Here is a 114,040-nt window from a genome sequence, read left to right as displayed (position 1 = left end):
GACCACCCCCGCCTCGTGCACCGCCACCAGGCCCTCGGAGAGCGCCGCCCCGATCGAGGCGACCTCCGCGGCGGCCAGCGGCCCTTCCTCGGCGACCTTGTCGTGCAGCGAGGGGCCGGGCACGTACTGCGTGGCGAACCACGGGCGGTCCGCCTCCAGATCGGCGGCGACCAGCCGGGCCGTGCAACCGCCGCGGATCCGCCGGGCCGCCGACACCTCGCGCGCGAACCGGGAACGGAACTCCTGATCCTCCGCCAGGTCGGGCCGGATCACCTTGAGCGCGACCCGCTGGCCGCGCCGGTCGGAGCCGAGGTAGACGACGCCCATGCCGCCCGCGCCGAGCCGCCGGTGCAGCCGGAACGAGCCGACGAGACGCGGGTCCTCGCGCCGGAGCCGCATCATCGCCATCGTCTGCCCATCCCCGCTGCCTGGTCCGCCTGACGAGGCACAGCTTACGTACCCCGCGCCCGACGCGCTCAGAGGCCGCGCCCTCGCCCGGGTTTCGATTGTCCGTGCCGGACGGCAGAAATGAAGAGGGATCAGTGCGCGGCGGATCCGGGCCCGTCGGCCGCCCGGTCGCCCCAAACGGCCACCGGGGCAAAGGGATTGGATCACCGGGCGAACGCCGGGGAAGGACTGCCGCCCAGGACGCGACCACCGCCGCCGCGTACGGGGCGGAGGTGCCCCCGGTGGCCCCGGGTGCGGCGGCCGTCCGCCGGGCAGCGGTGGACGTGAGTGAAGTCACCCGCCGACGCCCTTCCCGGGCCCTGGCCGTACCGGGCCCGTACCCGGCGGGCCCCGGCGCCCCCTCCGGGATGACCCCAACCTTCAGTGGCCCGCCTCCACCCAGGGGAGTACGCCGATCGACGACGGCTCATCCTCCGGGAGGCCCGGTATTCGGTACGCGGGCATGACGCCCTGTGCTCGCCGCTTACCTAATGTTGAGATCAAGCGGCGGGTGAAGCACTCGTCCCCCGAGGTCACGCCCGCCGCTTCCCGATCAGGTCAGGAGAGGAACCATGGCGGACACGGCAACGCGGACGGTGGTCCGCATGCGGGGCCGCAAGGCGTACGCCTCGTTCGGCGCCCGCCCGTCCGGCACCCGTCACCCGTTGGTGGCGACGGCCATGGTCCTTCCCCTGGCGACCCTGCTGGCGGTCGTCTTCGGCGGCTGGGAAGCGGTGGTCACACAGGCGTCGTCCGTGGCGGTGATGCTGGGGCGCTGAGCGGCGCCCGGGGTCCGGAAGAGCGGTCCGGACCCACACATCCGGCCAACAGCCCCGTGGGGACGGGGGTGCGGCGGACGGCAGCGTTTGTCCGGTCAGCTGGGGAGCTGACCGGGCATCGCGCTGTCCGGGCCCGGATGCTCACGGCGATCCGTGCCGAGGTGCTTACCGGGCGTCAGGGCCTGGCCTTCCCCATCGGCCGGGCCGAGGCGCTTTCCGGGCGTCCCGGGCCCAGGCGCTCCCCGGTGGTCCGGCCCTGAGGCTTTCCTGTTGTCCGTGCCGAGGTGCCTTCCGGTCGTCCGGGCCAAGTACTCCCCGGTTGTCCGTGCCGAGGTGCCTTCCGGTCGTCCGGGCCAAGTACTCCCCGGTTGTCCGTGCCGAGGTGCCTTCCGGTCGTCCGGGCCAAGCACTCCCCGGCTGTCCGTGCCGAGGTGCCTTCCGGCTGTCCGGGGCCGGACGCTTCCCGGCCCCACCGGGGCCGGTGCCCACGCTGGGGCCGGCCGCCCCGCGCACCGCCGTGGCTCGCACCGCCGTGGCTCGGACCGGCTCGCGCGTTACGCTCACGGCGGGCCCGGCAGCACGGCCGGACCGACCGCCGTCGGGGGAGCCGTTGACCACCACCCAGACCTCTGTAGTCCATGACCTGGGCACGCTCGCGCACCGCCTCTCCCACCCCGCCCGGACGCCGTGCGTGTGCGAGCCTCCGCAGGTGCTCGCGGACCGGCCCGACGGCACGGTGGTGCGCAGCGGCGCGATCGTCGCGAAGGCCCACGCCGCGGACACCGACCGCGATGCGCTGGCCGCCCGGATCGCCCTGGCCGCCGACCCGCGGCTGGCCGGCATCCTGCTCCCACCGCTCACCGCCCCGGCGCCCGCCGCGCCTACCGCCCGCCCCGTCACCCTCTGGCCGCTCGGCGCCCCCGTGGACCCCACCGACCCCGGCGCGGCGCCCTGGGCCGAGGCCGCCGACCTGCTCGCCCGCCTCCACCGGACGAAGCCCCCGTTCCCGTTGCCGCCGATGCGCGGCCCGGCCAAGGCGGCCCGGGCCGTCGCCCGGATGCGCGCGGCCCTGCGCGATGACGCGACCACCGTTTCCACCGGGCTCCGCGACCCGGCCGCCCTTTCCGTGCTGGCCGGCTGGCGAGCCCTGCCCGCCTGGGCACGCGGCGAGGCCCCGGCCCCCGCGCGGCGGGCCGGGGCCCTGTGCCACGGGGACCTGCACCTCGGCCAGCTCGTCCGCCACCCCGCCCCGGACGGGTCCTGGCTGCTCATCGACATGGACGACGCGGGGGTGGGCGATCCCGCGTGGGACCTCGGCCGGCCCGCCGCCTGGTACGCGGCCGGGCTCCTGGCCCCCGAGGACTGGGCCACCTTCCTGGACGCCTACCGCGCCGCCGGGGGACCGGCTGTTCCGTCCCACGGCGACCCCTGGCCCGCCCTGGACGTCCCCGCCCGTGCGCTGACGGTGCAGACGGCGGCCGTCGCCCTGGCCAAGTGCGCCGCGGAGCAGCGGGATCCGGACGACCACGAGCAGCTGATGATCGAATCCTGTGCCCGAATCGCTACGTTGCCGCCCGAGTTGGCCCCCGGTCCCGCGTCGTAGGGTGAACGGACCGTGGCCGGGCAGACATTCCGGCGACGGCACAACGAGGGCGAGGAGCCGAGTCGATGATGCAGTGTCCGAAGTGTCACGCGCAGATGAACACGTACAACCGCAACGGTGTGCAGATCGAGCAGTGCAACGGTTGCCGGGGGATATTCCTCGACTACGGCGAGCTGGAGTCGCTGACCCGCCTGGAGTCCCAGTGGGCCCAGCAGGCTCCGCCCGCGCCCCCGGCCCCGCAGCAGGCCTACCCGCCCGCTCCTCCCGCCGCCCACGCTCCGGCCTGGGGCGCCCCGCAGCACGGCGGGCACTACGGCCACCGCCGCCAGAAGGGCTTCGGCCGGATGCTCTTCTCGTCCTGAGCCGTCAGCCGTTGCCTGCGTGGCCCGATGTCCGGGCCACGCAGGACGGGGCGGACCGGGCCGGACCGGACCCGTACGAACGAAAGAACCCCCGGCCGTGGAGACGGCCGGGGGTTCTTGCTGGTGCGCGATACTGGGATTGAACCAGTGACCTCTTCCGTGTCAGGGAAGCGCTCTCCCGCTGAGCTAATCGCGCAGGTGAACCTGCGTTTACTGCCTGTGTACTGCGTGCGCGATACTGGGATTGAACCAGTGACCTCTTCCGTGTCAGGGAAGCGCTCTCCCGCTGAGCTAATCGCGCGGGGATCCTTGCGGACCGATGATCCTTGCGGATCAGTGGACGATACTGGGATTGAACCAGTGACCTCTTCCGTGTCAGGGAAGCGCTCTCCCGCTGAGCTAATCGTCCTTGGAGGTGGAGACGGGATTTGAACCCGTGTAGACGGCTTTGCAGGCCGTTGCCTCGCCTCTCGGCCACTCCACCAGGGGTGGGGGCTCGGGAAGGATCCCCCACCTTCTGCGAGCGGACGACCAGGTTCGAACTGGCGACCTCAACCTTGGCAAGGTTGCGCTCTACCAACTGAGCTACGTCCGCTTGTCTTTCCCGTTCCGCTTGCGCGTCCCGGCGACGTGTTGAACTCTAGCGGATTCCTGGGCCAGCACAAAAACGCGTTTGTGCAGCGTGCTGCGGCGACCTCGGCCCGGTCCTCGCCCCGACGCAGGTCACCGCGCGCCGTCCTAGACTCATTCGCGTGTCCGACCTCGCCCCCTTGGCCCGTTTCGACGGCCTCATAGCCTCCGGTCTGCAGGATGTGACCCACGATCCCGCGGCGCTCGACTCGTCCGGCTTCTGGGCGGTATCCGCTGATTTCGAGGGCCGTATCGTCTGCGCCCGCTTCTCCGACGTCAGCAGGCAGACCGTGCCCCCTCCCGTGCCCGGAGCCTGGCGCGGCCCCGCCGCCGGGGACTGGACCTCCTCGCTGGACCGTGACGCCTACACGGCGGGCGTACGGCGGATCCGTGAACACATCGCGGCGGGCGACGTCTACCAGGCCAACCTCTGCCGCGTGCTGTCCGCGCCGCTCCCCGACGGCGGGGCCGGCGCCGATGTCGACGCCCTGACCTCGCTGCTCGCCCGCGGCAACCCCGCCCCGTACGCGGGAACGATCCGGCTGCCCGGCCACGGGGTGGAGATCGCCACCGCCTCCCCGGAGCTCTTCCTCCGGCGCGAGGGGCGGACGGTGGAGTCCGGGCCGATCAAGGGCACCGGCCGGACCGAGGACGATCTGCTGGAGAAGGACCACGCCGAGAACGTGATGATCGTGGACCTGGTCCGCAACGACCTCGGCCGGGTCTGCGCCACCGGCAGCGTGAGCGTTCCCGATCTCTGTGTGGTGGAGAAGCACCCGGGCCTCGTCCACCTCGTCTCCACGGTCCGGGGCCTGCTGGCCGACGGGGCGGGCTGGCCGGAGCTGTTCGCCGCGGCCTTCCCGCCCGGCTCGGTCACCGGCGCGCCCAAGTCCAGCGCGCTGCGGATCATCGCCGAGCTGGAACGGGGGCCGCGCGGGCCGTACTGCGGGGCGATCGGCTGGGTCGACGCCGACCGGGGGACCGCGTCGCTCGCCGTGGGCATACGGACGTTCTGGATCGACCGGACCGGCCCCGCCCCGCTGTTGCGGTTCGGCACCGGCGCCGGGATCACCTGGGGATCCGATCCGGAGCGCGAATGGGACGAGACCGAGCTCAAGGCCTCCCGACTGCTCGCTGTAGCGTCGGGCACGCATCCGGAGACAGGAAGGACCGCATGATGAGGATCTGGGTCAACGGCGGACTGCGGGACGCCGACGACGCCCGGCTTTCGGTGCTCGACCACGGCCTGACCGTAGGCGACGGCATCTTCGAGACGGTGCGTACGAGCGAGGGGCGCCCCTTCGCGCTGACCCGGCACCTCGACCGCCTCACCCGGTCCGCCCGGGGCCTCGGCCTGCCCGACCCCGACCACGACGAGGTCCGGCACGCCGTCGCCGCGGTCATCGACGCCAACCCCGTCGCCCTGGGACGCCTGCGGATCACCTGTACGGGCGGGTTGTCCCCGCTCGGCTCGGACCGGGGCGACAACGGGACGAGCCTCGTCGTCGCCCTCGACGGGGTGAGCCGCCGCCCGGACAGCACGGCGGTGATCACCGTGCCCTGGACCCGCAACGAACGCGGCGCGCTCGCGGGCCTGAAGACCACCTCGTACGCGGAGAACGTCGTCGCCCTGGCCCGGGCGCGGGAGAGGGGCGCGTCCGAGGCGCTGTTCCCCAACACCGCCGACCGGCTCTGCGAAGGCACCGGCTCCAATGTGTTCGTCGTCCTCGGCGGCCGTATCCACACCCCGCCGGTCGCCTCCGGCTGCCTCGCCGGGATCACCCGCGCGCTGGCCGTCGAGTGGACCGGCGCCGAGGAGACCGACCTGCCGATGGACGTGCTCGCCGAGGCCGACGAGGTGTTCCTGACCTCCACCCTCCGTGACATCCAGGCGGTGCACCGGGTCGACGACCGGGAGCTCACGCCCGGGATCGGGCCGGTGACGGCGAAGGCCATGCGGATCTTCGCCGAGCGGGCCGGTGACGACCTCGATCCGTAAAGCGCGTGACGGGGCGTCGTCCGGGGGATACAAACCTTTGATGACGACGACACTCCGGCCGTCCGGGCCGCTTCAGGAGGGGGCCGGCGGAGCTCGGGCCCGCCGCTACGACGTGTGCGACAACGGGCGGCCCGTCGGCTCCGTCGAGATCAGCACCGACGACGCGTTCGGCCCGACCGCCGGAGTGCTGCGCTCCCTCGGCGTGGAGGAGTCCCGGCGCCGACGCGGCAGGGGCGTCATCGCGGCGCTCGCCGCCGAGGAGGTGCTCCGGGGGTGGGGCTGCACCCGCGTGCGCGTGGAGGTCCCCGCCGACAACGACCCGGCCCGCCGCCTCGCCGCCGCCCTCGGCTACACCGAACGCAGCCGGAACATGGTCAAGGAACTCGGCCCGGACACCACCCCGCTGCCCGCGGGCCTCACCTCGCGCGACATGAGCGAGGAGGAGTTCGCCGCCTGGCGGCAGGAGGCGGTACGGACGTACGCCCAGGGCTGGATCGACCGCGGCGTGCCCGCCGAGCAGGCCCGACTCAAGTCCGAGGCCGACCACGCCGCCCACCTGCCGGACGGACTGGCCACCGAAGGGGTGCGCTTCCGGGTACTGGTCCGGTCCGGCGAGGTCGTCGGTCATGTATGGGTGGCCCGGCGCGAGCCGGCGCCGGGCGGGACGGCCGGATACGTCTTCGACGTCGAAGTCCGCGACGAGCACCGGGGCAGGGGCTACGGCCGGGCCCTGATGCTGCTCGCCGAGGACATCGGCCGCGCCTGGCGTGCGGACCGGCTCGGCCTGCACGTCTTCGCCTCCAACACCCCGGCCCTGCGGCTGTACGAGTCCCTCGGCTACACGACGACGCGGTACAACCTGGCCAAGGCGCTGTAGCGCGCCGCAGCGGCCCGCTCCGGGCCGGCCGCCCGGTCCCGGCCCGCCCCAGGCCCTGTCGTCGAACTCGAACTGCCGTCTGCGGTGCGACGGCAGTTCGACGACCGGACCTAGCGGTCCCGCGCCGCCAGGGTCCGGTCGATGATCTCCTCGATCCGCTCGCGCAGCCCCTCCTGGCTCTTGCCGCCGTCCAGTCGCTCCTCGCCGATCACATAGGTGGGCGTGCCCGTGACGCCGATCGCCTTGCCCTCCGCGTGGTCGGCGTCGACGATCAGCAGATGCCGGCCGTCGATCAGCGCCGTGTCGAACTCCTCGGTGTCCAGGCCCAGTTCGCGGGCCACGTCGAGGAGGACCGGATCGCCCGTGCGGCCGAGCTCGTCGGTCCGGGCCAGCAGGGCCTCGATGTACGGCCAGCCCTGGCCCTGCTCGACGGCCTCCTCGGCGGCCTGGGCCGCGGCGAACGCGTGCTTGTGCTTCTCCAGCGGGAAGTGCCGCAGCCGCATCTCGACGCGGTCCCCGTACCGGGCGCGCAGGGCGCGGACGTCGTCGAGGGCTCGGTGGCAGTCGGGGCATTCGAGGTCGCACCAGAGATCGAGGACGACCGGTGCCGCAGAGGTGGAATCGCTCATATGCCCAGTCTTCCAGGCCGGGCGGACGCGACCCAATCGGCATCGGGCCCCACCCCCTGGGGAGGAGCCCGGCCCTGAAATGTCCCTGAGGTGGGCCGCCACCGTGGCCGCGACGCCGCTCGCCGGTGCAGGATGGAAGGGACGTACCCCCTGCGCCTGGAGGCCGTGATGCTTGCCGAGACCATCTGTTCCGCGGTGTCGGCGGCCGGCCTGGGCATCGCCGCCGTGACCGCGTACCGCAAGCGGTTCCTCACGGCGACGAGGATCGCCGCCTACTCCCTCGTCCCGGTCGGGCTCGTGCTGACCGGGGTCGTCGAGTGGCTCGCCGGGATCGCCTTCAAGCCGAGTGTCTGGCTCGGCTTCGGGGTGCTCGGCCTCTCCTGGCTGCTGTTCATGACCACTCGCGCCATCGAGCGCCGCAGCGGCACCACCCGCGCGGAACGCAAGGCCGCGCGGGCCGCCGGGCGCAACGAGGCCCTCGCCCCGGGCGCCTCGGCCCCCTCGCTCGGCGCGGGCGGCGGGACCGGGCCCGCGGTGACGGCGGCGAAGCCGCAGTCGAAGCCGAAGAGGAAGCAGGAGGCCGCCGCGTCCGGCGACGACTTCAGCGACATCGAGGCCATCCTCAAGAAGCACGGCATCTGAGCCCCCGGGCGTCCGGGGCCGCCCGGTTCCGAATGTCTGACGGCGACCCGTACGCCGGAGCGATTTTCGATGGCCACGGGACGGTGAACTCCCGTCGGAATGCCGCTGGTTGATCGCCAACCCGACCGTCGGTGCGTCATGATCACCCCGAGATGGTGGACATTTCCCGGGGCGAAGCCCCCGCACCCCCCGCCGAAGAGCCCCGCGGCTGTCTCTTCGCGCTCTCCCAGCCGCCCCTGATGATCTTCCTGACGGTCATCGGGGTGCTGTTACTGATGGCCGCCCTGCACGACCTCTTCATGCTGTGACGCGCCGCGCCGCCGCGCGGGGTGACGCCGCGGGCGGCGTCACCCCGCGGCTTCCCTGCGCCGGGCCCGGTATGCCGCGACGTGGAGCCGGTTCCCGCACGTACGGCTGGAGCAGTAGCGGCGGGAGCGGTTGCGCGACAGGTCGACGAACGCGTGCCCGCAGTCCGGGGCCTCGCAGCGCCGCAGTCGCTCCTGCTCGCCCGCCACGATGATGAAGGCCAGCGCCATGCCGCAGTCGGCCGCGAGGTGGTCGGCGATCGAGGCGTCCGGCGCGAAGTAGTGCACGTGCCAGTCGTAGCCGTCGTGGTCGGTGAGCTGCGGGGTGGTCCCGGCGGCGGCGACGAGCCGGTTGACCAGATCGGCCGCGGTCCGGGGGTCGGGCGCCGCGAAGACCTCGGCGAAGCGGGCCCGTACGTCGCGCACGGCGGTCAGGTCCTTCTCGCCGAGCGTGCCGACACCGCTGATGAGATGTCGCTCCGCGAAGTCGTACAGCGCGGCGATGTCGGCGAGCCCGTCCTCGGGCCCGTCCCCGGTCCCGTCCGGCGGCGGCTGGCTCTCCGGCGCGGTGTTCATCAGATCGACCACCGTGTCGAGGGCGATCCGGGTGTCGTGGGGGATCAGCACGCTTCGCTCCCTGGCCTTCGGCGGGCGGGCGCCTGCCGATGGCGGCTGACTCTACTGGCTCGGCCCGTCCCGGCCGGGGCCGGTGCGGCCCCGCCCGGGAGCGGAACGTGCCCCTCCGGCGGCCGGGGGTGGGGGAGCGAGAGGGGGCGCACGCACCGGCGCCGTCGTCGCGGTGGATTCCGCGGCGACGGCGCCGGTGTCTGCCCTATGCGGTTGTCAGCACGACGCCGTCGCCCCGAGTCGGACGGCGTCGAGCGGCTCTCTGCCTGGCTCAGCTCTCGGCCAGGATGTGGGAGAGCTCCGTATCGAGATCGAAGTGACGATGCTCGGTGCCGGGCGGAACCGCGGCGTCGGTCCTCTTCAGGAACGACTCCAGGGCCCGCGCCGGAGCTTCGAGCAGAGCTTCTCCCTCCGGGGAGCTCAGGGCGATGCATACGACGCCTTGACCGTGACTACGAGATGGCCAGACGCGGACGTCTCCGGTGCCGGTGGGCCTGTGCAGCCCCTCGGCAAGGAGGTCGCGGGCGAATACCCATTCGACCGTCTCCTCCGCTCCGGTGTGGAAGGTGGCGTGCACGGCATAGGGATCGGCCGTGTCATACCGCAGGCCCGCGGGTACAGGCAGTGAGGACTCGCTCGACACAACGAGGCGCAGGTGCAGCTCGCAGCTGACCGTGGTGTTCATAAGCGCCAGGGCCTTTCGCTCAGTGTGCGCTCGGGGATTCGCACGTCGGCGAAATCGACATGCCACCTACGGTGGCGTTGTAAACCCCTCTGACCCATTTGTGATGCTTCGGGTCCCTCGCTCAGCGGTGTGTAACTTTGAGTTATGCGCCCATTCCAGTGACACAAGTGTGACCGCGGCGGGTCGGGTAAGTTGGGTTCATGAACGCGGAGAGTGACGAGCGGAACAGGGTCGTCGAGCAGACGCCCCCGGCATCCGCCACGGGGGGAACGGACCGGGAGGAACGCGCGCTGGGCTCGCGGGCGCCCGGCTTCATCAAGGCGTCGAAGGCGCTCCATCTGAGCTGGCAGGTCGGCGTCTTCATCGTCGGCCTCGGCGTCGTGGTCGCGGGCGTGCTCATGCTGGTGCTGCCCGGCCCCGGCTGGCTGGTGATCTTCGCCGGCATGGCGATCTGGGCGACCGAGTTCGTCTGGGCCCAGCTGGTGCTGCGCTGGACCAAGCGCAAGGTCACCGAGGCGGCGCAGCGGGCCCTGGATCCCAAGGTCCGGCGGCGCAACATCATCCTCACCACGGTGGGGCTCGTGATCGTGGCGGTGCTGGTCGGGGTCTACGTCTGGAAGTTCGGGATCACCATGCCGTGGAAGATCAGCGAGTAACCCGGGGACGGTCCAGGAGCACCGCTGACATGGGGTAATGTTTGCGGTGCGCCCGGGCGATTAGCTCAGTGGGAGAGCGCTTCGTTCACACCGAAGAGGTCACTGGTTCGAACCCAGTATCGCCCACCCGGGCAGAGGGCCCGGGAGACGGATTCCGTCTCCCGGGCCCTCTGCGTTGCCCGCCTCCTCACCGGTCCGGGAACCGCCGCGTACAGCGCGCCCCCGGACCGGCGCGGCTCACCGCATCCGCCCCAGCGCGTCCTTCAGCCGACGGGCGTCGCGCAGCCGCTGTTCGTACGTCGCCCCCACCACCAGCAACAGCAGTCCGGCCAGGGCCGGCGGCAGCCAGCGGGGGAGCGCCCCGGCCACCTGCACCACGTACGGCGCCAGCTCGTGCAGCCCGTCCAGCGCGAGCACCGCCCCGCCGAGCAGCAGCAGCGCCTGGAGGCGGTACCGCGCCCCCAGCAACGTGATCACCAGCGCCGCCACCCCCAGCAGCAGCGGCCGCTGCCAGTCCGGATCGGTCCAGGCCGCCGCCAGGCTCGGCAGCAGCGTCACCGCGAGCCCCGGACCGTACGCTGTCCACGACGACGCCTCCGGGTCCTTCCGCCGCCGAAGGAACCCGACCACCAGCGCGGGCACGGTCACCGGCAGCGTGTACGCCTCCGGGAACGTCACCTCCGAGGCCGCCAGCCGCACCCAGGCGGCCAGCACGAACAGCGCCGCCGCCAGGTAGCCCGCCACCGGCCGCCGCTCCGGCCGCACCGCCGCGCCTGCCGCCAGCACCCCGCACAGAGCCAGCACCAGCGCCAGGAACGGCGCGTCCGGCACCGCCAGAGCCACCGCGATCAGCGCACCCAGCGCGCCCGTCAGCTCCACCGGCAACGCCACCGGGTTCCGCCGCAGCCGGGCCCCGGACAGCACCGTCAGCGCGGGCACCAGGAGCATCAGCGGCGCGGCCTCGTGCGGGGCGAGCCCCAGGGACCGGCCCGCCAACCCCGTGAGCACGGTGCCCCCGACCGTGGCGGCGACCGCGAACACCGCACGCGGCACCCCGGCCCCCGCCCGGACCGCCGCCCCGCCGAACAGCGCCGCCAGCGCGCCGAACACCGCGTAGGAGGCCCCCTCGGACGCCAGCGACAGCAGCCCGGCGCTCACCGCCCCGGCCGACGCCGCCACCAGCGCGGTCACCGGAACCGCCGCCGCACCCTCCCGGCCGCTCCCCGTGCCGCGTACGGCCAGGGCGAGCAGACCGGCCACCAAGGCCGTCTCCCCGGCCACCGCGACCGCGTAGGGCACATCCAGCACGGCCCCGGCCAGCAACAGGGCACCCCAGGCCAGCACCACGGCCCCCGCCCCGGCGGCCCCGCGCAGGGCAGCCCCGGACGGCCGCCTGCGGGCAGCGGGCGCCCCACTGGCGTACCAGGGCGCTCCGGCCCGGCCGCCGGCGTACCAGGGCGCTCCGTGTGCTGTCTCGGCCGTCCCCGGCGCACCGGCCGTCTCCGGGGCACCGGCCGTCCCTGGGGCACCGGCCGTCCCCGGCGTCTCCCGTGCGATCAGCGGCGCGGCGATCCGGGTCAGCGACGGCCACCAGCGGTACGCCGAGCCCAGCAGACCGGCCGACACCGCGAGCACCACCGGGGCCGCGGCCAGGCCCGTCCACGGCAGCGTCGAGCCCAGTGCGGCGCGGAAGCCCTCCGGCGAACCCGCCCACACGTCCGACAGCAGTGACACCGGGCCCAGCAGCACCGCCGCGACCCCCGGCACCGTTCCCGCCACGGCTCCGGCCACCACCGCCGCCGACGCCACCAGCACCCCGAGCGCCGCGTTCCTCGGCAGCGGGGTCCGTACGACCGCCGTCAGCGCGAGGCCGGCCGCCAGGTACGCGAGCACCCCCCACTCCTCCGGCACCGCCGCCGCCGGTACGCCGCCCACCGCGGCCACCGCCGCGAGACCCGCCACCACACCGCCCGTCCGCGCGAACCCCCTCGGCGCGCGCCACGCCCCCGCGAGGGCCGCCGCGGCGGCCGTCAGCAGCAGGGCGCCGGGCGCCAGAGCCCCGAGCGGCCCGGAGGCCGTCACGGACAGCGTCAGACCCACCAGCAGCGCCGAGAACGCCATCACCGATCCGCCGACGCACGCCGTGACCCGCGCCCCGGTGCCCTTGCCCCACAGTGCGATCGCCCCGTCCAGCACCGCCGTGGCCAGCAGCGCCCACCCGACCACCAGCGCCGGCGCGCCCGCGGCCCACGCCCCGAACAGCAGCGGCCACTGGACGAGGACCACGGCGGCGGGCAGCGGAAGGTGAAGCCTGCCCAGCGCCAGCCCGTACGCCGTCCACAGCGCCGCCAGCACCGCGGCCGCGACCGCCGTGAAACCGAGCCCGTCCGTGTCCGGGGCCGCCACGGCATGGACCGCGTAGGCGTCCAGCAGCGTCAGCACCAGGGCCAGGGCGGCCAGCGCCTCGGCGGTGGCCGTCAGCCCCCGCCGCAGCAGCACCGCCGGGGCGGCCAGCGCCCCGATGGTGACCGCGGCCAGCACCGCCGACCGGCCGCCGATCCCCATCGAGCCCCAGCTCACCAGCGTGAACGCGATGGCCGCGACCGTCAGCAGCAGACCGCCCAGCGTCAGCAGGACGTTCTGCGCGCTGCGCGGCGCGGACGCCTGCTTCGGGGGGACGTAACCCCACGGCTGTGCCGGAGCCCCCGGGCGGCCGGGAGCGGGCGCGCCCCAGGCCGACGGGTTCCAGCCCGGGGCCGCCTTCGGCGCGGGCGGCCGCAGCGCGGCGAGCAGCCAGGCGCGCCGGGTCAGCAGCTGGGCCCGGCGGGCGTCCAGCTCGGCCAGTTCACGGTCGAGGCGGGCCAGTTCCTCGGCGGGCGGGGGCACATGTTCCATGTACGGGAGTGTGACCCCGGCCGCCCGGCCCGTACATGCGCTCGGATACTCACTTACCGGCCGGGGACGCCCTGAGTAGAGCCCGGCCGGAAGCGGTTTGAACGAAGAGTGCCGAGCCCTGTATGGTTCAACCCGTTCCCGGGCGATTAGCTCAGTGGGAGAGCGCTTCGTTCACACCGAAGAGGTCACTGGTTCGAACCCAGTATCGCCCACCGGGGAAAGCCGGTCCGCAAAAATCACGCGGACCGGCTTTCGCATGTCCGGACCCTCGAACCCCTCACGCCGCCGCGGGCAGCTCCGGGCGCAGCGGCCACGACGGGTCCACCGCCTCCGGCGTCCCGCTCTTCGCGAACCACGCCTCCAGGCCCCGCGCCTGGGCCGCGTGCCAGGTCGCCTGCAAGGTGTGCAGCTCCGACGGCGACAGCCGCTCCAGCCGGGTCGAGAAGCGCCGGCACACCGCCCGCACCAGCTCCAGTGAGGCCGTTGCGTCCGCCGCCGCGTCGTGGGCCCCGTCGAGCACCACCTCGTAACTCGCGCACAGGTCCGTGAGCGTCCGGCGGCCCTTGCGGTAGCGGTCCAGATGCTTGTCCAGCACCCGCGGGTCCACCACCCGCATCGACACCCCGTCGAGATACCGCGCCAGCGACGACGCCCGGTGCCGCTTCAACTCCCGGTCCAGCAGCGTCAGATCGAAGGGAGCGTTCATCACGACCAGCGGCCGGCCGGTCGCACAGCTCTCCGCCAGCGCCCGGGCTATCTCGTCCATCACCGGGGCGGGCCAACGCCCGTTGCGCTGAAGGTGGTCGTCGGTCAGCCCGTGGACCTCGGTCGCCCCGGGAGGGACCGGAACCCCCGGATTGACCAGCCAGCGGGTCACGCGGACGCGGCCGCCCGCGGTGTCCTGCGCGACGAGAGCGGCCGAAACGATCCGGTCCCGCTCGACGTCCACGCCTGTCGTCTCCGTGTCAAAAGCGGCCAGCGGCCCTTCGAACCAGTGCATCATCCCCGAACTCCTCGCACCCGCACGGCAGATGGAGTGATTCCTCTGCCCGATATCGGTGATACCCGGGCTGTTTGCCTGATACGCCGTTTGCGGGCGGTCTGATGCGGTGACAACACAAGTGAGGCGTCGGGGAGTTGCCATCGACGTCCGTCGGTCCGTCCCGTCCCACCACACCCGCCGGCAGGCTGCCTGCCGGCGATCGGCACGCCCGGAAGGCACACGGAGCCATGGCGCTCGCGCAGCCCGACCCCGGGGGAACCGCCCGAGCCGAGCCCTTCGGGCCCCGGCCGCCGCATCAGCCGGGCGCGCCGCTGCGCGGCTCCCTCGCCACCACCGCCTGCATGGAGACCCTCCAGGTGGGCTATCTGCACGCCGTCGCGGCGGCGGCCGGATGCTCCCTGTCCCAGCCCTTCCCCGACAACGGCATCGACTGGCACGTCAGCCACGGCGCCCCGACCCACACCGTCGACGACGAAGTGACCATCAAGGTGCAGCTCAAGTGCACCTACCAGATACCGCCGCACCCGGCGGGAGGGGCGTTCTCCTTCACCCTCGACAACGCCCACCTCGTCAAGCTCGCCCGCTCACCGGTGACGGTGCACAAGATCCTGGTCGTGATGATCGTGCCCCGCAGCCAGGACGACTGGCTGCGCGCCGGGCCCGGCGGCCTCGACCTGCGCCACTGCTGCTACTGGACCAACCTGGCCGGCCACGCGGTGACGGGCCGGTACCGGACCACCGTGCGCATTCCGACCTCGCGGATCTTCGACGACCGCGCACTCTGCGACATCATGGCCCGGGTCGGGGCCGGAGGGAGACCCTGATGCACCGGTCGATGGACGAGCCCACGGGCGCGGCGGGACTGCCCGCCGCCCGCTCGCACCCCACCGCCCGCGCCTGGCCCCCGCCGCTCACCGGGTCGGGCACCGAGCTGCCCGACCCCGCCGTCCTCGGGGCCCTCCTGCGCCGGCACGGCTGGCAGCGGCGCGGCGGAGCACCGGGACGCTACGGCCGCTGGACCCCGCCCGGATCCGCCGCCGGCGCCACCAGCCTGCTGGTGCCCGAGAGCGCGGCCTTCCCCGACAGCGCCGAGCTGATCGAGGAGGCTCTCCTCGCCCTCGGCCGCAGCGCCGACCCCTCCGCCCGCGACGTCCTCGTCTCCCTCGCCGTGCCCAGCGACGAGATCCGCTGGTGGCGCGAGGTCCCCGAATCGGCGGCCGGGGCGGCCGGGGCCGCGGGCTGGACCGAAGCCGAGGAGCTGCGGTCGGCCGCCCGGCAGGTCCTCATGGCCGGAGCCCTCGCGGCCCGCGGCCGGGCCGGCTACCACGGCGCCCGGCACCGCCGAAAGGCCCGGGCCGCCCTCGACGACGCCCTGATCGGGCCCGGCGCCGACAGCCGCAGCCTCACCGCGTACGTCCCCGTCGCCTCCGGGCGCGCCGTCGCCGTCCGGCTCTGCCACGCCCTGCACGCCGCCCGGGAGGCCGTGGACTACCAGCGGGCCACCGGCGGCATGGAGGCCTTCGACAGCGCGATCGCCGCAGGTGTCGGCCGGGAGCTGACCGAGGCGCTGATCACCCTGGTACGCGGCTCGGAAGGGGCCCGGATCGATCTGCGGTGGGCGCCCGCCGCAGGTACCCCGGACGGCTGCCCGGCCCGCCCCGCCCCCGTCGAGTTCTCCCCGGGCGACCTGCCCGCCCTGCGCGCCGCCGGAGCCCGCTACCTCCGCGACGAACCCGCCGTGCAGGTCCGCCTGACCGGTGCGGTGGTCCGGCTCCGCCGCTCCGGGCCGCGCGGCGCCGGGATCGTACGGCTGCGGGTGCTGGCCGGGGCCGAGGTCGCGCACGTCCGCGTGGAGCTGGACGAGGAGGCCTACCGCATCGCGGGCCACGCCCACCTCGTGGGGCTGCCGCTGCGGGTGGAGGGGCGGCTGGAGAACCGGGGCGGCTTCCGGCGGCTCACCGGGGCCTCGCAGGTCGCACCCGTCCAGGTCGACGAGGCGGAGCGGGACCGGCTGATGAAGGCGCTCCAGGAGAACGTCGACTTCTTCGAGGAGGCGTGCGCGGGGGAGGAGGCGGAGGGCGGCCCGGAACGCGTTCGCATCGGGGGCTGAGGGCTCGGTACGATTCCTCTTGCTTGGCCGTACGAAGGCAGGCATCCCCCTCAGTCAGGAGAGACCGGTGTCAGACGTCCGTGTGATCATCCAACGCGATTCCGAGCGGGAAGAGCACGTGGTGACGACGGGCACGACCGCCGGTGAGCTCTTCCCCGGTCAGCGCACCGTCGTCGCCGCGCGCATCGGCGGCGAGCTGAAGGACCTCGCGTACGTCCTCCAGGACGGCGAGAGCGTCGAGCCCGTGGAGATCTCCTCCGAGGACGGCCTCAACATCCTGCGCCACTCCACCGCGCACGTCATGGCCCAGGCCGTGCAGGAGCTCTTCCCCGAGGCCAAGCTCGGCATCGGCCCGCCGGTCAAGGACGGCTTCTACTACGACTTCGACGTCGAGAAGCCGTTCACGCCCGAGGACCTCAAGGCCATCGAGAAGAAGATGCAGGAGATCCAGAAGCGGGGCCAGAAGTTCTCCCGCCGCGTGGTCTCCGACGAGGACGCCCGCGAGGAGCTCGCGAACGAGCCGTACAAGCTGGAGCTCATCGGCATCAAGGGTTCCGCCTCCTCGGACGACGGCGCGGACGTCGAGGTGGGCGGCGGCGAGCTGACCATCTACGACAACCTCGACGCCAAGACCGGCGAGCTGTGCTGGAAGGACCTCTGCCGGGGTCCGCACCTGCCCACCACCCGGTTCATCCCGGCGTTCAAGCTGATGCGCAACGCCGCGGCGTACTGGCGCGGCAGCGAGAAGAACCCGATGCTCCAGCGCATCTACGGCACCGCCTGGCCCACCAAGGACGAGCTGAAGGCGCACCTGGAGTTCCTGGAGGAGGCCGCCAAGCGCGACCACCGCAAGCTCGGCAACGAGCTGGACCTCTTCTCCTTCCCCGACGAGATCGGCCCCGGCCTCGCCGTCTTCCACCCCAAGGGCGGCGTCATCCGCCGGGCCATGGAGGACTACTCGCGCCGCCGGCACGAGGAGGAGGGCTACGAGTTCGTCTACTCGCCGCACGCCACCAAGGGCAAGCTCTTCGAGAAGTCCGGCCACCTGGACTGGTACGCCGACGGCATGTACCCGCCCATGCAGCTCGACGACGGGGTGGACTACTACCTCAAGCCGATGAACTGCCCGATGCACAACCTGATCTTCGACGCGCGCGGCCGCTCCTACCGCGAACTGCCGCTGCGCCTCTTCGAGTTCGGGACGGTGTACCGGTACGAGAAGTCGGGCGTCGTGCACGGCCTGACCCGCTCGCGCGGCTTCACGCAGGACGACGCGCACATCTACTGCACCAAGGAGCAGATGGCCCAGGAGCTGGACCGCACGCTCACCTTCGTGCTGAACCTGCTCCGCGACTACGGTCTGACCGACTTCTACCTGGAGCTGTCCACCAAGGACCCGGAGAAGTACGTCGGCTCCGACGAGACCTGGGAAGAGGCCACCGAGACGCTCCGGCAGGTCGCCGAGAAGCAGGGCCTGCCCCTGGTCCCGGACCCGGGCGGCGCCGCGTTCTACGGCCCGAAGATCTCCGTGCAGTGCAAGGACGCCATCGGCCGCACCTGGCAGATGTCGACCGTGCAGCTCGACTTCAACCTGCCGGAGCGGTTCGACCTGGAGTACACCGGCCCGGACGGCTCCAAGCAGCGTCCGGTGATGATCCACCGTGCCCTGTTCGGCTCCATCGAGCGCTTCTTCGCCGTGCTCCTGGAGCACTACGCGGGCGCGTTCCCGGTCTGGCTCGCCCCCGTCCAGGCCGTCGGCATCCCGATCGGCGACGCCCACATCCCGTATCTCCAGGAGTTCGCCGCCAAGGCGCGCAAGCAGGGGCTGCGGGTGGACGTGGACGCGTCCTCGGACCGGATGCAGAAGAAGATCCGCAACCAGCAGAAGAGCAAGGTCCCCTTCATGATCATCGCTGGTGACGAGGACATGGCCAATGGTGCCGTCTCCTTCCGCTACCGCGACGGTTCGCAGGAGAACGGCATCCCGGTCGACGAGGCCATCGCCAAGATCGCGAAGGCCGTCGAGGACCGCGTACAGGTCTGATCCGTACGGCGGGAACGGCCCCCGGAGCGCTACCCGCGCTCCGGGGGCCGTTTCTCGTCCTCCCTGGTGAACACCTGGATCAGCCACGACGAGAACGACCCCGTCACCGCCCCCAGCAGCGCGAGACCGCCGGCCATCAGTCCCGCGGCGACCACCCGCCCCCAGAACGTGACCGGTGCGGCGTCCCCGTAACCGACCGTCGTGAGCGTCGCGCACGCCCACCACACCGAGTCACCGAAGGTGCGGATGGACGCGCCGGGGGCCGTGCGCTCCAGGTGGTAGACGGCGAGCGAGGCGGCGAAGCCGAGCAGCACGGCGGTCAGACCCGCGTACGCCATCACGCGCGCGTAGAGGTTCAGCCTGGGCCGGTCCCGGCGGCGCTGTACCGCCAGGTACACCTGGACCATCCGCAATGGGCGCAGCAGGGGCAGCAGCAGGACCAGGGTGTCGAGCCAGCGCACGGGAACGAAGCGCGCGCCCAGGCCGCTGAGGTGCAGCCGGGTCGCGTAGTCGACGAGGAAGAGCAGCCAGGTCGACCAGACGAGGATCAGCGCGATGTCGTTCCAGGGCCCGGCGTCGTGCGGGGTCAGCACCCGGACCGCGTACCCCGCCAGGAAGAGCAGCCCCGCGAGGAAGAGCGGCACTTCCGTGCGCTGCTCCCAGCGGGTGAGCCGGGCGGGTGCGGCGTGGGCGGTTCGGTCGCTCATCGCCTCAGCATCGTGGGCGGCCGAGCGGTCCGGCCCCGGCGACACGCTCCGCCGGGGTGACGCAATATGCTGATCGGCATGACGAGTGAGCCGGAGCAGCAGATCGGCGTGGGGACGCCCGACGCATTCCAGCGCCTGTGGACGCCCCATCGGATGGCGTACATCCAGGGTGAGAACAAGCCGAGCGGCCCGGGCGCCGAGGACGGCTGTCCGTTCTGCTCGATCCCGGCGAAATCCGACGAGGACGGGCTCGTCGTGGCCCGTGGCGAGCACGTCTACGCGGTGCTGAACCTGTATCCGTACAACGGCGGCCACCTCATGGTCGTGCCCTTCCGGCATGTCGCCGACTACACCGAGCTGGACGGTCCGGAGACCTTGGAGCTCGCGGACTTCACCAAGCGGGCGATGGTCGCGCTGCGCGCCGCCTCCGGGGCGCACGGCTTCAACATCGGCATGAACCAGGGCTCCGTGGCCGGCGCGGGGATCGCCGCCCACCTGCACCAGCACCTGGTGCCGCGCTGGGGTGGGGACACCAACTTCATGCCGGTCATCGGCCACACCAAGGTGCTGCCCCAGCTGCTGGGCGACACCCGGGCCATGCTGGCCGAGGTCTGGCCCGCCGCCGTCCGGTAGTACGTCGTACGCCGGAGGGCCCCGCCGAGGCGGGGCCCTCCGGCGTACGCGCGCCTACGCTTCGTAGACGTCGGCCTTGCGCGGGGCCGGGTCCTGGACGAGGCCGCTCAGTACCATCGAGCGGCTGTCGAAGCGCTCGGTGTCGACGCCGTTCTCCTCAAGGACGCGCATCGCCGCCGAGTGGACCGCCCGCAGGACCGGGGTGGCGGCTCGCATCGCGTCGTCCGCCATGAAGCGGTGGTTCCAGGGCTTCGCCGCCCACGCGTGGCGCAGGCCGAACGGCTCGGGCAGCACGATCTTTCCGCCCAGGTAGTCGAGCAGCGGCGGATACCAGGTGAGGGGGGCCCGCAGGGCGAGCCGGACGACCTCCTTGGCGTCCACCAGGGCCAGTTGGACGTCCCGGGTCTCCCAGAAGCGGACGGTCTTGTTGACCGTCTTCGTCTTCGCCGCCGGCTTGGTGAGGAACAGGCCGTGCACCGGGCCGAGTGCGTGGCCGGTGACCTCGATGCGCAGGGTCTCGTGGAGGACGGTGACGGTGATCATCATGGTGATCACCAGCTGGCCGTCCCACAGGGTGAACTGGACGCCCAGGTAGTGCCGGTCGCCGCTGCCGAACTGCTGGTGGTTGCAGATCCGCTGTATCTCGTGCGGTTTCACCTGGAAGGTGGCGACGTCCTCGCCCTCGGGGCGGGTGACGGCGTCGGCGTTCTCGCCGATGGGCGAGACGATCCAGTGCTTCACGGACGGCTTGGGGAAGCCGCCGGTGTTCAGCGGTCCGCGCTCCAGCATCTTCAGCTGGTCGTGGATGATCCGGATCAGGTCCCAGCTGCGGAACTGGTGGATCTCCTTCGTCGGGTCCTTGGGGACCAGCTCCTCGGCCAGTTGCCAGCTGCCCCAGCGGGTGCCCATCCCCAGGACGCCCTTGGGTCCTGCGTAGAAGACGGCGTTCGACTGCTGCTCGGCCGACAGCTTCTCCAGGCCCTGGCGCAGGGCCTCGCGCGCGGTCTCGTTGGGGTTCTTCGGCACCGCCTCGGGGATCTTCGCGATCACCCCGCTGCCGGAGAGAAGGCCCTCCCAGCGGGCCCGCAGGTCCTTCGCCGAGGTCTCCGCGATCCGTTTGGCGAGCAGCCAGCCGATCACCGGGGCGATGATCGCGCCCCGGATGTAGAGCGCGAGCAGTCCGTCCAGGGGGAGCCGGATCATCAGGACCAGGGCGCCGATCCCGAAGGCGGCCAGCAGCACCGTGCCGACCGCGCGGAACGCGGTGTCCTCGGACTTGTTGAGCGCGTCCCGGATCCGGAAGGCGATCACCCAGGCCAGCATGCCGGGCAGGAACAGCACGCCGAACACCACGGTCACCAGGGTGAGCCGGGTGTCGCGGGCCTTGCGCAGGTTGTTCGCCGACAGGCAGTGCTCCACCACGGTCTGCGGGTCCGTGCCGAAGGACTGGATGAGCGCCTTGCGGGCGCCGCCGAGCATGCGCTCCTGGACGGCGCGGGCGAACGCCTCGCCGAGATTCGGCTTGAAGTAGTCGGACTTGAAGAGTTTGGAGGAGCCCGGCTTCACTTCGGATTTGTGCCACTCGCTGTTGGCGTCGAGGATCGTCTCCACCGGGCTGTCCCGATACGCCGCCGAGGCCAGGGCATTGGTCGCCACGGTCTCGCTGCCCGAGCCCTGGATCGGGACCTGGGCCCCGGGTGAGAAGTCGAATCCGTCGTTGGCCACCTTGTCGCCCCCACTCGCCGCACGTCTGCTCCTGCGGTGTGCCCAACTACCGTACGCGGCATACCTTCTGAGCTGCGCCCACAGCGTATCGTCCGGATCACTCCACCGGCGGTCACCGGCGTGGACACGGGTGGCGTGTGCGACAGTGCGCCGGTCACGCGCCGGGTGCGACCCCAGGGCCGGCGCCGGTGCGGCCGTCGCCGACCGGGGCGCCGGTCAGACGGGGGACCCGTCCGCCCGCTCCGCGCGGACCCGGTCGGCGATCTGCGGAGGCATCGGTTCGTGCCGGGCGTAGGCGCGGTCGAAGCGGCCGGTGCCGTGCGACAGGGAGCGCAGGTCCACCGCGTACCGGCCGACCTCGATCTCCGGCACCTCCGCCCGTACGAGGGTGCGCCCGCCCGCGTCCTGTTCGGTGCCCACGACCCGGCCGCGCCGCCCCGACAGGTCGCTCATCACCGGGCCCACGTAGTCGTCGGGGATCAGGACGCTCACCTCGCACACCGGCTCCAGGAGCTGGATGCGGGATTCGGCGGCGGCCTCGCGCAGCGCCAGCGCCCCGGCGGTCTGGAACGCGGCGTCCGAGGAGTCCACCGAGTGCGCCTTTCCGTCCAGCAGCGTGACCCGTACGTCGACCAGCGGGTGCCCGGCGGACAGCCCCTTGGCGGCCTGGGCCCGGATGCCCTTCTCCACCGAGGGGATGAACTGGCGCGGCACCGAACCGCCGACGACCTTGTCGACGAACTCGATGCCGGAGCCCGGCGGCAGCGGCTCCACCTCGATCTCGCAGATCGCGAACTGGCCGTGTCCGCCCGACTGTTTGACGTGTCGTCCGCGCCCGGCGGCCCGGCCCGCGAACGTCTCGCGCAGCGGCACCCGGTGCGGTTCCGCGTCGACCTGGACGCCGTAACGGCTGCGCAGCCGCTCCAGGGCCACCTCCTGGTGGGCCTCGCCCAGGCACCACAGGACGACCTGGCCGGTCTCCGGGTTCTGTTCGAGGCGCAGCGTGGGGTCCTCGGCGACCAGCCGGGCCAGGCCCTGCGACAGCTTGTCCTCGTCCGCCTTGCCGTGTGCCCGTACGGCCAGCGGGAGCAACGGGTCCGGTGTCGACCAGGGCTCGATGAGGACCGGGTCGCCGGCCGGGGAGAGCGTGTCGCCGGTCTCCGCCTCGCCGAGCCGGGCCACGCACGCCAGATCGCCCGCGACGCACCGGTCCAGCGCGTTCTGCCTGCGGCCGAACGGAGAGGTGAGCGCCCCGACCCGGATCTCCGCCTCGTGGCAGGGGCGCGGGGCGTGCCCCGTGGCGTCCAGGCCGTGGCCGCACAGGTGCACGGAGTCGTCGGGGCGCAGGGTCCCGGAGAAGACGCGGACCAGCGAGACGCGGCCCACGTAGGGGTCGGAGGACGTCTTGACGACCTCGGCGACCAGCGGGCCGTCGGGGTCGCAGACCGGCGCGGGCCGGGGCTTGCCCGAGGGGGTGGTGACGACGGGCGGGGTGCGCTCCAGCGGGGTCGGGAAGCCGCGGGTGATCAGCTCCAGCAGTTCGACGGTGCCGATGCCCTGGCGGGCGCCCTCGGCCGCGGGGGCGGCCGTGAGGACGGGGTGGAAGGAGCCCCGGGCGACGGCGCGTTCCAGATCGGCGATCAGGGTCGCGACGTCGATGTCCTCGCCGTCCAGGTAGCGGTCCATCAGGGACTCGTCCTCGCTCTCGGCGATGATTCCCTCGATCAGCCGCTCGCGGGCCTGACGCAGTGGTTCCTCCTGGTCGGGTGCGGGCGGCAGCTCGGCGCGTCCGCCGGAGGAGTAGTCCAGGATCCGCCGGCTCAGCAGCCCGGTGAGCCCGGTCAGCGGGGCGTGCCCGTCGGCCGCCTCGGGACCTGTCACGGGCAGGTACAGCGGCAGTACGGCGTCGGGGTCCTCGCCCCCGAAGTTCTCGGCGCAGATGCGGGTCATGGCGTCGAAGGAGGTGCGGGCGGTGTCCAGATGGGTGACGACGATCGCGCGCGGCATGCCGACGAGCGCGCACTCCTCCCAGGCGGCCCGGGTGGTCGCCGCCACGGACTGGGCCTCCTGGGCCGCCGAGACGACGAAGAGGGCCGCGTCCGCCGCGCGCAGACCGGCCCGCAGCTCCCCGACGAAGTCCGCGTAGCCGGGGGTGTCCAGCAGATTGATCTTGTACCCGTCCCAGGCCACCGGGACCAGCGAGAGCTGGACGGAACGCCGTCGGCGCTGCTCGATCTCGTCGTAGTCGGAGACGGTCGCCCCGTCCTCGACCCGGCCGGCCCGGTTCAGCGCCCCCGCCGTCAGGGCCAGAGCCTCGACCAGAGTGGTCTTGCCCGATCCGCTGGGGCCGACCAGCACCACGTTCCGTACGGCGGAGGGATGGCCGGCCGCCGGTGCTCCTCCGGCGGCTCCGGGGTGTGCGTGTGCCTTGTCGCCCATGGTGCGTGCCTCCCGGTCGATGGCGCGGTGCGGGGGAGGGCGACCGCGCGCGGAGCAGCGGTGGTCACGGGGGTGGGGAGGCCGCCGCGGCGGTCTCGGCGACGCCCGCGGTCCTTCGAGCTTGGCACCGCGGCGGGACCTCGTCCATAGCTCGCGCACGGGCGGCCGCCTCCGTGGACGGCGTCCCGGGCGCGGCGGGGCCCGGGGCGGGTGACACCCGGCGGCGGGTGCCCGTCCGGTGGAAGGGACCGGCCGTGACTACGATGGGCCAGCCGGTGGCCGAAGGGGCCGCCCGGCGAACCGAACCCTCGGGAAGGCCATGCTGAACAAGTACGCGCGTGCATTCTTCACGCGTGTCCTCACACCGTTCGCCGCTCTGCTGCTCCGCCTCGGGGTCAGCCCCGACGCGGTCACTCTCATCGGCACGGCCGGAGTGATGGCAGGTGCGCTGGTCTTTTTCCCGATGGGGGAGTTCTTCTGGGGCACGATCGTCATCACGATCTTCGTCTTCTCCGACCTCGTCGACGGCAACATGGCGCGGCAGGCCGGGATCTCCAGCCGGTGGGGCGCGTTCCTCGACTCGACGCTGGACCGGGTCGCCGACGGGGCGATCTTCGCCGGCTTCGCCCTCTGGTACGCGGGCAGCGGTGACGACAACATCCTCTGCGCCGTCGCGATCTTCTGCCTGGCCAGCGGCCAGGTGGTCTCGTACACCAAGGCGCGCGGCGAGTCGATCGGGCTGCCGGTCGCGGTCAACGGCCTGGTGGAGCGCGCCGAGCGCCTGGTGATCTCGCTGGTCGCCGCCGGTCTCGCCGGACTGCACACGTTCGGTGTCCCCGGCATCGACGTGCTGCTCCCGATCGCGCTGTGGATCGTCGCCGTCGGCAGCCTCGTGACGCTTGTCCAGCGGGTGGTGACCGTACGCCGCGAGTCGGCGGAGGCGGACGCCGCCGAGGCGGCGGTCACGGGACCGGCGGCCACGGATTCCGCGGGTGCCGCGGGCCAGGGGAGCGAGGCCGACCGGTGAGCACGCTCAAGGGACGGCTCACCGACGGGCTGTACGGACTGGGCTGGGGCGCGGTCAAGACGCTGCCCGAGCCCGCCGCCGCCCGCCTCTTCCGGACCATCGCCGACCAGGTCTGGAAGCGGCGCGGCAAGAGCGTGCTGCGCCTGGAGTCCAACCTCGCGCGGGTCGTCCCGGACGCCACGCCGGCGCGGCTGGCCGAGCTGTCGCGGGCCGGGATGCGCTCCTACATGCGCTACTGGATGGAGTCGTTCCGGCTGCCGACGTGGAGCCCGGAGCGGATCAGGGCGAGCATCGACGTCAAGGACGCCCACCTGCTGACCGAGGGCCTGGACGCCGGGAACGGTGTGATCCTCGCCCTGCCCCACCTGGGCAACTGGGACCTCGCGGGCGCCTGGGTCACCACCGACCTGGAGGTCCCCTTCACCACCGTCGCCGAACGGCTGGAGCCCGCCACCCTCTACGACCGGTTCGTCGCCTACCGCGAGGGCCTCGGCATGGAGGTGCTGCCGCACAGCGGCGGGGCGGCCTTCGGGACCCTGGCCCGGCGGCTGCGCGCGGGCGGCCTGGTCTGTCTGGTCGCGGACCGGGACCTGTCCGCCTCCGGCGTCGAGGTGTCGTTCTTCGGCGCCACCGCCCGGATGCCCGCGGGCCCGGCGCTGCTCGCCCAGCAGACCGGCGCGCTCCTGCTGCCGGTCACCCTCTGGTACGACGGCACGCCGGTGATGGGCGCCCGCGTCCACCCCGCGGTCGAGGTGCCCGAGGAGGGCACCCGTACGGAGAGGACGGCCGCGATGACGCAGGCGCTGGCCGACGCCTTCGCCGGCGGGATCGCCGAGCATCCGGAGGACTGGCACATGCTCCAGCGGCTCTGGCTGGACGACCTGGATCCCCGGGGGGGACCGCAGTGAAGATCGGCATCGTCTGCCCGTACTCCTGGGACGTACCGGGCGGCGTGCAGTTCCACATCCGGGACCTGGCCGAACACCTGATCCGGCTCGGCCACGAGGTCTCCGTGCTGGCCCCCGCCGACGACGAGACCCCGCTGCCGCCGTACGTGGTCTCGGCGGGCCGGGCCGTCCCGGTCCCGTACAACGGGTCCGTCGCCAGGCTGAACTTCGGCTTCCTGTCGGCGGCCCGGGTGCGGCGCTGGCTGCACGACGGCACGTTCGACGTGATCCACATCCACGAGCCGACCTCCCCGTCGCTGGGCCTGCTGACCTGCTGGGCGGCGCAGGGGCCGATCGTGGCCACCTTCCACACCTCCAACCCGCGCTCCCGGGCGATGATCGCCGCGTACCCGATCCTGCAGCCCGCGCTGGAGAAGATCAGCGCCCGGATCGCGGTCAGCGAGTACGCCCGGCGCACCCTGGTCGAGCATCTCGGCGGGGACGCCGTCGTCATCCCCAACGGCGTCGACGTCGGCTTCTTCGCCGGGGCCGAGCCGAAGGCCGAGTGGCAGGGCCAGACGCTCGGCTTCATCGGCCGCATCGACGAACCCCGCAAGGGCCTGCCCGTCCTGATGAAGGCGCTGCCCGCGATCCTCGCCGCCCGCCCCGGGGCCCGGCTGCTGGTCGCCGGGCGCGGGGACGAGGAGGAGGCGGTGGCCACGCTGCCGAAGGAGCTGCGCGAGCGCGTCGAGTTCCTCGGCATGGTCAGCGACGAGGACAAGGCCCGGCTGCTGCGCAGCGTCGATGTGTACGTGGCCCCGAACACCGGCGGCGAGAGCTTCGGCATCATCCTGGTCGAAGCGCTGTCGGCCGGTGCGCCGGTCCTCGCCAGCGACCTGGACGCCTTCGCGCAGGTGCTGGACCAGGGGGCCGCGGGCGACCTGTTCGCCAACGAGGACGCCGACGCGCTGGCCGAGGCGGCGATCCGGCTGCTGGGCGACCCGGAGCGCCGGAAGGGGCTGCGGGAGCGCGGCGAGGCCCACGTACGGCGCTTCGACTGGGCGACGGTGGGGGCCGACATCCTCGCGGTGTACGAGACGGTGACCGACGGGGCCGCGTCGGTCGCGGCGGACGAACGCTCCGGGCTGCGGGCCCGGTTCGGGCTCGCGCGGGACTGAGCGCCGGGGCCCGCGGCCGGCGGCGGCGCGTACCGGGGCGCCGGTGCGTGGCCTCGGTGGACTCCTGTTGAAGCGGGGGCCGCCGGCGACGGTAGCGTGTGGGCCCGTGACCGTAACCCTCATCGTCTGGATCGTCCTCGCCCTGATCGCGATCGGCGTGTACCTCAGCTGGACCGCCGGCCGGCTCGACCGCCTGCACTCCCGGATCGACGCCGCCCGCGCCGCCCTCGACGCCCAACTGCTGCGCCGCGCCTCGGTCACCCAGGAGCTGGCCACCTCCGGCGTCCTGGACCCGGCCGCCTCGATCGTCCTGTACGAGGCCGCGCACGCCGCCCGGCAGGCCGAGGAGGACCATCGCGAGGTCGCCGAGAGCGAGCTGAGCGCCGCGCTGCGCGCCGTCTTCGGCGAGCCGGCCCAGGTCGACGCGGTGAAGGAGATCCCCGGCGGCGTGGAGGCGGCCACCGAACTGGCCGCCGCCGTACGCCGCGTGCCCATGGCCCGGCGCTTCCACAACGACGCCGTGCGCGCCGCCCGCGCCCTGCGCCGGCACCGCACCGTCCGGTTCCTCCGGCTGGCCGGGCACGCGCCGTTCCCGCTCGCCTTCGAGATGGACGACGCCCCGCCGGTGGCCCTCGCGGACCGGCCGGGCACCTGACGGTCGCCGGGCCGGAGCGCGGTCGGGAGGGCGATCTGGGGCCAAAACGATCCACGGCCTGTTCATTGGCCCTTGCTGTGGCCTGCCCCCACAGCGTTTGCTCGGCGATGCAGTATCCAGCGTCTTTCACCGAGTGAGGTCCCGTGTCCACGCTTCCCAGCACCCCGCAGTCCGCCGAGTCCCCCGCCACCGGCACCGCCCGCGTCAAGCGCGGCATGGCCGAGCAGCTCAAGGGCGGCGTGATCATGGACGTCGTCGACGCCGAGCAGGCGAAGATCGCCGAGGACGCGGGCGCCGTGGCCGTCATGGCCCTGGAGCGGGTCCCCGCCGACATCCGCAAGGACGGCGGCGTGGCCCGGATGTCCGACCCCAACATGATCGAGGAGATCATCGGGGCCGTCTCCATCCCGGTCATGGCCAAGTCCCGCATCGGTCACTTCGTCGAGGCCCAGGTCCTCCAGTCCCTCGGTGTCGACTACATCGACGAGTCCGAGGTCCTCACCCCGGCCGACGAGGTCAACCACAGCGACAAGTTCGCCTTCACCACCCCCTTCGTCTGCGGCGCCACCAACCTGGGCGAGGCCCTGCGCCGCATCGCCGAGGGCGCGGCCATGATCCGCTCGAAGGGCGAGGCCGGCACCGGCAACGTCGTCGAGGCCGTCCGCCACCTGCGCCAGATCAAGAACGAGATCGCGCGGCTGCGCGGCTTCGACAACAACGAGCTGTACGCCGCCGCCAAGGACCTCCGCGCCCCCTACGAGCTGGTCAAGGAGGTCGCCGAGCTCGGCAAGCTGCCCGTCGTGCTGTTCTCCGCCGGTGGTGTGGCCACCCCGGCCGACGCCGCACTGATGCGCCAGCTCGGCGCCGAGGGCGTCTTCGTCGGCTCCGGCATCTTCAAGTCCGGCGACCCGGCCAAGCGCGCCGCCGCCATCGTGAAGGCCACCACCTTCTACGACGACCCCAAGGTCATCGCGGACGCCTCCCGCAACCTGGGCGAGGCCATGGTCGGCATCAACTGCGACACCCTGCCCGAGTCCGAGCGCTACGCCAACCGCGGCTGGTAACCACTGATGAGCGACACCCCTGTGATCGGCGTCCTGGCGCTCCAGGGCGACGTACGGGAGCACCTGATCGCCCTGGCCTCGGCGGACGCCCTGGCCAGGCCGGTCCGGCGCCCCGAGGAGCTGGCGGAGGTCGACGGCCTGGTCATCCCGGGCGGCGAGTCGACCACCATGTCCAAGCTGGCGGTCCTCTTCGGCATGATGGAGCCGCTGCGCGAGCGGATCCGGGCCGGGATGCCGGTCTACGGCACCTGCGCCGGGATGATCCTGCTGGCCGAGAAGATCCTCGACCCGCGCTCCGGCCAGGAGACCGCCGGCGGCATCGACATGATCGTGCGGCGCAACGCCTTCGGCCGGCAGAACGAGTCCTTCGAGGCCGCGGTCGAGGTCGCCGGGATCGACGGCGGCCCCGTGGAGGGCGTGTTCATCCGCGCCCCCTGGGTGGAGTCCGTCGGGGCCGGGGCCGAGGTCATCGCCGAGCACGGCGGTCACATCGTGGCCGTACGCCAGCGGAATGTCCTCGCCACGTCGTTCCATCCCGAACTGACCGGCGACCATCGCGTGCACGCTCTGTTCGTGGACATGGTGCGCGCAGTGAAGTGAGCGGACCCCGGTAGGATCTCTCGGGTTCGACTCGATTTTGGTGACGCGAAGGAGAAGGCAGATGTCCGGCCACTCTAAATGGGCTACGACGAAGCACAAGAAGGCCGTGATTGACGCCAAGCGCGGCAAGCTCTTCGCGAAGCTGATCAAGAACATCGAGGTCGCGGCCCGCTCCGGCGGCGTCGACCCCGATGGCAACCCCACGCTCGTCGACGCCATCCAGAAGGCGAAGAAGAGTTCCGTCCCGAACAAGAACATCGACTCCGCCGTCAAGCGCGGCGGCGGGCTCGAAGCGGGCGGTACCGACTACGAGACGATCATGTACGAGGGTTACGGCCCGAACGGTGTCGCGGTGCTCATCGAGTGCCTCACCGACAACCGCAACCGTGCCGCCTCCGACGTACGTGTCGCGATGACCCGGAACGGCGGCTCGATGGCCGACCCGGGCTCCGTCTCGTACCTGTTCAACCGCAAGGGCGTCGTGATCGTGCCCAAGGGCGAGCTGACCGAGGACGACGTCCTCGGCGCGGTCCTGGACGCGGGCGCCGAGGAGGTCAACGACCTCGGCGAGACCTTCGAGGTGGTCAGTGAGGCCACCGACATGGTCGCGGTGCGCACCGCCCTCCAGGAGGCGGGTATCGACTACGACTCCGCCGAGGCCAACTTCCTGCCCACCATGCAGGTCGAGCTGGACGAAGAGGGCGCCCGCAAGATCTTCAAGCTCATCGACGCGCTGGAGGACAGCGACGACGTGCAGAACGTCTTCGCCAACTTCGACGTGTCCGACGAGGTCATGGAGAAGGTCGACGCCTGAGGCGCGGCCGGCACAGCACGGTGCGACGGGCCGACGGGGACACCCCGTCGGCCCGTCGTCATGTGGTTGCGGGGCTTTGTCAGTGCGAGCCGATAGCCTGCGGGAACAGATGAACGAGTGGGCGTCGCGAGCGGCGAGGACAGGGGGTTCCATGCGGGTTCTGGGCGTTGACCCGGGACTGACCCGGTGCGGCGTCGGCGTGGTCGAGGGGGTCGCGGGCCGCCCGCTGACCATGCTCGGCGTCGGCGTCGTGCGCACCCCCTCCGACGCGGAGCTGGGCGAGCGGCTCGTCGCCGTGGAGCGGGGCATCGAAGCCTGGCTCGACGAGTACTCCCCGGGTTACGTGGCGGTGGAGCGGGTCTTCGCCCAGCACAACGTCCGTACGGTGATGGGCACCGCCCAGGCCAGCGCCATCGCCATGCTCTGCGCCGCCCGCCGGGGCATCCCGGTCGCCCTGCACACGCCCAGCGAGGTCAAGGCCGCCGTCACCGGATCGGGCCGCGCGGAGAAGGCCCAGGTCGGGGCCATGGTGACCCGGCTGCTCCGACTGGACGCCCCGCCCAGGCCCGCCGACGCCGCCGACGCCCTGGCCCTCGCCATCTGCCACATCTGGCGGGCTCCCGCCCAGAACCGGCTCCAGCAGGCGGTGGCGGCGCACCGCACGACGGGCGCCTCTCGCCGGCAGGCCACGCCGGGCATCTCCCGCACCCCTGGCGCGTCCGGTGCGGCGGACGCACCCCGTACGCCTGACGCGTCCGCCGCACCCCGTTCCTCCGGCGCGTCCGCCGCACCCCGTTCCTCCGGCGCGTCCGCCGCACCCCGCACCTCCGGCGCGTCCGCCGCACCTCGTACCTCCGGCGCGTCCGCCGCACCTCGTACCTCCGGCGCGTCCGCCGCACCCCGTACCTCCGGCGCGTCCCGCGCCCCGCGCACGCTGAAAGGCCGCTCCGCATGATCGCCTTCGTCTCCGGCCCGGTGGCCGCCCTCGCCCCGACCACGGCCGTCATCGAGGTCGGCGGCATCGGCATGGCCGTCCAGTGCACCCCGCACACCCTCGCCGACCTGCGCGTCGGCAAGGAGGCCCGGCTCGCCACCTCCCTGGTCGTCCGGGAGGACTCCCTCACGCTGTACGGCTTCGCGAACGACGACGAGCGTCAGGTGTTCGAGCTGCTCCAGACCGCCAGCGGCGTCGGGCCCCGGCTCGCCCAGGCCATGCTCGCCACCCACAGCCCCGACGCCCTGCGTCTCGCGGTCTCCACCGGCGACGAGAAGGCGCTGACCGCCGTCTCCGGCATCGGCAAGAAGGGCGCCCAGAAGCTGCTGCTGGAGCTCAAGGACCGGCTCGGCGAACCGGCCGGCGCGCACATCGGCCAGCAGGGCATCGGCACCCCCCACACCGCCGGCTGGCGCGACCAGCTCCAGGCCGCCCTGATCGGCCTGGGCTACGCGAGCCGCGAGGCCGACGAGGCCGTCAACGCCGTCGCTCCGCAGGCCGAGGCCGCCGCCGCCGAGGGCACCGCACCCCCCGTGCCCCAGCTCCTGCGGGCCGCCCTGCAGACTCTCAACCGCGCACGCTGACCGGCACCGAACCACCGAAGAGGCCCCTGATGAACTGGGACGAGACCGGACCCGAAACCGACGAGCCGACCGGCCCGGTCTTCGACGACCGGCTGGTCGACGCGGACGCCGACGGCGAGGACACCGCGGTCGAGGCGGCGCTGCGCCCGAAGGACCTGGACGAGTTCGTCGGCCAGGAGAAGGTCCGCGAACAGCTCGACCTGGTCCTCAAGGCGGCCCGCGCCCGCGGCGCCACCGCCGACCACGTGCTGCTCTCCGGCGCCCCCGGCCTCGGCAAGACCACCCTCTCGATGATCATCGCGGCCGAGATGAACGCCCCGATCCGCATCACCTCGGGCCCCGCCATCCAGCACGCCGGCGACCTCGCGGCGATCCTCTCCTCCCTCCAGGAGGGCGAGGTCCTCTTCCTCGACGAGATCCACCGCATGTCCCGGCCCGCCGAGGAGATGCTCTACATGGCCATGGAGGACTTCCGGGTCGACGTCATCGTCGGCAAGGGCCCCGGCGCCACCGCGATCCCGCTGGAGCTGCCCCCCTTCACCCTGGTCGGGGCCACCACCCGGGCCGGACTGCTGCCGCCCCCGCTGCGCGACCGCTTCGGCTTCACCGGGCACATGGAGTTCTACGCCCCCGCCGAGCTGGAGCGCGTCGTCCACCGCTCCGCCCGCCTGCTGGACGTGGTGATCGACGTGGAGGGCGCCGCCGAGATCGCCGGACGCTCCCGGGGCACCCCCCGTATCGCCAACCGGCTGCTCCGCCGGGTCCGCGACTACGCCCAGGTCAAGGCGGAGGGGACGATCGACCGGGAGATCGCCGCGGCGGCCCTCAAGGTGTACGAGGTCGACGCCCGCGGCCTCGACCGGCTGGACCGCGCCGTCCTCGGCGCCCTGCTGAAGCTGTTCGGCGGCGGCCCCGTCGGCCTGTCCACCCTGGCGGTCGCCGTGGGGGAGGAGCGCGAGACCGTCGAGGAGGTCGCCGAGCCCTTCCTCGTACGGGAAGGACTGCTGGCCAGGACCCCGCGCGGCCGGGTCGCCACCCCCGCTGCCTGGGCCCACCTGGGACTGGTCCCGCCGCAGCACGGAGCAAAGGGACAACAGGGCCTGTTCGGGGCGTGATACGTCACAGGTTCGACCGGACAGGAACCCGGGTGCCATGCTGGGCGTTGTTCCATCGATGCGGACTCATCTAGACTCCGCCGATGCCGCCCTAACCGGTCGGTGTACCCACCCCCGTATATAGAGGCCGCATTCCAGTCGCGGTCGTGCGAAGGAATTCCCGTCCCGTGGATCTCATCACTCTCCTCCCCTTCATCGTGCTCATCGGGGCCATGTTCCTGATGACCCGCTCCGCCAAGAAGAAGCAGGCGGCGGCCGCGCAGATGCGCAACGACATGCAGCCCGGCACCGGCGTCCGCACGATCGGGGGCATGTACGCGACCGTGAAGGAAGTCCACGACGACACCGTGCTCCTCGAGGTCGCCCCCGGCGTGCACGCGGTCTACGCGAAGAACGCCATCGGCGCCGTTCTCGACGACGCGGAGTACAACCGCATCGTCCACGGCGACGACCAGGAGCTCGACGCGGACGGCACCGTCGTTCCCGACGACGCCTCGTCGCTGACCGGTGACGCCGACGCCGAGGTCGCCAAGATCGACCTGGGCAAGGACGACGTGGCCGACGACGCCGAGACCGAGGACGCCACGGCCAAGGACGTCAGGGACGCCAAGGGCGAGGACAAGACCGACGGCGACGCCGACTCCAAGTAGTTCTCACGATCCCGGGGACGTCGCGCGCCCACCGGCGCGGGGCGTCCCCGGGACCGTGCGGTCGTCCGCGGGGGCAGGGTCCCCACTACACTTCGTGGCCGCTCGGGCGCGTACCCGGCGCGGGGCGGTTGGACAGGGAGAAACGAGAAGGTGGCAGCACCCAAGAAGGGCCGAGGGCCGTCCAGCGGTCAGGGCAGGCCGGGGCGTGCCCTGGCGCTGATCCTCATCGTCATGGTCGCGCTCGCCGGAGGGATGTTCCTGTCCGGGCACACCACACCCCGGCTGGGCATCGACCTGGCCGGCGGGACCTCGATCACGCTGGAAGCGCAGAACCAGCCCGGCAAGCCGAACGCGATCAACCCGACCAACATGGACACCGCGGTCGGGATCATCGAGCGGCGGGTCAACGGTCTGGGCGTCTCCGAGGCCGAGGTCCAGACCCAGGGCAACAAGAACATCATCGTCAACATCCCCAAGGGGACGAACTCCAAGCAGGCCCAGGAGCAGGTCGGTACCACCGCCCAGCTCTACTTCCGGCCTGTTCTGACGGTGCAGGCGAGCGGCCCCGAGACGCCCACGCCCTCCGGCTCCGCCACCTCCTCGCCCTCCGCGACCCCGAAGCCCGGTGAGTCCGCCCAGGGCGAGGACAAGGCCAAGGACGAGGGCGAGCCCCAGGGCGAGGAGGCCACCGGTTCGGAGGCCACCCCCTCGGCGAGCGCCACCACCCAGGGCCGCGCGGTCACCGGCGCCCTGAAGAAGGACGACCCGACCCCCGGCGCCTCCGACAAGCCGAAGGCCTCCGAATCCCCCGAGGCGTCGCCCTCCGCGGACCCGGCCACGGCCAAGCTCCAGGAGGAGTTCGCCAAGCTCGACTGCACCGACCCCAAGCAGCGGACCGAGGCGGGCAAGAACGCCAAGGCCACCGACACGATCGTCGCCTGCGGTTCGAACGTCCCGGGCAGCTACGAGAAGTACATCCTCGGCCCCGCCGAGGTCTCCGGCAGCGACGTCGACGACGCCAAGGGCGCCATCGACCAGCAGACCGGCGAGTGGATCGTGTCCATGGAGTTCACCTCCAAGGGCGCGAAGAAGTTCCAGACGATCACCAGCCGGCTCTCGCAGCAGCAGCCGCCGATGAACCAGTTCGCGATCGTCCTCGACGGCGAGGTCGTCTCCGCCCCGTCGGTGCGCACGGCGCTCAGCAAGAACGCCCAGATCTCCGGCAGCTTCGACCAGCAGTCGGCCGAGGACCTCGGCAACATCCTGTCCTACGGCGCCCTGCCGCTGACCTTCAAGGAGGTCAGCGTCACCACGGTGACCGCCGCGCTCGGCAGTGAGCAGCTCCGGGCGGGCCTGATCGCCGGTGCGATCGGTCTGGCGCTGGTCATCATCTACCTGGTCGTCTACTACCGGGGTCTCGCGTTCATCGCGCTGCTGAGTCTTCTGGTCTCCGGCATCCTGACCTACACGATCATGTCGTTGCTGGGCCCGGCCATCGGCTTCGCGCTGAACCTGCCCGCGGTCTGCGGCGCCATCGTCGCCATCGGCATCACAGCGGACTCCTTCATCGTGTACTTCGAACGGGTGAGGGACGAGATCCGCGAAGGACGCACGCTGCGACCGGCCATCGAGCGCGCCTGGCCGCGTGCCCGCCGCACCATCCTGGTCTCCGACTTCGTGTCGTTCCTGGCCGCCGCGGTGCTCTTCATCGTCACCGTCGGCAAGGTGCAGGGCTTCGCCTTCACCCTCGGCCTCACCACGCTGCTCGACGTCGTCGTGGTGTTCCTCTTCACCAAGCCCCTGATGACGCTCATGGGCCGGACGAAGTTCTTCTCGAAGGGCGGCCCGTGGTCCGGGCTGGACCCGAAGCGGCTCGGCGCCCAGCCGCCGCTGCGCCGCTCGCGCCGTGTCAACGCCCCCACCGAACCGAAGGAGGCGTGAGATGTCGCGACTCGGCAATCTCGGCGCCCGGCTCTACCGCGGCGAGGTCGGCTACGACTTCATCCGCAACCGCAAGATCTGGTACGGCGTCTCGATCCTGATCACCATCACGGCCATCATCGGCGTGGCGGTGGGCGGCCTCCGGATGGGCATCGAGTTCAAGGGCGGCGCGGTCTTCACGACCGACACCAAGGCCCAGATCTCCACCTCCCAGGCCACCGACGTGGCGACCGAGGCCTCCGGGCACCAGGCCATCGTCCAGGAGCTCGGCAACGGCGGTCTGCGCATCCAGATCACCGAGGTCGACACCGCGAAGGCGAACGAGATCAAGGAGACCCTCTCCGACGAGCTCGGCATCCCCGCCAACGACATCAACGCGGACCTGGTCGGCCCCAGCTGGGGTGAGCAGATCGCCAACAAGGCGTGGACCGGCCTCGGGGTCTTCATGATCCTGGTGGTGATCTATCTGGCGATCGCCTTCGAGTGGCGGATGGCCGTCGCCGCCCTCATCGCGCTGATCCACGACATCACCATCACGGTCGGCGTCTACGCCCTGGTCGGCTTCGAGGTCACCCCGGGCACGGTGATCGGTCTGCTGACCATTCTCGGTTACTCCCTGTACGACACGGTGGTCGTCTTCGACAGCCTCAAGGAGGGCCAGAAGGACATCACCAAGCAGACCCGCTTCACGTACAGCGAGATCGCCAACCGGTCGATCAACAGCACTCTGGTCCGCTCCATCAACACCACCGTCGTGGCGCTGCTGCCGGTGGCCGGCCTGCTGTTCATCGGCGGCGGCGTCCTCGGCGCCGGCATGCTGAACGACATCTCGCTGTCGCTGTTCGTCGGTCTCGCCGCCGGTGCCTACTCCTCGATCTTCATCGCCACGCCGCTCGTCGCCGACCTCAAGGAACGCGACCCGCAGATGAAGGCGCTGAAGAAGCGGGTCCTGGCCAAGCGGGCCGCCGCGGCCGCCAAGGGCGAGTCCCCCGAGGACCGGCGCGAGGGCGCCGCGACGGCGGGCACGGCGATCGGCCGCCCCCGGTCGCCCCGCACCCCCGGGAAGCGCTGAGCGATGACGAGCACCACGGAATCCATCAGGGAGCTGCTGCTCAGCCGGATCCGCGATGTCGCGGACTATCCGAAGCCGGGCGTGGTGTTCAAGGACATCACCCCGCTGCTCGCGGACCCGGTCGCCTTCACGGCGCTCACCGACGCCCTCGCGGAGCTGTGCGTACGGCACGGGGCCACGAAGATCGTCGGCCTGGAGGCGCGCGGCTTCATCCTGGCCGCACCCGTCGCGGTCCGGGCGGGCATCGGTTTCGTCCCGGTCCGCAAGGCCGGAAAGCTCCCCGGAGCCACGCTGAGCCAGACCTACGAGCTGGAGTACGGCAGCGCGGAGATCGAGATCCACGCGGAGGACCTCGACGTTGATGACCGGGTCATGGTCATCGACGACGTCCTCGCCACCGGCGGCACCGCCGAGGCCTCGCTGGACCTCATCCGGCGGGCCGGCGCGCAGGTCGCCGGCGTCGCGGTCCTCATGGAGCTCGGCTTCCTCGCGGGCCGCGCCCGCCTGGAGCCGGGCCTCGACGGCATCCCGCTGGAGGCCCTGATCACGGTCTGAACGCCGGACCGCGGTCCGGCGACGGACATCGAGCACACCAGGATGGGCACCCGGGAACACCGGGTGCCCATTCCTCGTTGTGCAGGCTCCCACCGTCCCCGGACGAGGTCTCGCCGGGGGATCGATACCATGGGCTCTCCGGGTACCCCGGATCCGCACGAGGAGCGCTCTTGCCAGACGAGGCCCAGTCAGCCGCCGCCCCGCAGCCCGACAAGCCCGTGGCGGCCCCCGCCACGCCCGAGAAGGCTGCGCCCTCGAACGCGCCGGAGCCCGCGCCCGCCGAGCCGGCCGCCGAGCCCGCGCCCCCCCGGGCCGCGAAGCCTGCCACTCCTCCCGTGAAACCCGCGGCCCCCGAGGCCCCGCCGAAACCGGCCGGGACGACGGGCCCCGCGCAGCCTCCGGCCAGGAAACCGGCCCCCGCCGCGCCCAAGCCCCCGCCCCCCGGGCCCCCCGCGAAGGCCGGGGCCGCCGGCGGCTCCGCCTCCCGCACCGGCGGCTCCTCCAACCGGGTGCGGGCCCGCCTCGCCCGGCTGGGCGTACAGCGCTCCAGCCCGTACAACCCCGTCCTGGAACCGTTGCTGCGTACGGTCCGGGGCAACGACCCCAAGATCGAGACGACCACGCTCCGGCAGATCGAGAAGGCCTACCAGGTCGCCGAGCGCTGGCACCGGGGCCAGAAGCGCAAGAGCGGCGACCCCTACATCACCCACCCGCTGGCCGTCACCACGATCCTCGCCGAGCTGGGCATGGACCCGGCGACGCTGATGGCGGGCCTGCTGCACGACACCGTCGAGGACACCGAGTACGGCCTGGACACCCTCCGGCGGGACTTCGGCGACCAGGTCGCCCTGCTCGTCGACGGCGTCACCAAGCTGGACAAGGTCAAGTTCGGCGAGGCCGCCCAGGCCGAGACCGTACGCAAGATGGTCGTCGCCATGGCCAAGGACCCCCGGGTCCTGGTCATCAAGCTCGCCGACCGCCTGCACAACATGCGCACCATGCGCTATCTCAAGCGGGAGAAGCAGGAGAAGAAGGCCCGCGAGACGCTGGAGATCTACGCCCCGCTGGCGCACCGGCTGGGCATGAACACCATCAAGTGGGAGCTGGAGGACCTCGCCTTCGCGATCCTCTACCCCAAGATGTACGACGAGATCGTCCGCCTCGTCGCCGAGCGGGCCCCCAAGCGCGACGAATACCTCGCCATAGTGACCGACGAGGTCCAGTCCGACCTGCGCGCCGCCCGCATCAAGGCCACCGTCACCGGCCGCCCCAAGCACTACTACAGCGTCTACCAGAAGATGATCGTGCGAGGCCGCGACTTCGCCGAGATCTACGACCTGGTCGGCATCCGCGTCCTCGTCGACACGGTCCGCGACTGCTACGCGGCGCTCGGCACCGTCCACGCCCGGTGGAACCCGGTCCCGGGGCGGTTCAAGGACTACATCGCAATGCCCAAGTTCAACATGTACCAGTCACTGCACACCACGGTGATCGGTCCCAGCGGCAAGCCCGTCGAGCTCCAGATCCGTACGTTCGACATGCACCGCCGCGCCGAGTACGGCATCGCCGCCCACTGGAAGTACAAGCAGGAAGCCGTCGCGGGCGCCTCGAAGGTCCGTACCGACGTCCCCAAGAACACCGGGCGCGGCCAGGACACGGTGAACGACATGGCGTGGCTGCGCCAGCTCCTGGACTGGCAGAAGGAGACCGAGGACCCCGGTGAGTTCCTGGAGTCCCTGCGCTTCGACCTCTCGCGCAACGAGGTCTTCGTCTTCACGCCGAAGGGCGACGTGATAGCGCTGCCCGCCGGCGCGACCCCCGTCGACTTCGCGTACGCCGTCCACACCGAGGTCGGGCACCGGACCATAGGAGCACGCGTCAACGGGCGGCTCGTCCCGCTCGAATCGACGCTCGACAACGGCGACCTGGTCGAGGTCTTCACCTCCAAGGCGGCCGGCGCCGGGCCCTCCCGGGACTGGCTCGGCTTCGTCAAGTCGCCGCGCGCCCGCAACAAGATCCGCGCCTGGTTCTCCAAGGAGCGCCGCGACGAGGCCATCGAGCAGGGCAAGGACGCCATCGCGCGGGCCATGCGCAAGCAGAACCTGCCGATCCAGCGCATCCTGACCGGCGACTCCCTGGTCACCCTCGCCCACGAGATGCGCTACCCCGACATCTCCTCGCTGTACGCGGCGATCGGCGAGGGCCATGTCGCGGCGGCGGGTGTCGTCCAGAAGCTGGTGCAGGCGCTCGGCGGCCACGACGAGGCCAACGAGGACATCGCCGAGTCCACCCCGCCCTCGCACGGCGGGCGCAGCAAGCGCCGCGCAAACGCGGATCCCGGCGTCGTCGTCAAGGGCGTCGAGGACGTCTGGGTCAAGCTCGCCCGCTGCTGCACCCCCGTCCCCGGCGACCCGATCATCGGCTTCGTCACCCGGGGCAGCGGCGTCTCCGTGCACCGCGCGGACTGCGTCAACGTGGAGTCGCTCTCGCAGCAGCCCGAGCGGATCCTCGACGTCGAGTGGGCGCCCACCCAGTCCTCCGTCTTCCTGGTCGCCATCCAGGTCGAGGCGCTGGACCGCTCCCGGCTGCTCTCCGACGTCACCCGGATCCTCTCCGACCAGCACGTCAACATCCTCTCGGCGGCCGTCCAGACGTCCCGCGACCGGGTGGCCACCTCACGCTTCACCTTCGAGATGGGCGACCCCAAGCACCTGGGCCACGTCCTGAAGGCCGTACGCGGTGTGGAGGGCGTCTACGACGTCTACCGGGTCACGTCGGCCCGCAGGCCGTAGGCACTGCCGTAACCACGGTCGTGGCGTGACCGTACCGAGGTCACGCCACGGCCCTTTCCGTACGGCCGCCGCGTCTTTGACGCCCGGCGATTGACCCATGATTTTGCCCTGAGAGTGCACCCCGAGCGAGGTCGCTTCCGCGCCTACGGTCCTTGCATGACCACTTTTCAGGTGCCTCAGCGCATGAATTTCGCCGCCGTCTCCCCCCGGGTGTTCAAGGCCGTCCTCGCCCTCGACGCCGCCGCCCGCGAGGGGCTCGACCCCGTCCTTGTGGAACTGGTGCAGATCCGCGCCTCGCAGATCAACCGGTGCGCCTACTGCATCGACTACCACACCGGGGACGCCCGCAGGGCCGGAGAGCTGGAGGACCGGATCCACCAGCTCTCCGCATGGGAGGAGTCGAGTCTGTTCACCGCGAAGGAACGGGCCGCCCTCGCCCTGACCGAAGCGGTCACCCTCCTGCCCGAGGGAGTGCCGGACGCGGTGTACGAGGAAGCCGCACGGCACTTCGAGGAGAAGGAGCTCGCCCAGCTCATCGCCCTCGTCCTCACCGTCAACGCGTGGAACCGGATGAACGTCACCACGCGCAAGACGCCCGGTACCCCGTGACCACCGTCGAGACCGGGACGACCACGGCCACCGGTCGCTCACCCGCCAAGGGCTGGCTCGCCGTCATGGCGGTGACCCTGGGCATCTTCTCCCTGATGACCTCCGAGCTGCTCCCGGTGGGACTGCTCACCCCCGTCGGCCAGGCGCTCGACGTCTCCGAGGGGACCGCCGGGCTCATGGTGACGGTGCCCGGCCTGGTCGCCGCGGTCTCGGCGCCCCTGGTCACCGTGGCGACCGGACACATCGACCGCCGTGTCGTCCTGGTGGTCCTGATCGGGCTGATGGGCGCGGCCAATCTGGCCTCCGCCTTCGCCACCGGCTTCACGCTGGTCCTCGTCGCCCGGTTCCTGGTCGGTCTCAGCGTCGGCGGCTTCTGGTCCGTCGCCGGAGGCATCGCCCTGCGGCTGGTGCCGGCCAGGCATGTCGCCCGGGCCACCGCCGTGATCTTCGGCGGGGTGGAGACCGCGTCCGTCCTGGGCGTGCCCAGCGGAACGCTCATCGGCGACCTCAGCGGATGGCGCACCGCGTTCGCCGCCGTGGGCATCCTCGGGCTCGTCTCCCTGGCCTGCATGCTCTTCCTCATGCCCAGGGTGCCGGCCGGGCGGACCGTCACCTTCTCGGCCCTGCCGCAGGTCTTCAGGGGCAACGCCGGTGTCCGGGTGGGTATCGCCCTCACCTTCCTGGTCATCACCGGCCATTTCCTCGCCTACACGTTCGTCCGGCCGGTCCTCCAGGGCGACGGCGTGACCGACAGCTCGATCAGCGTGCTGCTGCTGACGTTCGGAACCGCCGGAATCTGCGGCAACTTCATCGCCGGAGCCCTCGTCACCCGCCACCTCCGGCGCTGCGTCATGGGCATCTCGGCGGTCCTCACGGCGGCCATGGCCGTCCTCGCGCTCGCCGACACCGGCGCCTTCTCGGCGGGGACGATCCTGGTGCTGTGGGGGCTGGGCTACGGCGCGGTCCCGGTCACCTTCCAGACCTGGATACTCGACGCCGCACCGGACGCCACCGAGGCGGCCACCTCGCTGTACGTCTCGGCGTTCAACCTGTCCATCGCCCTGGGCGCGCTCCTCGGCGGCTTCGCCGTCGACGGCATCGGCACCACGAGCGTGCTGTGGGCCGGCGCCGCGCTGACCGTACTGGCGCTGTTCGTGGTGGGCGGCGCCCGGCGCACGGTGGAACACCCCATTCCGTAGCCGCCGGCACGGGAAAGGCCCCGGTACGCATCGCGTACCGGGGCCTCGCCTGTCACCGCTCGGGGCTCAGCCGCCGAACTCCTCCAGGCCCTTCAGCGCCTGGTCCAGCAGCGCCTGGCGGCCCTCCAGCTCCTTGGCCAGCTTGTCCGCGCGGGCGTTGTTGCCCTGGGCACGCGCGGTGTCGATCTGGCCACGCAGCTTGTCCACGGCGGCCTGGAGCTGGCCGGTCAGACCCTCGGCGCGGGCCCGCGCCTCCGGGTTCGTCCGGCGCCACTCGGACTCCTCCGACTCCAGGAGCGCCCGCTCCACCGCCTGCATCCGGCCCTCGACCTTCGGGCGGGCGTCACGCGGTACGTGACCGATGGCCTCCCAGCGCTCGTTGATGGACCGGAACGCGGCGCGGGCCGCCTTCAGGTCCTTCACCGGCACCAGCTTCTCGGCCTCGGCAGCGAGCTCCTCCTTGAGCTTGAGGTTCTCGCCCTGCTCGGCGTCCCGCTCCGCGAAGACCTCGCTGCGGGCGGCGAAGAAGATGTCCTGGGCGCCGCGGAAACGGTTCCACAGGTCGTCCTCGGCCTCGCGCTGGGCGCGGCCCGCCGCCTTCCACTCGGTCATCAGATCGCGGTAGCGCGCCGCCGTGCCCGCCCAGTCCGTCGAACCGGACAGCGACTCGGCCTCGGTGACCAGCTTCTCCTTGGCCTTGCGGGCCTCCTCGCGCTGGGCGTCCAGCGCGGCGAAGTGGGCCTTGCGCCGCTTGGAGAACGCCGAGCGGGCGTGCGAGAAGCGGTGCCACAGCTCGTCGTCCGACTTGCGGTCGAGGCGGGGCAGACCCTTCCAGGTGTCCACCAGCGCCCGCAGCCGCTCACCGGCCGACCGCCACTGCTCGCTCCGCGCCAGCTCCTCGGCCTCGGCGACCAGCGCCTCCTTGGCCTGCTTGGCCTCGTCGGTCTGCTTGGCCTTCTGCGCCTTGCGCTCCTCGCGCCGCGCCTCGACCGTCGCGACGAGCGCGTCCAGCCGCTTGCGCAGCGCGTCCAGGTCGCCCACCGCGTGGTGCTCGTCGACCTGCTGCCGCAGATGGTCGATGGCCGTCGTCGCGTCCTTCGCCGACAGATCGGTGGTCTTCACCCGCCGTTCGAGGAGGCCGATCTCGACCACAATGCCGTCGTACTTGCGCTCGAAATAGGCCAGAGCCTCCTCGGGGGAACCGGCCTGCCACGATCCGACGACCTGCTCGCCCTCGGCTGTACGCACGTACACGGTGCCCGTCTCGTCGACGCGGCCCCACGGGTCGCTGCTCACAGCGCCTCCTCCACCTGATGCCTGCGAGGGGGTTCGCCCCCCGGGCATCGTCCACAGTTTCCTGGGGCGGGCATCGCCCGCCCTGCACAACGCCAATCTAGGCGACCGGCCGCCCGGCTGTCCGCACTCAGCGCGGCTGAAATTCTCCGCTCGGGCGGGTGAAAGGGCTCCGCCCGGGCGGAGCCCCTTCCCGGTGGTCGCCGTCCCGCGGGCTCAGCTCTTCTCGACGGAGACCTTCTCGACCGTCACGGCCTTCTTGGGGGCGCCGTCGCCCGCACCGCCCTCGACCCCGGCCGCGCCGACCTTCTCGACGGCCTTCAGCGACGCGTCGTCCATCGTGCCGAACGGCGTGTAGGTGGGCGGGAGCTTCGTCTCCTTGTAGACCAGGAAGAACTGGCTGCCGCCGGAGTCCGGCTGGCCGGTGTTGGCCATCGCCACCGTGCCCGGCGGGTAGACGACCGTTCCGTCGTCGCCCGCCTTGCCGAGCGCGTCCAGGTTCTCGTCCGGGATGTTGTAGCCCGGACCGCCCGTGCCGTCGCCCTTGGGGTCGCCGCACTGGAGCACGAAGATGCCCTGGGTGGTCAGCCGGTGGCACTTGGTGTCGTTGAAGTACCCCTTGTCGGCGAGCGCCTTGAAGGAGTTCACCGTCTCCGGGGTCTTCGCCGCGTCCATCGAGAACGCGATGTCGCCCTGGCTCGTGGCGAGCGACATCGTGTAGGTGGCCTTCTTGTCGATCTTCATCGGAGGCGTGGGAGCCTTGCTCTCGCTCTCCGAAGGCTCCGGAGTGGGGGTCTGGCTCGCCGCCGCCTCGCTCTTCTTGTCCTTGTCGTCGTCCTTGCCCGCCACGACGAACGCGCTCACGCCCACGACGGCGACCACGGCCACCGAGGCCGCGACGATCGCGGTGATGCGCCTCGTCCTGCGGCGGGCTTCCTCCCGGCGCTTCTGCTGGCGCTCGAACTTCTCCCGGGCGAGCTGCCGCCGCCGCTGTTCGCTGCTGGACACCGGTTGGGCTCCTTGTTACGTCGTGGATCGTCGGATGGGGGCCTGAGCTGCCCGTACCGTATATGGGTTACCTGTGTCATGAGGAGCGCCGGTAGGCTCTGATCCGCCGCATCCTCGTACTGCGGGCCGCATCCTCCGCCGAACATTAAGGACGATCGTGCTTATTGCCGGGTTCCCCGCCGGGGCCTGGGGGACCAATTGCTATCTGGTCGCCCCCGCCGCCGGTGAGGAGTGCGTGATCATCGACCCGGGCCACCAGGCCGCCCAGGGCGTCGAGGAAGCGCTGAAGAAGCATCGGCTCAAGCCCGTCGCCGTCGTTCTCACCCACGGCCACATCGACCACGTCGCCTCGGTCGTGCCGGTCTGCGGCGCCCACGACGTCCCCGCCTGGATCCACCCCGAGGACCGCTACATGATGAGCGACCCGGAGAAGGCGCTGGGCCGCTCCATCGGGATGCCGCTCATGGGCGAGCTGACCGTGGGGGAGCCGGACGACGTCAAGGAACTGACCGACGGGTCGAAGCTGACCCTGGCCGGCCTGGAGTTCGGCGTCTCGCACGCGCCCGGCCATACCAAGGGGTCGGTGACGTTCGGGATGCCCGAGGCCGCGGACATTCCGCCGCTCCTCTTCTCGGGCGACCTGCTCTTCGCCGGCTCCGTCGGACGCACCGACCTGCCCGGCGGCGACCACGCCGAGCTGCTCGAGTCGCTGGCCCGTGTGTGCCTGCCGCTCGACGACTCGACCGTGGTGCTGTCCGGCCACGGCCCCCAGACGACCATCGGCCGCGAGCGCGCCACCAACCCGTATCTGAACGGGCTGGACGCGGCTCCGCGCCGAGGACTGTAGACGAGAGACGTATTCACGTGAGCACCTTTCAGGCCCCCAAGGGCACGTACGACCTGACCCCGCCCCGTTCCGCGACGTTCCTCGCGGTGCGCGAGGCCATCGCGGCCCCGCTGCGCGACTCCGGCTACGGCTACATCGAGACGCCCGGCTTCGAGAACGTCGAGCTCTTCGCCCGCGGTGTCGGTGAGTCCACCGACATCGTCACCAAGGAGATGTACACCCTCACCACCAAGGGCGGCGACCAGCTGGCGCTGCGCCCCGAGGGGACCGCGTCCGTGCTCCGCGCGGCCCTGGAGGCCAACCTCCACAAGGCGGGCAACCTCCCCGTCAAGCTCTGGTACTCCGGCTCGTACTACCGCTACGAGCGCCCGCAGGCGGGCCGCTACCGCCACTTCTCGCAGGTCGGCGCCGAGGCCATCGGCACCGAGGACCCGGTCCTGGACGCCGAGCTGATCATCCTCGCCGACCAGGCGTACCGCTCGCTGGGCCTGCGGCAGTTCCGCATCCTGCTGAACTCGCTGGGCGACAAGGAGTGCCGCCCGGTCTACCGCGAGGCGCTCCAGAGCTTCCTGCGCGACCTGGACCTCGACGAGGAGACCCGCCGCCGCATCGAGATCAACCCGCTGCGTGTGCTGGACGACAAGCGGGCCGACGTGCAGAAGCAGCTGACCGACGCCCCGAAGCTCCGCGACTACCTGTGCGACGCGTGCAAGGCGTACCACGAGGAGGTCCGGGCGCTTCTCACGGCCGCCGGTGTGGTCTTCGAGGACGACGAGAAGCTGGTGCGCGGCCTCGACTACTACACCCGCACCACCTTCGAGTTCGTCCACGACGGTCTCGGCGCCCAGTCCGCGGTGGGCGGCGGCGGCCGCTACGACGGCCTCTCCGAGATGATCGGCGGCCCCGAGCTGCCGTCCGTCGGCTGGGCGCTCGGTGTGGACCGCACGGTCCTCGCCCTGGAGGCCGAGGGCATCGAGCTCGACCTGCCCTACACCACCAGCGTGTACGCGGTCCCGCTCGGCGAGGAGGCCCGCCGGGCGCTGTTCGGCGTCGTCACCGGGCTGCGCCGCGCGGGGATCGCCGCGGACTTCGCGTTCGGCGGCCGGGGCCTGAAGGGCGCGATGAAGAGCGCCAACCGCTCGGGCGCGCGCTACGCCCTGGTCGCGGGCGAGCGCGATCTCGCCGAGGGCGTCGTCCAGCTCAAGGACATGGAGTCCGGCGAGCAGAGCGCGGTGCCGCTGGCCGAGGTCGAGGCCGAGCTGGCGAAGCGCCTCGGCTGACCGGGCCGTGAACGGGGCGCGGGCGGCAGGACCCCAGGTCCCGCCGCCCGCGCCCCTGCGCGTTCACAGCAGCCCGTGGCGCATCGCCCCCGTCACCGCGGCGGTCCGGTCGCCGACCCCCAGCTTGCCGAAGACCCGCAGCAGATGGGTCTTCACCGTCGACTCGCCGATGAACAGCCGCCGCCCGATCTCCGCGTTGGTGCACCCCTCCGCCACCAGCCGCAGCACCTGCGTTTCGCGCTCCGAGAGCCGGGGCACCTCCGGCGCTTCGCGCAACTGGTCCACCAGGCGGGTCGCCACCGTCGGGGCCAGCACCGTCTCGCCCCGGGCCGCGGCCCGGATCGCGTCCGCCAGCTGGGCCCGGCCCAGGTCCTTGAGCAGATAACCGGACGCGCCGGCCTCCACCGCTCGCAGGATGTCGCTGTCGCTCTCGTACGTGGTCAGCACGACGACCCGGCACGGCAGCCCGGCCGCACGGATCCGCCGGATCGACTCGACGCCCCCGCCGCCCGGCATCCGCAGGTCCATCAGCACGATGTCCGGCAGCAGCTCCGCGCAGAGGGCCTCGGCGCGCGGACCACTCGACGCCTCGGCCACCACGGTCAGGTCCGGCTCGGCCTCCAGCATCCCGCGCAGCCCCTCCCGTACGACGGGGTGGTCGTCGGCCAGCAGGACTCGGATCATCAGGAACTCCTTCTAGGGGTGCTGAGCGCCGCCCGTGGCCGGGGCGGCCGGCGGCAGTGGCAGGGTCACGGTCACCGAGGTCCCGGCGCCCGGCTCACTGCGTACCGTCGCGCCGCCGCCCGCCTCCTCGGCCCTGGCCCGGATGCCGTCGAGGCCGTAGCCCTCGCGCGGCGCCCGGGGGTCGAAGCCGCACCCCTCGTCCCGTACGGACAGGGTCAGGGCGTCGGAGGTGTACGTCAGCACGACGGCCACCGGTACGGACGGGCCCGCGTGTTTACGGGTGTTGGCGAGGGCCTCCTGACAGGCGCGCAGGACGACGACCTCGTACGCGGTCGGCAGCGGGCGGACGCCTCCGGTCACCGTCAGCTGGGCCGGGGCGCCGGTCTGCGCGGTGTGCCGGTCGGTCAGCCGGTGCAGGGCGTCCGCCGGCGAGTTGCCCGCCAGATCGGCCGGTGAACCGCCGGCCACCAGCGCCCGTGCCTCGGCGAGGTTCTCCCGCGCGGTCCGCGTCATCAGCGCCACATGCCGCCGGGCCCGCGGCAGATCGTGCTCCAGCTCGGACTCGACGGCCTGCGAGAGCATCAGCAGGCTGGTGAAGCCCTGGGCCAGCGTGTCGTGGATCTCCCGCGCCATCCGCTCCCGCTCCGCCAGCGCCCCGTGGGCCGTGGACAGCCGGGCGATCTCCTCGCGGCCCGCCTCCAGCTCGGCGATCAGCGCGGCCCGCTCGCGGCTCTGGGCGACGATCCGCATCGTCCACCGCCCCAGGAACGCGCTGAACGCGAAGGTCGCCACCGCCAGCAGCAGCCGGAACGCGGCCTCGCCCGCCGTGGGATGCCACAGCAGCGTCCAGCCGACGAACGGCACCGCGCCCATACCGCCCAGCACCCACAGCGCGTCCCGCAGCCGCAACAGCATGAAGCACTGCGGGGCCAGCGCGAACGTGACCAGCTGCGTCTCGCCGACCAGCATCGCGGTGGGCAGGAAGAGCAGCAGCGCTCCCACCACATAGCGGCGGGCCGGCCCCTCGGCCCCGCTGTCGTCCAGCATGGCCGGCCGGCCGACCAGGACGTACCACGGCAGATTCAGCGCCACGATCGCGGCCGCCGTCAGGCGGACCGGCCACGACGGTTCGGCCGCCCCCAGCACCACGGCGAGGGTGACCGCCCAGACGACGGCGAAATACCCGTCCCAGGGAGGCAGCGACCGGACCCAGACGTCGGAGTCACGCGCCCCGCCCGTACCGGTCAGCCGTCGCGCCGGCTCTTCCAGCGGAACGTCAGCAAACACAGCAGCAACCCTCCGATGCACCACGCGCCCAGCACCAGGGCGACCCGTCCGAACTCCCAGCCGCCCGCCTGCTCCAGCACGGCGGCCGATTCGGGCAGGAAGACCCCGCGAAAGCCCTGGCACATCCACTTCAGCGGGAACAGGGCGCCGATGTTCAGCATCCAGTCCGGGAGTTCGCTCGCCGGGATGTAGACGCCGGAGACGAACTGGAGCACCAGGAACGGCAGGACGACCACCGAGCCCGCGCTCCGGCCCGACCCGGGCAGACTGCTGATCGCGATGCCGAGTAGCGCGCAGGCCGCCGTCCCGAGCAGGAAGATCCAGCCGAACGTCAGCCAGGTGGACACGTCCCCGGGCAGGTGAAGATCGTACAGTCCGACACCCACCGCCAGCAGGACGGCCGCTTCCAGGGCCCCGGTGCCCAGGACCAGCCAGACCTTTCCCAGGAAGTAGGCGGAGGGCGGCATCGGTGTGGAGATCAGCCGGCGCAGCAGCCTCTCGTCGCGCTCGATCGCGATGGAGATGCCGAGCGACTGGAAGCTGGTCGCCATGATGCCCGCCCCGAGCATCGCGGCCACATAGATCTGCGAGACGGACACCTCGCCGTCCGCCACCTCACCGCCGAAGATCGAGGCGAGCAGCACCAGAAGGACGACGGGGAAGGCGAGTGAGAAGACGACCTGGTCGCGCAGGCGGAAGAACTGCTTCAGCTCCAGACCGCCGCGCAGCAGACCCAGGCGCCACGCACCGGGCAGGCCGGTGGTGTCCCGCGCGGTCATCGGACGGCCTCCGGCTGCCCGGTGAGCCGCAGGTAGACGTCCTCCAGCGTGGGCCGGGTGACGAGCAGCCCCGGGACCTCTCCGCCGAACCGGTCGGCGAGCGCGGTGACCGTACGGGTCGGCGTCGCGGTCTCCTCGGAGCGCGGCGATCCGTCGGGCTCCGTCCACCGGACCGTGGCATGGGTGCCGTACCGGGCCCGCAGCTCCCCGGGAGTCCCCTCGGCGACCGCGGCGCCCGAGGCGACGACCACGAGCCGGTCGGCGAGCGCCTCGGCCTCCTCCAGATAGTGCGTGGTCAGGAGGATGGTGGTGCCGTCCGCCGAGAGCAGCCGGATCAGCTCCCAGAACTGCCGACGGGCCGCCGGATCGAATCCGGTGGTCGGCTCGTCGAGCAGGAGGAGTTCGGGGGAGCCGATCACTCCGAGCGCCACGTCGAGGCGGCGGCGCTGACCGCCGGAGAGGGCCTTCGTCCGGGATCCCGCCTTCGCCGAGAGGCCGACCAGGGCGATGGTCTCGTCGGGGTCGCGCGGGCGGGGACAGTAGCGGGCGAAGTGCCGGACCGTCTCCCGCACCGTCAACTCGGCGGGAGCGGATTCATCCTGCCAGACGATCCCGACCCGGGACCGTTGACGGCGGTCGGCCGTGGCGGGGTCGACACCGAACACTTCCACCTGGCCGCCGTCCCGGTCCCGCTGCCCCTGGAGCACTCCCACACAGGTGCTCTTCCCGGCGCCGTTCGGGCCGAGCAGTCCGTACACCTCGCCGCGCCGGATGCCCAGGTCCAGGCCGTCCAGCGCGGTCACAGCGCCGTATCGCTTGCGCAGTCCGCGCACGTTCACCACGAGTTCCGTCATGGGTCCGAGCCTTCCGTGCGGCCGGCGGTCCGCTGCCCACCGGACGTACACCTTTATGTCCATCGAACGGTGGACCGGTGCGGGGGTGCGGCACAATGACCTTGCCCGGCTGACCACTCGGTGACGGAACGGCGATATGACGACTGCAGCGGTAGACCACGATCTCTCCTCCGATCAGGACGAGGGCGGCCGCAAGCGCGCCTTCGGGGCCGGACGCGGTCTGGCCCTGCTTCTGGTGATCACCGGTGCGGCCGGCCTGCTGGCCTCCTGGGTCATCACGATCGACAAGTTCAAGCTGCTGGAGGACCCCTCCTTCACCCCCGGCTGCAGCCTCAACCCCGTCGTCGCGTGCGGCAACATCATGAAGAGCGAGCAGGCCTCCGCGTTCGGGTTCCCCAACCCGATGCTGGGGCTGGTCACGTACGGCATGGTCATCGCGATCGGGATGGGCCTGCTCGCCGGCGCCCGCTACCGCGGCTGGTTCTGGCTCGGGCTGAACGCCGGGACGCTGTTCGGGGTCGGCTTCTGCACCTGGCTCCAGTACCAGTCGCTGTACAACATCAACTCGCTCTGCCTGTGGTGCTGCCTGGCCTGGGTCGCCACCATCGTCATGTTCTGCTACGTGACCACGCACAACGTCAAGCACCGCATCCTCCCGGCCCCGGCCTGGCTGCGCAGCGGGCTCACCGAGTTCCCCTGGGTGCTTCCGGTGATGTGGATCGGGATCATCGGCATGCTGATCCTGACCCGCTGGTGGGACTTCTGGACCAGCTGAGGACCACCCGCGAGCTGGACAGGTGCTGCCGGCCGGTCCGCCGGAGACGCCCCCGGCGGCCCTGTCAGTGGGGTCGCTTAGGCTTCATGACGTGGAGCCCGACCTCTTTACCGCAGCCGCCGAAGACCGCCAGGAGAAGGACCCGTCCAGCAGCCCCCTCGCTGTCCGGATGCGTCCGCGCACCCTCGACGAGGTCGTCGGCCAGCAGCATCTGCTGAAGCCGGGCTCCCCTCTGCGCCGCCTCGTCGGCGACGGGGGGAGCGGCCCCGCGGGGGCGTCCTCCGTCATCCTGTGGGGCCCGCCGGGCACCGGCAAGACGACCCTGGCGTATGTGGTCAGCAAGGCCACCAACAAGCGTTTCGTGGAGCTCTCCGCGATCACCGCGGGCGTCAAGGAGGTCCGCGCCGTCATCGAGAGCGCGCGCCGCGCCACCGGTGGCTTCGGCAAGGAGACCGTCCTCTTCCTGGACGAGATCCACCGCTTCTCCAAGGCCCAGCAGGACTCCCTGCTTCCCGCCGTGGAGAACCGCTGGGTCACGCTCATCGCCGCCACCACGGAGAATCCGTATTTCTCGGTCATCTCCCCGCTGCTCTCGCGCTCCCTGCTGCTCACCCTGGAACCGCTGACCGACGACGACCTGCGCTCTCTGCTGCGCCGGGCGCTGACCGAGGAGCGGGGGCTCGGCGGGGCGGTCACCCTGCCCGAGGACGCCGAGGCGCATCTGCTGCGCATCGCGGGGGGCGACGCGCGCCGGGCGCTCACCGCGCTGGAGGCCGCGGCCGGAGCGGCCATCGCCACGCAGGAGGCGGAGATCACGCTGGAGACGGTCGAGGCGACCGTCGACCGCGCCGCCGTGAAGTACGACCGTGACGGCGACCAGCACTACGACGTGGCCAGCGCGCTCATCAAGTCGATCCGCGGCTCCGACGTGGACGCCGCACTGCACTATCTGGCCCGGATGATCGAGGCGGGGGAGGACCCCCGGTTCATCGCCCGGCGGCTGATGATCTCGGCCAGTGAGGACATCGGGCTCGCGGACCCCACCGCGCTGCCGACGGCGGTGGCGGCCGCCCAGGCCGTCGCCATGATCGGTTTCCCGGAGGCGGCGCTCACCCTCAGCCACGCCACCATCGCGCTGGCGCTCGCCCCCAAGTCCAACGCGGCGACGCTGGCGATCTCCGCCGCGCAGGACGATGTGCGCAGAGGGCTCGCCGGACCCGTCCCGGCCCATCTGCGCGACGGTCACTACAAGGGCGCGGCCAAGCTCGGCCACGCCCAGGGCTATGTCTATCCGCACGACGTGCAGGGCGGCATCGCGGCCCAGCAGTACGCCCCGGACGCCGTCCGCGACCGGCAGTACTACACCCCCACCCGCTACGGCGCCGAGGCACGGTACGCGGACGTCGTCGAGCGGGTCCGCGAGCGCCTCGGCCGCGTCGGCGACGGCGGCGAGCAGGGATAGGGGCCCTCGTCCTCATGCCGCCCGGATCAGGACGCGGCCGCCTCGAACAGGGAGTGCATGGCGCGGCGCAGCTCGGTGACGTCCCGCACGGGCTCGGGGAACTCGAAGCGGGCGTCGAAGCAGGCGTCCCTGCTCTCGATGAAGCGGACCCGCAACCCGAAGCGGTCCAGCGCCACCGGCACCGCGCCCGGCTGGTTCGGCGCGCACACCCGGGCGGTCCGCTCGCCCAGCAGCCCGCACAGCGTGCGCATCTGCTCGTCGTGGGCGGAGGCCAGGTGCTGGAGCAGCTCCGCCTCGTGGAGGACCAGCGGGTCGGGAGCCGCGTCGCGGAAGTCCTCCGGCTCGATGTCCTCGGCGCCCCAGAGGTCGTCCACGTACGCCTCGCCGAACTCCAGGCGCAGCATCATCCGGCCGGGCTCGGCGACGCCGGGGACGGAGGTCAGCCAGCCGGAGACCCAGGCGCGGCCCCGGATCCGGTGCGGCACGGAGACGGGAGCGACGTCCGTGATCTCCAGCACGGCGGTCAGCTCGTCGTCCTGCGCGTGCGTCGCGGCCCGGACCGCCGGGGAATCCGCGGCGAACTGGAGGAACACATCGCCCTCGGGCCCCACGCTCCGGCTGTCCGGAATCAGGGGTTCGGCGCGGGCCGGTTCCAGCCCCGGTACGACGAGCAGCGCGGAGCAGGTACTCTGTACGAGAGTTCGTGTGCGCTCGGCTGCTGACGGCATCCGAGTGTTTTCTAGCCCGCTGGGACGCGGCTGACCACGATCTGATCGGCCTTCCGTCGTAGCAGCACCCTTCTCTGAGGTGCTGCCGCTGTCTGTGCTGTCCGTGACGTGAGTGGTGTTCCCAGGGCGAGACATGCGATCTCCTTGAGTAAGGTAAGCCTAACCTAACCTACAACGGAGGTCTGGAGAACGTGCCTAACCAGTCGCGTCCCAAGGTCAAGAAGTCGCGTGCCCTCGGCATCGCCCTGACGCCCAAGGCTGTCAAGTACTTCGAAGCTCGTCCGTACCCGCCGGGCGAGCACGGCCGTGGCCGCAAGCAGAACTCGGACTACAAGGTCCGTCTGCTGGAGAAGCAGCGCCTGCGTGCGCAGTACGACATCAGCGAGCGCCAGATGGCGCGCGCCTACGACCGTGCCAAGAAGGCCGAGGGCAAGACGGGCGAGGCGCTGGTCGTCGAGCTCGAGCGCCGTCTCGACGCCCTGGTCCTGCGTTCGGGCATCGCCCGCACCATCTACCAGGCCCGTCAGATGGTCGTCCACGGCCACATCGAGGTCAACGGTGGCAAGGTCGACAAGCCGTCCTTCCGCGTGCGCCCGGACGACATCGTCCAGGTCCGCGAGCGCAGCCGCTCCAAGGTCCCCTTCCAGGTGGCCCGCGAGGGTGGCTACGACACCGAGGGTGAGACCCCGCGCTACCTCCAGGTGAACCTGAAGGCCCTGGCCTTCCGCCTGGACCGGGACCCGAACCGCAAGGAGATCCCGGTGATCTGCGACGAGCAGCTCGTCGTCGAGTACTACGCCCGCTGATCCAGGCGTAGCCGCTCTCACCAGCGCTCCGGCCCGCCCCTCCCTGTCATCCGGGAGGCGGCGGGCCTTCGCGTTCCCCCGGGCCCGCCCGGCGCCGGCGCCCCGCCCACGCCCGGCGCGTCCACCGGCGCACCCGGTCCGCCACCGGCCAGGGCCCGGTCGACCGCCGCGGCCGGATCCAGTCGCCTCCCCACCCGCAGCCCCTCCTCGTACGCCGCGTTCCCCAGCTCCCGGCGCGCCTGCTCCTCGCACTCCACCCGCGGCCGCCCGTAGAACGCCGAGCCGAACAGCTGCAGCCCCACCGACGGCCAGATGCCCTCCGCCGCCCCCTGGAGCACGGCGGCCTCCCCGGCGTCTCCCTCCACCGCCGTCACCAGCGCCAGCAGCTCCAGCGACAGCACCGTGCCCAGCAGATCGTTGAACGTCCGGCCGATCGTCAGGCACTCGCCGAGCATCTGCCGCGCCCGGGCCGGCCGCCCCCGCCGCAGCGCCGCGTACGCCAGGACATACAGCGCGTACGCCAGCGCCCACCGCTCCCCGTGGTCCTCGCAGACCTCCCGGACCTCGTCGCAGATCACCGCCGCCGCGTCCGTATCGCCGAGGAACGCCACCGCCATGGCCAGCTCCACCTGCGCCATCAGGACGTTGCTGTTCAGCTCGCCGACCTCGCGGTACCGGCCCAGCGCCTCGCGCAGCAGCTCCTCGGCGCGCTCCAGGTCGTCGGTCACGATCGCCAGACACCCGGTGCGGTGCACCGCGTACGCCAGCGCCGTCGCGTCCCCGCGGCGCTCGGCCTCCTCCCGGCACTCCTGGAGCGCCGAGATCGCGCCCACCGCGTCGCCCTGGAGCACCGCCACGTAACCCAGCACCCACAGCACCTTCAGCCGTGCGGCATCGTGCGGGGTCGGCTCCTCCAGTACGTGGTCCAGCCAGTGCCGCCCCTCGGACAGCCGCCCGCAGCCGGTCCAGTAGAACCACAGGGTGCCCGCCAGATGCTGCGCGAGATGCACCTCGTCGGGACTCTCCATCGAACATTCCATCGCCCGGCGAAGATTGGGCAGTTCGCTGTCGATCCGCGCCGCCACCTCCGCCTGGCGCGGACTGAACCAGTCCAGCTCGCACCAGGTCGCGAGCCCCAGGAACCAGTCCCGGTGCCGCCGCCGCAGCCGCTGGGCGTCGCCGGTCGCCGCCAGCCACTGCGCCCCGTAGTCGCTGACCGTGTCCAGCAGCCGGTAGCGGGCCCCGGCCGGGCCGTCCTCGCGCTCCACCACCGACTGCGCGATCAGCTCGTCCAGCACGTCGAGCACCGCGTCGGCCGGCAGATCCGCCCCGCCGCAGATGTACTCGGCCGCCTCCAGATCGAACTGCCCGGCGAACACCGACAGCCGCGCCCACAGAAGCCGTTGCTCGGGCGTGCACAGCTCATGGCTCCAGCCGATCGCCGTCCGCAGCGTCTGATGGCGCGGCGGCGCACCGCGTCGGCCGCCGGTCAGCAGCCGGAACCGGTCGTCGAGGCGCAGCAGCACCTGCTCCACCGAGAGGGCGCGCAGCCGTCCGGCCGCCAGCTCCAGGGCCAGCGGGATGCCGTCGAGGCGACGGCAGAGCTCCAGCACGGCCGACCGCTCGACCGTCGCCGGCTCCCAGCCCGGCCGCACCCCCCGCGCCCGTTCCGTGAAGAGTTCCACCGCGTCCCCGTCGGACATCGGGGCGAGCGGATACGCCCGCTCCCCGTCCACCCGCAGCGGGCAGCGCCCGGCCGCGAGCACCTGGAGGCCCGGGGCCCGGCGCAGCAGATCGGTGACGAGGTCGGCACAGGCGTCGACGAGGTGCTCGAAGCCGTCGATCACCAGCAGCGTCCGGCGCTCGCGGAGGTGCTCGACGAGGACGGCGCGCGGCGGCCGGCTGGTGTGATCGGCCAGCCCCAGGGCGTCGATCAGGGCGTGTTCCAGCAGGCCGGCATCGCGGACGGTGGACAGCTCGGCCAGCAGAACCCCGTCGCAGTACCGTTTCTCCCGGAGCGCGGCGACCCGGATCACGCACCGGGTCTTGCCCACGCCCGCAACCCCGGCGACGGTCACGAGCCGGGACTCCTCCAGCAGCCCGTCCACCTCGGCCAGTTCGTCGTCCCGGCCCACGAACCTGGTCAGTTCGGCCGGGAGGGCACCGGGCGCCGCCACGGGACGGGCGTCGGGATCATCGGGATTCGGGCGAGGGTCCTGCAGGCGTCGCATGAAACACGGAGCGTACTGGCTTGAAAGCTCTCCGTACAATCTCGCCGGACAACTCCGGCCCGGCCCGCGGGGAATGCGGTAGGGGAGGAGATGCGCGGCGCGATAGGCTCGTGGGACGACGATCGGGCGCTCGGGCGGCAGCCGGGCGGCACCGACGGAGACAAGCCCCCGCAGGGGCCGATCGACAAGCAGAGAGCGGTGCACAGTGTCCGGTGGAGAGGTGGCCGGGATCCTCGTGGCCGTCTTCTGGGCGATTCTGGTCTCGTTCCTCGCCGTGGTGCTGGTGAGGCTCGCCCAGACGCTCAGGGCGACCACCAAACTCGTCGCGGACGTGACCGAACAGACCGTTCCGCTGCTGGCCGACGCCTCGGCGACGGTGCGCTCCGCGCAGACCCAGCTGGACAAGGTCGACGCCATCGCGAGCGACGTCCAGGAGGTCACCTCCAACGCCTCCGCGCTCTCCACCACCGTCGCCTCCACCTTCGGCGGCCCCCTCGTCAAGGTCGCCGCCTTCGGCTACGGCGTACGGCAGGCGCTCGGCCGCCGCACCACGCCCGAGCCCGATCCGGAACCGGCGCGGGGCCGTGGCTCCGCCCGCCGTACGGTGATCGTCGGCCGGACCGTACCCTCGGCGCGAGGCCGCAGGAGCCAACGCCGAAACGCCCGCGGACAGAAGGACTGATCGAGCGATGTTCCGCCGCACGTTCTGGTTCACCGCCGGCGCAGCCGCCGGTGTGTGGGCCACCACCAAGGTCAACCGCAAGCTCAAGCAGCTGACGCCCGAGAGCCTCGCGGCGCAGGCCGCGGACAAGGCGATCGAGACCGGTCACAAGCTCAAGGACTTCGCCCTCGACGTACGCGAGGGCATGGTCCGGCGCGAAGCCGAACTGGGCGGCGCCCTCGGCCTGGAGGCCCCGGTCGACCAGGACCTTCCCGTCCAGCGGCACTGGGCGGTCGAAGCGCCCGAAACCGCCGCGCACCCGAACACGTACCGCACGCTTCCCTACAAATCGAACAACCGGAATGAGGACCACTGATGGAGTCGGCTGAAATTCGCCGCCGCTGGCTGAGCTTCTTCGAGGAGCGCGGTCACACTGCCGTGCCTTCGGCGTCGCTCATCGCGGACGACCCGACTCTGCTGCTGGTCCCCGCGGGCATGGTTCCCTTCAAGCCGTACTTCCTCGGCGAGGTCAAGCCGCCCGCCCCGCGCGTCACCAGCGTGCAGAAGTGCGTGCGTACGCCGGACATCGAAGAGGTCGGCAAGACCACCCGCCACGGCACCTTCTTCCAGATGTGCGGCAACTTCTCGTTCGGGGACTACTTCAAGGAAGGGGCCATCCAGCTCGCCTGGGAGGCCCTGACGAACTCCGTCGAGGACGGCGGCTACGGCCTCGACCCCGAGAAGCTCTGGATCACCGTCTACCTCGACGACGACGAGGCCGAAGCCATCTGGCGCGACAAGATCGGCGTTCCCGCCGAGCGCATCCAGCGCCTGGGCAAGAAGGACAACTTCTGGTCCATGGGCGTCCCCGGACCCTGCGGACCCTGCTCGGAGATCAACTACGACCGCGGCCCCGAGTTCGGCGTCGAGGGCGGCCCGGCCGTCAACGACGAGCGGTACGTGGAGATCTGGAACCTGGTCTTCATGCAGTACGAGCGCGGTGCCGGCGACGGCAAGGAGGACTTCCCGATCCTCGGGGACCTGCCGTCCAAGAACATCGACACCGGTCTCGGTCTGGAACGCCTGGCGATGATCCTCCAGGGCGTCCAGAACATGTACGAGACCGACACCCTGCGCGTCGTCATGGACAAGGCCACCGAGCTGACCGGCGTCCGCTACGGCGCCGAGAGCGGCACGGACGTCTCGCTCCGCGTCGTCGCCGACCACATCCGTACGTCGGTGATGCTCATCGGCGACGGCGTCACCCCCGGCAACGAGGGCCGCGGCTACGTGCTGCGCCGCATCATGCGCCGCGCCATCCGCAACATGCGCCTCCTGGGCGCCACCGGCACGGTCGTCAAGGACCTGATCGACGTCGTGATCGACACGATGGGGCAGCAGTACCCCGAGCTGATCACCGACCGCAAGCGCATCGAGACGGTCGCGCTCGCCGAGGAGGCCGCCTTCCTCAAGGCCCTCAAGGGCGGCACCAACATCCTGGAGACCGCGGTCACCGAGACCAAGGCCGCCGGCGGCAAGGTCCTCGCCGGGGACAAGGCGTTCCTGCTCCACGACACCTGGGGCTTCCCGATCGACCTCACCCTGGAGATGGCCGCCGAGCAGGGGCTCTCCGTGGACGAGGACGGCTTCCGCCGCCTCATGCAGGAGCAGCGCGACAAGGCCAAGGCCGACGCCCGCGCCAAGAAGACGGGGCACGCCGACCTCTCCGCCTACCGCGAGGTCGCCGACACCTCCGGCGCCACCGAGTTCACCGGCTACACCAGCGTGGCCGGCGAGTCCACCATCGTCGGCCTGCTGGTCGACGGGGTGCCCTCGCCCGCCGCCACCGAGGGCGACGAGGTCGAGGTCGTCCTCGACCGCACCCCCTTCTACGCCGAGGGCGGCGGCCAGCTCGCCGACACCGGCCGCATCCGGCTCGACACGGGTGCCGTGATCGAGATCCGCGACGTCCAGAAGCCGGTTCCCGGGGTCCACGTCCACAAGGGCGTCGTCCAGGTCGGCGAGGTGACGGTCGGGGCCCCCGTCTTCGCCTCCATCGACGCCACCCGCCGCCGGGCCATCGCCCGCGCCCACAGCGCCACGCACCTCACGCACCAGGCGCTGCGCGACGCGCTCGGCCCGACGGCCGCCCAGGCCGGCTCCGAGAACTCCCCGGGCCGCTTCCGCTTCGACTTCGGCTCGCCCGCCGCCGTCCCCGGCACGGTCCTCACCGACGTGGAGCAGCGGATCAACGAGGTCCTCTCGCGCGAACTCGACGTCCAGGCCGAGGTCATGTCCATCGACGAGGCCAAGAAGCAGGGCGCCATCGCCGAGTTCGGCGAGAAGTACGGCGAGCGGGTCCGCGTCGTCACCATCGGCGACTTCTCCAAGGAGCTGTGCGGCGGCACCCACGTCCACAACACCGCCCAGCTCGGGCTGGTGAAGCTGCTCGGCGAGTCCTCCATCGGCTCCGGCGTGCGCCGCATCGAGGCTCTGGTCGGCGTGGACGCGTACAACTTCCTCGCCAAGGAGCACACGGTCGTCGCCCAGCTCCAGGAGCTGGTCAAGGGCCGTCCCGAGGAGCTGCCCGAGAAGATCGCGGGCATGCTCGGCAAGCTGAAGGACGCCGAGAAGGAGATCGAGAAGTACCGCGCGGAGAAGGTCCTCGCGGCCGCCGCCGGTCTGGTCGACTCCGCCAAGGACGTCCGCGGCGTCGCCCTGGTCACCGGCCAGGTCCCCGACGGCACCTCCGCCGACGACCTGCGCAAGCTGGTCCTGGACGTGCGCGGGCGCATCCAGGGCGACCGCGCGGCCGTCGTGGCCCTGTTCACCACGGCCAACGGCCGCCCGCTCACGGTGATCGCCACCAACGAGGCCGCCCGCGAGCGCGGTCTCAAGGCCGGTGACCTCGTGCGTACGGCCGCGAAGACCCTCGGCGGCGGTGGCGGCGGCAAGCCGGACGTCGCCCAGGGCGGCGGCACGAACCCGGCCGCGATCGGCGACGCCGTCGCCGCGGTCGAACGCCTCGTCAACGAGACGGCGTGACGAGCGCGATGACAGAGATGCGCCGAGGCCGACGGCTCGCCGTCGACGTCGGGGACGCCCGGATCGGGGTCGCCTCGTGCGACCCCGACGGGATCCTGGCCACGCCGGTGGAGACCGTGCCGGGACGCGATGTCCCGGCCGCCCACCGGCGGCTCCGCCAGATCGTGGAGGAGTACGAGCCGATCGAGGTCATCCTCGGTCTGCCGCGCTCCCTCGGCGGCGGCGAGGGCCCGGCGGCGGCCAAGGTCCGTGACTTCGCCCAGGTGTTCGCCCGGTCGATCGCCCCCGTCCCGGTGCGACTCGTGGACGAGAGGATGACCACAGTGACGGCGGCCCAGGGCATGCGCGCCTCGGGCGTGAAGTCCAAGAAGGGCCGATCTGTCATCGACCAGGCTGCCGCTGTGGTGATCCTTCAGAACGCTCTGGAGTCCGAACGGGCGTCAGGTAATCCCCCGGGCGAGGGCGTCGAAGTGGTTGTCTGATCGCGATACGGTAACGTTCCGCGCGATGCGGCGGTGTTCGAATAAACCGCACAGCGAAGCGAAGAGACGGAACGTCGTCTCGCGGCTCTAGGGGATCGATGACTGAGTATGGCCGGGGCCCCGGCTCCGAACCGTGGCATCCCGAGGATCCCCTGTACGGGGACCAGGGATGGGGAGGCCACCAGGCCGCCCACGGCCAGGGCCAGTACGGCGACCAGCAGCAGTCCTATCCGCAGGACCCGTACGCCCAGCAGCACCAGAATCACCAGCAGTACCAGGGGCACCAGCAGCCGTCGTACGACCAGCATCAGCAGTACGGCCAGCAGCAGAACCATCAGCAGCAGTACGGCCAGCAGCAGAACCAGCAGTACGGCCAGCAGCCGTACGGCGCGCCCCAGCAGGACCCGTACGCCCAGCAGCCCGGTGCCCAGCCGCAGTACGACGGCGGTTGGGACACCGGTCAGCAGGCCGCCATGCCGTACGGGGCCGAGCCCCAGGACCCGTACGCGCAGCAGCCCGGCGGCTATGACGCGACGCAGGACTACTACGGCACCCCCGAGGCCTACCCGCCGCCGCAGCCCCCGGGCCGCCGCGAGGCCGCACCCGCGCAGCAGCCCCAGCAGCAGGAACCGACGGACTGGGATCAGGACCAGCCGCAGGAGGAGACACACCCCTTCTTCACCGGTGCCGACGACCCGTCCGACCGCGACCCGCGTGACGACGACGATGACCCGGACGACGACGAATCGCGCCCCTCGCGCCGCGGCCGCGGGGGCAACGAGCGCCGGGGCGGCAAGGGCAAGAAGAAGAGCCGTAGTGGCGTTGCCTGCCTGGTGGTCTCCGTCGTCCTGGTCGGCGGCGTCGGTGGTGTCAGCTACGTCGGCTACACCTTCTGGAAGAAGCAGTTCGGCGCACCGGCCGACTACACCGGGTCGGGCACCGGCGAGCAGGTCGAGGTCGAGATCCCCGAGGGCGCGTTCGGGTACGACATCGCGAACATCCTGCGCAAGAAGGGCGTCATCAAGTCCTCCGACGCCTTCGTGGCCGCCCAGAACGACAACCCGAAGGGCAAGTCGCTCCAGGCGGGCGTCTACCTCCTGAACAAGGAGATGTCGGCGGCCAGTGCTATCACGCTGATGCTCGATCCGAAGAGCCAGAACGCGTTCGTGATCCCTGAGGGGTGGCGTAACGCCAGGGTCTACACCGAGATCGACAAGCGCCTGGAGTTGAAGGAAGGCACCACGGCGAAGATCGCCAAGACCAAGGCGGAGTCGCTGGGTCTGCCCGACTGGGCCGACGACAACCCGGATGTGAAGGACCCGCTGGAGGGGTTCCTCTATCCTGCGGCCTACCCGGTCGCCAAGGGGTCGAAGCCCGAGGACGCGCTGAAGCGGATGGTCGCGCGGGCGAACAAGGAGTACGGCAAGCTCGACCTGGAAGGCAGCGCGAAGAAGCTTGGGCTGAAGACTCCGTGGGAGCTCATCACCGTAGCGAGCCTCGTGCAGGTCGAGGGCAAGTACAAGCACGACTTCGACAAGGTTGCGCGGGTCGTCTACAACCGGCTCAAGCCGGGCAACACGCAAACGGTCGGCCGGCTGGAATTCGACTCGACGGTCAACTACCTCAACGGCAAGAGCACCCTCGATATCGGTTCGGTCGACAAGGTGCGGGAGATCGTCGACCCGTACAACACCTACAGGATCATCGGTCTGCCTCCCGGTCCGATCAGTAATCCGGGCGCGGAGTCACTGCATTCGGCCATGAACCCCACACCGGGTCCCTGGTACTACTTTGTCTCGATCAACGAGGACAAGACCGTCTTCGCCGAGACCAACGACGAGCACGAGAAGAACCGGCGGAAGTATCAAGAGGAGTCCGGCCAGTGAGCGGGATCCGCCGGGCTGCGGTCCTCGGCTCGCCCATCGCCCACTCCCTCTCCCCGGTCCTGCACCGCGCCGCGTACGCCGAGCTGGGCCTCGACGACTGGTCCTATGACCGGTTCGAGGTCGACGAGGCGGCACTGCCCGGGTTCATCGAAGGGCTGGACGCCTCCTGGGCGGGGCTGTCCCTGACCATGCCGCTCAAGCGGGCGATCATCCCGCTGCTCGACGAGGTCAGCGCGACGGCCGCCTCCGTGGAGGCCGTCAACACGGTCGTGTTCACCGAGGACGGCCGTCGCATCGGAGACAACACCGACATCCCCGGCATGGTCGCCGCCCTGCGGGAACGCGGCGTCGACAAGGTGGAATCCGCCGCCGTCCTCGGCGCCGGCGCCACCGCCTCCTCCGCCTTGGCCGCGCTCGCCGTGGTCTGCGCCGGGCCGGTCACGGCGTACGTGCGCAGCCCCGAACGGGCCGCCGAGATGCGCGGCTGGGGGGAGCGGCTCGGGGTCGACGTCATGACCGCCGACTGGGCGGACGGGGCGGCGGCGCTGAGCGCACCCCTGGTCATCGCCACCACCCCTGCGGGCGCGACGGACGCCTTCACCGGCTCCGTGCCCGAGGCTCCGGGCATCCTCTTCGACGTGCTGTACGAGCCGTGGCCCACCCGGCTCGCGGCCGCCTGGTCCGCGCCGGGCGGGGCGGTCGTCGGCGGACTCGACCTCCTTGTTCACCAGGCGCTGCTCCAGGTCGAGCAGATGACCGGCCGGATCCCGGCGCCGCTGGCCGCCATGCGGCAGGCCGGGGAGGCCGCGCTCGCTGCTCGCTGACCGTCGGCCGCGGGTGTCCACGGCCCTCGCCGGTCCGTCTGCTGGACCGGCGACCGGATCGTGCCCTCGTTCGTGGGAGGATCGGGAGTGGCGGGCCAGGGCCGCGCACCCGGTGGCGCCGTTGGATTTCAGGCGCGAGCATGAGGAGCACCGTTGAGCAGGTTGCGCTGGCTGACCGCGGGGGAGTCGCACGGCCCCGCACTGGTGGCGACGCTGGAGGGTCTTCCCGCCGGTGTCCCGATCACCACGGAGATGGTCGCGGAGGCGCTGGCCCGGCGACGGCTCGGCTACGGCCGCGGCGCGCGGATGAAGTTCGAGAAGGACGAGGTCACCTTCCTCGGCGGCGTACGCCACGGGCTCACCATGGGCTCCCCGGTCGCCGTCATGGTCGGCAACACCGAGTGGCCCAAGTGGGAGCAGGTCATGTCGGCCGACCCGGTCGACCCCGAGGAGCTGGCCCAGCTCGCCCGCAACGCCCCGCTGACCCGGCCCCGGCCCGGCCACGCCGACCTCGCGGGGATGCAGAAGTACGGCTTCGACGAGGCCCGGCCGGTCCTGGAGCGCGCCAGCGCCCGGGAGACCGCCGCCCGCGTCGCCCTCGGGACCGTCGCCCGCTCCTACCTCAAGGAGACCGCGGGCATCGAGATCGTCAGCCATGTCGTCGAGCTGGCCGCCGCCAAGGCGCCGTACGGCGTCGTCCCCGTCCCCGGCGACGTGGAGAAGCTGGACGCCGACCCGGTCCGCTGCCTGGACGCCGACGCGTCCAAGGCGATGGTGGCCGAGATCGACCAGGCCCACAAGGACGGCGACACCCTCGGCGGCGTCGTCGAGGTGCTCGCGTACGGCGTGCCCGTCGGGCTCGGCTCGCACGTGCACTGGGACCGGCGCCTGGACGCCCGGCTCGCCGCCGCGCTCATGGGCATCCAGGCGATCAAGGGTGTCGAGGTCGGCGACGGCTTCGAGCTGGCCCGGGTCCCCGGATCGAAGGCGCACGACGAGATCGTCGCCACCGACGAGGGCATCCGGCGCACCTCCGGGCGGTCCGGCGGCACCGAGGGCGGGCTCACCACCGGTGAGCTGCTGCGCGTCCGCGCCGCGATGAAGCCCATCGCGACCGTGCCGCGCGCGCTGGCCACCGTGGACGTCACCACCGGCGAGGCCACCAAGGCCCACCACCAGCGCTCCGACGTCTGCGCCGTCCCGGCCGCGGGCATCGTCGCGGAGGCGATGGTCGCCCTGGTCCTGGCCGACGCGGTCGCGGAGAAGTTCGGCGGCGACAGCGTGGCCGAGACCCGCCGCAACGTCCAGTCGTACCTCGACCACCTCCAGATCCGATGAGCGGCCCCCTGGTCGTCCTCGTCGGTCCGATGGGCGTCGGCAAGTCCACCGTCGGCGAACTGCTCGCCGCCCGGCTCGGCACCACCTACCGGGACACCGACGCGGACGTCGTCGCCGAGGCCGGCAAGCCGATCGCGGAGATCTTCTACGACGAGGGCGAGGAGCACTTCCGTGCCCTGGAGCGCCGCGCCGTCGCCGCGGCCGTCGCCGGGCACCCGGGCGTCCTCTCCCTCGGTGGCGGAGCCGTCCTGGACGGGGCGACCAGGAAGCTGCTGGCCGGCCGGCCGGTCGTCTACCTCTCCATGGACGTGGACGAGGCCGTCCGCCGCGTCGGGCTCGGCGCCGCACGTCCGCTGCTCGCGGTCAACCCGCGCCGGCAGTGGCGCGAGCTGATGGACGCCCGCCGCCATCTCTACGAAGAGGTCGCCCGTACCGTCGTCGCGACCGACGAGAACACCCCCGAAGAGGTCGCCCAGGCGATCATCGACGCACTGGAACTGCCGGAGGGCCAAGCCGCCCCCGGCGTGGAGAACACCGGCATGACGCAGCAGGGCCCCACCCGCATCCAGGTCGCAGGCTCCGCGGGCTCCGACCCGTACGAGGTCCTCGTCGGCCACCAGCTCCTCGGCGAGCTGCCCCAGCTCATCGGCGACCGTGCGAAGCGGGTCGCCGTCCTGCACCCCGAGGCGCTCGCCGAGACCGGTGAGGCGGTCCGTGAGGACCTCGCCGCCCAGGGGTACGAGGCCATCGCGATCCAGCTGCCCAACGCGGAGGAGGCCAAGACCGTCGAGGTCGCCGCCTACTGCTGGAAGGCGCTCGGCCAGACCGGCTTCACCCGCACCGACGTCATCGTCGGCATCGGTGGCGGGGCCACCACGGACGTCGCCGGATTCGTCGCCGCCAGCTGGCTGCGCGGGGTCCGCTGGATCGCCGTCCCGACCACCGTGCTCGGCATGGTCGACGCGGCCGTCGGCGGCAAGACCGGCATCAACACCGCCGAGGGCAAGAACCTGGTCGGCGCCTTCCACCCGCCCGCCGGGGTCCTCTGCGACCTCGCCGCCCTGGAGTCACTGCCGGTCCACGACTACGTCTCCGGCATGGCCGAGATCATCAAGGCCGGGTTCATCGCCGACCCCGTCATCCTCGACCTGGTCGAGGCCGACCCCGAGGGGGCCCGTACGCCCTCCGGGCCGCACACCGCCGAGCTGATCGAGCGCTCCATCCGGGTCAAGGCCGAGGTGGTCTCCAGCGACCTCAAGGAGTCCGGGCTCCGCGAGATCCTCAACTACGGCCACACGCTGGGCCACGCGATCGAGAAGAACGAGCGCTACAAGTGGCGCCACGGCGCGGCCGTCTCCATCGGCATGGTCTTCGCCGCCGAGCTGGGCCGGCTCGCCGGACGCCTCGACGACGCCACCGCCGACCGGCACCGCACCATCCTGGAGTCGGTGGGCCTGCCGCTCACCTACCGCGGCGACCAGTGGCCCAAGCTGCTGGAGAACATGAAGCTCGACAAGAAGTCCCGCGGCGACCTGCTGCGCTTCATCGTCCTGGACGGCATCGGCAAGCCCACCGTCCTGGAGGGCCCCGACCCGGCCGTGCTGCTCGCCGCCTACGGGGAGGTCTCCGCGTGACCCGCAGGGTCCTCGTCCTCAACGGCCCCAACCTCGGCCGGCTCGGCTCGCGCGAGCCCGACGTCTACGGGGCCACCTCCTACGCCGGACTCGTCGAGACCTGCACCACGCTCGGCAAGGAGCTCGGCTTCGACGTCGACGTACGCGAGACCAACGACGAGGGCGAGCTGATCCGCTGGCTCCACGAGGCGGCGGACGGCTCCATCCCGGTCGTTCTCAACCCGGGCGCCTTCACGCACTACTCGTACGGCATGCGGGACGCGGCCGCCCAGCGCACCGCCCCGCTGATCGAGGTGCACATCTCCAACCCGTACACCCGCGAGGAGTTCCGGCACACCTCCGTGGTCGCCGCAGTGGCCACGGGCACGGTGGCCGGGTTCGGCATCGGCTCCTACCGCCTCGCCCTGCGCGCCCTCGCCGACGAACTGACGGGCTGACACCCCTCGGTTCCCGTCCGTCCCGCCGCTCGGCCGGCGGGCACTTCGCACCCTCCCGGGCCGTTCACCCCGAGACGGCCCGGGAAGGTACGGTAGCCCTCCCAGCAGCGCCAGTTGCAGTGACGAGACGGAGTGGCACCGGATGCAGCACGCAGTGGGGGCCCCGCTGCCGCCCCACGGACCCGGTAGCGGGCACGTCGGCCGGCCGTACCAGGTCCAGCACCCCGGCCACCCCGGCCCGCCCCCGATACCCCCGCCGTCCCGGGGCCCCGGCCAGGCCCGGCCCGCGCCTTCGACGCCCCCCGGCCAGGGCCCGCCCCCGCCGCCCCCCGGCCAGGGCCCGCCCCCGCCGCCCCCCGCACCCGGCCAGGCCCCACCCGCACCCGGCCAGGCCCCATCGTCGCCCGCCCCCGGTCAGGCCCCGGGCCCCGGGTGGAGCGGCACCGGTCCCACGCCCCCCGCCAGGGAGGCCGTCGGGCACACCGGACACGTCCAGTTGCCCCCGGGCGGGCCCGTGCCGCTGCCCGCACCCCCCGCCGAGCCCGGCACCGGCGGAGCGACGCTCGCCGTGCTGCTCATCGGCCCGGCCGGGGCGGGCAAGACCACCGTCGCCAAGCTCTGGGCGGCCCGCCGCCGGGTGCCCACCGCCCACGTCTCCCTCGACGACGTCCGCGAATGGGTCCGCTCCGGCTTCGCCGACCCGCAGGCCGGCTGGAACGACCACTCCGAGGCCCAGTACCGCCTGGCCCGGCGCACCTGCGGCTTCGCCGCCCGCAACTTCCTCGCCAACGGCATCTCCTGCATCCTCGACGACGCCGTCTTCCCCGACCGCCCGGTCGTCGGCCTCGGCGGCTGGAAGCGCCATGTGGGCCCCGGTCTGCTGCCCGTGGTCCTGCTGCCCGGCCTGGAGATCGTCCTGGAGCGCAACGCGGCGCGCAGCGGCAACCGCCGGCTCTCCGACGAGGAGGTCGCCCGCATCCACGGCCGGATGGCCGGCTGGTACGGCTCCGGCCTCCCGATCATCGACAACTCGACCTACGACGTCGAGACCACCGCCCGCGTCCTGGACGACGTGCTGGCCCGCTCCATCGCGAGCCCGCCCGCCTGGTAGCGAAGCGGCCCCCAGCCCCCGGTCGGGTGCGCTGGCCGGGCGGGCCACCGCGCCCGCTCGTACGCTCGAACCATGTCAGAGGTGCACGCCGTCCGACGCGGGCTGCTCCGCGACCGGTGCGCCGCCGCGGGCTCCGCGGCCGTCCTGGTCTCCCGCCCCGCCAACGTCCGCTATCTTGCGGGTGGAGCGCCCCCCGGCGCCGTGCTGCTGCTCGGCCCCGGCGAGGACGTTCTGCTCTGCCCCCGCGCCCCGGCCGGCGACGGCGCCCACGGGCGGCCCGACGAGGCCCTGCGGATCGACCTCCTGCCCGTCCCGGACGAGGACCCGGTGGTCGCCGCCGCGGGCCTCGCCGCCGCGTCGGGCGCCGAGTCCCTCGCCGTCGAGGAGCACGACCTGACCGTCGCCCGGCACCGGGCCATGGGCAAGTCGGCCCCGCGGCTGAAACTCGCCGATCTGGGCTTCACGGTGGAACAGCAGCGGATGGTCAAGGACGAGGGGGAGATCGGCTGCCTCCGGATCGCCGCCGAGATCACTGACCAGGCCCTCGGCGAACTCCTCGAATCGATCCTGGTCGGCCGCACCGAACGCCATCTCGCTCTCGAACTGGAGCGCCGCCTCGTCGACCACGGCGCGGACGGCCCCGCCTTCGCCACCTCCGTGGCCACCGGGCCCCATTCCGGTCAGGCCACCCACCGGCCCTCGGACCGCAGGGTGGAGGAGGGAGATTTCCTCTCCGTCCGCCTCGGCGCGAGCTACCACGGCTACCGCTGCGAGATCGGCCGCACCTTTGTCATCGGCACCGCCCCCGCCGACTGGCAGATCGAGCTGTACGACCTCGTTTTCGCCGCTCAGCGGGCAGGCAGGGAGACTCTGGCACCCGGGGCCGCCTACCGGGACGTGGACCGCGCGGCCCGGCATCCACTGGAGTCCGCGGGGTACGGCGAGGGCCTTCAGCCGGTGACCGGGCACGGTGTGGGGCTCGAAATCGAGGAGGACCCGCAACTGGCACCGACAGCCATGGGTAAACTGGACGCTTGTGTGCCGGTCACCGTCGGACCGGGGGTCCACCTCCCGGGCCGGGGCGGTGTCCGGATCGATGACACGCTCGTCGTGCGCCCCGAGGCGGACGGCGGACCCGAGCTACTCACCATGACGACCAAGGAGCTGCTCGCGCTCTAGCGCGGATCCTCGGTCGTTCCACCAGCTTCAGTCCAGGAGATTCCGCAACCGTGGCTTCCACGAACGACCTCAAGAACGGCATGGTGCTCAAGCTCGACGGAGGCCAGCTCTGGTCCGTCGTCGAGTTCCAGCACGTCAAGCCCGGCAAGGGCCCTGCCTTCGTGCGCACCAAGCTCAAGAACGTGCTCTCCGGGAAGGTCGTCGACAAGACGTTCAACGCCGGCGTGAAGGTCGAGACGGCCACCATTGACCGCCGCGACATGCAGTTCTCGTACATGGACGGCGAGTACTTCGTCTTCATGGACATGGACACGTACGACCAGCTCATGGTCGACCGCAAGGCCGTCGGCGACGCCGCCAACTTCCTGATCGAGGGCTTCACCGCCTCCGTCGCCCAGTACGAGGGCGAGGTGCTCTACGTCGAGCTGCCCGCCGCCGTCGAGCTGACGATCCAGCACACCGACCCGGGCGTCCAGGGCGACCGCTCCACCGGCGGCACCAAGCCCGCGACGCTGGAGACCGGTTACGAGATCGGTGTGCCGCTCTTCATCACCACCGGCGAGAAGATCAAGGTCGACACCCGCTCGGGCGACTACCTCGGCCGGGTGAACAGCTAACCGTGGCCGCCCGGAACAAGGCCCGCAAGCGCGCCTTCCAGATCCTCTTCGAGGCCGACCAGCGCGGTGCGTCCGTGCAGAGCGTCCTCGCGGACTGGGTACGGCACTCGCGGACCGACGACCGTCAGCCGCCGGTCGGTGAGTTCACGATGGAGCTCGTCGAGGGGTACGCGCAGTACGCGGACCGGATCGACGACCTCATCGTCACCTACGCCGTGGACTGGGAGATCGACCGCATGCCGGTCGTCGACCGGAACATCCTGCGGCTCGGTGCGTACGAACTGATCTGGATGGACGAGACCCCGGACGCCGTGGTGATCGACGAGGCCGTTCAGCTCGCCAAGGAGTTCTCCACCGATGACTCCCCGTCCTTCGTGAACGGCCTGCTGGCCCGTTTCAAGGACCTCAAGCCGAACCTCCGCCGGGAGCAGTAGCCCCGGGCCGCGACGGTTCGGTCGCGCACACCGCCAAGGGCCCACGGTCAGCCGACCGTGGGCCCTTCGGTGTACCCGCCGCGACTCACGGGCGCACAGACGCCGGGTGGGCGGGAACCCGAAGGTCCCCGCCCACCCGGCGGCACGTTTCTGCTGTGGGGTCCGGCCCCGTTCGTTCAGCTCTCGTCGTGGGAGACTGCGCGACGCGCGTCCGCGTCCAGCACGCCCCAGCTGATGAGCTGCTCCGTCAGCACGGACGGCGACTGGTCGTAGATCACGGCCAGCGTGCGCAGGTCGTCCTGGCGGATCGAGAGCACCTTGCCGTTGTAGTCACCGCGCTGGCTCTGGATGGTCGCCGCGTAGCGCTGCAGCGGACCGGCCTTCTCCGGCGGGACGTGGGCGAGGCGCTCCAGGTCCAGAACGAGCTTCGGCGGCGGCTCGGCGGCCCCGCCCGGCGTCGTGCCGGGCAGCAGCTCCTGCACCGGGACCCCGTAGAAGTCCGCCAGCTCGGCGAGGCGCTGCACGGTCACGGCACGGTCGCCGCGCTCGTACGAACCGACCACGACGGCCTTCCAGCGACCCTGCGACTTCTCCTCCACGCCGTGGAGGGAGAGGCCCTGCTGGGTGCGGATGGCACGGAGTTTGGCCCCGAGCTGTTTTGCGTATTCGCTGGACATATGGCTCCCCGGACGCTGGAACAGTGTGCGGCTCCGCCGCGTGGCTGGTAACTCACTGTGAGGTTACGCAGCGTTACTTGGATGCGTCAAGCCGAATGGTCCGGACCGGCACCTCCCGGGGGTGGGGCCAGGGCCGGGCGCAAGCCCTGGTAGCGTGGATGACGCAATTTCGACGTCCTTTAACGATCCGTCCCGTGAGGCGGAGAAGGAGGTCCGTTTCTTATGGACGCACAGCACGACGACACCGGCAACGCGGCGCGCCCCGTTCTCGAGGCCCCCGACATCGCCCGTGTGCTGACCCGTATCGCCCACGAGATCGTCGAACGCGCCAAGGGCGCCGACGACGTGGTGCTGCTCGGCATCCCGACCCGGGGCGTGTTCCTCGCCCGTCGGCTCGCCGACAAACTCGAACAGATCACCGGCCAAAAGACGCCGGTCGGATCGCTCGACATCACGATGTACCGCGACGACCTGCGGCTGCGCCCGGCGCGCGCCCTGGCCCGCACCGACATCCCCGGCGAGGGGATCGAGGGCAGCCTGGTCGTCCTGGTCGACGACGTGCTCTTCTCCGGCCGCACGATCCGCGCCGCCCTCGACGCGCTCGGCGACATCGGCCGCCCCCGCGCGGTGCAGCTCGCGGTGCTCGTCGACCGCGGCCACCGGGAGCTCCCGATCCGCGCGGACTACGTCGGCAAGAACCTCCCCACGTCGCTGCGGGAGACGGTCAAGGTCCAGCTCGCCGAGGAGGACGGCCGCGACGCCGTGCTGCTCGGCGTCAAGCAGGCCGCCCCCGCGGACGCGCAGTAGCCCGAACCCTCCCGTACGCCCCTGTGGGGACGTACGGCGCCCTTCTGCGCGCCCGCATGTCTGAAACCCCCTCCAGCCACCCGGAGAACCCCAGATGAAGCGTCACCTCATCTCGGCCGCCGACCTCACCCGCGACGACGCCGTCCTGATCCTCGACACCGCCGAGGAGATGGCCCGGGTCGCGGACCGGCCGATCAAGAAGCTCCCCACCCTGCGCGGCCGTACCGTCGTCAACCTCTTCTTCGAGGACTCGACCCGTACCCGCATCTCCTTCGAGGCGGCCGCCAAGCGGCTGTCCGCCGACGTCATCAACTTCTCCGCCAAGGGCTCCTCGGTCTCCAAGGGCGAGTCCCTGAAGGACACCGCGCTCACCCTGGAGGCGATGGGCGCCGACGCCGTCGTCATCCGGCACGGCGCATCCGGAGCCCCCTACCGGCTCGCCACCTCCGGCTGGATCGACGGGGCCGTGGTCAACGCCGGGGACGGCACCCACGAGCACCCCACCCAGGCCCTGCTGGACGCCTTCACCATGCGCCGCCGCCTCGTCGGCCCCGACGCCGGGCTCGGCCGCGACCTGGACGGCCGCCGCATCACGATCGTCGGCGACATCCTGCACAGCCGCGTCGCCCGCTCCAACGTCCACCTGCTGACCACGCTCGGCGCGCACGTCACCCTGGTGGCCCCGCCCACCCTCGTCCCCGTGGGCGTCGAGCAGTGGCCCTGCGACGTCAGCTACAGCCTCGACGACGTGCTGGCGAAGTCGGATGCGGTGATGATGCTGCGTGTGCAGCGCGAACGGATGAACGCCGCGTACTTCCCGACCGAGCGCGAATACTCCCGCCGCTACGGCCTGGACGGCGAGCGGATGGCGAAGATGCCCGAACACGCCGTCGTCATGCACCCCGGCCCGATGGTCCGCGGCATGGAGATCACCGCCGAGGTCGCCGACTCCGACCGCTGCACGGTCGTCGAGCAGGTCGCCAACGGCGTCTCCATCCGCATGGCCGTGCTCTACCTGCTGCTCGGCGGCTCCGACACCGCGCTGTCCGCCGCCCCCGCCCGTACCGAGGAGAACAAGTAACCATGAGCAAGATCATCGTCCGCGGTGCGCGGATCCTCGGCGGCGAGCCGCAGGACGTACTGATCGACGGCGAGACCATCGCCGAGGTGGGCACCGGCCTCGAAGCCGAGGGCGCCACCGTGATCGAGGCCGAGGGGCAGATCCTGCTGCCCGGCCTGGTCGACCTGCACACCCATCTGCGCGAGCCCGGCCGCGAGGACTCCGAGACCGTCCTCACCGGCACCAAGGCGGCGGCCGTCGGCGGCTTCACCGCCGTGCACGCCATGGCCAACACCTTCCCCGTCGCCGACACCGCCGGCGTCGTCGAGCAGGTCTGGCGGCTCGGCAAGGAGTCCGGCTACTGCGACGTGCAGCCCGTCGGCGCCGTCACCGTCGGCCTGGAGGGCAAGAAGCTCGCCGAGCTCGGCGCCATGCACGACTCGGCCGCCGGGGTGAAGGTCTTCTCCGACGACGGCAAGTGCGTCGACGACGCGGTGATCATGCGCCGCGCCCTGGAGTACGTGAAGGCCTTCGACGGCGTCGTCGCCCAGCACGCCCAGGAGCCCCGCCTCACCGAGGGCGCCCAGATGAACGAGGGCATCGTCTCGGCCGAGCTGGGACTCGGCGGCTGGCCCGCCGTCGCCGAGGAGTCGATCATCGCCCGCGACGTCCTCCTCGCCGCCCACGTCGGCTCCCGCGTCCACATCTGCCACCTCTCCACCGCCGGCTCCGTGGAGATCGTCCGCTGGGCCAAGTCCAAGGGCTGGAACGTCACCGCCGAGGTCACCCCGCACCACCTCCTCCTCACCGACGAGCTGGTCCGCACCTACAACCCGGTCTACAAGGTGAACCCGCCGCTGCGCACCGAGGCCGACGTCCTGGCCCTGCGCGAGGCGCTGGCCGACGGCACGATCGACTGCGTCGCCACCGACCACGCCCCGCACCCGCACGAGGACAAGGACTGCGAGTGGGCCGCGGCCGCCATGGGCATGGTGGGCCTGGAGACCGCGCTCTCGGTCGTCCAGCAGACGATGGTCGACACCGGTCTGCTCGACTGGGCGGGCGTCGCCGACCGCATGTCCTTCCGCCCCGCGGCCATCGGCCGGCTCGACGGACACGGCCGGCCCGTCTCGGCGGGTGAGCCCGCCAACCTCACTCTGGTCGATCCGGCATACCGTGGAGCAGTGGACCCCGCGGGCTTCGCGTCCCGCAGCCGCAACACCCCCTACGAGGGCCGTGAGCTGCCGGGCCGTGTCACCCACACCTTCCTGCGGGGCCGTGCCACGGTCGTCGACGGGAAGCTCGCGTGACAACTCTGACCCCCCTGTACCAGCTGGCCGCCGAGCAGAAGTCGGCGGAAGTGACGGACTGGGCCGCCCGCATCGCCTGGGTGATCGGCCTGTTCGTCTTCATCGGCCTCGTCTACTGGCTGATGCGCCAGGGCTGGAAGTGGCGCGCCAGCCTCCAGTCGGACCTGCCGGAGCTCCCGGCCACCCCCGAGGACTTCGCCGACGACGCGACGCTGCTGACGATGGAGGGGCGCTACCACGCCTCCACCACCGCCGGGCAGTGGCTCGACCGGATCGTCGCGCACGGCCTGGGCACCCGCAGCCGTACCGAGCTGACGCTCACCGCCCGCGGCCTGGACGTCCGACGCCCCGGAGCGGCCGACTTCTTCATCCCGGCCGACGCCCTGCGCGAGGCCCGCCTCGACCAGGCGCTCGCGGGCAAGGTCCTCCCCGAGGGCGGCCTGCTGATCATCACCTGGGCGCACGGCGAGACGCTGATCGACTCCGGCTTCCGCTCCGACCGCGCCGCCGAGCACCAGGCCTGGGTCGACGCCGTCAACCGGATCACCGGCGCCCCGGGCGCCACCGAACTCACCAGCACCACGACGGAAGGCACCGCACGATGACCCTCTCCACCCGGGGGGCACAGACCCCCGCCGTACTCGTCCTGGAGGACGGCCGCGCCTTCCGCGGCCGCGCCTACGGGGCCGTGGGGGAGACCTTCGGCGAAGCGGTGTTCTCCACCGGCATGACCGGCTACCAGGAAACGCTGACCGACCCCTCGTACCACCGCCAGGTCGTCGTCATGACGGCCCCGCACGTCGGCAACACCGGCGTCAACGACGAGGACCCCGAGTCCGGCCGCATCTGGGTCTCCGGCTACGTCGTCCGCGACCCCGCCCGCAAGCCGTCCAACTGGCGCTCGCAGCGCTCGCTGGACGAGGAGCTGGCCGCCCAGGGCGTCGTCGGCATCAGCGGCGTCGACACCCGCGCCCTCACCCGCCACCTGCGCGAGCGCGGCGCGATGCGCGTCGGGATCTTCTCCGGCGAGGCGATCCCCGACGAGGGCACCCTCCTCGCCAAGGTCCGCCAGGCCCCCGAGATGACCGGCGCCGACCTCTCCGCCGAAGTGGCGACGAAGGAGGCGTACGTCGTCCCCGCGATCGGCACGAAGAAGTTCACCGTCGCCGCGATCGACCTCGGCATCAAGGGCATGACCCCGCACCGGATGGCCGAACGCGGCATCGAGGTGCACGTCCTGCCCGCCACCGCCACCCTGGACGAGGTGTACGCGGTCCAGCCGGACGGCGTCTTCTTCTCCAACGGCCCCGGCGACCCGTCCACCGCCGACCACCCGGTCGCCCTGATGCGCGGCGTGCTGGAGCGCTCCACCCCGCTCTTCGGCATCTGCTTCGGCAACCAGATCCTCGGCCGCGCGCTCGGCTTCGGCACCTACAAGCTGAAGTACGGCCACCGCGGCATCAACCAGCCGGTGCAGGACCGCACCACCGGCAAGGTCGAGGTCACCGCGCACAACCACGGCTTCGCCGTCGACGCCCCGCTGGACAAGGTCTCCGACACCGCGTTCGGCCGCGCCGAGGTCTCCCACGTCTGCCTGAACGACCAGGTCGTCGAGGGGCTCCAGCTCCTGGACCGGCCCGCGTTCAGCGTCCAGTACCACCCCGAGGCGGCCGCCGGCCCGCACGACGCCGCGTACCTCTTCGACCGCTTCGTTTCCCTGATGGAGGGCCAGCGTGCCTAAGCGCTCCGATATCCAGTCCGTCCTGGTCATCGGCTCCGGTCCGATCGTCATCGGCCAGGCCGCCGAGTTCGACTACTCCGGCACCCAGGCCTGCCGCGTCCTCAAGGCCGAGGGCCTGCGCGTCATCCTGGTGAACTCCAACCCGGCGACGATCATGACCGACCCGGAGATCGCCGACGCCACCTACGTCGAGCCGATCACCCCCGAGTTCGTCGAGAAGATCATCGCCAAGGAGCGCCCCGACGCGCTCCTGCCCACCCTCGGCGGCCAGACCGCGCTGAACACCGCGATCTCCATGCACGAGAACGGTGTCCTGGAGAAGTACGGCGTCGAGCTCATCGGCGCCAACGTCGAGGCGATCAACAAGGGCGAGGACCGCGACCTCTTCAAGGGCGTCGTGGAAGCCGTCAAGGAGAAGATCGGCTACGGCGAATCCGCCCGCTCCGTCATCTGCCACTCCATGGACGACGTCATCACCGGCGTCGACACCCTCGGCGGCTACCCCGTCGTCGTCCGCCCCTCCTTCACCATGGGCGGCGCCGGCTCCGGCTTCGCCCACGACGAGGAGGAGCTGCGCCGCATCGCCGGACAGGGCCTCACGCTCTCCCCGACCACCGAGGTGCTCCTGGAGGAGTCCATCCTCGGCTGGAAGGAGTACGAGCTGGAGCTGATGCGCGACAAGAACGACAACGTCGTGGTCGTCTGCTCCATCGAGAACTTCGACCCGATGGGCGTCCACACCGGCGACTCGATCACCGTCGCCCCGGCCATGACGCTCACCGACCGCGAGTACCAGCGGCTGCGCGACGTCGGCATCGCGATCATCCGCGAGGTCGGCGTCGACACCGGCGGCTGCAACATCCAGTTCGCCATCGACCCCACCGACGGCCGGGTCATCGTCATCGAGATGAACCCCCGCGTCTCCCGCTCCTCGGCGCTCGCCTCCAAGGCCACCGGCTTCCCGATCGCCAAGATCGCCGCCAAGCTGGCCGTGGGCTACACCCTGGACGAGATCCCCAACGACATCACCGAGAAGACCCCGGCCTCCTTCGAGCCGACCCTCGACTACGTCGTCGTCAAGGCCCCCCGCTTCGCCTTCGAGAAGTTCCCCTCCGCCGACGCCACCCTCACCACCACCATGAAGTCGGTGGGCGAGGCCATGGCCATCGGCCGGAACTTCACCGAGGCCCTCCAGAAGGCCCTGCGCTCGCTGGAGAAGAAGGGCTCGCAGTTCGCCTTCACCGGCCCGGTCGGCGACAAGGCCGAACTGCTCGCCGAAGCGGTCCGCCCGACCGACGGCCGCATCAACACCGTCATGCAGGCGATCCGCGCCGGAGCCACCCAGGAAGAGGTCTTCGACGCCACGAAGATCGACCCCTGGTTCGTCGACCAGCTCTTCCTGATCAAGGAGATCGCCGACGAGCTGGCCTCCGCCGAACGCCTGGACGCCGACCTGATCGCCGAGGCCAAGCGGCACGGCTTCTCCGACGTCCAGATCGGCGAGATCCGCGGGCTGCGCGAGGACGTCGTCCGCGAGGTCCGGCACGCGCTCGGCGTCCGCCCGGTCTACAAGACGGTCGACACCTGCGCCGCCGAGTTCGCCGCGAAGACGCCGTACTTCTACTCCTCCTACGACGAGGAGAGCGAGGTCGCGACCCGCACCAAGCCGGCCGTGATCATCCTCGGCTCGGGCCCCAACCGCATCGGCCAGGGCATCGAGTTCGACTACTCCTGCGTCCACGCCTCCTTCGCCCTGAGCGACGCGGGCTTCGAGACCGTCATGGTCAACTGCAACCCGGAGACCGTCTCCACCGACTACGACACCTCCGACCGGCTCTACTTCGAGCCGCTCACCCTGGAGGACGTCCTGGAGATCGTGCACGCCGAATCGCTGGCGGGCCCGATCGCCGGTGTCATCGTGCAGCTCGGCGGCCAGACCCCGCTCGGCCTCTCCCAGGCGCTCAAGGACAACGGCGTGCCCGTCGTCGGCACCTCCCCGGAGGCGATCCACGCCGCCGAGGACCGCGGCGCCTTCGGCCGGGTCCTCGCCGAGGCCGGACTGCCCGCGCCCAAGCACGGCACCGCCACCACCTTCGCCGAGGCCAAGGCCATCGCCGACGAGATCGGCTACCCCGTCCTCGTACGGCCGTCCTACGTCCTCGGCGGCCGGGGCATGGAGATCGTGTACGACGAGACCCGCCTCGCCTCGTACATCTCCGAGTCCACCGAGATCAGCCCCACCCGGCCGGTCCTCGTCGACCGCTTCCTCGACGACGCCATCGAGATCGACGTGGACGCCCTCTACGACGGCCACGAGCTCTACCTCGGCGGTGTCATGGAGCACATCGAGGAGGCCGGCATCCACTCCGGTGACTCGGCCTGCGCCCTGCCCCCGATCACGCTCGGCGGGTTCGACATCAAGCGGCTGCGCGCCTCCACCGAGGGCATCGCCAAGGGCGTCGGCGTGCTCGGACTGATCAACATCCAGTTCGCGCTCTCCGGCGACATCCTCTACGTCCTGGAGGCCAACCCGCGCGCCTCGCGCACGGTCCCCTTCACCTCGAAGGCGACCGCCGTCCCGCTCGCCAAGGCCGCCGCCCGCATCTCGCTGGGCGCGACCATCGCCGAGCTGCGCGCGGAGGGCCTGCTGCCGAAGACCGGCGACGGCGGCACCCTGCCGCTGGACGCGCCGATCTCCGTCAAGGAGGCCGTGATGCCGTGGTCGCGCTTCCGCGACATCCACGGCCGGGGCGTCGACACGGTCCTCGGCCCGGAGATGCGCTCCACCGGTGAGGTCATGGGCATCGACTCGGTCTTCGGCACGGCGTACGCCAAGTCGCAGGCCGGCGCCTACGGCCCGCTGCCCACCAAGGGCCGCGCGTTCATCTCGGTCGCCAACCGGGACAAGCGCTCGATGATCTTCCCGGCCCGCGAGCTGGTCGCCCACGGCTTCGAGCTGATGGCCACCTCCGGAACCGCCGAGGTCCTCAAGCGCAACGGCATCAACGCCACGATCGTGCGCAAGCAGTCCGAGGGTCCCGGCCCGAACGGCGAGAAGACGATCGTCCAGCTCATCCACGACGGCGAGGTGGACCTCATCGTCAACACGCCGTACGGAACCGGCGGCCGCCTCGACGGCTACGACATCCGCACCGCGGCTGTCTCCCGCTCCGTACCGTGCCTGACCACGGTCCAGGCGCTCGCCGCCGCCGTCCAGGGCATCGACGCCCTCAACCACGGCGACGTCGGGGTTCGTTCCCTCCAGGAACACGCCGAGCATCTGACAGCGGCGCGCGACTAGCCGCCCGAAGAGGGGGACACCGTCAAACGGTGTCCCCCTCTTCGCGAGCCCCGTCGAGCACCCCGAGCACCAAGGACACCTCCCCATGTACAAGCTCTTCTTCCGGCTGGTCTTCAAGCGGATGGACCCGGAGCAGGCCCACTACGCCGCCTTCCGCTGGATCCGCCTCGCCGCCCGGATCCCCGTCCTGCGCACCTTCGCCGCCGCCGCCCTCGCCCCGCGTTACAAGGAGCTGCGCACCGAGGCCCTCGGGCTGCGGATGCACGGTCCCTTCGGGCTCGCCGCCGGCTTCGACAAGAACGCCGTCGCGATCGACGGCATGGCGATGCTCGGCTTCGACCACATCGAGATCGGCACCGTCACCGGCGAACCGCAGCCCGGCAACCCCAAGAAGCGCCTCTTCCGGCTCGTCGCCGACCGCGCGCTGATCAACCGCATGGGCTTCAACAACGAGGGCTCCGCCGCCGTCGCCGCCCGCCTCGCGGCCCGCAACCCCGTCTTCCGCACCACGGTCGGCGTCAACATCGGCAAGACCAAGGTCGTCCCCGAGGCCGAGGCCGCCGCCGACTACGTGAAGTCCACCGAGCGGCTCGCCGCCCACGCCGACTACCTGGTCGTCAACGTCTCCTCGCCCAACACCCCCGGCCTGCGCAACCTCCAGGCCACCGAGTCGCTGCGGCCGCTGCTCACCGCCGTACGCGAGGCCGCCGACCGCACCGTCACCACCCGGCGCGTCCCGCTGCTCGTCAAGATCGCCCCGGACCTCGCGGACGAGGACGTCGACGCCGTCGCCGACCTCGCCGTGGAGCTGGGCCTCGACGGCATCATCGCCACCAACACCACCATCGCCCGCGAGGGCCTCGGCCTGAAGTCCGGACCCGAACTGCTGGGCGAGACCGGCGGACTCTCCGGCGCACCCCTCAAGGCGCGCTCGCTGGAGGTCCTGAGCCGTCTGTACGCCCGGGTGGGGGACCGGATCACCCTGGTGGGCGTCGGAGGCATCGAGAACGCCGAGGACGCCTGGCAGCGCATCCTCGCCGGAGCCACCCTCGTCCAGGGCTACAGCGCCTTCATCTACGAAGGTCCCTTCTACGCCCGCGCGATCCACAAGGGCCTCGCCGCCCGGCTCGCCACCTCCCCGTACGCCACCCTCGCCGAGGCCGTCGGCGCCGAGACCCGGAAGAAGGCCGCCCTGTGACCCTCGAACCCTTCGGCGCCCGCCTGCGCCACGCCATGGACACCCGCGGGCCGCTCTGCGTCGGCATCGACCCGCACGCGTCCCTGCTCACCTCCTGGGGCCTGAACGACGACATCGCGGGCCTGGAGCGCTTCACCCGGACCGTCGTCGAGGCGCTGGCCGGCCGGGTCGCCGTGCTCAAGCCGCAGTCCGCGTTCTTCGAGCGGTTCGGCTCGCGCGGCATCGCCGTCCTGGAGAAGGCCGTCGAGGAGGCCCGCGCCGCCGGGGCCCTCGTCCTGATGGACGCCAAGCGCGGCGACATCGGTTCCACCATGGGGGCCTACGCGGCGACCTACCTGGACCAGGACTCCCCGCTCTTCTCCGACGCCGTCACCGTCTCCCCGTACCTCGGCTTCGGCTCGCTGCGGCCGGCCCTGGACGCCGCCGCCGTCTCCGGCGCGGGCGTCTTCGTCCTCGCCCTCACCTCCAACCCGGAGGGCGCCGAGGTCCAGCGGGCCACGGCCGCCGACGGCCGCTCGCTCGCCCAGCTGATGCTGGACCACATGGCCGCCGAGAACGCGGGGGCGGCCCCGCTCGGCTCGGTCGGCGCGGTGGTCGGCGCGACGCTCGGCGCCACGGGGGCGGATCTGGCGATCAACGGGCCGCTGCTCGCGCCCGGCATCGGCGCCCAGGGGGCGACCCCGGCGGATCTTCCGGCGGTGTTCGGCGACGCGGTGGGCAATGTGGTGCCCAGCGTGAGCCGGGGTGTGCTGCGCCACGGTCCGGACGCGTCCGGGCTGCGCGAAGCGGCCGAACGGTTCGCGGACGAGGTCCGCGCCGCCGTATCCGGCAGCTGACCCTGACACGTTTACAGCCTGTTGACGAATTACTGACGGGAAACCCGGTCGATATGTCGGGAAAATCCTGGTCGGCCACAGCTGACCAGGACTTTTCGTCTGTTCTCGCTGACTACAGCGGCCCTTGCCGCTAGTCTCCGTCGAAGAGCGGCCGAGCACAGCGTGTCCGGCTCTCACCTGGTGGGGTGGCGTCCAGCTTCCCCGCCGGTCCGTATCCGACAGATCGACATCCGAGGTGACGTAGGCGTGGCTCTTCCGCCCCTTACCCCTGAACAGCGCGCAGCCGCGCTCGAAAAGGCCGCCGCGGCTCGCCGGGAGCGGGCCGAGGTCAAGAATCGACTCAAGCACTCCGGCGCCTCCCTCCACGAGGTCATCAAGCAGGGCCAGGAGAACGACGTCATCGGGAAGATGAAGGTCTCCGCACTGCTGGAATCCCTGCCGGGCGTCGGCAAGGTCCGCGCCAAGCAGATCATGGAGCGTCTCGGCATCTCCGAGAGCCGCCGGGTCAGGGGTCTTGGCTCCAACCAGATCGCATCCCTGGAGCGTGAGTTCGGCGGCAGCCCCGCCTGACGTTCTCAGGCACTCCTGAGAACCTGGATAATCGCTCCATGGCTGCAACATCCCGGGGGACGTCCCCCGTACCCCCGGACGTACGTCCGCGGCTGACCGTGCTCTCCGGCCCCTCGGGGGTCGGCAAGAGCACGGTCGTCGCCCATATGCGCTCCGTGCACCCCGAGGTCTGGCTCTCCGTGTCGGCGACGACGCGCAAGCCGCGCCCCGGGGAGCGCAACGGCGTCCACTACTTCTTCGTGGACGACGAGGAGTTCGACAAGCTCATCGCCAACGGCGAACTGCTGGAGTGGGCCGAGTTCGCCGGCAACCGCTACGGCACGCCCCGCCGGGCCGTCCTGGACCGCCTGGAGGCGGGCGAGCCGGTGCTGCTGGAGATCGACCTCCAGGGCGCCCGGCTGGTCCGCCAGTCGATGGACGACGCGCGTCTGGTCTTCCTGGCCCCGCCGAGCTGGGAGGAGCTGGTGCGCCGGCTCACCGGCCGGGGCACCGAGGCCCCCGAGGTCATCGAGCGCCGGCTCGCCGCCGCCAAGGTCGAGCTGGCCGCCGAGGCGGAGTTCGATACGACGCTCGTCAACACCTCCGTCGAGGATGTGGCCCGCGAGCTGCTAGCCTTGATGCTTCAGGCCTAGATCCCGGCGATCGTCAAGACCGCTCGGATCTTTGATCTACACCCCCTTCGGAAGGCAGAGAGTGTCCTCTTCCATCACCACGCCCGAGGGCATCATCAACCCGCCGATTGATGAGCTCCTCGAGGCCACCGACTCGAAGTACAGCCTGGTGATCTACGCGGCCAAGCGCGCCCGTCAGATCAACGCGTACTACTCGCAGCTCGGTGAAGGCCTCCTCGAGTACGTCGGTCCGCTCGTCGACACCCACGTGCACGAGAAGCCGCTGTCGATCGCGCTCCGTGAGATCAACGCCGGTCTGCTGACCTCCGAGGCCATCGAGGGCCCCGCGCAGTAACGCAGCAGCACCGCAGCACCTTCACTCCAGGCCCGGCGGCCCGTCCGCCGGGCCTGAGGTGTGTCCGGGGCCGGGTGAACGGGCCGCGCGCGGTGAGGCAGCATGGGACGCACATGTTGCCGTTACGGTGCCGAGTGCGGGGAGACGCAGTGGACAAGCCGAAGGTGGTCCTGGGGGTCAGCGGGGGCATCGCCGCCTACAAGGCGTGCGAGCTGCTGCGTCGGCTGACCGAGTCCGGCCACGACGTACGGGTCGTCCCGACCGCCGCGTCGCTGCACTTCGTGGGGGCGGCCACCTGGTCGGCGCTCTCCGGCCACCCGGTCTCCGACGAGGTCTGGCAGGACGTCCACGAGGTCCCGCACGTGCGGATCGGACAGGAGGCCGACCTGGTGGTGGTCGCCCCGGCCACCGCGGACATGCTGGCCAAGGCCGCCCACGGGCTCGCCGACGACCTGCTCACCAACACGCTCCTGACCGCCCGCTGTCCGGTGGTCTTCGCCCCCGCCATGCACACCGAGATGTGGGAGCACCCGGCCACCCAGGAGAACGTCGCCACCCTGCGCCGCCGGGGCGCCGTCGTCATCGAGCCCGCCGTCGGGCGGCTCACCGGCGTCGACACCGGAAAGGGCCGGCTGCCCGACCCCGGCGAGATCTTCGAGGTCTGCCGCCGGGTGCTGGCGCGCGGAGTTCCCGGGACCGATCTCGTGGGCCGCCATGTGGTGATCAGTGCCGGTGGCACCCGCGAGCCGCTCGACCCGGTGCGCTTCCTGGGCAACCGCTCCTCCGGCAAGCAGGGGTACGCGCTGGCGCGCACCGCCGTGGCCCGGGGAGCCCGGGTCACCCTGATCGAGGCCAACACCGGGCTGCCCGACCCGGCCGGGGCCGACGTCCTGCGGGTCGGCACGGCCGTCCAGCTCCGCGAGGCCGTGGTGAAGGCCGCCGCCGACGCGGACGTGGTGGTGATGGCGGCCGCGGTGGCCGACTTCCGTCCCTCCGAGTACGCCACCGGCAAGATCAAGAAGCAGGACGGCGAGGAGGCGCCCGCGCTCACCCTGGTCCGTAACCCCGACATCCTCGCCGAGGTCGCGGGGGAGCGGGCCCGGCCGGACCAGATCGTCGTCGGATTCGCCGCCGAGACCGACGACGTGCTGGCCAACGGGCGTGCCAAGCTCCGCCGCAAGGGCTGCGACCTTCTCGTGGTCAACGAGGTGGGGGAGCGCAAGACCTTCGGCTCGGAGGAGAACGAGGCGGTCGTCCTCGCCGCCGACGGCCAGGAGACGCCGGTGCCGTACGGCCCCAAGGAAGCCCTTGCCGACACGGTCTGGGATCTGGTTTCCGCCAGGTTCCAGCCGAATTCCTGATCAGCCCTTCGGTCGAGCTAAAACGCCTCATAACGCCGAAAACGGCGACCGAGGAGGGTGAATTGTCCTACTGGTGATCCGTGTGTCGGACGTCACGAACCTCCCAAAGGGCGAGACACCTGGCCCGGTCGCCGGAAGTGACCGATAAACTGGCCGACGGTACGCGCCGAGCGCAGCTCTCGGACGTACCACCCATGATCAGCCAGCAGCCGCTGCAACCCCAGGGAGCGATGTGTCCCGCCGTCTTTTCACCTCGGAATCCGTCACCGAGGGTCACCCCGACAAGATCGCTGACCAGATCAGCGACACGATTCTCGACGCGCTCCTGCGTGAGGACCCCTCCTCGCGCGTCGCCGTCGAGACCTTGATCACCACCGGTCTGGTGCATGTCGCGGGCGAGGTCACCACCAAGGCCTACGCCGACATCCCCAACCTCGTGCGCAACAAGGTTCTGGAGATCGGCTACGACTCCTCCAAAAAGGGCTTCGACGGTGCTTCCTGTGGCGTCTCGGTGTCGATCGGCGCCCAGTCGCCGGACATCGCCCAGGGCGTCGACACCGCGTACGAGAAGCGGGTCGAGGGTGACGAGGACGAGCTCGACAAGCAGGGCGCGGGCGACCAGGGCCTGATGTTCGGGTACGCCTGCGACGAGACCCCGGAGCTCATGCCGCTCCCGATCCACATCGCGCACCGCCTCTCCCGGCGGCTGTCCGAGGTGCGCAAGAACGGGACCATCCCCTACCTGCGCCCCGACGGCAAGACCCAGGTCACCATCGAGTACGACGGTGACAAGGCGGTCCGGCTGGACACGGTCGTCGTCTCCTCGCAGCACGCCTCGGACATCGACCTGGACTCGCTGCTCGCCCCCGACATCCGCGAGTTCGTCGTCGAGCACGTGCTCGCGCAGCTCGTCGAGGACGGCATCAAGCTGGACACCGAGGGCTACCGCCTCCTGGTGAACCCGACCGGCCGCTTCGAGATCGGCGGCCCAATGGGCGACGCCGGCCTCACCGGCCGCAAGATCATCATCGACACCTACGGCGGCATGGCCCGCCACGGTGGCGGCGCCTTCTCGGGCAAGGACCCGTCCAAGGTCGACCGCTCCGCCGCGTACGCGATGCGCTGGGTCGCCAAGAACGTGGTGGCCGCTGGTCTGGCCGCCCGCTGCGAGGTCCAGGTCGCGTACGCGATCGGCAAGGCCGAGCCCGTCGGTCTCTTCGTCGAGACCTTCGGCACCGCCGCGGTCGACACCGAGAAGATCGAGAACGCGATCGGTGAGGTCTTCGACCTCCGCCCGGCCGCGATCATCCGGGACCTCGAGCTGCTCCGCCCGATCTACGCCCAGACCGCCGCGTACGGCCACTTCGGCCGGGAGCTGCCGGACTTCACCTGGGAGCGCACGGACCGGGTGGACGCGCTGCGCGCGGCCGCGGGTCTGTAAGGGCTGTACAAGCGCATCGGCACTGAGTGACGGCGGGGCCCGGACATCGAACGCGGTGTCCGGGCCCCGCTGCCATGCCCCCCCACGCATGTCCGCGCTCTCCGGACTGTCGGTGGTCTCTGGTAGGAATTCAGCTGTGAGCAGCGAGAACGAGCAGTCCGCCGAACCGGGTGCCGGGGCGCCGGAGCAGCTTGCGCTGATCCGGGAGACCGTGCGCCGGGCGAAGGTGCCGCGCGCCAAGCCGCGGACCTGGCGCGGCGCGCCCCTCGCCGAGGAGCTGCCCGTCGCCCGCGTTCTGGTCAACAAGGGCGTCCTCCACCTCGACCAGTATTTCGACTACGCGGTCCCCCGGGAGCTGGACGCCGACGCACAGCCGGGCGTCCGGGTGCGGGTCCGGTTCGGGGCCGGCGGGCGCAACGTCCAGGGCGGCCGGCGCGAGGGCGGCGGCCTGATCGACGGTTTCGTCGTCGAGCGCCGCGCCGACTCCGACTATCAGGGCGCGCTGGCCGCCCTCGCCTCCGTGGTCTCCCCAGAGCCGGTCCTCGGGCCCGAGCTGCTCGCCCTCTGCCGCGCCGTCGCCGACCGGTACGCGGGCAGCCTCGCCGACGTCCTCCAGCTCGCCGTCCCGCCCCGCAACGGCCGCGCCGAGGCCAAGCCCTCCCCGGACCCGCTGCCCCCGCCTCCGCCCCCTGCCCCGGGCACCTGGGAGCGGTACGCCCAGGGCCCGACCTTCCTGCGCGCACTGGCCGAGGGCGGCGCCCCACGCGCGGTGTGGACCGCCCTGCCCGGACCGCACTGGCCCGCGGAGATCGCCGGAGCCGTCGCGGCGACGCTCTCCTCCGGGCGCGGCGCCCTCGTCGTCGTCCCGGACGGGCGGGCCGCCGCACGGGTCGACGCGGCCCTGACCGAAGCCCTCGGCGCGGGGAGGCACGCCCTGCTGACCGCCGAATCGGGCCCCGAGAAGCGCTACCGCCAGTGGCTCGCGGTGCGCCGGGGCTCGGTGCGGGCCGTCGTGGGCACCCGGGCCGCCATGTTCGCCCCGGTCCGCGACCTCGGCCTCGTCGTCGTCTGGGACGACGGCGACTCCAGCCACAGCGACGACAACGCTCCCTTCCCCCATGTCCGCGAGGTCCTGGAGCTGCGGGCGGCCCAGGGCCGCTGCGGCTTCCTGCTCGGCGGAACCAGCTGTACGGTCGAGGCCGCCCAGCTCGTGGAGAGCGGCTGGGCGCTGCCCCTCCTCGCGGACCGCGAACGGCTGCGCCGGGCCGCGCCGCTGATCCGCACGGTCGGGGACGGCGAGCTGGCCCGCGACGGGGCCGCCCGCTCCGCCCGGCTGCCCAGCCTCGCCTGGGGGGCCGTGCGCGACGGCCTGCGCACCGGACCGGTGCTGATCCAGGTGCCGAGGCGCGGTTACGCCCCCCGCCTCGCCTGCGAACGCTGCCGCACCCCCGCGCGCTGCCGGCACTGTGCGGGGCCCCTGGAGGCGCCGGACCAGCAGGATCTGAACTGCGCCTGGTGCGGGCAGGCCGAGCGGGCCTGGGAGTGCCCGGAGTGCGGCTCCACCCGGTTGCGCGCCCGGATCGTCGGCGCCCGCCGCACCGCGGAGGAGCTGGGCCGGGCCTTTCCCGCCGTGCCCGTCCGCACCTCGGGGCGCGACCACATCCTCGACGCGGTGCCCGACGCCCCGGCCCTGGTCGTCTCCACGCCCGGCGCGGAGCCCGTCGCCGAGGGCGGGTACGCGGCGGCCCTGCTCCTGGACGGCTGGGCCATGCTCGGCCGGCCCGATCTGCGCGCGGGGGAGGAGGCGCTGCGCCGCTGGCTGGCGGCTTCGGCGCTGGTGCGGGGGCAGGAGGAGGGCGGCACGGTGGTGGTCGTGGCCGAGCCGACGGAGCGTGCGGTGCAGGCGCTGGTCCGCTGGGATCCGGCGGGGTTCGCCCGGCGGGAGCTGGCGGACCGTGCCGAGCTGGGCTTCCCGCCGGTCTCCCGGATGGCCTCGGTGACCGGCCCGCCCGAGGCCCTGGCCGCGTTCCTGCGGACCGCCGGACTGCCGCCGGAGGCCGAGATCCTGGGACCGGTGCCGGCCCCTTCGGCCGCGCCCGGGCGGGCCCGCAGGCCGGGGGACGCGCCGCCGGGCGAGACCTGGGAGCGGGCCCTGATCCGGGTGGTCCCGGGGCGCGGGGCGGCGCTCGCCCGGGCCCTGAAGTCGGCGCTGGCGGCCCGTACGGCCAAGGGTGCGGGCGAACCGATACGGATCAGGATCGACCCGCCCGACATCGGCTGAGCCGGTCCCGGCGTTCCCGCGGCCCGGGCCCGGCCCGCGCCTGAGCCGACCTGCGGGCCTCGGAGCCCGCGGCCCCCGGACAGGGGACTGCCCCGCCGTGCGACCGGCACGGTGGGGCAGCAGGGCGGCGTGCGGTCAGCCGTTGCGCGGGCCCGGGAACACGCCGGGGCGCAGCTCCTCACGGGCCGGCTGCGGGGCCGCCGACGGCTGCGGCGGCATCGAACGGGCCGCCGGGACCGTGGGCACCGGGGAACCGGACCCCTTGGCGGAGGATCCGGTGAGGCCGGAGCCGACGGAGACCGGGCGCGGCACGGCGGTGGAGTCGCCGCCCGTCTCGGCGGCGGGCTGCGGGGTGGCGCGGCGGGTTCCGTACCGGCGGTGGACGGCCTGCTTGGTGACGCCGAGGGCGGAGCCCACCGCGTCCCAGGAGAAGCCCAGCGAGCGGTCGAAGTCCACCGCGGCCGTCACCAGGGTCTCGACGCTGTCCCGCAGCTCCTGCGCGAGGCGGACGGTGGGGGCCGGGGCCCTGCCGTAGACGACGAAGCCCGCGGAAGGGCCGGAGCGGCGCGGACGGTAGACATTGCCCAGCTGGGCGGTGAGGGTGCGCAGCGCGTCCACCTGCCGCCTGACCCGCTCGATGTCCCGCACCAGAAGATGCAGACTGGCCCGCGCTTGGGCGTCGTGCGTTGCGTGGTCGGCCATGAAGAAGCCTCTCGAACCGGCGTTGAAAGGGACCGGGCCGCAATCGGGACGGCCCGCTTCGGTCAATCTCCTTTGACCAACGCCCGAGCCGGGTATGTGGTCACGCTATCGGGGCGTATGTGCATATGCACGGGGCGTGCGCGGCGCGCGTACGCCCCTTGGTCGCCGCCCCGGCGCAAGAGCGTCGCCGCCCCGGCGCAAGAGAAGCGGCGATGCCCGCTCAGGGGAGCGGCGAGGTCCGCGCCGGGAGCGGCCGGGCCCGCGCGGGGGAGCGGTGAGGCCCGCGCAGGGGAGCGGCCGGGCCCGGTCCGGTCCGAGACCCTAGACTGGTGTGCTGCTCGTCTCCGTACGTCTTGGCCCGAGAGGCAGTCAGCCACCCATGAAGCTCGTCTTCGCCGGCACCCCCGAAGTCGCCGTCCCCGCCCTGGACGCCCTGATCGCCTCCGACCGCCATGAGGTGGCCGCCGTCGTGACCCGTCCCGACGCTCCCGCCGGGAGGGGGCGCCGACTCGTCGCGAGCCCGGTGGCCGAGCGGGCGGAGGAGGCCGGGATCGAGGTGCTCAAGCCCGTCAGGCCCCGGGACGAGGAGTTCCTCGCCCGGCTGCGCGAGATCGCCCCGGACTGCTGCCCGGTCGTCGCCTACGGCGCCCTGCTGCCCAAGGTCGCCCTCGACGTGCCCGCCCGGGGCTGGGTCAACCTGCACTTCTCGCTGCTGCCCGCCTGGCGGGGCGCGGCCCCCGTGCAGCACTCCCTGATGGCCGGGGACGAGGTGACCGGTGCGTCGACCTTCCTGATCGAGGAGGGGCTGGACTCCGGCCCGGTCTACGGCGTCCTCACGGAGGAGATCCGCCCCACCGACACCAGCGGCGACCTGCTCACCCGGCTCGCGTTCGCCGGGGCCGGACTGCTCGCCGCCACCATGGACGGCATCGAGGACAACTCGCTGCACGCCGTGCCCCAGCCGCACGAGGGCGTCACCCTGGCCCCGAAGATCACCGTCGAGGACGCCCAGGTCCAGTGGTCCGACCCCGCCCTGCGCGTCGACCGGGTGGTGCGCGGCTGCACCCCGGCCCCCGGCGCCTGGACCCTGTTCCGCGGCGAGCGGCTCAAGCTGGTCCAGGCGGCCCCCGTCCTGGACCGCACGGACCTGGCCCCCGGCGCGCTGTCGGCCGCCAAGAACAACGTGTACGTGGGCACCGGATCGCACGCCGTCGAGCTGCTCTGGGTCCAGCCGCAGGGCAAGAAGCCGATGCGGGCGGCCGACTGGGCGCGCGGCGTGAGGATCGCCCACGGCGAGCTGCTGGGCCTGTAGCGGGATTCCGGGGCCCGGGGCGGCGTCCGCGAGCCCCGGGCTGCCGTTCGGGAGGCCGTGCACGGCGTCGTAGGCTGGGAGGGTTCGCCCCCCTCACCTTCAGCGGAGCACCTTTCACGTGAACGACCAGCCGCGTCGCCGTCCCGCCAAGCCTCACCGCCGGCCCAAGAAGGACCCGGTCCGCTTCCTCGCCTTCGAGGCGCTGCGGGCCGTCGACGAACGCGACGCGTACGCCAACCTCGTGCTGCCCCCGCTGCTGAAGAAGGCCCGGGCCAAGGGCGACTTCGACGGCCGGGACGCGGCGCTGGCGACCGAGCTGGTCTACGGGACGCTGCGCCGCCAGGGCACGTACGACGCCATCGTCGCGGCCTGCATCGACCGGCCGCTGCGCGAGGTCGACCCGCCGGTCCTGGACGTCCTCAACATGGGCGTCCACCAGCTGCTCGGCACCCGTATCCCCACCCACGCGGCCGTCTCCGCCAGTGTGGAGCTGGCCCGGGTGGTGCTGGGGGAGGGGCGTGCGAAGTTCGTCAACGCGGTGCTGCGCAAGGTCACCGCGCACGACCTCGACGGCTGGGTCGAGAAGGTCGCCCCGCCGTACGACGAGGACGCCGAGGACCACCTCGCCGTCGTCCACTCCCACCCCCGCTGGATCGTCTCCGCCCTCTGGGACGCGCTGGGCGGCGGCCGGGCGGGCATCGAGGACCTCCTGGAGGCGGACAACGAGCGGCCCGAGGTCACCCTGGTCGCCCGCCCCGGCCGTTCCACCACCGAGGAGCTGGTCAAGGCGCTGGGCGAGGACAACTCCCTGCCCGGCCGCTGGTCGCCGTACGCCGTGCGGATGGCCGAGGGCGGCGAGCCCGGCGCGCTGGAGGCCGTCCGGGAGAGCCGGGCGGGCGTCCAGGACGAGGGCAGCCAGCTCGTCGCCGCCGCCCTGGCCGCCGTCCCCGTCGAGGGCCGTGACACCCGCTGGCTGGACGGCTGCGCGGGTCCCGGCGGCAAGGCCGCCCTCCTCGCCGCGCTCGCCGCCGAGCGCGGCGCGACGCTGCTCGCCGCCGAGAAGCAGCCGCACCGCGCCCGGCTGGTCGAGCGGGCACTCGCCGGCAACCCGGGGCCGTACCAGGTGATCACCGCCGACGGCACCCGCCCGCCGTGGCTGCCCGGCACCTTCGACCGCGTCCTGATGGACGTGCCCTGCTCCGGCCTCGGTGCGCTGCGCCGCCGTCCGGAGTCCCGCTGGCGGCGGCGCGCCGAGGACCTGGAAGCCTTCGCCCCGCTCCAACGCGGCCTGCTGCGCGAGGCGTTGAAGGCCGTGCGGGTCGGCGGCACGGTCGCCTACGCCACCTGCTCGCCGCATCTCGCGGAGACTCGGGTGGTCGTCGAGGACGTGCTCAAGGGGCGCGGCGGGGAGTCGGTCGAGGCGGAGTGGATCGACGCCCGCCCGCTGCTGCCCGGGGTGCCCGCCCTGGGCGAGGGGCCCGACGTCCAGCTCTGGCCGCATCTGCACGGCACGGACGCGATGTATCTGGCTCTGCTGCGCCGGACCGGCTGAATATCACCGCGTCAGCGCGTCCGCCCGTACGGCAAAAGAAAAGCAAAGCGCTGGCAAAATGCCCAGAATGTGCGGACTGTGAGGGCCGTGTGAGGCTTCGGAGGGGATCGAGGCGGGGAACCGGCCGCAGACGTGGCAGGCTTGGGGCATGGCGCAGATCAACCCCAGCATCCTGTCCGCCGATTTCGCGCGTCTCGCCGAGGAGGCGAAGGCGGTCGAAGGCGCGGACTGGCTCCACGTCGATGTCATGGACAACCACTTCGTGCCGAATCTGACCCTCGGCGTGCCGATCGTCGAGGCGCTCAGCAAGGCGACGGACACCCCGCTGGACTGCCACCTCATGATCGAGGACGCGGACCGCTGGGCCCCGAGTTACGTGGAGGCCGGCGCCGGGTCCGTCACCTTCCACGCGGAGGCCGCCGCGGCGCCGGTGCGCCTCGCGCGGGAGATCCGGGCGAAGGGGGCGCGCGCCTCGATGGCGCTCAAGCCCGCGACGCCCATCGAGCCGTACGAGGACCTGCTCCCCGAGCTGGACATGCTGCTGATCATGACGGTCGAGCCGGGCTTCGGCGGGCAGGCCTTCCTGGACATCATGCTGCCGAAGATCCGGCGTACCCGGGAGCTGATCAGCAAGCACGGTCTCGAACTGTGGCTCCAGGTCGACGGCGGGGTCTCGGCCACCACCATCGAACGCTGCGCCGAGGCCGGAGCCGATGTCTTCGTGGCCGGATCCGCGGTCTACGGGGCGGCGGACCCGGCGGCGGCGGTGCGGGACCTGCGGGCCCTGGCGGACGTGGCGACGGCCGCGGCCCCCTGGGCATGCGACCACTGAACCAAGGACAGATGAACGCGGTCCGACAGGGCCGATCAAGGATCGCCGGATCTGACAGGATGAACGGCGTATCGGGCGTGTGAACAGCAGTGAGGAGATCGCGGTGTCTGGCATCTCGGCGGGTCGGTCAGCCATGCGGATGGGACCCGCGGAGCTGGTGCAGGCGGCGGCCATGGCCCGCCGGTTCTATCTGGAGGGCAAGTCCAAGATCCAGATCGCCGAGGAGTTCGGCGTGAGCCGCTTCAAGGTGGCCCGGGTCCTGGAGACCGCCCTCGAACGCGATCTCGTGCGCATCGAGATCCGGGTCCCGGCCGAGCTGGACGCCGAACGCTCCGACGCCCTGCGCGCCCGCTACGGGCTGCGGCACGCGGTGGTCGTCGAGTCCCCGGCCGAGGAACAGGACGACGCCGCCGACCCGGAGAACCTGGGCGAGGTCGCGGCCGACCTCCTGGGCGAGCTGGTGGCCGAGGGCGATGTGCTCGGCCTGGCCTGGGGCCGCTCCACCATCCACATGGCGGCCGCCCTCGACCGGCTGCCGCCCTGCACGGTCGTCCAGCTGACCGGGGTGTACGACGCGGGCACCGCCGAGCGCGGCTCGGTCGAGGCGGTCCGCCGGGCCGCCCAGGTCTCCGGCGGCGAGGCGCACCCCATCTACGCACCGATGCTGCTGCCCGACCCCGCGACGGCCGCCGCGCTGCGCGATCAGACCGGTATCGCCCGCGCCTTCGAGTACTTCGACAAGGTCACCGTCGCCGCCGTCTCCATCGGCTCCTGGGAGCCCGGCATCTCCACGGTCCACGACATGCTCTCGGACGAGGAGCGCGCCCACTACGCCTCGCTCGGCGTCGCGGCCGAGATGTCCGCGCACCTCTTCGACGCGGAAGGCCGCCGGGTCGGCCGCGACCTGGGGGAGCGCTGCATCACCGTGGAGGCGGACCGGCTGCGCCGGATCCCCGAGGTGGTCGCGATCGCGGGCGGCCAGCGCAAGGCGGCGGCCATCGGCGCGGTGCTCCGCTCCGGCCTGGTCACCAGCCTGGTCACGGACACCGCCGCGGCCGACTACCTGCTCACCGAGTCCGCGGCGGGCGTCCGCCCGGCGCTGGAGCGGGCCGACCCCGACGGCGAGTGACGCCGAGAACCCGCTGAGGGCCGTGCACCCCGCAAGGTGCACGGCCCTCGGTCTGTCGTCCCTCCCTCAGCCGTCCGGGGGAGCCTTGGCCACGCACGGAGCGGGGGCGGCGGCCTCGGTGCGCGCGGGCGGGACGCCCAGCACCGTCTCCTCCAGATACTCCTCGGGCTCCTCGTACTGCCCCACGTCCGCCGGGTTGTAGCGGGGCGTCTGGCGCGACCAGTCCAGATTGCCGCGCATCCAGCTCCGCATGCCGTCCAGGTAGGGAACGAGCAGCCCGGACAGCTCCGGATACAGCTCCAGCAACTCGTCCTCGGCGGTCAGGAACCGCTCGGTCTCCATCGCGAGCCGCTCCGCGACGTGGTCCAGCGCCTGCTGCTCCCCGAGGCTCCGGTGGTGGCGGACCAGGTGGACGAGGTTGTGGATCTCGCCGAGCATCTGCTCCTTCTCGAAGGAGTACACGTCGTTCGCCCAGCAGACGTGGTTGCACGCGGCTTCCAGGGCGGTGATGAAGCGGGGGTCGTTGTGGAGCGACTCCGGGGCCTCGATGCCCGCCACGATCTCTATGAGGTCCATGCAGACGTGGATGGCACCGGTGTGCCGCCGCTTGGCGATGTACGCCTCCTCCGAGGGCACCACGTCCTCGGCGCGGTTGCCCGCCTCCCAGGTCGTGGCGGTCGTCAGGTAGGTCACCAGATGCCAGGCGAACCGGGTCCGCCAGTGCGGGGCGGCGTTCGGCGTCGTACGTTTCCACAAGTCGGCCAGGGCGGTCACGGCGGCCGGGACCTCCTCGCCCGGCAGCGGCTCGGGGGCGGAGCCGTCGACGACCGCGCGCATCCGTTCGACCACACTTCTCACCAGGGCGGGTGAGCGGCCGAGGTGGCCGTCGTCGAGCTGGTCGTCGACCAGGAAGAGCCAGACGAACCAGTCGGCCACCAGATCGAGGTGTTCCTCGTCGGCCGTCGGGTAGACCATGCCGACGAACGCCCCGAAATCGGCTTGTTCGAATCGGTTCCTCGCGGACTCGCGATGGACCAGACCCGTCCGTCTGGTCCAGTCGTCCAGATGCCCCCGGGTGTGCGCCACGTGCGGATTGGTCCGCTGCGGGAACGGGCAGTAGATGTCCGGCAGTTCGCTGTCCACAGGCGGATCGGGATCCTCTCCGGTCTAACGGTGTGCCCAGGGTTGCCGACGAGTCGGGTCGAGGCTTTTGACACCCCCGGGACCTGCGGCTTTGAAGCTACCTGACCCCTTGTCACCCGGTCCAGGGATGGTGATCACGAATGCTTCGAATCCCGTTCGGGTAGAGTCCGTGGGTAAGGCAGGTTCACTTGCCCGGGACCCCCGGCCGCCTCTTCGGAGGATCAGACGAAAGCGGGGGTCTTTTGCTGTGTCTTCGGGGAAACGACCTGCGCGGTTTCGTATGAAAAAATGAGTCTTATGCGTTTTCTTGAGCCGGGTACCGGTCGCTACACAGAGTCCCCCGCGGTCCCGTACGACCTCACGTACGACGACGTCTTCATGGTCCCGGGCCGCTCCGCGGTCGGCTCCCGCCAGGGCGTGGACCTCTCGTCGCCCGACGGAACCGGCACCACCATCCCGCTCGTGGTGGCCAACATGACCGCCATCGCGGGCCGCCGGATGGCCGAAACCGTCGCCCGCCGCGGCGGCCTCGTCGTCATCCCCCAGGACATCCCGATCGAGGTCGTCACCGACGTCATCTCCTGGGTCAAGACGCGCCACCTCGTCCTCGACACCCCGATCGAGCTGACCCCCGGCCAGACCGTCGCCGACGCGCTCTCGCTGCTGCCCAAGCGGGCGCACGGCGCGGGTGTCGTCGTCGACGCCGACCGCCGTCCCGTCGGTGTCGTCACCGAGCACGACCTCAGCGGCGTCGACCGCTTCACCCAGCTCTCCGAGGTCATGTCCAAGGACCTCGTGCTGCTGGACGCGGACATCGACCCGCGCGACGCCTTCAACAAGCTCGACGGCGCCAACCGCAAGCTCGCCCCCGCGGTCGACGCCGACGGCCGCCTCGTCGGCATCCTCACCCGCAAGGCCGCCCTGCGCGCCACGCTCTACACCCCCGCCACCGACGCCGAGGGCAAGCTGCGCATCGCGGCCGCCGTCGGCATCAACGGCGACGTGGCCGGCAAGGCCAAGCAGCTCCTCGACGCGGGCGCCGACGTCCTCGTCGTGGACACCGCCCACGGCCACCAGGAATCCATGATCAGCGCGGTGAAGGCCGTGCGGGCCCTCGACCCGCAGGTCCCGATCGTCGCGGGCAACATCGTCGCCGCCGAGGGCGTACGCGACCTGATCGAGGCGGGCGCGGACATCATCAAGGTCGGTGTCGGGCCCGGCGCCATGTGCACCACCCGGATGATGACCGGCGTCGGCCGTCCGCAGTTCTCCGCCGTCCTGGAGTGCGCCGCCGAGGCGAGGAAGCACGGCAAGCACGTCTGGGCGGACGGCGGCGTCCGGCACCCGCGCGACGTCGCCATGGCGCTCGCCGCCGGCGCGTCCAACGTGATGATCGGCTCGTGGTTCGCGGGCACGTACGAGTCGCCCGGCGACCTCCAGCAGTCCGCCGACGGCCGCTTCTACAAGGAATCCTTCGGGATGGCCTCGGCCCGTGCCGTGAAGAACCGCACCTCGGACGAGTCCGCCTACGACCGCGCCCGCAAGGCGCTCTTCGAGGAGGGCATCTCCACCTCGCGGATGTTCCTCGACCCGGCCCGTCCGGGCGTCGAGGACCTCATCGATTCGATCATCGCGGGCGTCCGCTCGTCCTGCACCTACGCCGGTGCGGGCTCGCTCGCGGAGTTCGCCGAGAAGGCGGTCGTCGGCGTCCAGAGCGCCGCCGGCTACGCCGAGGGCAAGCCGCTGCACGCCAGCTGGAGTTGATCCCCGAGCACGTCAACGTCCCCGCCCCCTCCGGCTGTTCCGTACCGGAGGGGGCGGGACCGTTTCCGGTGTGCCCAGGTGGCCGGGGGCGGCGCTTCAACTCTGTTGAAATCTCAGTAATATGAACCGCACTCAGCTACCTGCCTCTCTGCGGTAAGGGATCTCATGTCCTTCTTCACTGACCTGGCCCACCAGTACATCGACGGCGAGTGGAGGCCGGGGAAGGGGTCCTGGGACATCATCGACTTCAACCCGTTCGACGGGGAGAAGCTCGCCTCGATCCCGGTCGCCACCGCCGACGAGGTCGACCAGGCCTACCGGGCCGCCGAGCGCGCCCAGCAGGCGTGGGCCGACACCAACCCGTACAGCAGGCGGGCCGTCCTGGAGAAGGCGCTGCGCATCGTCGAGGAGCGCGAGCAGGAGATCGGCGAGGCGATCGTCGCCGAACTCGGCGGCACCCGGCTGAAGGCCGGCTTCGAACTGCACCTGGCCAAGGAGTTCCTCCGCGAGGCGATCCAGCTGGCGCTGCGCCCCGCCGGACAGATCCTGCCCTCGCCGACTGAGGGCAAGGAGAACCGCGTCTACCGCGTGCCCGCCGGCGTCGTCGGAGTGATCAGCCCGTTCAACTTCCCCTTCCTGCTCTCCCTGAAGTCCGTCGCGCCCGCGCTGGCCCTCGGCAACGCCGTGGTCCTCAAGCCGCACCAGAACACCCCGATCTGCGGCGGCACCCTGCTCGCCAAGGTCTTCGAGGACGCCGGGCTGCCCGCCGGACTGCTGAACGTCGTGATCACCGACATCGCGGAGATCGGCGACACCCTGCTGGAGCACCCCGTGCCGCGGATCATCTCCTTCACCGGCTCGGACAAGGTCGGCCGCCACGTCGCCACCGTCTGCGCCCAGAACCTCAAGCGCGCCGTCCTCGAACTCGGCGGCAACAGCGCCCTGATCGTGCTCGACGACGCGGACGTCGACTACGCCGTCGACGCCGCGGTCTTCAGCCGGTACGTCCACCAGGGCCAGGTCTGCATGGCCGCCAACCGCATCCTGGTCGACCGCGCGGTCGAGGCCGAGTTCACCGAGAAGTTCGTCGCCAAGGTCGCGTCCCTCGTCGTCGGCGACCCCGCCGACCCGGCCACCCAGATCGGTCCGCTGATCAACTCCTCGCAGGCCGAGTCCGTCTCCAAGCTCGTCGACCAGACCGTGGCGGCCGGGGCGACGGCCCTCCTGCACGGCCGCGCCGACGGCAACCTCGTCAGCCCGTCCGTGCTGACCGGCCTCGCCGCCGACTCGCCCGTCCTGCAGCAGGAGATCTTCGGGCCCGTCGCCCTGCTGATCCCCTTCGACGGCGAGGACGAGGCCGTCCGCATCGCCAACGACACCCCGTACGGGCTCAGCGGCGCCGTCCACACCGGCAACATCGAGCGCGGGGTGCGGGTCGGACAGCGCATCCACACCGGCATGATCCACATCAACGACGGCACCGTCCACGACGAGCCGATCGTCCCCTTCGGCGGCGAGAAGAGCTCCGGCCTCGGCCGGCTGAACGGCGACTCGATGATCGAGGCCTTCACCACCCAGAAGTGGATCTCCATCCAGCACGGCCGCTCGCAGTTCCCCTTCTGACGGCCGGTTCCGCCGCTCCGGGCGCGCCCGGAGCGGCGGCCCGTGGTCTACTGCGGGAGGCGGCACGCACCGCCTCCCGCAAGCAGACCCACCGCAGAGATAGCGAACCGCCCGACGTGCGCCTGAACGACCTCGACGAACGCATCGTCCACGCCCTCGCCGAAGACGCCCGGCGCTCCTACGCCGACATCGGCGCCATCGTCGGCCTCTCCGCCCCCGCCGTGAAACGCCGCGTCGACCGGCTGCGTGCCGAGGGTGCGATCACCGGGTTCACCGTGCGGGTCGACCCCGCGGCGCTCGGCTGGGAGACCGAGGGGTTCATCGAGATCTACTGCAGCCGCAACACCTCCCCGGACGCCATCAAGCAGGGCCTCGCCCGCTACCCGGAGATCGCCTCGGCCTCCACGGTGACCGGCGAGGCGGACGCGGTGGTGCAGGTCTTCGCCGCCGACATGCGCCACTTCGAACAGGTCCTGGAGCGCATCGCGGGGGAGCCGTACGTCGAGCGGACCAAGTCCGTCCTGGTGCTCTCGCCGCTGCTGCGCCGCTACTCCGCGGAGGCCCCGCCGGCCTGAGGCGGGTGGCGCACATCACCCCGCTGACCTGCGGTGATGCCCGACGCAACGATTCGCTGCCCGAGGCCCTTTCCGCGCAACGAATCAACGGTCGACGCGCAACGCTCGCGCCTTGTCCGGGCCGATCCGGGCCACGTACCTTCGATACGTCTCCCCACCCCGCCCGCACCGCCCGAGGTCAGCCATGCCGTCGTTGCGCACCGCCCTGCTCCAGAGCTCCGGACGGCCCGGCGCCGTCGCCGAGAACCTGAAGACGCTGGACGAGGCCGCCGGCCGGGCCGCCGGTGCCGGAGCCCGGCTGCTGGTCGCCCCCGAGCTGTTCCTCACCGGATACGCCATCGGCGACGCCGTGCCCGAACTGGCCGAGCCCGCCGACGGACCCGGTGCCGCGGCGATCGCCGAGATCGCCGTACGCCACGGCCTCGCCGTCCTCTACGGCTACCCCGAGCGTGACGGGGAGCGGATCTTCAACGCCTCCCAGCTGATCGGCGCCGACGGCGTCCGGCTCGCGAACTACCGCAAGACCCACCTGTTCGGCTGCTTCGAGCAGGAGTGGTTCACCCCCGGCGAGCAGACCGTCGTCCAGGCCGACCTCGACGGCATCCGCATCGGACTGCTGATCTGCTACGACGTCGAGTTCCCGGAGAACGTCCGGGCGCACGCCCTGGCCGGCACCGATCTGCTGCTGGTGCCCACCGCGCAGATGCACCCCTTCCAGTTCGTCGCCGAATCCGTCGTCCCCGTACGGGCCTTCGAGAGCCAGATGTACGTGGCGTACGTCAACCGCACCGGCCCGGAAGGGGAGTTCGAATTCGTCGGGCTCAGCTGTCTGGCCGGCCCCGACGGGGTGGTCCGCACCCGCGCCGGACGCGGCGAGGAACTGGTGATCGGCGAGGTCGACCCGGAGTTCCTGGCCGCCTCCCGCGCCGCCAACCCGTATCTCGCCGACCGCCGCCCCGGCCTCTACGGCTCCCTCGCCTGAGCCCGCTCCCTCCCCGAACTTTCCGTACCGCGCAAGGAGTCCGCACCCCATGACGTCCACGGTGCCCAACGCCGTCCAGCACACCGACGCGGCCGCCCCGCCGATCACCATGTTCGGGCCGGACTTCCCGTACGCGTACGACGACTTCCTCGCCCACCCGGCCGGCCTCGGGCAGATACCGGCAACCGAGCACGGCCAGGAGGTCGCCGTCATCGGCGGCGGGCTCTCCGGCATCATCGCCGCGTACGAGCTGATGAAGATGGGCCTCAAGCCCGTCGTCTACGAGGCCGACCGGATCGGCGGCCGGCTGCGCACCGTCGGCTTCGACGGCTGCGACGGCGACCTCACCGCCGAGATGGGCGCCATGCGCTTCCCGCCCTCCTCCACGGCGCTCCAGCACTACATCGACCTGGTGGGCCTCCAGACCCGGCCCTTCCCCAACCCGCTCTCCCCGGCCACGCCCTCGACCGTCGTGGACCTCAAGGGCGAGGCGCACTACGCCGAGACCATCGACGACCTGCCGCAGGTCTACCGCGACGTGGCCGAAGCCTGGAACGCCGCTCTGGAGGAGGGCGCCGACTTCTCCGACATGAACCGGGCGCTGCGCGAGCGCGACGTCCCGCGCATCCGGGAGATCTGGTCGCAGCTCGTCGAGCGGCTCGACAACCAGACCTTCTACGGCTTCCTCTGCGAGTCCGAGGCCTTCAAGTCCTTCCGGCACCGCGAGATCTTCGGCCAGGTCGGCTTCGGCACCGGCGGCTGGGACACCGACTTCCCCAACTCCATCCTGGAGATCCTCCGCGTCGTCTACACCGAGGCCGACGACCACCACCGCGGCATCGTCGGCGGCAGCCAGCAGCTCCCGCTGCGCCTGTGGGACCGTGAGCCGCGGAAGATCGTCCACTGGCCGCTCGGCACCTCGCTCTCCTCCCTGCACGACGGCGAGCCGCACGGCGCGGTCACCCGGCTGACCCGTACGGCGGGCAACCGCATCACGGTCACCGACGCCACCGGCGACATCCGCACCTTCCGGGCCGCGGTCTTCACCGGCCAGTCCTGGCTGCTCCTCTCCAAGATCGACTGCGATGACGCGCTCTTCCCGATCGACCACTGGACGGCGATGGAGCGCACCCACTACATGGAGTCGTCCAAGCTGTTCGTGCCGGTCGACCGGCCGTTCTGGCTGGACAAGGACGAGACCACCGGCCGCGACACCATGTCGATGACGCTCACCGACCGGATGACCCGGGGGACCTACCTCCTGGACGACGGGCCGGACAGGCCCGCCGTCATCTGCCTCTCCTACACGTGGTGCGACGACAGCTTGAAGTGGCTGCCGCTCTCCCCGCAGGAGCGCATGGAGGTCATGCTCAAGTCGCTCGGCGAGATCTACCCGAACGTCGACATCCGCAGCCACATCATCGGCAACCCGGTCACCGTCTCCTGGGAGAACGAGCCCTGGTTCATGGGCGCGTTCAAGGCCAACCTGCCGGGCCACTACCGCTACCAGCGGCGGCTGTTCACCCACTTCATGCAGGACCGGCTGCCCGAGGACAAGCGGGGCATCTTCCTCGCCGGGGACGACATCTCCTGGACGGCCGGCTGGGCCGAGGGCGCCGTGCAGACCGCGCTGAACGCCGTGTGGGGCGTCATGCACCAGTTCGGCGGGGCGACGGACGCGACCAACCCCGGCCCCGGCGACCTCTTCGACGAGATCGCCCCGGTCGAGCTTCCGGAGGACTGAGCCGCCGGAGCGTACCGACGCGGGCGGTCAGCGGCAGGGGGTGAGCAGGAGCCGCCCCACCAGCCCCGCGCCCGCGTCGGTCCGCTGCCGGAACTCCTCGGCCAGCGACGGGAATCCGCGCAGCCGCCAGAGCACCCGGGCCGCCGACCAGGCCGCCTCGCGGGCCCGCTCCAGGCTCCAGGAGCTCACCAGATGGGTCAGCGGATCCGCGATCTCCAACAGGTCGGGCCCCGGCATCAGTTCGTCGTGGATCCGCTCCTCCAGCAAGACAAGGAGATCGCCCACACGCTCGAACTCCCCCTCCAGATCCGGCGGATCGCAGCCGAGCGTACGGCAGGTGTCCACCACCGCCAGCACCAGATCGTGGCCCACGTGCGCCTGGAGAGCGCTGAGCGCGAACTGCACCGGACGTACGCCGGGATGGCGGCGGCAGGGGAGCAACGGGCGCCAGCACTCCGGCGGCCGCCCGCCCGCCGCGGCCGTGTCGGCGGCCGACAGATAGCGCTCGGCGCAGCGTACGGCCAGCAGGGCGGCGGCTTCCCGGCCGCCCGGCCCGCCCCCGCCGAGGTCCGGGGCCACCCGCCCGACCACCTCCAGACAGGCCGTGTTGAAGACCGCGACCCCCTCGCCGGACGGCCACCGGGAACACCATTCCCGCATGCGTTCGATCACCGGGGCAGCGCCCGCCGACGGGCAGCCCGTCCCGGCCGCTCCTGCGAACTGCTCGATCTGCGTCATGCGCGGAGCGTTGCAGCCTTAGGCTCGCCACGGCGCCGACCGGCCCGAGTATTCATCGGAACGGACGAACAGCGGTGCCGGAAAAGGGGATCGAGGAGTGCCGGGCACCCGCGTACGACGTCGCACCGCTCACCGTGAACGCCGCCGCGCCGCCCGCCGGCACGCCCTGCTCGCCGTCGCCTCGGCGGTGGTGGCGATCGGCGCGACGGCCGGGCTGATCGACGCGGGCCACCGGGACGGGCGCGACACGGCCCGCCCCGAACCGACGGCTCCGCCGGTCCTCGGGCCCCTCCCCGCCGTGCCCACGCCCACGCCGACGCCCACGGCCCCCGCCCCGTCCGCCTCCTCCGCGAGTCCCTCTCCGGCCCCGTCCCCCTCCCGCACCACGTCCCGCCCGAGCGTCGCCCCCCAGGCCCCGCCCTCCCCGTCGGCGACGCCCGCACCCGCGCCCCGCAACCGCCTCTTCCGGCACCCGCGGTCCCAGGTCCTGGACTGGGTGCGGGCGAACCCCGACGACCCGCGCCGCCCGGTCATCGAGTCCCGGATCGCGGCGCGGCCCGCCGCCGTCTGGTTCGCCGCCCACAACCCGGGCGAGATAGCCGGGCAGGTCCGTGCGGTCACCCGGGGCGCGGCCGCCGCTGGCCGGGTCCCGGTGCTCGTCCCGTACGCGATACCCGACCGGGACTGCGGCGGCGCGTCGAAGGGCGGCGCCCCGGACCTCGCGGCGTACGACACGTGGATGGGGGAGTTCGCCCAGGGGCTCGGCGCGGGAGCGGCGATCGTGATCCTGGAGCCGGACGCCATCGCCCTCTCCGACTGCCTGAGCGCCTCCGACCGGGCCGCCCGCTTCGCCTCGCTGGCCCGCGCCGGAAGAACCCTGCGCTCGGCCAACCCGCGGGCCCGGGTCTACTTCGACGGCGGCCACTCCGGCTGGCACGCCCCCGCGAAACAGGCCGCCGCGCTCCGGGCCGCCGGTGCGGCCACCAACGGCGACGGCATCTTCACCAACGTGGCCAACTTCCACCGCACCGCCGACGAGACCGCCTACGCCCGCCGGGTCCTCGCCGCGCTCGGCGGCCCGGCCGGCCTCGGCGCGGTCGTCGACACCAGCCGCAACGGCAACGGCGCGCCGCCCGCCGGTCAGTGGTGCGACCCGGCGGGCCGGGCGCTGGGGCGGACCCCGACGACGCGCACCGGTGAGGCCCGGATCGACGCGTACCTGTGGGTGAAGCTGCCGGGGGAGTCCGACGGCTGCTCGGGCGCGGCGGGCTCCTTCACCCCGGAGTACGCCTACGCTCTGGCCACCGGGTGAGCCCCGGCCGCGACCCGGCCCGCGCTCAGCTCTTCTCGGGGCTCTCGGGGCTCTCGGGGCTCTCGGGGCTCTCGGGGCCCTTGGGCCCGTCGGCGTCCTCGTCGTACGCCGACGTCCCCGAATCCAGCAGCGGTTCCTGCATCTTGAGGTGGGCCGGGGCGAAGGCCCGCAGGACGTGGTAGCCGGTGATCACGACGAGCGTGCCGAGCGCGATGCCGCCCAGTTCGAAATTGTCGGTGATCTTCAGGCTGACTCCGCCGACGCCGATGATGATGCCCGCGGCGGCCGGCACGAGGTTGAGCGGATTGCGCAGGTCCACCCGGCCGTTGAGCCAGATCTGGGCGCCCAGCAGGCCGATCATCCCGTACAGGATCACGGTGATCCCGCCGAGCACCCCGCCCGGGATCGCGGCGACGACCGCGCCGAACTTGGGGCAGAGGCCGAAGAGCAGCGCGAAGCAGGCGGCGGCCCAGTAGGCGGCCGTGGAGTAGACACGGGTGGCGGCCATCACGCCGATGTTCTCGGAGTACGTGGTGTTGGGCGGTCCGCCCACGGCGGTGGAGAGCATGGAGGCCGCGCCGTCCGCCGCGATGGCGGTGCCGAGCTTGTCGTCCAGCGGGTCGCCGGTCATCTCGCCGACGGCCTTGACGTGCCCGGCGTTCTCCGCGACGAGCGCGATCACCACGGGCAGCGCCACCAGGATCGCCGACCACTCGAAGGCGGGCGCGTGGAAGGACGGCAGCCCGATCCAGTCGGCCTGCCCGACGGCCGAGAGGTCCAGGCGCCAGTGGTCGACGGCCTCCGCCCCGCCCGCCGGAGAGTGGATCTTCCCGAACACCAGGTCCAGCACCCAGGACAGCACGTACCCGAAGACCAGCCCCAGGAAGATCGCGATCCGGGAGAGGAAACCGCGCAGGCACACCACGGCGAGACCGGTGAACAGCATCACCGCCAGCGCCGTCCACTGGTCCTGCGGCCAGTACGTCGAGGCGGTCACCGGCGCCAGGTTGAAGCCGATCAGCATCACGACCGCGCCCGTCACCACCGGCGGCATCGCCGCGTGGATGATCCGCGCGCCGAACCGCTGCACGGCGAGACCCACCAGGAGCAGGGCCGCGCCGACCACCAGCACCGCACCCGTGACGGTCGCGCTGTCACCGCCGCTCGCCCGGATCGTGGCCGCGACGCCGACGAAGGAGAGCGAGCAGCCCAGATAGCTGGGTACCCGGCCCTTGGTCGCCAGCAGGAAGATCGCGGTCGCGACACCGGACATCATGATCGCGAGGTTCGGGTCCAGGCCCATCAGGACCGGGGCGACGAACGAGGCCCCGAACATCGCCACCACATGCTGGGCGCCGAGTCCGAACGTACGGGGCCAGGAGAGCCGTTCGTCGGGGCGGACCACCGCCCCGGGCGCGGGGGTCTTCCCGTCGCCGTGCAAGGTCCAGCGCACGCCGAGGCTCATGGTTGCTCCCTGAAGGTCTGCTCGGTGTGCCGACCGGTCTGCGACCCGGGGTTCGGTGTTCACCTGCGGAAAAGATCAGCGCCATGGTAGTGGTGCGCCCGGTGGCGGCCGCGCGGAGGTCACCTCACCGCGTGTGCCGCAGCGCCACGCCCGTACGCGATCGGTCTCCTCATCGCGTACGCCGTGTCCGTCGCGTCCATCGTGTCCGTCACGTACGCCGTGTCCGTCACGGACCCGTCACCTGAGCCGTTCCGTCCGGCCCCGCGTCAGCTTCCGGTGGCGCTCTTGGCCGTCGTACCCCCACCGACCGCCGATCCCGTGACCTTACGGTCGGCCGACCGCAGCACCCCGGCGCCCAGCACCAGGCCGAGGGCCAGCACCGTCACCACGCCGAACGACACCACCAGCGAGGTCGCCTCGGCCAGCGAGCCGATCGCGGAGGGGGCGATCAGACCGGAGGTGTACGTGATGGTGGCGACGCCCGCGATGGCCTGGCTCGGGTTCGGCCCGCTGCGCCCCGCCGCGGCGAAGGCCAGCGGGACCACGACCGCCACGCCGAGGCCCAGCAGCCCGAAGCCGCACATCGCGACCGCGGGGGAGGGCGAGAACACGACCAGCAGCCCGCCCGCGGTGGCCATCACTCCGCCGGTCCGCACCGTGCGGACCGCGCCGAAGCGGTCGACGATCCGGTCCCCGGCGATCCTGGCCACCGCCATCATCAGGGCGAACGCCGTGGTGGACGCGGCCGCGAGACCGTCCGAGCTGTCCAGGACGTCTCGCAGGTAGACCGCCGACCAGTCCAGGCTGGCCCCCTCGGCGAACACCGCGCAGAACCCGACCGCGCCGATGACCAGGGCCGACTTCGGCGGCAGCGTGAACCGCGGCGGCGGCTCCTCGTCCGTGCGGCTCTGGATGTCCAGGACGTTCCGGCAGGCGATCAGACCCAGCGCCGTGAGCACCAGGGCCGCGACGAGATGGTGCGTGCGGGCGTCCGTCGCGGTGTGGGCCGCGACCGTGCCCGCCGCCGAACCGATCAGCGCGCCCACGCTCCACATGCCGTGCAGCCCCGACATGATCGACTTGTCGAGACGGTTCTCCACCTCGACGCCCAGCGCGTTCATGGCCACGTCGGACATCCCCGCCGTCGCCCCGTAGACGAACAGCGCTGCGCACAAGGTGACCAGGTTCGGTGCCAGCGCGGGCAGGATCAGCGCCAGCGTCCAGAGCGTCAGCAGCCCTCGCAGCGCGGTCCGGGCCCCGAACCGGTGGCTGATCCGCCCCGCCAGCGGCATCGCGACCGACGCGCCGATCGCCGGGAAGGCCAGCGCCAGACCGAGCTGGCCCGCGCTCACCCCGGCGTGGTCCTGGATCCACGGCACCCGGGTCGCGAAGCTGCCGGTCACCGCCCCGTGGACGGTGAAGACCGCGGCGACGGCGATCCGCGCCCGCTTCACCTGCTCTGTGCCGTAGACCGTGACGGTCGAGTCGTTCGTCATGCCGTCGAGCCCCTCCCCTGGGAATCCTCGGACGCCGGCCGGTCCGGCGCTTCCACCGCCTCTGCCGCTTCCTCGCGGCGCTGCGTGGCGTAAACTATCAGGAACCCTGCCTGATAAATAGTCGTTTCTCAGAGGCCCGGAAAGCGGCGGGGCGACGATCTGGAAGGATCCCGGTATGCCCGCATCTCCGAGCACGGCTCGGGCCATCAACGACCGGCTCGCGCTGCGGCTGCTCCAGCAGGACGGACCGCTGACGGCCACCCAGCTCAAGGCGCTGACCGGACTCTCCCGGCCCACCGTCGCCGACCTCGTCGAACGGCTCCGGAGCGCCGGTCTGATCCAGGTCGTCGGCGAGTCCGGAGCCGTCCGCCGCGGCCCCAACGCCAAGCTGTACGGGATCGTCGCCGACCGGGCCCATCTCGCCGCGCTCGACGTGCGTCTCGGCAGCGTCAGCGTGGTCGTCACCGATCTCCTCGGGGCGACGCTGGCCGAGGACTCGTTGCCCATCGGCAGCGACACCGGCACCGAACCCGCCGTCGAGCGTGCGGCCGCGCTCCTGGAGCGCACCGCCCGCGCGGCCGGGTCCGCCCCCCTGCACAGCGTCGGGATCGGGGCGCCGGGGCTGATCGACCCCGGCACCGGCGAACTGCGCGACAGCTCAGGGCTGCCCGCCTGGCACCGGGGTCTGGTCCGGGAGCTCCAGCGGCGGCTTCCGGCCACCGTCCTGGTGGAGAACGAGACCAACCTCGCGGCCGTCGCGGAGCACCGGGAGGGCGCCGCCCACGACCGGGAGACCTTCGTCCTGCTCTGGCTGGGCCAGGGGATCGGAGCCGCCGTGATGCTGGACGGCAAGCTGCGCCAGGGGGCGTCCGGCGGCGCGGGGGAGATCGGCTTCCTTCCCGTCCCCGGGGTGAGCGGGCTGCCGTCGGCGGTCAACTGCGAGGGCGGATTCCACTCCCTGGCCGGCTCCGTCGCCCTGTGCGAACTCGCCGCCGCGCACGGACTCGTGGACCGGGCGGCAGTGGCCGAGGGTCAGGAGGAGGCGGCCGCCGTGGACGCGGTGCGGGCCGCCCTGGAGGCGGGGGAGGCGGGCGAGCCCTTCCTGAAGGAGGTCGCCGACCGGCTCGCCCTCGGGTCCGCCGCCGTCGTCTCGGTGCTCGACCCGGGCTGCGTGCTGCTCGCCGGTGCCGTCGGCCATGCGGGCGGGTCCGCGCTCGCCGCCCGGGTCGAGGAGCGGCTGGCCGCGATGTCGCCGCTGCGCACCGAGGTCCGCGCCGGTTCGCTGGGCGACGGGGCCGTGCTGCGCGGCGCGCTGCTCTCGGCCCGGGACGCGGCGCAGGACGCGCTGTTCGCCCCGGAGGGCTGACCGGGCCGAGGGGGCAGAGAGCCGAACGGCCCGGCGTGAGCGGGGAAACCGCTCACGCCGGGCCGACGACAGGTCCTAGAGGATCAGCAGGCGCCGAGGTCCTTCCAGACGCCCCACTCACCGGTGGACCCGGGCGTCTCGCCCTTCGTCCACCACGAGGCCTTCCACTGGTGACCGCCGTGGCTGACGGTGGAGCCGCCGCCGTACTCGGTGGTCGCGTTCCACGCCGGGGCCGAGCAGCTGCCGCCCGGCTGCGTGGGCGTCGGGGTCGGCGTCGGGCCGGTCGGGTCCGGGGTCGGGGTCGGGGTCGGCGTCGGGTTGGTCCCGGTGCCGGGCTCGACCACCGTGGTGCCGCGGGCCAGGTCACCGGCGAGGGAGTAGGACTTCCCGCCGAAGGTCACGGTCCAGTTCGACGGGGTGGACGTGGGCAGGTAGTAGACGAAGTCCAGCTCCACCGAGGCGCCGGGTGCCAGGCTCTGCCAGGCCGGGAGCTTCAGCGAGACACGGTTGTAGTCGCCCTTCAGGCCGCCGATGTTGTTGGCCGCCGTGTGGTCGCTGCGGACGATCTTCGTGCCGAAGCCGGACTGGTCCTTGGCGTTGGCCGGGGCGGAGGTGGAGTAGTCGAACTGGAACTCCGTGCCGCCGGGCAGCGTGGCCTGGGTCCGGTTGGTGATCTTCAGCTTGGGGCTGATCGGGTAGTTGGAGTCGCCCAGCGGGAACTGCCCGAAGGAGACGTCGATGTTGAGCGCCTCGGCCGGCAGGTCGATCGTGGAGCGCTTCGCGCCGTACGGAGTGGCCGACTTGAACGCGTCGTACATCGCGGTGGTCAGCGTGGACCCCGTCTCGTACTGCCCCTTCGCCGCGTTCCACCGGTAGTCGCCCGCCAGCTCCCAGATCATCGTGCCGCCGATGCCCTTGTCCACGACGTAGTCGGCCTTGGCCTTCACCGACTGCTCGTCCTCGGTGGAGAGGAACACCTTCTTCTCGGCGTTCCACAGCCACGGGGCGACCAGCGTCGAGTCGTACTTGCGGGCGTAGGTGCCGGTCAGCTTGGTGTCCGCGGGGAAGCCGTAGTCGGTGACGTAGTCCCCGACGATGCCCTTCTCCAGGTTCTTCGCGTGCCACATCGGGTTGGAACCGGCGGGCGATTCCTTGCCGTTGGTGTCCTTGTCGTGCCACAGGTTGTCGATGCCGACCGCGCCGTCACCGCACTTGGTCAGCCCCGCGCCCGCCGGGCAGTCGGTGGTGGCCGCCTTGCCCCACAGGCCGTCGGTGCCGCCCTGCACGTTCTTGAAGCCGCGGGTGTAGTACGGCAGGCCGATGTTGATCCGGCCGGCCGGCATCGAGCCGCGGAAGTAGTGGTAGGCCCAGTCGGTGTTGAGGTAGCCGAGACCGCCGTACTGCGAGGTGGTGTACACGCCCGCCTGCGCCAGCTCGTTGTCCTTGCCGTCGTCGAACAGCGAGGCGTTGGGCCCGACGTACTCGTTCCAGGCGCCGTGCAGGTCGTAGGACATGATGTTGACGTAGTCCAGGTACTTCTGCATCTGGTACGTCTCCATGCCCCGCAGCAGGTAGCCGGAGGAGGGGGCGGCGACGGTCAGCAGGTAGTGCTTGCCGTCGGCCTCGCCCGCGCGGTCGAGCTTCTCGCGCAGCGTCTTCATCAGGGCGTCGTAGCCCTTGACCAGGCCCGCGCGGCGGCCGTTGGCCAGCGTGTGGTCCAGCGGGTTGCCCGCGTCCTTCATCGTGGTGGCGTACTCGTAGTCGATGTCGACGCCGTTGAAGCCGTACTTCTTGATGAAGGCGACGGCCGAGTCGGCGAAGGTATTGATGCCCGCCTGGTTGACCGAGCCGTCGGCGTTGGTCGCCATCGAGTAGAAGCCGCCCGAGTCGACGCGCTTGCCGTCGGGGGCGAAGTAGCCGCCGGTCTCGGCCCAACCGCCCACGGAGACCAGGGTCTTCACGTTCGGGTGCTGCTTCTTGTACTTCGTCAGCAGGTTGAAGTGGCCCTTGTAGGGGAGCGCCGGGTCCATTTCCGCACCCGCGACACCGGGCCAGGTCATCCCGGTGGAGGCGTTGTCGGCGCCGTCCGGGCCGACCGAGAGCTTGTTGGAGCCGTCGACATGGGCGAAGGCATAGTTGAGGTGGGTGACCTTGTCCCACGGGATGTCCGGGACGAGGTAGGCGTCCTTGCCGTCCTTGCCGGTACGCCAGTTGGTGAAGTAGCCGATGACGCGCCGCTGGTGGTCGGCGCCCATCTTCTCGCGTCCGTCGGCGTCGTACACGGAGCAGTACGGGACGTTGACGCCGGGAGTCTGGTAAAGCCCGTCGGGGCGACAGGAGTTCTGGTCGGCGGCGGCGGCCGAGGGGCCTGCGGCGAGCGAACTCAGCAGCAGTCCGGCGACGGCGGCGCCGGCGGCGAGGAGCGTGGCTCTCGCTCGGGTGGGGGACAGCATGTGGTCGTTCCTCCTGGGGAGGTCGGCGGAACACAACTGGCTGAAAAAAAGGGGGCGGGTCAGTCGGGGTCCCGGTGTGCGCCCACCGTGGGACCGAACCTCGGAGGTGACGCAGAGATTAAGAGGACTAGACCAGTGCGTCAATAGGTCTGGACCTTTACGGCTCAACTTCGTGAATGACTACGTTGTCGTCGGTCGTTCGGGCAGTGTTCCGGCACCGTTCCGGCAGCGTTCCGGCGTCGCTCCGAACGGATCGCGCCACGTTCTCCGCGGCGCGGCCCGCCCGCCCCTGTGACCCAGCCCACAGCGTTCACCTGCATGGCCGAGAGACGTCCGTGGCAGACTGGTTCCGTACCAGTAGCAGCGCACTCCGGGGTCGGTGCAATTCCGAACCGGCGGTTACAGTCCGCGACCCGTCCGCAGCCAGCGGCCGGTTGACCAGGTGAAATTCCTGGACCGACGGTTAAAGTCCGGATGGGAGGCAGTGCGCGGCGGTTTGTCATCGGTACGCCGCCGTCGGCGGACGCATGGCCGGGATTCTCCCGGGACGCCGTGCGTTCCTGGCGTTTCCCGTTCTCGGGTTCGCGGCGTTCCCGCTGGTGATCCGCTTTCTCTGTCGTCATCGACAGGCCCCGGAGTCCGTGCCCGAAGAGGCAGGAGGACCCGGTGGACACCGCAGCCGACATCACCGCGATGCGCCGAGCGATCACGCTCGCCGCCCGTGGTCTCGGCTCCACCAGCCCCAATCCGGTCGTCGGCTGTGTGATCACCGACGCCGCCGGAGCCGTGGTCGGTGAAGGCTTCCATCAGCGCGCCGGAGGGCCGCACGCCGAGGTCCACGCCCTGCGCGCGGCCGGCGACCTGGCCCGAGGCTCCACCGCCTACGTCACCCTCGAACCCTGCAACCACACCGGCCGCACCGGCCCCTGCGCCCAGGCCCTCCTGGCCGCCGGGATCAGCCGTGTCGTGTACGCGGTCGGCGACCCGAACCCGCAGGCCACGGGCGGCGGCGACACGCTGCGCGCGGCCGGGGTCCGGGTGGAGCAGGGCCTCCTCGCCGACGAGGCCGAGGCGGGCAACGCGGCCTGGCTGACCTCGGTGCGCCTCGGCCGGCCGTACGTCCTGTGGAAGTACGCCGCCACCCTCGACGGCCGCATCGCCGCCGCCGACGCCACCAGCCGGTGGATCACCTCGCCCGAGGCCCGCGCCGACGTCCACCGGCTGCGCGCCGAGGCCGACGCCGTGCTCGTCGGCTCCGGCACCGCCCGCACCGACGACCCCCAGCTCGGCGTACGCGGCATCGACGGCGCAACCCAGCCGCTCCGGGTCGTCGTCGACACCAACGCCGCCGCCGTGAAGCCCGGCGCCCGGGTCCTGGACGCCACCGCGCCCACCCTGATCGCCGTCGCCGAGGACGCCCCGGCCGGTCACCTCCCCGTGGACGCCGTCCTGCGGCTGCCCCGCGCGGCCACCGGCCCCGGCCTCGACCTCGACGTCCTCCTCGAAGCCCTGCACACCCGGGGCGTCCGCTCCGTACTCGTCGAAGGCGGCCCCACCCTCGCGGGCGCCTTCGTCGCCGCCGGAAAGGTCGACAAGGTCGTCGGCTATCTCGCCCCGGTCCTGCTCGGCGCGGGCCCCGCCGCCCTCGCCGACGCCGGAATCTCCACCATCTCCCGGGCGTTGCGCCTCGATGTGACCGAGACCGTGGCCATCGGCCCCGATCTGCGTGTCACCGCCGTTCCCGCTGCCCCCGCCCCTGTTCGGAAGGGAAACTGAGTGTTCACCGGAATTGTCGAAGAACTGGGCGAGGTCACCGCCGTCGAGCAGCTGGCCGACGCCTCCCGCTTCCGGCTGCGCGGCCCCCTCGTCACCGAGGGCGCGAAGCACGGTGACTCCATCGCGGTCAACGGCGTCTGCCTCACCGTCGTGGACACCGGGAACGGCGAATTCACCGCCGACGTGATGGCCGAGACGCTGAAGCGCTCCAGCCTCGGCGCGCTCGCCCCCGGCTCCCGGGTCAACCTGGAGCGCCCGATGGCGCTCGGCGGCCGGCTCGGCGGACATCTCGTCCAGGGCCATGTGGACGGCACCGGCACCATCGTCGAGCGCACCCCCTCAGAGCACTGGGAGATCGTCAAGGTCTCCCTGCCGCCCGAGCTGACCCGGTACGTCGTCGAGAAGGGCTCCATCACCGTCGACGGCGTCAGCCTCACCGTCGTCGAGGCGGCGGCCGACTTCTTCACCATCAGCCTCATCCCCACCACCCTCGCCCTGACCACGCTCGGACACAAGCAGCCCGGCGACCCGGTCAACCTGGAGGTGGACGTCATCGCCAAGTACGTCGAGCGGATGCTCGGGGACCGGACCGGACAGGAACCGCGATGAACGCCACGTCCTGGCTCAACTCCGAGGCCTTCACCGTGTTCGGCCAGCACATCAAGTGGTCGGACATGATCGGCAACATCGTCGGCCTGATCGCCCTGGCCCTCGGCTGGCGGCGCTCCATCTGGACCTGGCCCGCCCAGCTCCTCTCCGGCGTGATCCTGCTCGTCGCCTTCGCCTCCGCGCACCTCTCCGGCAGCGCGGGCAAGCAGCTGGTCGTCATCGTCGTCGCCCTGTGGGGCTGGTGGTCCTGGAACCGCGGCAGGCAGCAGGCCCAGGACGGCTCCATCGCCGTCCGCTTCGCCACCTGGCGCGAACGCGGCGTGCTGATCGGCGGCGCCGCGCTCGGCACCCTCGCCGTCGGCGGCCTGTTCACCGCCTTCCCGTCGCTGTCCTGGGACCCGTGGCCGGACGCGTACATCTTCGTCGGCACCGTCGTCGCGATGTACGCCCAGGCCCGCGGCATGGTCGAGTTCTGGTTCGCCTGGCTGCTGGTCGACCTCGTCGGCGTCCCGCTGAACTTCGCCAACGGCTTCGCCTTCTCCGGCTTCGTCTACATCATCTACGGCGCCCTCGTCCTGTGGGGCATGCGCGACTGGTGGCTGCGTACGCGGACACCCGCTCTGGAAGGAGCCACGGCATGACTGCTCAGCCCACCTGGCTGCACCCCGGCCACGACCCGCTCCCCGAGAACCTGTCCCTGGACCCGGTCGAGCAGGCCATCCGTGACATCGCCGCCGGCCGCCCCGTCGTCGTCGTGGACGACGAGGACCGCGAGAACGAGGGCGACCTCGTCATCGCCGCCGAGAAGGCCACCCCCGAGATCGTCGCCTTCATGATGAGCGAGTGCCGCGGCCTGATCTGCGCCCCCATGGAGAGCGACGAGCTGGAACGCCTCGAACTGCCGCAGATGGTCGAGGAGAACACCGAGTCGATGCAGACCGCCTTCACGGTCTCCGTCGACGCCTCCGCCGCGCATGGCGTCACCACCGGCATCTCCGCCGCCGACCGCGCCACCACCCTGCGGATGCTCGCGGGCGGCGTCGCCGGACCCGGCGACTTCGTCCGGCCCGGCCACATCTTCCCGCTGCGCGCCCGCTCCGGCGGCGTCCTCGTCCGCAACGGCCACACCGAGGCCGCCGTCGACCTCGCCCGGCTCGCCGGACTGCGCCCCGCCGGGGCCATCGTCGAGATCGCCGGCGAGGACGGCGAGATGCTCCGGCTGCCCGAACTGATCCCGTTCGCCCGCAAGCACGGCCTGACGATCATCTCCATCGAGGACCTGATCGCCTACCGCCGCAGCAACGAGCCGACCGTCCGCCGCGAGGCACAGACCCGGCTGCCCACCGCGTTCGGCGACTTCACCGCGTACGGCTACCGCTCCATCGCCGACGGTGTCGAGCACGTCGCCCTGGTCCACGGCGACATCGGCGACGGCGAGGACGTCCTCGTACGCATCCACTCCGAGTGCCTGACCGGCGACATCTTCCAGTCCCAGCGCTGCGACTGCGGCCCGCAGCTGCACGCCTCCATGCGGCGCATCACCGAAGCGGGCCGGGGCGTCGTCGTCTACCTCCGCGGCCACGAGGGACGCGGCATCGGCCTGCTCTCCAAGCTGCGCGCGTACGAACTCCAGGAGCGTGGCGTCGACACCCTCGACGCCAACCTGGAGCTGGGCCTGCCCGCCGACGCCCGCGACTACGCGGCGGGCGCCCAGGTCCTCAAGGACCTCGGCGTCACCAGCCTGCGGCTGATGACCAACAACCCCGAGAAGACCGCGGCCGTCGTCCGCCACGGACTCGCCGTCACCGGCCGCGAGCCCATGCCCGTCCAGGCCGGCGAGCACAACCTGCGCTACCTGCGCACCAAGCGCGACCGCATGGGCCACGATCTGCCGTGGCTCGACGGAACCCCGGCGTCGACCTGCGCCAACCAGTAACGAACACCTCTTAACCAGCAACAGGAGAGACATGAGCGGCAAGGGTGCACCCGAACTGTCCGTACGCAACTGCGGCGACCTGCGCGTGGCCGTGATCGCGGCCCAGTGGCACGAGAAGGTCATGGACGGACTCGTCGACGGCGCGCTGCGCGCCCTGCACGAGCTGGGCATCGACGAGCCGACCCTGCTCCGGGTCCCCGGCTCCTTCGAGCTGCCCGTCGTCGCCAAGGTGCTCGCAGGACGCGGCTACGACGCGATCGTCGCCCTCGGCGTGGTCATCCGCGGCGGCACCCCCCACTTCGAGTACGTCTCCCAGGGCGTCACCCTCGGCCTCACCCAGGTCACCGTCGACACCGGTGTTCCCGTCGGCTTCGGCGTACTGACCTGTGACACCGAGGAGCAGGCCCTCGACCGGGCCGGCCTCGAAGGGTCCAACGAGGACAAGGGGCACGAAGCGGTCACCGCGGCGGTCGCCACCGCCGCCACGCTGCGGACCGTCAGCGAACCCTGGCGCTGAGTGCCCTCCGGGGACCCCGTATTCTGAGGACCATCATGGCCAACAAAACCTTCGAAGAGCTCTTCGCCGAGCTCCAGCTCAAGGCCGCCGAGGGCGACCCCGCGACCTCCCGCACCGCCGAACTGGTGGACAAGGGCGTCCATGCCATCGGCAAGAAGGTCGTCGAGGAGGCCGCCGAGGTCTGGATGGCCGCCGAGTACGAGGGCAAGGAAGCCGCCGCCGAGGAGATCTCGCAGCTGCTGTACCACGT

General features: G+C 71.9%; 102 protein-coding genes, 7 tRNA genes, 1 pseudogene and 1 riboswitch (2 of these 111 cut by a window edge). Of the genes and pseudogenes, 81 read left to right on the top strand and 29 right to left on the bottom strand.

Annotated features, from left to right (window positions below):
• On the bottom strand, window positions 1–408 hold the start of the coding sequence (locus tag IE145_RS13505) for a serine/threonine protein kinase (protein ID WP_189521218.1). It extends 909 nt beyond the left edge of the window; the window shows 408 of its 1,317 coding nt (coding positions 1–408); the start codon lies at window positions 406–408; its stop codon lies beyond the left edge, outside the window.
• A gap of 611 nt (window positions 409–1,019) precedes the next feature.
• On the opposite strand from IE145_RS13505, the gene IE145_RS13500 reads away from it, so the two are divergent.
• The 3 genes from IE145_RS13500 (at window position 1,020) to IE145_RS13490 (ending at window position 3,191) form a co-directional block, all read left to right on the top strand.
• Window positions 1,020–1,226: a hypothetical protein gene (locus IE145_RS13500; protein ID WP_189521215.1), complete on the top strand. Its 207-nt coding sequence runs from the start codon at window positions 1,020–1,022 to the stop codon at window positions 1,224–1,226.
• Between the two features lie 610 nt (window positions 1,227–1,836).
• Window positions 1,837–2,829, top strand: a complete 993-nt coding sequence (locus tag IE145_RS13495) for an aminoglycoside phosphotransferase family protein (protein ID WP_189521213.1) — start codon at window positions 1,837–1,839, stop codon at window positions 2,827–2,829.
• 65 nt (window positions 2,830–2,894) lie between these two features.
• On the top strand, window positions 2,895–3,191 hold the full coding sequence (locus tag IE145_RS13490) for a TFIIB-type zinc ribbon-containing protein (RefSeq protein WP_010070170.1): 297 nt from the start codon (window positions 2,895–2,897) through the stop codon (window positions 3,189–3,191).
• Between the two features lie 121 nt (window positions 3,192–3,312).
• Here the strand turns inward: IE145_RS13490 and IE145_RS13485 are convergent.
• The 5 genes from IE145_RS13485 to IE145_RS13465 all read right to left on the bottom strand — a co-directional run bounded on the left by IE145_RS13485 (window position 3,313) and on the right by IE145_RS13465 (window position 3,786).
• A tRNA-Val gene (locus IE145_RS13485) sits at window positions 3,313–3,387 on the bottom strand.
• Between the two features lie 33 nt (window positions 3,388–3,420).
• Window positions 3,421–3,492 (bottom strand) — tRNA-Val (locus IE145_RS13480).
• 36 nt (window positions 3,493–3,528) lie between these two features.
• A tRNA-Val gene (locus IE145_RS13475) sits at window positions 3,529–3,600 on the bottom strand.
• 1 nt (window position 3,601) lies between these two features.
• Window positions 3,602–3,675, bottom strand: a tRNA-Cys gene (locus IE145_RS13470).
• A 38-nt stretch (window positions 3,676–3,713) separates the two neighbouring features.
• Window positions 3,714–3,786 (bottom strand) — tRNA-Gly (locus tag IE145_RS13465).
• Window positions 3,787–3,943: 157 nt separating this feature from the next.
• Between IE145_RS13465 and IE145_RS13460 the strand changes: the two genes are divergently transcribed.
• The 3 genes from IE145_RS13460 to IE145_RS13450 are packed head-to-tail and all read left to right on the top strand — an operon-like array spanning window position 3,944 to window position 6,697.
• Window positions 3,944–4,999, top strand: a complete 1,056-nt coding sequence (locus IE145_RS13460; RefSeq protein ID WP_189521211.1) for a chorismate-binding protein — start codon at window positions 3,944–3,946, stop codon at window positions 4,997–4,999.
• Entirely contained in the window at window positions 4,999–5,820 is an 822-nt protein-coding gene (locus IE145_RS13455) for an aminotransferase class IV (RefSeq protein ID WP_189521275.1), read from the top strand. Before IE145_RS13460 ends, IE145_RS13455 begins: the two co-directional genes overlap by 1 nt.
• A 40-nt stretch (window positions 5,821–5,860) precedes the next feature.
• Complete coding sequence (locus tag IE145_RS13450) at window positions 5,861–6,697, top strand: GNAT family N-acetyltransferase (RefSeq protein ID WP_189521209.1); 837 nt, start codon at window positions 5,861–5,863, stop codon at window positions 6,695–6,697.
• A gap of 110 nt (window positions 6,698–6,807) precedes the next feature.
• Here IE145_RS13450 and IE145_RS13445 read toward each other — a convergent pair whose 3' ends face one another.
• Window positions 6,808–7,326, bottom strand: coding sequence for a DsbA family protein (locus IE145_RS13445; protein ID WP_189521207.1), 519 nt, complete (start codon window positions 7,324–7,326; stop codon window positions 6,808–6,810).
• Between the two features lie 168 nt (window positions 7,327–7,494).
• Between IE145_RS13445 and IE145_RS13440 the strand changes: the two genes are divergently transcribed.
• A complete protein-coding gene (locus IE145_RS13440; RefSeq protein ID WP_189521200.1) occupies window positions 7,495–7,968 on the top strand; it encodes a hypothetical protein in 474 nt (157 codons plus the stop codon).
• A 152-nt stretch (window positions 7,969–8,120) separates the two neighbouring features.
• Entirely contained in the window at window positions 8,121–8,276 is a 156-nt protein-coding gene (locus tag IE145_RS13435; protein ID WP_189521198.1) for a hypothetical protein, read from the top strand.
• 39 nt (window positions 8,277–8,315) lie between these two features.
• Here IE145_RS13435 and IE145_RS13430 read toward each other — a convergent pair whose 3' ends face one another.
• Window positions 8,316–8,900, bottom strand: a complete 585-nt coding sequence (locus tag IE145_RS13430; protein WP_189521196.1) for a CGNR zinc finger domain-containing protein — start codon at window positions 8,898–8,900, stop codon at window positions 8,316–8,318.
• Window positions 8,901–9,171: 271 nt separating this feature from the next.
• On the bottom strand, window positions 9,172–9,585 hold the full coding sequence (locus tag IE145_RS13425; RefSeq protein WP_003959770.1) for an SsgA family sporulation/cell division regulator: 414 nt from the start codon (window positions 9,583–9,585) through the stop codon (window positions 9,172–9,174).
• 200 nt (window positions 9,586–9,785) lie between these two features.
• Between IE145_RS13425 and IE145_RS13420 the strand changes: the two genes are divergently transcribed.
• Complete coding sequence (locus IE145_RS13420; RefSeq protein WP_189521193.1) at window positions 9,786–10,241, top strand: TIGR02611 family protein; 456 nt, start codon at window positions 9,786–9,788, stop codon at window positions 10,239–10,241.
• A gap of 54 nt (window positions 10,242–10,295) precedes the next feature.
• A tRNA-Val gene (locus IE145_RS13415) sits at window positions 10,296–10,367 on the top strand.
• A 111-nt stretch (window positions 10,368–10,478) separates the two neighbouring features.
• On the opposite strand, the gene IE145_RS13410 is transcribed toward IE145_RS13415, so the two are convergent.
• The gene (locus IE145_RS13410; RefSeq protein ID WP_189521191.1) at window positions 10,479–13,136 is read right to left on the bottom strand and encodes an SCO7613 C-terminal domain-containing membrane protein; all 2,658 of its coding nucleotides are present in this window, start codon (window positions 13,134–13,136) and stop codon (window positions 10,479–10,481) included.
• 140 nt (window positions 13,137–13,276) lie between these two features.
• Here IE145_RS13410 and IE145_RS13405 point away from each other — a divergent pair.
• A tRNA-Val gene (locus IE145_RS13405) sits at window positions 13,277–13,348 on the top strand.
• Window positions 13,349–13,413: 65 nt separating this feature from the next.
• Here IE145_RS13405 and IE145_RS13400 read toward each other — a convergent pair.
• The gene (locus tag IE145_RS13400; RefSeq protein WP_189521189.1) at window positions 13,414–14,139 is read right to left on the bottom strand and encodes a 3'-5' exonuclease; all 726 of its coding nucleotides are present in this window, start codon (window positions 14,137–14,139) and stop codon (window positions 13,414–13,416) included.
• 227 nt (window positions 14,140–14,366) lie between these two features.
• Here IE145_RS13400 and IE145_RS13395 point away from each other — a divergent pair, with 227 nt between their 5' ends.
• The 3 genes from IE145_RS13395 to thrS all read left to right on the top strand — a co-directional run bounded on the left by IE145_RS13395 (window position 14,367) and on the right by thrS (window position 18,293).
• Window positions 14,367–14,963, top strand: coding sequence for a DUF4365 domain-containing protein (locus IE145_RS13395; RefSeq protein ID WP_189521188.1), 597 nt, complete (start codon window positions 14,367–14,369; stop codon window positions 14,961–14,963).
• Entirely contained in the window at window positions 14,963–16,249 is a 1,287-nt protein-coding gene (locus IE145_RS13390) for a hypothetical protein (protein WP_189521186.1), read from the top strand. The genes IE145_RS13395 and IE145_RS13390 overlap by 1 nt, the downstream gene beginning before the upstream one ends.
• A gap of 67 nt (window positions 16,250–16,316) precedes the next feature.
• Window positions 16,317–18,293, top strand: coding sequence for a threonine--tRNA ligase (gene thrS / locus IE145_RS13385; RefSeq protein ID WP_189521184.1), 1,977 nt, complete (start codon window positions 16,317–16,319; stop codon window positions 18,291–18,293).
• Between the two features lie 29 nt (window positions 18,294–18,322).
• Here the strand turns inward: thrS and IE145_RS13380 are convergent, their stop codons facing one another.
• Complete coding sequence (locus tag IE145_RS13380) at window positions 18,323–19,000, bottom strand: potassium channel family protein (RefSeq protein WP_189521182.1); 678 nt, start codon at window positions 18,998–19,000, stop codon at window positions 18,323–18,325.
• A 66-nt stretch (window positions 19,001–19,066) separates the two neighbouring features.
• Between IE145_RS13380 and IE145_RS13375 the strand changes: the two genes are divergently transcribed.
• Window positions 19,067–19,633 carry an HIT family protein gene (locus IE145_RS13375; RefSeq protein ID WP_189521180.1) on the top strand — a complete coding sequence of 189 codons (567 nt, stop codon included), beginning with the start codon at window positions 19,067–19,069 and terminating at the stop codon, window positions 19,631–19,633.
• Between the two features lie 54 nt (window positions 19,634–19,687).
• Here the strand turns inward: IE145_RS13375 and IE145_RS13370 are convergent, their stop codons facing one another.
• A complete protein-coding gene (locus IE145_RS13370) occupies window positions 19,688–21,358 on the bottom strand; it encodes an AbeC-like domain-containing protein (RefSeq protein WP_189521178.1) in 1,671 nt (556 codons plus the stop codon).
• A 216-nt stretch (window positions 21,359–21,574) separates the two neighbouring features.
• A complete protein-coding gene (locus IE145_RS13365; protein WP_189521176.1) occupies window positions 21,575–23,797 on the bottom strand; it encodes an elongation factor G-like protein EF-G2 in 2,223 nt (740 codons plus the stop codon).
• A gap of 319 nt (window positions 23,798–24,116) precedes the next feature.
• Here IE145_RS13365 and pgsA point away from each other — a divergent pair, with 319 nt between their 5' ends.
• The 17 genes and pseudogenes from pgsA to IE145_RS13280 all read left to right on the top strand — a co-directional run bounded on the left by pgsA (window position 24,117) and on the right by IE145_RS13280 (window position 41,533).
• Entirely contained in the window at window positions 24,117–24,824 is a 708-nt protein-coding gene (gene pgsA, locus IE145_RS13360) for a phosphatidylinositol phosphate synthase (RefSeq protein WP_189521174.1), read from the top strand.
• Entirely contained in the window at window positions 24,821–25,732 is a 912-nt protein-coding gene (locus tag IE145_RS13355) for a phosphatidylinositol mannoside acyltransferase (RefSeq protein WP_189521173.1), read from the top strand. Before pgsA ends, IE145_RS13355 begins: the two co-directional genes overlap by 4 nt.
• Complete coding sequence (locus IE145_RS13350) at window positions 25,729–26,889, top strand: glycosyltransferase family 4 protein (RefSeq protein WP_189521171.1); 1,161 nt, start codon at window positions 25,729–25,731, stop codon at window positions 26,887–26,889. Before IE145_RS13355 ends, IE145_RS13350 begins: the two co-directional genes overlap by 4 nt.
• A 106-nt stretch (window positions 26,890–26,995) precedes the next feature.
• Window positions 26,996–27,544, top strand: a complete 549-nt coding sequence (locus tag IE145_RS13345; protein WP_189521169.1) for a hypothetical protein — start codon at window positions 26,996–26,998, stop codon at window positions 27,542–27,544.
• Between the two features lie 143 nt (window positions 27,545–27,687).
• Entirely contained in the window at window positions 27,688–28,608 is a 921-nt protein-coding gene (pdxS, locus tag IE145_RS13340; protein ID WP_003970325.1) for a pyridoxal 5'-phosphate synthase lyase subunit PdxS, read from the top strand.
• Between the two features lie 6 nt (window positions 28,609–28,614).
• The gene (gene pdxT, locus IE145_RS13335) at window positions 28,615–29,208 is read left to right on the top strand and encodes a pyridoxal 5'-phosphate synthase glutaminase subunit PdxT (RefSeq protein WP_189521166.1); all 594 of its coding nucleotides are present in this window, start codon (window positions 28,615–28,617) and stop codon (window positions 29,206–29,208) included.
• 61 nt (window positions 29,209–29,269) lie between these two features.
• Window positions 29,270–30,022 carry a YebC/PmpR family DNA-binding transcriptional regulator gene (locus IE145_RS13330; RefSeq protein ID WP_006123225.1) on the top strand — a complete coding sequence of 251 codons (753 nt, stop codon included), beginning with the start codon at window positions 29,270–29,272 and terminating at the stop codon, window positions 30,020–30,022.
• 151 nt (window positions 30,023–30,173) lie between these two features.
• Window positions 30,174–30,752, top strand: a pseudogene (gene ruvC / locus IE145_RS13325) (crossover junction endodeoxyribonuclease RuvC); the annotation flags it as partial.
• Window positions 30,753–30,973: 221 nt separating this feature from the next.
• Window positions 30,974–31,600: a Holliday junction branch migration protein RuvA gene (gene ruvA, locus IE145_RS13320; RefSeq protein ID WP_189521162.1), complete on the top strand. Its 627-nt coding sequence runs from the start codon at window positions 30,974–30,976 to the stop codon at window positions 31,598–31,600.
• A 29-nt stretch (window positions 31,601–31,629) separates the two neighbouring features.
• Window positions 31,630–32,715: a Holliday junction branch migration DNA helicase RuvB gene (ruvB, locus tag IE145_RS13315; protein ID WP_189521160.1), complete on the top strand. Its 1,086-nt coding sequence runs from the start codon at window positions 31,630–31,632 to the stop codon at window positions 32,713–32,715.
• 167 nt (window positions 32,716–32,882) lie between these two features.
• Entirely contained in the window at window positions 32,883–33,365 is a 483-nt protein-coding gene (gene yajC, locus IE145_RS13310; RefSeq protein WP_189521158.1) for a preprotein translocase subunit YajC, read from the top strand.
• A 150-nt stretch (window positions 33,366–33,515) separates the two neighbouring features.
• A complete protein-coding gene (secD, locus tag IE145_RS13305) occupies window positions 33,516–35,306 on the top strand; it encodes a protein translocase subunit SecD (protein WP_189521156.1) in 1,791 nt (596 codons plus the stop codon).
• A 1-nt stretch (window position 35,307) separates the two neighbouring features.
• Window positions 35,308–36,378: a protein translocase subunit SecF gene (gene secF, locus IE145_RS13300; RefSeq protein ID WP_189521154.1), complete on the top strand. Its 1,071-nt coding sequence runs from the start codon at window positions 35,308–35,310 to the stop codon at window positions 36,376–36,378.
• A gap of 3 nt (window positions 36,379–36,381) precedes the next feature.
• The gene (locus tag IE145_RS13295) at window positions 36,382–36,933 is read left to right on the top strand and encodes an adenine phosphoribosyltransferase (protein ID WP_189521152.1); all 552 of its coding nucleotides are present in this window, start codon (window positions 36,382–36,384) and stop codon (window positions 36,931–36,933) included.
• Window positions 36,934–37,103: 170 nt separating this feature from the next.
• On the top strand, window positions 37,104–39,725 hold the full coding sequence (locus IE145_RS13290) for a RelA/SpoT family protein (protein ID WP_189521150.1): 2,622 nt from the start codon (window positions 37,104–37,106) through the stop codon (window positions 39,723–39,725).
• A 156-nt stretch (window positions 39,726–39,881) separates the two neighbouring features.
• Entirely contained in the window at window positions 39,882–40,334 is a 453-nt protein-coding gene (locus IE145_RS13285) for a carboxymuconolactone decarboxylase family protein (protein WP_189521148.1), read from the top strand.
• Window positions 40,331–41,533, top strand: a complete 1,203-nt coding sequence (locus IE145_RS13280) for an MFS transporter (protein WP_189521146.1) — start codon at window positions 40,331–40,333, stop codon at window positions 41,531–41,533. Before IE145_RS13285 ends, IE145_RS13280 begins: the two co-directional genes overlap by 4 nt.
• 66 nt (window positions 41,534–41,599) lie before the next feature.
• On the opposite strand, the gene IE145_RS13275 is transcribed toward IE145_RS13280, so the two are convergent.
• A complete protein-coding gene (locus IE145_RS13275; protein ID WP_069737355.1) occupies window positions 41,600–42,829 on the bottom strand; it encodes a DUF349 domain-containing protein in 1,230 nt (409 codons plus the stop codon).
• 213 nt (window positions 42,830–43,042) lie between these two features.
• Window positions 43,043–43,834, bottom strand: coding sequence for a peptidylprolyl isomerase (locus tag IE145_RS13270; protein ID WP_189521144.1), 792 nt, complete (start codon window positions 43,832–43,834; stop codon window positions 43,043–43,045).
• A gap of 157 nt (window positions 43,835–43,991) precedes the next feature.
• On the opposite strand from IE145_RS13270, the gene IE145_RS13265 reads away from it, so the two are divergent.
• Entirely contained in the window at window positions 43,992–44,681 is a 690-nt protein-coding gene (locus IE145_RS13265; RefSeq protein ID WP_189521142.1) for an MBL fold metallo-hydrolase, read from the top strand.
• 17 nt (window positions 44,682–44,698) lie between these two features.
• Window positions 44,699–45,961: a histidine--tRNA ligase gene (hisS, locus tag IE145_RS13260; RefSeq protein WP_189521140.1), complete on the top strand. Its 1,263-nt coding sequence runs from the start codon at window positions 44,699–44,701 to the stop codon at window positions 45,959–45,961.
• A 63-nt stretch (window positions 45,962–46,024) separates the two neighbouring features.
• Here hisS and IE145_RS13255 read toward each other — a convergent pair whose 3' ends face one another.
• Genes IE145_RS13255 through IE145_RS13240 form a run of 4 tightly spaced genes read right to left on the bottom strand, consistent with a single transcriptional unit; the run spans window position 46,025 to window position 49,565 of the window.
• Window positions 46,025–46,645: a response regulator gene (locus IE145_RS13255; RefSeq protein WP_189521138.1), complete on the bottom strand. Its 621-nt coding sequence runs from the start codon at window positions 46,643–46,645 to the stop codon at window positions 46,025–46,027.
• A gap of 12 nt (window positions 46,646–46,657) precedes the next feature.
• Complete coding sequence (locus IE145_RS13250; protein WP_189521136.1) at window positions 46,658–47,932, bottom strand: sensor histidine kinase; 1,275 nt, start codon at window positions 47,930–47,932, stop codon at window positions 46,658–46,660.
• On the bottom strand, window positions 47,890–48,711 hold the full coding sequence (locus IE145_RS13245) for an ABC transporter permease (RefSeq protein ID WP_189521134.1): 822 nt from the start codon (window positions 48,709–48,711) through the stop codon (window positions 47,890–47,892). The genes IE145_RS13250 and IE145_RS13245 overlap by 43 nt, the downstream gene beginning before the upstream one ends.
• The gene (locus tag IE145_RS13240; protein WP_189521132.1) at window positions 48,708–49,565 is read right to left on the bottom strand and encodes an ABC transporter ATP-binding protein; all 858 of its coding nucleotides are present in this window, start codon (window positions 49,563–49,565) and stop codon (window positions 48,708–48,710) included. The genes IE145_RS13245 and IE145_RS13240 overlap by 4 nt, the downstream gene beginning before the upstream one ends.
• A 136-nt stretch (window positions 49,566–49,701) precedes the next feature.
• On the opposite strand from IE145_RS13240, the gene IE145_RS13235 reads away from it, so the two are divergent.
• Window positions 49,702–50,340, top strand: a complete 639-nt coding sequence (locus IE145_RS13235) for a vitamin K epoxide reductase family protein (protein ID WP_189521130.1) — start codon at window positions 49,702–49,704, stop codon at window positions 50,338–50,340.
• A 91-nt stretch (window positions 50,341–50,431) separates the two neighbouring features.
• Window positions 50,432–51,802: a replication-associated recombination protein A gene (locus tag IE145_RS13230; protein ID WP_189521128.1), complete on the top strand. Its 1,371-nt coding sequence runs from the start codon at window positions 50,432–50,434 to the stop codon at window positions 51,800–51,802.
• 26 nt (window positions 51,803–51,828) lie between these two features.
• Here the strand turns inward: IE145_RS13230 and IE145_RS13225 are convergent, their stop codons facing one another.
• A complete protein-coding gene (locus IE145_RS13225) occupies window positions 51,829–52,530 on the bottom strand; it encodes a DUF2470 domain-containing protein (protein ID WP_189521126.1) in 702 nt (233 codons plus the stop codon).
• Window positions 52,531–52,721: 191 nt separating this feature from the next.
• On the opposite strand from IE145_RS13225, the gene rpsD reads away from it, so the two are divergent.
• Complete coding sequence (rpsD, locus tag IE145_RS13220) at window positions 52,722–53,336, top strand: 30S ribosomal protein S4 (protein WP_006123201.1); 615 nt, start codon at window positions 52,722–52,724, stop codon at window positions 53,334–53,336.
• Window positions 53,337–53,353: 17 nt separating this feature from the next.
• Here the strand turns inward: rpsD and IE145_RS13215 are convergent, their stop codons facing one another.
• Window positions 53,354–55,567: an ATP-binding protein gene (locus IE145_RS13215; RefSeq protein WP_189521124.1), complete on the bottom strand. Its 2,214-nt coding sequence runs from the start codon at window positions 55,565–55,567 to the stop codon at window positions 53,354–53,356.
• A 220-nt stretch (window positions 55,568–55,787) separates the two neighbouring features.
• Here IE145_RS13215 and IE145_RS13210 point away from each other — a divergent pair, with 220 nt between their 5' ends.
• The 13 genes from IE145_RS13210 to nusB all read left to right on the top strand — a co-directional run bounded on the left by IE145_RS13210 (window position 55,788) and on the right by nusB (window position 69,215).
• Window positions 55,788–56,249 carry a DUF948 domain-containing protein gene (locus tag IE145_RS13210; RefSeq protein ID WP_189521122.1) on the top strand — a complete coding sequence of 154 codons (462 nt, stop codon included), beginning with the start codon at window positions 55,788–55,790 and terminating at the stop codon, window positions 56,247–56,249.
• Window positions 56,250–56,256: 7 nt separating this feature from the next.
• Entirely contained in the window at window positions 56,257–56,604 is a 348-nt protein-coding gene (locus IE145_RS13205) for a DUF6167 family protein (RefSeq protein ID WP_189521121.1), read from the top strand.
• Window positions 56,604–59,273, top strand: coding sequence for an alanine--tRNA ligase (gene alaS, locus IE145_RS13200; RefSeq protein WP_189521119.1), 2,670 nt, complete (start codon window positions 56,604–56,606; stop codon window positions 59,271–59,273). The genes IE145_RS13205 and alaS overlap by 1 nt, the downstream gene beginning before the upstream one ends.
• A gap of 8 nt (window positions 59,274–59,281) precedes the next feature.
• Window positions 59,282–59,755, top strand: coding sequence for a Holliday junction resolvase RuvX (ruvX, locus tag IE145_RS13195; RefSeq protein WP_189521272.1), 474 nt, complete (start codon window positions 59,282–59,284; stop codon window positions 59,753–59,755).
• Window positions 59,756–59,853: 98 nt separating this feature from the next.
• Window positions 59,854–61,641 (top strand): endolytic transglycosylase MltG, encoded by a 1,788-nt coding sequence (gene mltG / locus IE145_RS13190; RefSeq protein ID WP_189521117.1) that lies wholly within the window; start codon window positions 59,854–59,856, stop codon window positions 61,639–61,641.
• Window positions 61,638–62,465 (top strand): shikimate dehydrogenase, encoded by an 828-nt coding sequence (locus tag IE145_RS13185; RefSeq protein WP_189521115.1) that lies wholly within the window; start codon window positions 61,638–61,640, stop codon window positions 62,463–62,465. Before mltG ends, IE145_RS13185 begins: the two co-directional genes overlap by 4 nt.
• Before the next feature lie 153 nt (window positions 62,466–62,618).
• Window positions 62,619–63,803, top strand: a complete 1,185-nt coding sequence (gene aroC / locus IE145_RS13180) for a chorismate synthase (RefSeq protein WP_030712602.1) — start codon at window positions 62,619–62,621, stop codon at window positions 63,801–63,803.
• Window positions 63,800–65,437: a 3-dehydroquinate synthase gene (gene aroB / locus IE145_RS13175; protein ID WP_189521113.1), complete on the top strand. Its 1,638-nt coding sequence runs from the start codon at window positions 63,800–63,802 to the stop codon at window positions 65,435–65,437. The genes aroC and aroB overlap by 4 nt, the downstream gene beginning before the upstream one ends.
• On the top strand, window positions 65,434–65,874 hold the full coding sequence (gene aroQ / locus IE145_RS13170) for a type II 3-dehydroquinate dehydratase (protein WP_189521111.1): 441 nt from the start codon (window positions 65,434–65,436) through the stop codon (window positions 65,872–65,874). Before aroB ends, aroQ begins: the two co-directional genes overlap by 4 nt.
• A gap of 142 nt (window positions 65,875–66,016) precedes the next feature.
• Window positions 66,017–66,985: an AAA family ATPase gene (locus IE145_RS13165; RefSeq protein WP_189521109.1), complete on the top strand. Its 969-nt coding sequence runs from the start codon at window positions 66,017–66,019 to the stop codon at window positions 66,983–66,985.
• A gap of 72 nt (window positions 66,986–67,057) precedes the next feature.
• Entirely contained in the window at window positions 67,058–68,164 is a 1,107-nt protein-coding gene (locus IE145_RS13160; protein ID WP_189521107.1) for an aminopeptidase P family protein, read from the top strand.
• Window positions 68,165–68,214: 50 nt separating this feature from the next.
• Window positions 68,215–68,781 carry an elongation factor P gene (gene efp / locus IE145_RS13155; RefSeq protein ID WP_006123185.1) on the top strand — a complete coding sequence of 189 codons (567 nt, stop codon included), beginning with the start codon at window positions 68,215–68,217 and terminating at the stop codon, window positions 68,779–68,781.
• A gap of 2 nt (window positions 68,782–68,783) precedes the next feature.
• On the top strand, window positions 68,784–69,215 hold the full coding sequence (gene nusB / locus IE145_RS13150) for a transcription antitermination factor NusB (RefSeq protein ID WP_006123183.1): 432 nt from the start codon (window positions 68,784–68,786) through the stop codon (window positions 69,213–69,215).
• A gap of 176 nt (window positions 69,216–69,391) precedes the next feature.
• Here the strand turns inward: nusB and bldD are convergent, their stop codons facing one another.
• Entirely contained in the window at window positions 69,392–69,892 is a 501-nt protein-coding gene (gene bldD, locus IE145_RS13145; protein ID WP_006123181.1) for a transcriptional regulator BldD, read from the bottom strand.
• 222 nt (window positions 69,893–70,114) lie between these two features.
• Here bldD and pyrR point away from each other — a divergent pair, with 222 nt between their 5' ends.
• The 14 genes from pyrR to IE145_RS13075 all read left to right on the top strand — a co-directional run bounded on the left by pyrR (window position 70,115) and on the right by IE145_RS13075 (window position 86,764).
• Window positions 70,115–70,699, top strand: coding sequence for a bifunctional pyr operon transcriptional regulator/uracil phosphoribosyltransferase PyrR (pyrR, locus tag IE145_RS13140; RefSeq protein WP_189521105.1), 585 nt, complete (start codon window positions 70,115–70,117; stop codon window positions 70,697–70,699).
• A gap of 94 nt (window positions 70,700–70,793) precedes the next feature.
• Window positions 70,794–71,780, top strand: coding sequence for an aspartate carbamoyltransferase catalytic subunit (locus IE145_RS13135; protein ID WP_006123178.1), 987 nt, complete (start codon window positions 70,794–70,796; stop codon window positions 71,778–71,780).
• 2 nt (window positions 71,781–71,782) lie between these two features.
• On the top strand, window positions 71,783–73,069 hold the full coding sequence (locus IE145_RS13130) for a dihydroorotase (RefSeq protein WP_189521103.1): 1,287 nt from the start codon (window positions 71,783–71,785) through the stop codon (window positions 73,067–73,069).
• The gene (locus IE145_RS13125; RefSeq protein WP_189521102.1) at window positions 73,066–73,674 is read left to right on the top strand and encodes a PH-like domain-containing protein; all 609 of its coding nucleotides are present in this window, start codon (window positions 73,066–73,068) and stop codon (window positions 73,672–73,674) included. The genes IE145_RS13130 and IE145_RS13125 overlap by 4 nt, the downstream gene beginning before the upstream one ends.
• Window positions 73,671–74,810 carry a glutamine-hydrolyzing carbamoyl-phosphate synthase small subunit gene (gene carA / locus IE145_RS13120; protein WP_189521100.1) on the top strand — a complete coding sequence of 380 codons (1,140 nt, stop codon included), beginning with the start codon at window positions 73,671–73,673 and terminating at the stop codon, window positions 74,808–74,810. Before IE145_RS13125 ends, carA begins: the two co-directional genes overlap by 4 nt.
• Window positions 74,803–78,111 carry a carbamoyl-phosphate synthase large subunit gene (carB, locus tag IE145_RS13115; protein ID WP_189521099.1) on the top strand — a complete coding sequence of 1,103 codons (3,309 nt, stop codon included), beginning with the start codon at window positions 74,803–74,805 and terminating at the stop codon, window positions 78,109–78,111. Before carA ends, carB begins: the two co-directional genes overlap by 8 nt.
• 85 nt (window positions 78,112–78,196) lie before the next feature.
• The gene (locus IE145_RS13110; protein WP_189521098.1) at window positions 78,197–79,309 is read left to right on the top strand and encodes a quinone-dependent dihydroorotate dehydrogenase; all 1,113 of its coding nucleotides are present in this window, start codon (window positions 78,197–78,199) and stop codon (window positions 79,307–79,309) included.
• The gene (gene pyrF, locus IE145_RS13105; protein ID WP_189521097.1) at window positions 79,306–80,145 is read left to right on the top strand and encodes an orotidine-5'-phosphate decarboxylase; all 840 of its coding nucleotides are present in this window, start codon (window positions 79,306–79,308) and stop codon (window positions 80,143–80,145) included. The genes IE145_RS13110 and pyrF overlap by 4 nt, the downstream gene beginning before the upstream one ends.
• 246 nt (window positions 80,146–80,391) lie before the next feature.
• On the top strand, window positions 80,392–80,715 hold the full coding sequence (locus IE145_RS13100) for an integration host factor (protein WP_003970367.1): 324 nt from the start codon (window positions 80,392–80,394) through the stop codon (window positions 80,713–80,715).
• 38 nt (window positions 80,716–80,753) lie between these two features.
• Window positions 80,754–81,347, top strand: a complete 594-nt coding sequence (gmk, locus tag IE145_RS13095) for a guanylate kinase (protein WP_053562000.1) — start codon at window positions 80,754–80,756, stop codon at window positions 81,345–81,347.
• Between the two features lie 61 nt (window positions 81,348–81,408).
• On the top strand, window positions 81,409–81,681 hold the full coding sequence (rpoZ, locus tag IE145_RS13090) for a DNA-directed RNA polymerase subunit omega (protein ID WP_003970369.1): 273 nt from the start codon (window positions 81,409–81,411) through the stop codon (window positions 81,679–81,681).
• A 149-nt stretch (window positions 81,682–81,830) separates the two neighbouring features.
• On the top strand, window positions 81,831–83,042 hold the full coding sequence (gene coaBC / locus IE145_RS13085) for a bifunctional phosphopantothenoylcysteine decarboxylase/phosphopantothenate--cysteine ligase CoaBC (protein ID WP_189521096.1): 1,212 nt from the start codon (window positions 81,831–81,833) through the stop codon (window positions 83,040–83,042).
• Between the two features lie 232 nt (window positions 83,043–83,274).
• On the top strand, window positions 83,275–84,483 hold the full coding sequence (gene metK, locus IE145_RS13080) for a methionine adenosyltransferase (RefSeq protein WP_189521095.1): 1,209 nt from the start codon (window positions 83,275–83,277) through the stop codon (window positions 84,481–84,483).
• 136 nt (window positions 84,484–84,619) lie between these two features.
• Complete coding sequence (locus IE145_RS13075) at window positions 84,620–86,764, top strand: primosomal protein N' (RefSeq protein ID WP_189521094.1); 2,145 nt, start codon at window positions 84,620–84,622, stop codon at window positions 86,762–86,764.
• A gap of 135 nt (window positions 86,765–86,899) precedes the next feature.
• On the opposite strand, the gene IE145_RS13070 is transcribed toward IE145_RS13075, so the two are convergent.
• Window positions 86,900–87,466, bottom strand: a complete 567-nt coding sequence (locus IE145_RS13070; protein WP_189521093.1) for a hypothetical protein — start codon at window positions 87,464–87,466, stop codon at window positions 86,900–86,902.
• A gap of 379 nt (window positions 87,467–87,845) precedes the next feature.
• Here IE145_RS13070 and fmt point away from each other — a divergent pair, with 379 nt between their 5' ends.
• The 4 genes from fmt (at window position 87,846) to IE145_RS13050 (ending at window position 92,291) form a co-directional block, all read left to right on the top strand.
• Window positions 87,846–88,778 (top strand): methionyl-tRNA formyltransferase, encoded by a 933-nt coding sequence (gene fmt, locus IE145_RS13065; protein WP_189521092.1) that lies wholly within the window; start codon window positions 87,846–87,848, stop codon window positions 88,776–88,778.
• Window positions 88,779–88,896: 118 nt separating this feature from the next.
• Window positions 88,897–90,330, top strand: coding sequence for an RsmB/NOP family class I SAM-dependent RNA methyltransferase (locus IE145_RS13060; RefSeq protein WP_189521091.1), 1,434 nt, complete (start codon window positions 88,897–88,899; stop codon window positions 90,328–90,330).
• Window positions 90,331–90,478: 148 nt separating this feature from the next.
• Window positions 90,479–91,162: a ribulose-phosphate 3-epimerase gene (gene rpe / locus IE145_RS13055; protein WP_069737320.1), complete on the top strand. Its 684-nt coding sequence runs from the start codon at window positions 90,479–90,481 to the stop codon at window positions 91,160–91,162.
• Between the two features lie 133 nt (window positions 91,163–91,295).
• A complete protein-coding gene (locus tag IE145_RS13050; RefSeq protein WP_189521090.1) occupies window positions 91,296–92,291 on the top strand; it encodes a sugar-binding transcriptional regulator in 996 nt (331 codons plus the stop codon).
• A 66-nt stretch (window positions 92,292–92,357) separates the two neighbouring features.
• Here IE145_RS13050 and IE145_RS13045 read toward each other — a convergent pair whose 3' ends face one another.
• Window positions 92,358–93,434 (bottom strand): terpene synthase family protein, encoded by a 1,077-nt coding sequence (locus IE145_RS13045; RefSeq protein ID WP_189521089.1) that lies wholly within the window; start codon window positions 93,432–93,434, stop codon window positions 92,358–92,360.
• A gap of 297 nt (window positions 93,435–93,731) precedes the next feature.
• On the opposite strand from IE145_RS13045, the gene IE145_RS13040 reads away from it, so the two are divergent.
• The 5 genes from IE145_RS13040 to IE145_RS13020 all read left to right on the top strand — a co-directional run bounded on the left by IE145_RS13040 (window position 93,732) and on the right by IE145_RS13020 (window position 100,122).
• Window positions 93,732–95,198, top strand: a complete 1,467-nt coding sequence (locus IE145_RS13040) for a GuaB1 family IMP dehydrogenase-related protein (RefSeq protein ID WP_189521088.1) — start codon at window positions 93,732–93,734, stop codon at window positions 95,196–95,198.
• A 165-nt stretch (window positions 95,199–95,363) separates the two neighbouring features.
• Window positions 95,364–96,821 carry an aldehyde dehydrogenase family protein gene (locus IE145_RS13035; protein ID WP_189521087.1) on the top strand — a complete coding sequence of 486 codons (1,458 nt, stop codon included), beginning with the start codon at window positions 95,364–95,366 and terminating at the stop codon, window positions 96,819–96,821.
• A gap of 116 nt (window positions 96,822–96,937) precedes the next feature.
• Window positions 96,938–97,396 (top strand): Lrp/AsnC family transcriptional regulator, encoded by a 459-nt coding sequence (locus tag IE145_RS13030; RefSeq protein WP_003970382.1) that lies wholly within the window; start codon window positions 96,938–96,940, stop codon window positions 97,394–97,396.
• Between the two features lie 184 nt (window positions 97,397–97,580).
• A complete protein-coding gene (locus IE145_RS13025; RefSeq protein ID WP_189521086.1) occupies window positions 97,581–98,378 on the top strand; it encodes a carbon-nitrogen hydrolase family protein in 798 nt (265 codons plus the stop codon).
• Window positions 98,379–98,427: 49 nt separating this feature from the next.
• Entirely contained in the window at window positions 98,428–100,122 is a 1,695-nt protein-coding gene (locus tag IE145_RS13020; RefSeq protein WP_189521085.1) for a flavin monoamine oxidase family protein, read from the top strand.
• 27 nt (window positions 100,123–100,149) lie between these two features.
• Here the strand turns inward: IE145_RS13020 and IE145_RS13015 are convergent, their stop codons facing one another.
• Entirely contained in the window at window positions 100,150–100,860 is a 711-nt protein-coding gene (locus IE145_RS13015; protein ID WP_189521084.1) for a DUF5995 family protein, read from the bottom strand.
• A 97-nt stretch (window positions 100,861–100,957) separates the two neighbouring features.
• Between IE145_RS13015 and IE145_RS13010 the strand changes: the two genes are divergently transcribed.
• Window positions 100,958–102,172 carry a glycoside hydrolase family 6 protein gene (locus IE145_RS13010; RefSeq protein ID WP_189521083.1) on the top strand — a complete coding sequence of 405 codons (1,215 nt, stop codon included), beginning with the start codon at window positions 100,958–100,960 and terminating at the stop codon, window positions 102,170–102,172.
• A gap of 25 nt (window positions 102,173–102,197) precedes the next feature.
• Here IE145_RS13010 and IE145_RS13005 read toward each other — a convergent pair whose 3' ends face one another.
• Together IE145_RS13005 and IE145_RS13000 are read right to left on the bottom strand one after the other, a co-directional pair.
• The gene (locus IE145_RS13005; RefSeq protein WP_189521082.1) at window positions 102,198–103,637 is read right to left on the bottom strand and encodes a uracil-xanthine permease family protein; all 1,440 of its coding nucleotides are present in this window, start codon (window positions 103,635–103,637) and stop codon (window positions 102,198–102,200) included.
• 266 nt (window positions 103,638–103,903) lie between these two features.
• On the bottom strand, window positions 103,904–105,133 hold the full coding sequence (locus IE145_RS13000; RefSeq protein WP_189521081.1) for an MFS transporter: 1,230 nt from the start codon (window positions 105,131–105,133) through the stop codon (window positions 103,904–103,906).
• A gap of 175 nt (window positions 105,134–105,308) precedes the next feature.
• On the opposite strand from IE145_RS13000, the gene IE145_RS12995 reads away from it, so the two are divergent.
• Window positions 105,309–106,499, top strand: a complete 1,191-nt coding sequence (locus IE145_RS12995) for an ROK family transcriptional regulator (protein ID WP_189521080.1) — start codon at window positions 105,309–105,311, stop codon at window positions 106,497–106,499.
• An 83-nt stretch (window positions 106,500–106,582) separates the two neighbouring features.
• Here IE145_RS12995 and IE145_RS12990 read toward each other — a convergent pair whose 3' ends face one another.
• Window positions 106,583–108,952 (bottom strand): chitinase C-terminal domain-containing protein, encoded by a 2,370-nt coding sequence (locus IE145_RS12990; RefSeq protein WP_189521079.1) that lies wholly within the window; start codon window positions 108,950–108,952, stop codon window positions 106,583–106,585.
• Window positions 108,953–109,313: 361 nt separating this feature from the next.
• Window positions 109,314–109,444: riboswitch (FMN riboswitch) on the top strand.
• 174 nt (window positions 109,445–109,618) lie between these two features.
• Here IE145_RS12990 and ribD point away from each other — a divergent pair.
• The 6 genes in view from ribD to IE145_RS12960 are tightly spaced (at most 35 nt apart) and all read left to right on the top strand, a layout consistent with a single transcriptional unit that may run on beyond the window.
• The gene (gene ribD / locus IE145_RS12985) at window positions 109,619–110,728 is read left to right on the top strand and encodes a bifunctional diaminohydroxyphosphoribosylaminopyrimidine deaminase/5-amino-6-(5-phosphoribosylamino)uracil reductase RibD (RefSeq protein ID WP_189521078.1); all 1,110 of its coding nucleotides are present in this window, start codon (window positions 109,619–109,621) and stop codon (window positions 110,726–110,728) included.
• Complete coding sequence (locus tag IE145_RS12980; RefSeq protein ID WP_189521077.1) at window positions 110,729–111,337, top strand: riboflavin synthase; 609 nt, start codon at window positions 110,729–110,731, stop codon at window positions 111,335–111,337.
• On the top strand, window positions 111,334–111,978 hold the full coding sequence (locus tag IE145_RS12975) for a nicotinamide mononucleotide transporter family protein (RefSeq protein WP_189521076.1): 645 nt from the start codon (window positions 111,334–111,336) through the stop codon (window positions 111,976–111,978). Before IE145_RS12980 ends, IE145_RS12975 begins: the two co-directional genes overlap by 4 nt.
• Window positions 111,975–113,273 carry a bifunctional 3,4-dihydroxy-2-butanone-4-phosphate synthase/GTP cyclohydrolase II gene (locus IE145_RS12970; protein WP_189521075.1) on the top strand — a complete coding sequence of 433 codons (1,299 nt, stop codon included), beginning with the start codon at window positions 111,975–111,977 and terminating at the stop codon, window positions 113,271–113,273. Before IE145_RS12975 ends, IE145_RS12970 begins: the two co-directional genes overlap by 4 nt.
• Window positions 113,274–113,304: 31 nt before the next feature.
• On the top strand, window positions 113,305–113,790 hold the full coding sequence (gene ribH / locus IE145_RS12965) for a 6,7-dimethyl-8-ribityllumazine synthase (RefSeq protein ID WP_003970409.1): 486 nt from the start codon (window positions 113,305–113,307) through the stop codon (window positions 113,788–113,790).
• Between the two features lie 35 nt (window positions 113,791–113,825).
• Window positions 113,826–114,040, top strand: the 5' portion of a protein-coding gene (locus IE145_RS12960) for a phosphoribosyl-ATP diphosphatase (RefSeq protein WP_032768215.1). It continues 58 nt past the right edge of the window; 215 of the gene's 273 nt are visible here — the first part of the coding sequence; it begins with the start codon at window positions 113,826–113,828; its stop codon lies off the right edge, out of view.

The organism is Streptomyces sindenensis, from assembly GCF_014649035.1.
In the GTDB taxonomy this organism is placed as follows: domain Bacteria; phylum Actinomycetota; class Actinomycetes; order Streptomycetales; family Streptomycetaceae; genus Streptomyces; species Streptomyces sindenensis.
This window is presented reverse-complemented; position numbering and strand designations above follow the sequence as displayed.

What these genes read in the sequence shown, in the direction of transcription:
- IE145_RS13500 (WP_189521215.1), top strand. Translation starts at nt 1,020, where the DNA reads ATGGCGGACACGGCAACGCGGACGGTGGTCCGCATGCGGGGCCGCAAG.
- IE145_RS13490 (WP_010070170.1), top strand. Translation starts at nt 2,895, where the DNA reads ATGATGCAGTGTCCGAAGTGTCACGCGCAGATGAACACGTACAACCGC.
- IE145_RS13455 (WP_189521275.1), top strand. Translation starts at nt 4,999, where the DNA reads ATGAGGATCTGGGTCAACGGCGGACTGCGGGACGCCGACGACGCCCGG.
- IE145_RS13450 (WP_189521209.1), top strand. Translation starts at nt 5,861, where the DNA reads ATGACGACGACACTCCGGCCGTCCGGGCCGCTTCAGGAGGGGGCCGGC.
- IE145_RS13445 (WP_189521207.1), bottom strand. Translation starts at nt 7,326, where the DNA reads ATGAGCGATTCCACCTCTGCGGCACCGGTCGTCCTCGATCTCTGGTGC.
- IE145_RS13440 (WP_189521200.1), top strand. Translation starts at nt 7,495, where the DNA reads ATGCTTGCCGAGACCATCTGTTCCGCGGTGTCGGCGGCCGGCCTGGGC.
- IE145_RS13435 (WP_189521198.1), top strand. Translation starts at nt 8,121, where the DNA reads ATGGTGGACATTTCCCGGGGCGAAGCCCCCGCACCCCCCGCCGAAGAG.
- IE145_RS13425 (WP_003959770.1), bottom strand. Translation starts at nt 9,585, where the DNA reads ATGAACACCACGGTCAGCTGCGAGCTGCACCTGCGCCTCGTTGTGTCG.
- IE145_RS13420 (WP_189521193.1), top strand. Translation starts at nt 9,786, where the DNA reads ATGAACGCGGAGAGTGACGAGCGGAACAGGGTCGTCGAGCAGACGCCC.
- IE145_RS13410 (WP_189521191.1), bottom strand. Translation starts at nt 13,136, where the DNA reads ATGGAACATGTGCCCCCGCCCGCCGAGGAACTGGCCCGCCTCGACCGT.
- IE145_RS13400 (WP_189521189.1), bottom strand. Translation starts at nt 14,139, where the DNA reads ATGATGCACTGGTTCGAAGGGCCGCTGGCCGCTTTTGACACGGAGACG.
- IE145_RS13395 (WP_189521188.1), top strand. Translation starts at nt 14,367, where the DNA reads ATGGCGCTCGCGCAGCCCGACCCCGGGGGAACCGCCCGAGCCGAGCCC.
- IE145_RS13390 (WP_189521186.1), top strand. Translation starts at nt 14,963, where the DNA reads ATGCACCGGTCGATGGACGAGCCCACGGGCGCGGCGGGACTGCCCGCC.
- IE145_RS13380 (WP_189521182.1), bottom strand. Translation starts at nt 19,000, where the DNA reads ATGAGCGACCGAACCGCCCACGCCGCACCCGCCCGGCTCACCCGCTGG.
- IE145_RS13375 (WP_189521180.1), top strand. Translation starts at nt 19,067, where the DNA reads ATGCTGATCGGCATGACGAGTGAGCCGGAGCAGCAGATCGGCGTGGGG.
- IE145_RS13365 (WP_189521176.1), bottom strand. Translation starts at nt 23,797, where the DNA reads ATGGGCGACAAGGCACACGCACACCCCGGAGCCGCCGGAGGAGCACCG.
- pgsA (WP_189521174.1), top strand. Translation starts at nt 24,117, where the DNA reads ATGCTGAACAAGTACGCGCGTGCATTCTTCACGCGTGTCCTCACACCG.
- pdxT (WP_189521166.1), top strand. Translation starts at nt 28,615, where the DNA reads ATGAGCGACACCCCTGTGATCGGCGTCCTGGCGCTCCAGGGCGACGTA.
- IE145_RS13330 (WP_006123225.1), top strand. Translation starts at nt 29,270, where the DNA reads ATGTCCGGCCACTCTAAATGGGCTACGACGAAGCACAAGAAGGCCGTG.
- ruvA (WP_189521162.1), top strand. Translation starts at nt 30,974, where the DNA reads ATGATCGCCTTCGTCTCCGGCCCGGTGGCCGCCCTCGCCCCGACCACG.
- ruvB (WP_189521160.1), top strand. Translation starts at nt 31,630, where the DNA reads ATGAACTGGGACGAGACCGGACCCGAAACCGACGAGCCGACCGGCCCG.
- secF (WP_189521154.1), top strand. Translation starts at nt 35,308, where the DNA reads ATGTCGCGACTCGGCAATCTCGGCGCCCGGCTCTACCGCGGCGAGGTC.
- IE145_RS13295 (WP_189521152.1), top strand. Translation starts at nt 36,382, where the DNA reads ATGACGAGCACCACGGAATCCATCAGGGAGCTGCTGCTCAGCCGGATC.
- IE145_RS13285 (WP_189521148.1), top strand. Translation starts at nt 39,882, where the DNA reads ATGACCACTTTTCAGGTGCCTCAGCGCATGAATTTCGCCGCCGTCTCC.
- IE145_RS13255 (WP_189521138.1), bottom strand. Translation starts at nt 46,645, where the DNA reads ATGATCCGAGTCCTGCTGGCCGACGACCACCCCGTCGTACGGGAGGGG.
- IE145_RS13245 (WP_189521134.1), bottom strand. Translation starts at nt 48,711, where the DNA reads ATGACCGCGCGGGACACCACCGGCCTGCCCGGTGCGTGGCGCCTGGGT.
- IE145_RS13240 (WP_189521132.1), bottom strand. Translation starts at nt 49,565, where the DNA reads ATGACGGAACTCGTGGTGAACGTGCGCGGACTGCGCAAGCGATACGGC.
- IE145_RS13235 (WP_189521130.1), top strand. Translation starts at nt 49,702, where the DNA reads ATGACGACTGCAGCGGTAGACCACGATCTCTCCTCCGATCAGGACGAG.
- IE145_RS13225 (WP_189521126.1), bottom strand. Translation starts at nt 52,530, where the DNA reads ATGCCGTCAGCAGCCGAGCGCACACGAACTCTCGTACAGAGTACCTGC.
- IE145_RS13215 (WP_189521124.1), bottom strand. Translation starts at nt 55,567, where the DNA reads ATGCGACGCCTGCAGGACCCTCGCCCGAATCCCGATGATCCCGACGCC.
- IE145_RS13205 (WP_189521121.1), top strand. Translation starts at nt 56,257, where the DNA reads ATGTTCCGCCGCACGTTCTGGTTCACCGCCGGCGCAGCCGCCGGTGTG.
- alaS (WP_189521119.1), top strand. Translation starts at nt 56,604, where the DNA reads ATGGAGTCGGCTGAAATTCGCCGCCGCTGGCTGAGCTTCTTCGAGGAG.
- ruvX (WP_189521272.1), top strand. Translation starts at nt 59,282, where the DNA reads ATGACAGAGATGCGCCGAGGCCGACGGCTCGCCGTCGACGTCGGGGAC.
- mltG (WP_189521117.1), top strand. Translation starts at nt 59,854, where the DNA reads ATGACTGAGTATGGCCGGGGCCCCGGCTCCGAACCGTGGCATCCCGAG.
- aroB (WP_189521113.1), top strand. Translation starts at nt 63,800, where the DNA reads ATGAGCGGCCCCCTGGTCGTCCTCGTCGGTCCGATGGGCGTCGGCAAG.
- IE145_RS13165 (WP_189521109.1), top strand. Translation starts at nt 66,017, where the DNA reads ATGCAGCACGCAGTGGGGGCCCCGCTGCCGCCCCACGGACCCGGTAGC.
- IE145_RS13160 (WP_189521107.1), top strand. Translation starts at nt 67,058, where the DNA reads ATGTCAGAGGTGCACGCCGTCCGACGCGGGCTGCTCCGCGACCGGTGC.
- bldD (WP_006123181.1), bottom strand. Translation starts at nt 69,892, where the DNA reads ATGTCCAGCGAATACGCAAAACAGCTCGGGGCCAAACTCCGTGCCATC.
- pyrR (WP_189521105.1), top strand. Translation starts at nt 70,115, where the DNA reads ATGGACGCACAGCACGACGACACCGGCAACGCGGCGCGCCCCGTTCTC.
- IE145_RS13135 (WP_006123178.1), top strand. Translation starts at nt 70,794, where the DNA reads ATGAAGCGTCACCTCATCTCGGCCGCCGACCTCACCCGCGACGACGCC.
- IE145_RS13130 (WP_189521103.1), top strand. Translation starts at nt 71,783, where the DNA reads ATGAGCAAGATCATCGTCCGCGGTGCGCGGATCCTCGGCGGCGAGCCG.
- carA (WP_189521100.1), top strand. Translation starts at nt 73,671, where the DNA reads ATGACCCTCTCCACCCGGGGGGCACAGACCCCCGCCGTACTCGTCCTG.
- IE145_RS13110 (WP_189521098.1), top strand. Translation starts at nt 78,197, where the DNA reads ATGTACAAGCTCTTCTTCCGGCTGGTCTTCAAGCGGATGGACCCGGAG.
- gmk (WP_053562000.1), top strand. Translation starts at nt 80,754, where the DNA reads ATGGCTGCAACATCCCGGGGGACGTCCCCCGTACCCCCGGACGTACGT.
- IE145_RS13070 (WP_189521093.1), bottom strand. Translation starts at nt 87,466, where the DNA reads ATGGCCGACCACGCAACGCACGACGCCCAAGCGCGGGCCAGTCTGCAT.
- fmt (WP_189521092.1), top strand. Translation starts at nt 87,846, where the DNA reads ATGAAGCTCGTCTTCGCCGGCACCCCCGAAGTCGCCGTCCCCGCCCTG.
- rpe (WP_069737320.1), top strand. Translation starts at nt 90,479, where the DNA reads ATGGCGCAGATCAACCCCAGCATCCTGTCCGCCGATTTCGCGCGTCTC.
- IE145_RS13050 (WP_189521090.1), top strand. Translation starts at nt 91,296, where the DNA reads ATGCGGATGGGACCCGCGGAGCTGGTGCAGGCGGCGGCCATGGCCCGC.
- IE145_RS13040 (WP_189521088.1), top strand. Translation starts at nt 93,732, where the DNA reads ATGCGTTTTCTTGAGCCGGGTACCGGTCGCTACACAGAGTCCCCCGCG.
- IE145_RS13035 (WP_189521087.1), top strand. Translation starts at nt 95,364, where the DNA reads ATGTCCTTCTTCACTGACCTGGCCCACCAGTACATCGACGGCGAGTGG.
- IE145_RS13025 (WP_189521086.1), top strand. Translation starts at nt 97,581, where the DNA reads ATGCCGTCGTTGCGCACCGCCCTGCTCCAGAGCTCCGGACGGCCCGGC.
- IE145_RS13020 (WP_189521085.1), top strand. Translation starts at nt 98,428, where the DNA reads ATGACGTCCACGGTGCCCAACGCCGTCCAGCACACCGACGCGGCCGCC.
- IE145_RS13015 (WP_189521084.1), bottom strand. Translation starts at nt 100,860, where the DNA reads ATGACGCAGATCGAGCAGTTCGCAGGAGCGGCCGGGACGGGCTGCCCG.
- IE145_RS13005 (WP_189521082.1), bottom strand. Translation starts at nt 103,637, where the DNA reads ATGAGCCTCGGCGTGCGCTGGACCTTGCACGGCGACGGGAAGACCCCC.
- IE145_RS13000 (WP_189521081.1), bottom strand. Translation starts at nt 105,133, where the DNA reads ATGACGAACGACTCGACCGTCACGGTCTACGGCACAGAGCAGGTGAAG.
- IE145_RS12995 (WP_189521080.1), top strand. Translation starts at nt 105,309, where the DNA reads ATGCCCGCATCTCCGAGCACGGCTCGGGCCATCAACGACCGGCTCGCG.
- IE145_RS12990 (WP_189521079.1), bottom strand. Translation starts at nt 108,952, where the DNA reads ATGCTGTCCCCCACCCGAGCGAGAGCCACGCTCCTCGCCGCCGGCGCC.
- IE145_RS12975 (WP_189521076.1), top strand. Translation starts at nt 111,334, where the DNA reads ATGAACGCCACGTCCTGGCTCAACTCCGAGGCCTTCACCGTGTTCGGC.
- IE145_RS12970 (WP_189521075.1), top strand. Translation starts at nt 111,975, where the DNA reads ATGACTGCTCAGCCCACCTGGCTGCACCCCGGCCACGACCCGCTCCCC.
- ribH (WP_003970409.1), top strand. Translation starts at nt 113,305, where the DNA reads ATGAGCGGCAAGGGTGCACCCGAACTGTCCGTACGCAACTGCGGCGAC.